Raw genomic sequence first — 115,343 nt, forward strand, 5'->3', positions numbered from 1 at the left:
GGGATTTCTCGCGCGGCCACCTCGAGGCCGTCCATATGACGGATCTCGACTTCGCCGTGGCGACCTTCGAGCCCGGCTGGCGCTGGTCCGAGTCCGTGGCACCGATCGTGGGCACCGACAGCTGCCAGATGCACCACAACGGCTACATCGTCCAAGGCCGCATGCACATCCGCATGGACGACGGCGGTGAGACGGAAGTCGGTCCCGGCGACGTCTTCGTCGTCTCGCCCGGCCACGACGCCTGGGTCGTGGGCGACGAACAGGTCGTGACCTACGACTTCCAGGGGCAGACGGCCAGGGAGTACGCCAAGAAGAGCTAGGACGTCGGAGGTCACACCGGGAGCAGCCGCGCCACCAGTGCGCTCAGTTGCCGGACGTTGCGGCACTCGTGCATCCCGACCAGCTCGGCGTAAGCGGGCGCGACGGAGTCGCCCGTGCCCCAGCGGGAGCGTTGCTCGGGATTCAGCCAGTGGACGCGGCGGGCCCGTTCGGTGATCTGCCGGAGGGCCGGCAGGTTCGGGTCGCTCCGGTTCGTCCGTGCGTCACCGAGGACGAGCACCGTCGTACGCGGACCGACCGCGTCCCCGAAGCGCTCCGCGAACTCGCCCAGCGCCATGCCGTAGTCGCTGCTGCCGTGATAGCCCGTGAGCGTCGCCTCCGCCTGGATGCGGGCGCCCAGCCCTTCCGGGTCGGCGGTGCCATGTTCGAGCAGCACGGTCACCTCGTCGATCCGGTTGACGAAGGCGAACACCCGCACCTTGCGGAACTGATCGTGCAGCGCCTGGACCAGCAGCATCGTGAAGTCCGAGAAGCCGGACACCGAGCCCGACACATCGCACAGCAGCACCAGTTCGGGACGGGCGGGGCGCCGTCTGCGCAGCACCGGCTTCATGGGCACCCCGCCCGTCGACAGCGAACCGCGCAAGGTCCGCCGTAGGTCGATCGTGCCCCGGGAAGCGCGACGGCGCCGGGCCGCGAGCCGGGTGGCGAGTTTGCGGGCGAGCGGCTGGACCGCCCTGCGCAGCTCGGCCAGCCGGTCCTTTCCCGCGAACAGGAAATCGACCCGGTCGGCGGTCGGGGCCACCGCCCGCCGGGCGATCTCGTCCCGGCCGCGCCGCTCGGCGACCCGGCGCCGCGCCTCCGCGGCCACGAGCGAGCGGAAGGTGTCGATACGCCGCCGGATCTCGTCCTCCAGCAGCCGGTCCGCGAACCCCGAACTCCCGCCCTGGCCCCGCACGGTGTCCCGGACCCGGGCGAGCAGGGTCTGCGGACGGAGCCGCTCGAGCGTCTGGTACGACGACCAGCCGTCCGACTCCGGCGAGGAGCCGTAGCCGCCGAATCCGTCGACCGCCTCGATCGCCAGCCGGCCCAGCAGCGCCCGGTCGTCGGCGGCCAGGGCGGCCGCCAGCCGGTCGCGCAGGTCCTCACGCCCGGCGGACCTCTCGTCGGGGCCGCCCACTCCGCGCGGGAAGTACAGGTCGAAGACCGGGTCGAACACCTGTCGTTGCCCGGTACCGTGCAGCAGCGTCGCCGCGAGCCCCTCGCGCAGCAGCTCCCGGTCCGTCAGGCCGAGCGCCTCGACCGCACGCGCCGCGTCGACCGTCTCGCCGGTGCCGATCCGGAAACCGTGCGCGCGCAGCGCCCCGACCAGGGACGTCAGCCGTTCCGCGACACCCGGCGGCGTGGTCACAGGGCGTCCAGGTCGAGCTTGGCGGTCGCCTTGAGCACGTCGTCCTGATGCTTGAGGAGCACACCGAGAGTCGACCGCACGACCGTCTCGTCCAGGGTGCCGGTGCCGAGCGCGAGCAGGGTGCGCGCCCAGTCGATGGTCTCGGCGACCGACGGCACCTTCCGCAGGTCCATCGCCCGCAGCGCGCCCACGACCCGGACCACCGAACGGGCCAGCGCCTCGTCGAGCCCCGGCACCTTCAGCCGTACGATCCGGCGCTCCAGCTCCTCGTCGGGGAAACCGATGTGCAGGAAGAGACAGCGGCGGCGCAGCGCCTCGGACAGCTCCCGGCTCGCGTTGGAGGTGAGCACGACGAAGGGGCGGCGCGTCGCGGTGATCGTACCCAGCTCGGGAACGGTCACCTGGAAGTCGCTGAGCACCTCCAGGAGCAGGCCCTCCACCTCGACGTCGGCCTTGTCGGTCTCGTCGATCAACAGCACCTTGGGGTCGTCGCCCCGGATGGCGGTCAGCAGGGGCCGTGTGAGCAGGTACTCCTCACTGAAGATGTCCGTGCGCGTCTCGTCCCATGACTCGTCACGGCCGGCGCTGATGCGCAGCAGCTGCTTGGCGTGGTTCCACTCGTACAGCGCCCGGGACTCGTCGACCCCCTCGTAGCACTGCAGGCGCACCAGCCGAGCCCCGGTGACCTCGGCGACGGCCTTGGCGAGCTCCGTCTTGCCGACCCCGGCCGGGCCCTCCACGAGGAGCGGCTTGCCGAGACGGTCGGCGAGGAAGACGGTCGTGGCGACGGCGGACGAGGCCAGATAACCGGTCTCGGCCAGACGCGCGGAGACGTCGTCGACGGATGTGAACAACGGGGCCTCCAGGTCGGCGGCGACAGGTGGCCACTATCTAAGCGCTTGTTCAGTGGAAATGTCACGGGGTTCGGGTGGCCCGCCTCGCGCCGGTGACCGGTCAGTCCTCGTTCACCAGGATCACCTCCAGCGTGCGCGGGCCGTGTACGCCCTCGACGCGGTCCAGCTCTATGTCACTGGTCGCCGACGGCCCGGAGATCCACGTCAACGGACGTGCCGGGTCGAGGCGTTCGAGGCCCTGCGGCACGGACGACACCACCTGGGAGGGGACCCGCACGACACAGATGTGGTGGTCCGGGACGAGGGTGATCCGCCGCCGGCCCTGGTCGGGCGAGCCGTCCAGCACGATCGTCCCGGTCTCCGCGATCGCGACCGCGCAGGCGGTCACCACACTGTCCGCCTCGTCGAGTTCGTGCGGCGTGCTCTCCGCCCGGTCCGCCACCCGCGTCACCCCGGTCCGCGCCAGCCACGCCGAGTCCAGCCCGGGAGGCACCAGCACCGAAGCGGCCCCGCGCTTCTCCAGCAGCCCCGCGATCAGCTCGGCCAGTCCCTCGCCGTCCGTGCGGTGCACGATCGCCCGGTAGTCCGCCAGATTCTCGGCCAGCAGATCCACCGTCTCCGCGTCACTCCGGTCGCCGTGCTCACGCAGATAGTCACGCGCCACCGCCCGCTCGTACGGCACGTCGTCCGCGGCGGTGTCCGCCAGCGCACGCCGCACCCGCCCCAGGATCCGCTCCCTGCTGTTCACTTGGCACCGCCCTTCCCGCCGCGCGTCCGCTGCCACCAGTCCCGGAACGGCTCGGCGGGCACCGGCGGCAGATCCCGGGTCCCGCTCCACGCCCGGCCGGGCCCCGGCAGCGTACGGGGATGGAAGCGCCGGGTCCGCGAGGCCGCGCGCTGCCCGGCGCGCAGCGCACCCGGGTGCGCGAACGCCCAGCGGGCCGCACGCATCGCCGCCCGCTCGGCGGCATGCCCCTTCGCCGGCCGCAGCACCACCTTGTTGCCCTGCCGCGTGGCCGCGCCGCCCTGCACGACCCGTTCCCTCAAGTGCACCAGCACTTCGGGAATGTCGATGGCGACCGGGCACACCTCGTAGCACGCCCCGCACAGCGAGGAGGCGTACGGCAGCGAGGCGTCGATCTCGCTGCCCGTGCCCCGCAGCTGCGGGCTGAGGATCGCACCGATCGGACCCGGGTACACCGAGCCGTAGGCGTGGCCGCCGGCCCGCTCGTACACCGGGCACACGTTGAGACACGCCGAGCAGCGGATGCAGCGCAGCGCCTGTCGGCCGACCTCGTCGGCGAGGGTGTCGGTGCGGCCGTTGTCCAGCAGCACCAGATGGAACGTGCTCGGCCCGTCGCCGTCCGCCGTGCCGGTCCACGTCGACGTGTACGGGTTCATGCGCTCCGCGGTCGAGGAACGCGGGAGGGTCTGCAGGAACACTTCCAGGTCCCGCCACGTCGGCACGATCTTCTCGATGCCGACGACCGAGATCAGCGTCTCGGGCAGCGTCAGGCACATCCGGCCGTTGCCCTCCGACTCCACGACCACCAGGGTGCCCGTCTCGGCGACCATGAAGTTGGCACCGGAGATGCCGACCTTGGCCCGCAGGAACTTCTCCCGCAGGTGAAGACGGGCCGCCTCGGCGAGTTCGGCCGGCGCGTCGGTGAGACCCTCGGGCGCCGGGCGGCCCCACTCCGCCATCTCCGACCGGAAGATGTCCCGGATCTCGCCCCGGTTGCGGTGGATGGCCGGGACGAGGATGTGCGAGGGCCGGTCCTTGCCCAACTGCACGATCAACTCGGCGAGATCCGTCTCGTAGGCGCTGATGCCCTCCGCCTCCAGCGCCTCGTTGAGCCCGATCTCCTGCGTCGCCATCGACTTGACCTTGACGACCTCCGACTCGCCGGTCATCTTCACCAGCCGGGTGACGATGTCGTTGGCCTCGGCGGCGTCGGCCGCCCAGTGCACGGTGCCGCCCGCGGCCGTGACCGACCCCTCCAGCTGGACGAGGTAGCGGTCGAGATGGCGCAGCGTGTGGTCCTTGATCCGCTTCCCCGCCTCACGCAGCTCGGCCCAGTCGGACACCTCCGTCACGGCCTTCGCCCGCTTGGCGCGGATGGTGTGCGTGGCGTGCCGCAGATTGCCGCGCAGGGTCGTGTTGCCCACAGCCTCCCGCGCGGCCTCCGGAAACGCCGGCATCCCGAGATACGTCCCGCTCATACGGCCGGTTCCTCCTCCGTGCTCGCCAGGATCTCCGCGATGTGCACCGGCCGCATACCGGTCCGCAGCCGGGCCATCGTCCCGCCGATGTGCATCAGGCAGGAGTTGTCGGCCGCGCACAGCACCTCGGCACCGGTCGACTCCGCGTTGCGCACCTTGTCGGCGCCCATCGCCGCCGAGACGTCGGGGTTCTTCAGGGCGAAGGTGCCCCCGAACCCGCAGCACTCGTCCGCTCCCGGCAGCTCGACCAGCTCCAGCCCCGTCACGGCCTGGAGCAGCCGCCGCGGCCGGTCGCCGAGCCCGAGTCCGCGCAGCCCGTGGCAGGTCGGGTGGTACGTCACCGTGTGCGGGTAGTACGCCCCGACGTCCGTCACGCCCAGCACATCCACCAGGAACTCCGTGAGTTCGTAGGTCTTCGGCACCACCGGCGCCAGCGTGGCCGCGAGGGTGTCACCGCGCCCCTCGGCCCGGGCCCGCTCACCCATCCGCGGATACAGCTCCCGCACCATCGCCCCGCACGACCCGGACGGCGTCACGATCGCCTCGTACTCCCCGAAGACATCGGAGAAATGCCGGGCGAGCGGCTCGGCCTCGTGGCGGTACCCGGTGTTGTAGTGCGCCTGGCCGCAGCAGGTCTGCGCCATCGGAAAGTCGACCTCGACGCCCAGCCTGGTCAGCAGTTTCACCACGGCGCGCCCCGTGTCCGGATACAGCGTGTCGTTGACACAGGTCAGGAACAGGGCGACACGCATCGCGGCTCCTTATGGTTGATCATCGGATGAGTGCAGCGTAGTCCGGGCGCAGGTCCCGGGGGAGTCCCCGTCAGCCCCCGGCGAGCCGGTCCTGCGCCGCGCGCCACCGCTCGGTCCCGCCGCGCGGCTCGTACCGGGTCAGCGGCTGCGTCCGGACGAGCAGCCCCCGCATACCCGACAGGTCACCGACCAGCCCGTGCGTCCGTGCCTGCACGAGCACGTTCCCCAGGGCCGCGGCCTCCGTCGGGCCCGCCACCACCGGCAGCCCGCAGGCGTCGGCGGTCAGCTGGCACAGCAGCGCGTTGCGCGTACCGCCGCCCACCACGTGCACCACGTCGACCGGATGTCCGGCGAGCCGCTGCGCGTCCAGGACGGCCTTGCGGTGGGCGAGGGCCAGGGAGTCGAGGATGCAACGCGTCACCTCGGCCGGCGACCCGGGCACGGGCTGGCCCGAGGCCCGGCACGCCTCGCCGATCCGCTCCGGCATCCGCCCGGGCGCGAGGAACGCCGCGTCACCCGCGTCGACCACCGACCGCAAAGCAGGCACCTTGGACGCCTCCAGCAGCAGCGCGCCCAGGTCCGGGTCGCCCCAGGCCCGCACGCACTCCTGCAGCAGCCACAACCCCATGATGTTGCGCAGATACCGGACGGTGCCGTCCAGCCCCAGCTCGTTGGTGAAGTTGGCCGCCCGGCTCTCCTCGGTCAGGACCGGCGCGTCCAGCTCGAGTCCGGCCAGGGACCACGTGCCGGTGCAGATGTAGGCGAACCGCTCACCGGACGCCGGAACGGCGGCCACGGCCGACGCGGTGTCGTGCGATCCGACGGTCGTCACCGGCACGGGACCGGCGAGCCCGGTCTCCTCCAGCACCTGGTCCCGCAGCACGCCCGCCGGATCACCGGGCTGCCGCAGCGGCGCGAACAGGCCCAGGTCGATGCCCAGCCGCGAGGCGATGCCGTACGACCAGTCACGTGTCCGGGGATCGATGAGCTGGGTGGTCGAGGCGTTGGTCAGTTCGGTGCCCTGCTCGCCGGTGAGCCAGTACGTGAGCAGATCGGGAACGAGCAACAGCCGCTCGGCACGCGACAGTTGAGTCGTACCCTGAGCCGCTGTCAGCTGGTACAGGGTGTTGAAGGGCGCGTACTGCAACCCGGTCGCCGCGTACAGCTCCTCCGCCGGGACGGCCGCCCACACCTTCTCCGCGACCCCCTCCGTGCGGGAGTCCCGGTAGTGCACGGGGTTACCGAGCAGCGCCCCGTCCGCGTCGAGCAGTCCGTAGTCCACGGCCCAACTGTCGATGCCCACGGAATCGACCTGTCCGGCCGCCCGCAGCCCGTCCAGCACCCCCGCGTACAGGGCGAGGGCGTCCCAGCGCAGACCCTCGGGCACCCGCACGGGCCGGTTCGGGAAGCGGTGGGCCTCGGTCAGCTCCAGGCTGTCGGGGCCGACGCGGCCGGCCATGACGCGTCCGCTGGACGCGCCGAGGTCGACCGCGGCGTACGACTTCACGGACCCGCTCACCGCAGGAAGGCGGCCGCGACGCCGGCGTCGACCGGGATGTGCAGCCCGGTCGTGTGGGTCAGGTCCCCGCCGGTCAGTGCGAAGACGGCGTTCGCGACGTGCTCGGGAAGCACCTCGCGCTTGAGGATGGTCCGCTGGGCGTAGAACTCACCCAGCTTCTCCTCCTCGACCCCGTACACGGCGGCCCGCTGAGCCCCCCACCCCCCGGCGAAGATCCCGGAGCCCCGCACCACACCGTCCGGGTTGATCCCGTTGACCCGGATCCCGTGCTCGCCCAGCTCGGCGGCGAGCAGCCGCACCTGGTGCGCCTGGTCGGCCTTGGTGGCCGAGTAGGCGATGTTGTTGGGCCCGGCGAACACGGCGTTCTTCGAGGCGATGTAGACGATGTCACCACCCAGCCCCTGGGCGGTCATCACCCGCGCCGCCTCCCTCGACACCAGGAAGGAGCCGCGCGCCATGATGTCGTGCTGGAGGTCCCAGTCCTTGGCCGAGGTCTCCAGCAGCGGCTTGGAGATCGAGATGCCGGCGTTGTTCACCACGAGATCGACCCCGCCGAAGGCCAGCACGGCCGCGTCGAAGGCCTCGGCGATCTGCTCCTCGGACGTGACGTCCACCGTCACGGCGACGGCCTTGTCGGACCCTCCCAGCTCCTCGGCGACAGCCTGGGCGTTGTCGCCGTTGAGGTCCGCGACGACCACACACGCCCCTTCGGCCACGAGCCGGTGCGCGATGGCCTTCCCGATCCCGCTGCCCGCACCGGTGACGAGCGCGACCCGCGTGGCCAGCGCCTTGGGCTTCGGCATCCGCTGGAGCTTGGCCTCCTCCAGCGCCCAGTACTCGATGCGGAACTTCTCGGACTCCTCGATGGGCGCGTAACGGGACACCGCCTCCGCCCCGCGCATCACATTGATGGCGTTGACGTAGAACTCCCCGGCCACCCGGGCCGTCTGCTTGTCCTTGCCGAACGAGAACATCCCCACCCCCGGGACCAGCACGATCGCCGGGTCGGCGCCGCGCATGGCGGGGGAGTCGGGCAGGGCGTGCCGCTGGTAGTAGGCGGCGTACTCCTCGCGGTACGCGGCGTGCAGTTCCTTCAGCCGGCCGACGGCCTCGTCGAGCGGAGCGGTGGGCGGCAGGTCGAGCACCAGCGGCCGCACCTTGGTGCGCAGGAAGTGGTCCGGGCAGGAGGTGCCCAGTGCGGCCAGCCGGGGGTGCTCGGCGCCGGCGAGGAAGTCGAGGACGACCTCGGAGTCGTCGAAGTGCCCGACCTGGGGGCGGTCCTGGGAGGCGAGGGCGCGCACGTACGGCGCGAGGGCGGCGGCCCGTTTCCGGCGCTCACCCGAGCTCAGCGCGGCGTACCCGTCGATCACCGGCCCGAAGGGCTCGGCCTTCCCACGTTCGGCGAGGAACTTCTCGGCGGTCCGGATGATGTGCAGCGAGTTCCGCTCGCACTCCTCGGACGTGTCGCCCCACGCGGTGATCCCGTGCCCACCGAGAATGCACCCGACGGCCTGCGGGTTGGCCTGCTTCACGGCGGCGATGTCCAGCCCGAGCTGGAACCCGGGCCGCCGCCACGGCACCCACACGACACTGTCCCCGAAACACTCGGCGGTCAGCTTCTCCCCGTCGGCGGCACAGGCGAGCGCGATCCCGGAGTCCGGGTGGAGATGATCGACGTGCGCGGCATCGACGAGCCCGTGCATGGCGGTGTCGATGGAGGGAGCGGCCCCGCCCTTCCCGTGCAGGCAGTAGTCGAACGCGGCGACCATCTCGTCCTCGCGCTCGACACCCGGGTACACGTCGACGAGCGCCCGCATCCGATCGAGCCGCAGCACGGCGAGCCCCGCCTCGGTGAGCGTGCCGAGGTCACCACCGGACCCCTTGACCCACATCAGCTCGACGTCGCCGCCGGTCACGGGGTCGGTTTCGGTACCTTTCGCGGACGCGTTGCCTCCGGCGTAGTTGGTGTTACGGGGATCGGAGCCGAGCCGATGCGACCGAGCGAGCAGAGCGGCGGCCTCGGGGTGGGGTGCCATGGCGGTTCCTTTTCAGAGGAGGGTGGGTGAGGTTCCTTAGGGGCGCGGGGCTGTATCACTGTGCGGCTCTGCCGCGTGGGCGCGACCAGCCATAGCGGCCCGCACCCCGCAGACAACAGATCTCGGCAGACGCTTACGCACCCCACCCCGCCTGCTCCCCACCAACCCGCTCGGCGACAATCGCCTCGCCCCACCCACTACGCCGGTACGCCGAAACGGGGTCGGGGTCCAGCCCCATCTCCTCGCGCACCTCACGAAGCAGCGGCCGCACATCGGTGTTGTAGGCGTCCATCAGCACGGCGTTGGCCTCCAGCACGTCACCGGACCGCTGCGCCGCACGCAGCGCGCCACCGTCGACCAGCAACGCCTTCGCCGTGGCCTCCTGCACGTTCATCACCGACCGGATGATCGCCGGGATCTTCGCCTCGATGTTGTGACACTGATCGAGCATGAACGCGACCTCGGGCGTGAACCCCCCGCCCCGCACCACCTCGTACATGATCCGGAACAACTGGAACGGATCCGCGGCCCCGACCATCAGGTCGTCGTCCGCGTAGAACCGCGAGTTGAAGTCGAACCCCCCGAGCTTCCCCTCCCGCAGCAGGGCCGCCACGATGAACTCGATGTTGGTCCCCGGCGCGTGGTGCCCGGTGTCGACGACGACCTGAGCCTTCGGCCCGAGCTTCAGGCAGTGGGCGTAGGCGGTACCCCAGTCCGGCACATCCGTCGTGTAGAACGCCGGCTCGAAGAACTTGTACTCCAGCAGCATCCGCTGTCCGTCGCCCAGCCGTTCGTAGACCTCGGCGAGCCCTTCGGCCAGCCGGTCCTGCCGCCCCCGGATGTCGTCCTGCCCCGGATAGTTCGTCCCGTCGGCGAACCACAGCTTCAGATCGCGGGACCCCGTCGCATCCATGATGTCGACGCACTCCAGCAGATGGTCCACCGCCTTGCGCCGCACCGCCGCGTCCGGGTGACAGATGCTCCCGAGCTTGTAGTCGTCGTCCTGGAAGGTGTTGGAGTTGATCGCCCCCAGCCGCACCCCACGCTGCTCGGCATGCTTCGCCAGTGCCGCGTAGTCGTCGACCTTGTCCCACGGAATGTGCAGGGCGACCGTCGGCGCCACGCCGGTGAACTCGTGCACCTTCGCCGCGTCGTCCAGCTTCTCGAACGGAGTGCGCGGCACGCCCGCCTGCGCGAACACCTTGAACCGGGTGCCCGAGTTCCCGTACGCCCAGGACGGCGTCTCGACGGCCTGTGTCTTGAGAGCGGTCTTCACCGCGGCGAGCTCGGTCACGTCTGGGCTCCTGTGACATCGGGTCATGACGACCACGGAATGAAACGATTCAGAACGCGAAGTTATGGGCCCCCCGGAGGGGTGTCAACCCCTCGGCCGACACCGTTCACTGTGACCCGCGTGTGCGCTCCGGTCCTCGAAATCTTTTCGACCGCGACCCATTGACGTGACATGCGCGGCCCGCCTAACGTCCCGGCAACCCAGTTGAAACCTTTCACGACGTCGAAAGGGCCGTCCCGCCGGCGTCGTCGAGGAGCCCCCATGACCCACCCGTCCACCACGGGTCCGGCCCCGGTTCTGGCCCTGAGGGACGTCTCCAAGTCCTTCGGCGCGGTCCGCGCCCTGCGGGACGTCTCCCTGGAGCTGTTCCCGGGGGAGGTGCATGCCCTGGCCGGTGAGAACGGCGCCGGCAAGTCGACCCTCATCAAGACGCTCGCCGGAGTGCACCGGCCGGACTCCGGCCAGGTGCTGCTCGACGGTGCGCCCGTCGCCTTCCACGGCCCCGGCGACGCCCGCGACGCCGGCATCGCCGTCATCTACCAGGAGCCCACGCTCTTCCCCGACCTGTCGATCGCCGAGAACATCTACATGGGCCGCCGGCCGCGCCGCGCCCTCGGCCGGATCGACCACAAGGCCACCCACAACGCGACCGCCGCCCTCATGAAGCGCCTCGGTGTCGAACTCGACCCCGAACGACCCGCCCGCGGTCTGTCCATCGCCGACCAGCAGATCGTCGAGATCGCCAAGGCCCTCTCCTTCGACGCCCGTGTCCTGATCATGGACGAGCCGACCGCCGCCCTCACCGGCAGCGAGGTCTCCCGCCTGTTCGGCGTCGTCCGCACCCTGCGCGAACAGGGCGCCGCCGTGCTCTTCATCTCCCACCGGCTGGAGGAGATCTTCGAGATCTGCCAGCGGGTCACCACCCTGCGCGACGGCGCCTGGGTCGGCAGCGAACCGCTGGCGGGCATGACCGAGGACGACCTGGTGCGCCGCATGGTCGGCCGCGACCTCGACGAGCTGTACCCCAAGCAGGACGTGCGGCCCGGCGAGGTCGCCCTGAGCGTGCGCCGGCTGACCCGTGAGGGCGTCTTCACCGACGTCTCCTTCGAGGTGCGGCACGGTGAGATCGTCGGACTGGCCGGACTCGTCGGCGCCGGGCGTACGGAGGTCGCCCGGGCCGTCTTCGGTATCGACCGCTGGGACGCCGGCGAGGTCGAGGTCGAGGGACGGAAGCTGACCAACGGCGCCCCGTCGACCGCCATGGCCGCGGGCCTCGCCCTGGTCCCCGAGGACCGGCGCGCCCAGGGCCTGGTGATGAACATGTCCATCGAGCGGAACATCGGGCTCACCGGACTCCGTACGACCGTGAAGGCCGGCCTGATGGACCGCGGCGCCGAGCGCAGCCGCTCCCTCGACTGGGCCGTCAGGCTCCAGGTCAAGTACGCCCGGATCGCCGACACCGTCAACACCCTGTCCGGAGGCAACCAGCAGAAGGTCGTGCTCGCCAAGTGGCTCGCCACCGGCCCCAGGGTGCTGATCGTCGACGAGCCGACCCGGGGCATCGACGTCGGCACCAAGGCCGAGGTGCACCGGCTGCTGTCCCAGCTGGCAGCCGACGGCGTGGCCGTCCTGATGATCTCCTCCGACCTGCCCGAGATCCTCGGCATGGCCGACCGCGTACTGGTGATGCACGAAGGGCGCCTCACCGCCGAGATCCCACGCTCCGACGCCACCGAGGAAACCGTGATGGCCGCAGCCACCGGGAGGTCCGCCGCATGACGGTCGTCACTCCCCAACAGGCCCCCGTGGCCGACGTGCCCAAGTCGAGCGGTACGCGGCTGGCCGACCGGGTCTTCAAGATGCGCGAACTCGCCATCCTGGTCGTCTTCCTGGTGATGATCGCCGTCACCCAGGCCGGCAACAGCGAGTTCCTGTCCGAACAGGGCATCAAGGACCTGCTGCTGAACGCGACGATCCTGGTCCTGGTCGCCACCGGCCAGTCCCTCGTGGTGATCACCAGGAACGTCGACCTGTCCGTCGGATCCACGCTCGGCATCAGCGCGTTCGCCGCCGGCACCTACCTCCAGGGCGGCGGCGGCCCGGTCGTGGCGATCGCCCTGGCGGTGCTGCTCGGCATCGGCTTCGGCCTGCTCAACGGACTGCTCGTCAGCCTCGGCCAGGTGCCCGCGCTCGTCGTCACCCTCGGCACGCTGTACATCATCCGCGGCATCGACTCCATCTGGGTCGGCTCCCGCCAGATCACCGCGGCCGACCTGCCCGGCGGGTTCGTCGACTTCGGATCCGGTGGCATCTCGGCTGTGCCGTACCTGGCGCTGATCGCCCTGGCGGTGCTGGTCGCGACCGCGTACTACCTCAAGCACTTCGGCAGCGGGCGCGAACTCTACGCGCTCGGCTCCAACCCCGAGGCCGCCCGCCTCGCCGGTATCCCCGTCCGCAAGCGGACCCTCACCGCGTACACCTTCTGCGGCGCCCTCGCCGGGCTCGCCGGCGCGATGTACCTCGCCCGGTTCGGCAACGTCGACTCGGGCACCGGCAACGGTTACGAACTCACCGTCGTCAGCGCCGTCGTGGTCGGCGGTGTCGTCTTCACCGGCGGCTCCGGCAGCGTCTACGGCGCGGCCCTCGGAGCGCTGCTGCTGACCTCCATCAACAGCGTGCTGCCCGCCCTCGGCGTCAGCTCCGTCTGGGTGCTCGCCATCAACGGCATCCTGCTCATCCTCGCCATCGCGGTCGACCGGGTCGTCGCGCTGCGGGTGGCCTCCGCCCTGAAGAAGAGGAACGCCCGCCATGGCTGACATCTCCCTGAGCCGAGCGGTCCGCTGGGACACGGTGGTCGGCGCTCTCCTCATCGTCGTCCTGCTGTTCTCCTTCGGCTTCGTCGACGGGTTCGGCAACGCGCTCAACCTGTCCTTCCTGATCGGGAACACGCTGCCGATCGCGCTCATCGCGCTGCCGATGACCCTGCTGGTCGTCTCCGGGGAGATCGACCTGTCGGTGGCGTCCACGGCCGGCCTGTCCGGTGCCGTGATGGGCGCGCTGTGGAACCAGGGCATGGCCATCGAGACGATCATTCCGATCTGCCTGCTGCTGGGGGTGGTGTGCGGGCTGATCAACGGGTTGCTGGTGACCGGGCTGGGACTGCCGTCCCTCGCCGTCACGATCGGCACGCTCGCGGCCTACCGGGGTGTCGCGCAGATCGTGCTCGGGTCCGACGCGGTGACCGACTTTCCCTCGCAGTACCTGGACTTCGCGGCCGGACGCCTCGGTGACACGTTCATTCCGTACGCCTTCCTGCCGTTCCTGGTGCTGCTCGCCATCGCGGTGGTCGCGCTGCACGCGACGCCGTTCGGGCGGTCGCTGTTCGCGATCGGGGCGAGCGAGGAGGCGGCGCGGTTCGCCGGGATCCGGGTGAAGCGGCAGAAGCTGATCCTGTTCACGGTGACCGGGCTGATGGCTTCTCTGACCGGCGTCTTCTGGGCTCTTCACTACGCCAGCGCGCGGTACGACAACGCCACCGGCCTGGAACTGTCCGTCGTGGCCGCCGTGTTGCTCGGCGGTATCGACTTCGACGGCGGCAAGGGCACGCTGGGCGGTGCGATCGCCGGGGTGTTCCTGCTCGGTGCGCTCCAGAACGTGATGAGCCTGCAGGACGTCTCCGCGCAGTCGCAGATCGTCGTCACCGGTGTGTTGCTCGTGCTTTCCGTGCTCGGGCCGCGGGTGGCTCGGCAGATCGCCGTTGTGCGCGCGCAATCTCCTGGCTGAAGGTCGCCTGTGGTTGATCGCGCCCACGCGGCGGAGCCGCATATCGACACAGCCCCGCGCCCCTGAAAGACGGGGCGCATCCCTCAACCTCGTTCAAAGGAAACCGTCATGCGTAGGACGACCCTTCGCCGCAGCTGCGCGGCGCTCGCCACCGCCACATCCCTCGCCCTGGCGCTCACCGCCTGCGGCGGCACGACCAAGAAGGACGTGGCGAACGAGGGCGGGTCCGCCGCCACCGCCGGCAAGGCCGACCCGAACGCCGAGCTGAAGAAGGGACTGACCGTCGGGTTCCTGCCCAAGCAGGTCAACAACCCGTACTTCACCTCCGCCGACAAGGGCGGCGAGAAGGCCCTGAAGGAGCTGGGCTCCAGCTACAAGGAGGTCGGCCCGTCCAGCGCCACCGACACCTCCGGCCAGGTCAGTTACGTCAACACGCTCACCCAGCAGCAGGTCGACGCCATGGCCGTCTCCGCGCAGGACCCCGGCGCCCTGTGCACCGCGCTCAAGCAGGCCATGAAGAACGGCATCAAGGTCGTCACCTACGACTCCGACACCAAGCCCGACTGCCGCAACGCCTTCGTCTCGCAGGCCTCCGCCGAGGACCTGGGCCGTACCGAGGTGCAGCTGCTCGCCGAGCAGATCGACCACAAGGGCGAGATCGCGATCCTGTCCGCCGCGCAGACCGCGACGAACCAGAACACCTGGATCGACTTCATGAAGGACGAGCTGAAGAAGCCCGAGTACAAGAACATGAAGCTGGTGAAGGTCGCGTACGGCAACGACGACGCCCAGCAGTCCTTCCAGCAGACCCAGGGCCTGCTCCAGGAGTACCCGAACCTGAAGGGCATCATCTCCCCGACCACGGTCGGCATCAAGGCCGCCGCCCAGTACCTGTCGGGCTCCAAGTACAAGGGCAAGGTCAAGCTGACCGGTCTCGGAACCCCCAACGACATGCGCAAGTACGTCAAGAACGGCACCGTCGAGGCGTTCGAGCTGTGGGACCCGGCGAAGCTGGGCGAGCTGGCCGCGCGGACCGCGGTCGCGCTGTCCTCCGGGCAGATCACCGGCAAGGAGGGCGAGGCCTTCAAGGCCGGCTCCATGGGCGAGTACACCATCGGCAAGGACGGCGTGATCAGCCTCGGCAAGCCGACCGTGTTCGACGCGAAGAACATCGACCAGTTCAACTTCTAGGCTCTGGAGGGTTGTTGATGCAGCGCGTGTGCTTCCTGCTGAAGGTCAGGGCGGACCGGCTCGACGGGTACCGCGAGCGGCACGCCGAGGTGTGGCCCGAGATGCTCCGGGCGCTCTCGGAGACCGGCTGGCACAACTACTCGCTCTTCCTGCGCGAGGACGGACTGCTCGTCGGCTACCTGGAGACCGAGGACTTCGCGGCCGCCCGGGCCGGGATGGAAGCCAACGACGTCAACGCCCGCTGGCAGGCGGAGATGGCGCCGTTCTTCGAGTCGCTGGACGGCGCCCGGCCCGACGAGGCCATGAAACCGCTCACCGAAGTGTTCCACCTCGCATGACGATGGAGTCCACGAGATGCACAGACGTACGTTGCTGGCCGCCGCCCTCGCCGGAGCCGCGGTGACCCCGGCGCTCGCCTCCGGCACCGCGCGGGCCGCCGGCCCCGGCCCCTCCGTCACCCGGACCGGCACCACCACCCTCGACCGCCAGGCCATCTTCTTCGTCTCGTACGACGGGCTGGTCAACAACAACGCGTTCCAGAAGAACGGCCTGCTGACGTACAAGGGCTACCAGTACGCCGTCTGGTACACCGCCGACCGCAACGCCGTCGTCGGACGCCGTGCCCTCGGCGCAGGCACCTGGTCGACCGTGAAGGTCGGGCACACCCTGCGCTACGACGACTCCCACAACGTCATCTCCATGGGTGTCTCCAAGGTGGACGGCCGCCTCCACCTCAACATGGACTCCCACAGCGACGGCTTCACCTACGTCAAGTCGGTCGCCGGGCTCATGGACGACCCCGGTGGACTGAGCTGGACCGCCGGCCGCTTCGGGGCGCCCCAGTCGACGCTGGACGGCCTGGCGCCGACCTCGCAGTTCACCTACCCGCAGTTCGTTTCCACGCCCGAGGGCAAGCTCCAGTTGAGCTACCGCGTCGCCGTCTCCGGCAACGGGCGGAACGCGCTCGCCGAGTACGACGGCACCAAGTGGACCAACCTGGGGGAGTGGTCCGGCTCCACCGGCACCTACACCAGCGAGCACGGCTCCTCCACCGCCCGCAACATGTACCTGCACGGCATCGACTACGACCGGAACGGCCGGCTGCACTCCTTCTTCACCTGGCGCGAGCAGAACGGCGCCGTGATGTGCGACAGCGGCGGCATCACCAACCACGACACCGGCTACGTCTACTCCGACGACCGCGGCCGCACCTGGCGCAACGACGCGGGTGCCGTCGTCGGCGTCACGGGCGGCTCCGACAAGGTCTCCGTGAACGATGCCGGCCTGGTCGTGGATCCGCTCAACCCGGACCACTCCCTGATGAACCAGGAGAGCCAGTTCACCGACTCCGCCGGCCGGCCGCACGCGATCATCTCCTACGTCCCCGGCCGCTTCGGGCAGTGCACCACCGACTACGTGGCCGACCGGACTCGCAACGGCCGCGCGTTCCACGTCCGGAAGAACACCTCCGGCACCTGGCAGAAGACCGAGATCCCGGTCCCGCTCGGCTCCAGCCAGCGCACCAAGCTGATCCTGGACAAGTACGACAACGCCTACGCGGTCCTCCCCTTCGGGAGGATCGCCGCCGCCTCCGCCGCCTCCGGGTACACGGACTGGAAGCTCCTGTTCGACGGCAACGGCCTCAATGCCTTCGGCGAGGTCGTCATCGACGAGACACGCGTCGCCCAGGACGGGGTGCTGTCCTTCATGTACCAGGAGAAATCCAGCGGTACGACACCCTCGGCACTCCATGTGACCGACTTCCGCCTGCCCGCCTGACCGGATCCGGTCGCCGGGGCGGCGTGCCGGTAATGTGAAGCCGCCCCGCCCGCCGCCCCCTCGTACTCCCCTGGAGGTCCCTGCCCGATGGTCCAGTCGGTGGGTATCAAGGACGTCGCCCGCGCCGCCGGAGTCTCCGTCGGCACGGTCTCGAACGTGATCAACCGTCCGGACACGGTCGCCACCGAGACCCGGGCGCGCGTGCAGTCCGCGATAGACCGGCTCGGCTACGTCCGCAGCGAGTCCGCGCGCCAGCTGCGCGCGGGCCGCAGCCGGATCATGGGGCTGCTCGTCCTCGACATGGGCAACCCCTTCTTCGTCGACGTCGCGCGCGGCGCCGAACGCGCCGCACGCCAGGCCGGGCTCGGCGTGATGGTCTGCAACAGTGCCCAGAACCCGGGCGAGGAAGCCGAGTACCTGTCGCTCTTCGCCGAGCAGCGCGTGCGCGGCGTGCTGCTCACACCGGCCGACGCGACGGGCCGCAACATCGAGGCGTTCCGCCGGCACGGCATCCCGTTCGTCCTGGTCGACCGCGTCGCCGAGGGCACCACCGAGTGCTCGGTCTCCGTCGACGACGTCGCGGGCGGCGCCCTCGCGGTACGCCACCTCGTCGACGCCGGGCACCGCTCCATCGCCTACGTCAGCGGCCCGCCCGGCCTGAACCAGGTCCGTGACCGGCGCACCGGCGCCCTCGAAGCGCTCGCCGAGGCCGGACTGGGGCCCGACGCGCTGCGCGAGCTGCCCACCGAAAGGCTGGACGTCGCCGCCGGCCGCGACGCGGGTGCCCGCCTCCTCGGCCTCGCCGACCGGCCGACCGCCGTGTTCTGCGCCAACGACCTGCTCGCACTCGGCGTCCTGCAGGCCATGTACGCGGCCGGTGTCGGCGTCCCCGACGACCTCGCCATCGTCGGCTACGACGACATCGAGTTCGCCGCCGCCGCGGCCGTCCCGCTCACCTCGGTCCGGCAGCCCGCCGTCACCATGGGCGCCATGGCCGCCGACCTGCTCCTGGAGGAGACGGAGGAGGAAGGCACCGCCCGCCCGCACGAGCACCGCAGGGTCGTCCTCCAGCCCGAGCTCGTGGTCCGCCGCTCCAGCCTGTCCGCCCGCTAGAGCTGAACCACCGTTCAGCAAGGTTTCATGATCGAAGGGCTCACGAGCGGGAGATCCCTGTGATGAACTGGGACGCGGTCCGAAAATCCGTCCGTCCCGGGAGCCCTGTTGACCTCCAGCTACCGCCAGCCCGGAGTCGTCCTCACCGACCGCCGCTTCACCGTCCCCCTCGACCACGGCCGGCCCGAGGGCGAGACCATCGAGCTGTACGCCCGTGAGGTCGTCGCGAGCGACAGGGCGCACCATGAGCTGCCGTGGCTGCTCTACCTCCAGGGCGGCCCGGGCTTCGGTGCGGACCGGTCCGTCGGCCGGCCGGGCTGGCTCGGCAGGGCCCTGAAGGAGTACCGCGTCCTGCTCCTCGACCAGCGCGGCACCGGCCACAGCACGCCCGCCAACCGCCAGACGCTCCCGCTGCGCGGCGGACCCGCCGAGCAGGCCGACTACCTCACGCACTTCCGGGCCGACTCGATCGTCCGCGACTGCGAGGTCATCCGCGCGGAGGTCACCGGCGGCGAGCCGTGGACCGTCCTCGGCCAGAGCTTCGGCGGCTTCTGCCTGACCACCTACCTGTCCCTCGCGCCCGAGGGCCTGGCCACCGCCGTGATCACCGGCGGGCTGCCCTCCCTCGACGCCCACGCCGACGACGTCTACCGGGCCGCCTTCCCGCGGATCGAACGCAAGGTCACCGCCCACTACGCCCGCTACCCGCAGGACGCCGAACGCGCCCGCCGCATCGCCGACCACCTGCTCACCCACGACGTGGTCCTGCCGGGCGGCTACCGGCTCACCGCCGAGGCCTTCCAGTCCCTCGGCATCGTCCTCGGCACCGGCGACGGCACCCACCGTCTGCACTACCTCCTGGAGAACGCCTTCGTCCGCACCCCGCAGGGCCTCACGCTCTCCGACGCGTTCCTGGAGCAGGCCCAGGGCATGCTCTCCTACGCCCGCCACCCGCTGTACGCCCTGATCCACGAGTCGATCTACGGCCAGGACACCCGCCCCACCGCCTGGTCGGCCGAGCGGGTCCGCGCCGAGTTCCCGCAGTTCGACGCAGCGAAGGCGCTCGCCGGTGACGAGCCGCTGCTGTTCACGGGCGAGTCGGTCCACCCCTGGATGTTCGACTGCGACCCGGCCCTGCGCCCCCTGCGGGAGACCGCCGAGCTGCTCGCCGCCCGCACCGACTGGGCACCCCTGTACGACCGGGCTCGCCTCGCCGCGAACGACGTACCGGTGGCCGCCGCCGTCTACCACGACGACATGTACGTCGACACGGCCCACTCCCTGCGGACCGCCCGTACGATCCGCGGACTGCGCACCTGGATCACGGACGAGTTCGAGCACGACGGCGTCCGCACCGGTGGCGCCCGGGTCCTCGACCGGCTGCTGGCGCTGGCGCGGAACGAGGCGTGACACGGTCGCGCGGATTAGTCTGCGCACATGTCGACCACTCAACTCCAGCCGATGCCCACCGACTGGCGGCGTGCCCTCGCGGTCGTGGCCCACCCGGACGACCTCGAGTACGGCTGCTCGGCGGCGGTCGCGGCCTGGACGGACGAGGGCCGCGAGGTCGCCTACGTGCTGGTGACGCGCGGCGAGGCGGGCATCGACACGCTGGAGCCGCAGAAGTGCGGCCCGCTGCGGGAGCGGGAGCAGCGGGCGAGCGCGGCCGTGGTAGGCGTCTTCGAGGTGGAGTTCCTCGACCACAAGGACGGCGTCATCGAGTACGGCACCGCGCTGCGCCGCGACATCGCCGCCGCGATCCGCCGGCACCGGCCCGAGCTGGTCATCACGCTCAACCACCGGGACACCTGGGGCCAGGTCGCCTGGAACACCCCCGACCATGTGGCCGTCGGCCGCGCCACGCTCGACGCGGCCGGCGACGCCGGCAACCGCTGGATCTTCCCCGAACTCGCCGAGCAGGGCCTTCAGCCCTGGGACGGTGTGCGCTGGGTCGCCGTCGCCGGTTCCAGCACGCCCACGCACGCGGTGGACGCGACACCGGGCCTGGAACGCGCGGTGGCCTCGCTGCTGGAACACCGCACCTACATCGAGGCGCTGACGAACGAGGATCCGGAGACCTACGTCCGCGGCTTCCTGACCCAGCACGCCGAGGCCACGGGCGAGCGCTTCGGGGGCAGGCCCGCGGTGGCGTTCGAACTGTTCGGCAGATGACGCGGATGACGGGGGACCGACGACATCGGGGAACCCGGGTAGCTGGGGTCACGATCGCCGACGGCCGGATCACCGGCATGTACCTCCTGGCCGACCCCGAGCGGCTACCGAGAACACCGGTGAGTTGTCGTTTCGTATGCTGAACGCCATGCGAGATCACGAGGCCGCTCAGGCGGAACTGCGCGGTGACTGCCAGCGGTGCTTCGGGCTGTGCTGTGTCGCCCTGCCCTTCGCGGCCTCGGCCGACTTCGCGGTCGGCAAGGACGCCGGCACGCCCTGCCGCAACCTCCAGGACGACCACCGCTGCGGCATCCACGCGCGGCTGCGGCAGACGGGGTTCACCGGCTGCACCGTCTACGACTGCTTCGGCGCCGGACAGCAGGTCTCGCAGGTCACCTTCGGCGGCCGGGACTGGCGGTCCGGGCCACCGGAGCACGCCCGCCGCATGTTCGACGTGTTCCCGGTCGTCCGGCAGCTGCACGAGCTGCTGTGGTACCTGACCGAGGCGCTCGCCCTGCCCGCGGCCCGGCCCGTCCACGCCGATCTGCGCAAGGCCCTGGAGAAGACCGAGGAACTGACCGGCCGCACCGCCGAGGAACTCGCCGGTCTGGACGTGGCGGCGCACCGCCAGGACGTCAACGTCCTGCTGCTGAGGACGAGTGAGCTGGCCAGGGCCGGCACCAAGGGCCGCAGGAAGGACCGGCGGGGTGCGGACCTCGTCGGTGCCCGGCTGGGAGGCGCCGACCTGCGTGGTGCCAACCTGCGCGGCGCCTGCCTCATCGCGGCCGACCTCACCGGCGCCGATCTGCGGGGCGCGGACCTGATCGGCGCCGACCTGCGCGACACGGACCTCACGGGCGCCGACCTGACCGGGGCGTTCTTCCTCACCCAGCCGCAGCTGAACGCGGCCCGCGGGAGCGCCGCGACCCGGCTGCCGGAGTCGGTCACCCGGCCCGGGCACTGGGCGGCGTAGTCCGAGGGTGTCCTCGCCCCTGAAAGCCTCGTAAAGATCGTGTGACCTGGTTGGCGCACACCTTGATCTCCGATAGGTTAGGCAAGGCTTACCTAAGGAGGTCTGGGATGGGTGACGACAGCCACAGCTGGACGGCGGCCCCCGCCGCGGCGGAGCGGGCCCGCTCGGTGCTCGCCGCCGCGTGGTCCTGTGCGGTGACCACGGAGGGCACGCGCGAGGAACTGGTCGGCGCGCACACTGTGACCGAGGACGGCAGGGTGCTCGTCGATGTGCCCGAGGACAGTGCGCTGGCCGCCGCCGCGATCTGCGCGCCCCGCGGCGAGCCGTCCGCGGTGCTGGAGTTCGCCGATGCCGCCCCCGTCCCCGTGCGCGACCGGATCCGCGCGCGGCTGTGGCTCGCGGGCTGGTTCGCGGTCGAGGGGGAGCGGCTCGCCTTCACGCCCACACGCGTGGTGCTGCGGCAGGCGTCCGGGGCCGTGGTCGTGGACCTCGACGACTTCACCGCCGCCGTGCCCGATCCGCTCACCACGGCCGAGGCCCGGCTGCTGACCCACCTGGCCGACTGCCACGCCGACGCGGTCGAGCGGCTCACCCGGCTCGTCGACTCCGGCAGCCTGCACGGCGCCGTCCGGGTCCGGCCGCTCGCCGTCGACCGGCACGGCCTGACGCTGCGCATCGAACGCGCCCGCACCCACGGCGACGTACGGCTGGCGTTCCACACGCCCGCCGACGACGTCGCGCAGCTCACCGAGCGCATGCACGCCCTGCTCGGCCAGGCGGCCGCCGCCTCCTGCCCCCGGGCCCTACAACGGCAGCGCACAGACGGCGACCGGTGAGGAGAACGGTTCACCGGCGCGTCGCAGCGCCCCGCTCCTCTCGTCCACCTGGAAGACGGTCACGGTGCCGGACTTCTGGTTCGCCGCGAACAGCAGCGTGCCCTCCGGCGAGAAGGCGATCTGGCGTGGGAAGTCACCGCCGACCGGAACGGTGTCCAGCAGCCTCAGCTTCGCGCCCTCCGCCTCGACGGCATAGCGCGTGAGGCTGTTGTGGCCGCGGTTGGCGAGGTAGGCGTAGCGGCCGTTCGCGGTCACCAGGATCTGCGCCGGGTAACTCGTGCCCGATCCGGTGCCGGTGGACTGCGGCTCGCCCACCCTCAGGCGGCCGGAGGCCGGATCGTACGCGCAGACCGCCACCGTGTTGTCCACCTCGTTGGCGAGGTAGGCGTACCGGCCGCCGGGGTGGAACGTGAGGTGGCGCGGTCCGGCGCCCGGCCTGGTCCGTGCCTGCGCGACCTCTTGAAGCGTGCCGGCCTTCTCGTCGAGCCGGTACGTGTAGACGGTGTCCGTACCCAGGTCGACGGCGAGCACATGCCCACCGTCCGGGCTGGTGATGACCTGGTGCGCGTGCGGGCCCTGCTGTCCCGGGCCGGGCGCCGGACGGGAGTGCCGGACGAGGTCGGTGCGCTCGCCGAGGGCGCCCGAGGACTCGATGGGGTGCACGGCCACGTCGCCGGAGCCGTAAGCGGCGCTGAGCAGCCAGCGCCCGCCCGGATGCACCGACAGATGGCAGGGAGCCGCGCCCCCGGTGCTCCGGCTGCCCAGCACCTCCCGGTCGGACAGCCGGACGGCCGTCACGGCACCGTCCTCGCGCTCGTTCACCGCGTACAGCGTGCGCCGGTCGGGATGGATCGCGAGGTAGGACGGGTCGCCGATACCTGCCAGCGTGCCGGTGCCGGTGACGCGGCCCGTCACCGCGTCGTACGTGGCCAGGCCGACGCCCTTGCTGCCACCGTCGACGGAGGTGTAGGTGCCGAGGTAGAGGGGGCGCGGGCCGGAAGGGCTCCGGGCCTCCCGGGAGGGGCTCCCGCTCGCCTCGGGGGCCGCCGGAGTCGTCGGGGGTGTGGGGGCCGGCGCGTTGTCGCAGGCCGTGAGCGTCGCCGCGCCGGCCCCTCCCGCCAGTGCGCCGACGAACCGGCGCCTGCTCCAGCCGTCACTGCTCATGTCGCCCCTCAGGTCGTCCCTCGTCCCCGTCGCGACAGCCACCATGGCGTGGATCACCACCGGGTGCAAGATAGGCACCGGGGGTTGCATGGGGTGCAACATCCGGCGGACCCCCGAGGGTGCCGCCTCAACGGGAACCCCCGCCGAACCCCGCACGGCTGCGCCACATCTGCTCCTGCACGCCGAGGCGCTCACGCAGCCGCGTCAGGCGCGGCATCCGGGAGCGCTGTTCCCTCGACACACGGTCGAGTTCCTCGAACAGGCGCCGGGAGCGGTGCTCGGTGTCGAGTTCGTCGAGGATCCGGTTGACCTCCGTCAGAACGGCGCCGAGCAACTGCCAGTGCGACGTCTCGCGCCGGGCGTCCTCACGCAGCAGCACGGCCAGCTTGTCGCGGGTGCCCGCCGCGGTGCGCAGTTCCGTGGCGAGACGTTCCTCCGCCGACTCCGCGCTCTCGCTGAGATGGGTGGTCACCAGCACCGCGAAACTCACCACGGCGTCGGCGATCTCGGAGAGCAACTGCTGCAGCACGGCGCCCGTCTCGTCCTCGAACAGCGGCTCCGGCTCGCGCTCCTTGGCGAGGTCGGTGAAGGAGCGGGCGAGCACGCGAAGGACGACCGTGCAGATCTCCAGCGTGTCCAGGCCGGTGCGCAGCACCACCCGGTGCAGCAGGCTGTCCTTGACCCGCGGGTTGAGCCGCAGACTGTCCTCGGCCTGCCTGAGCGCCGCGTCCACCTCGACGATGTCGTGGTCCAGACGCCGCGCCTCGTACAGCCGCTCCTCCGCGCGGTCCACGGGCGTGCCGCCGACGGCCTCCTCGCCCATGCGCAGCATCAGTTGCCGCAGCCGGCGCGCCAGCCCGTCGATCGACTCGCCCGCCTCCTCCACCCACACCGGCGGGGCCAGCAGCAGATTGCAGGCGAGTCCGACGGTCGCCCCGATCAGCGTCTCCACCACCCGGGCCCACGCGGTGTTCCCGACGGTGGTGACCCCGAGGACCAGCATGGCGCTGATCGCGACCTCGGGCACGTACTCCTCCACCCGGACCAGCCGTCCCACGGCCAGCGAGGCCACCAGGAGCAGGGCCAGGCTCCACCAGGTCAGGCCCACCAGCAGACTGAACGCGATGGCGAGCAGGACCCCGGTCACCACGGCGTTCACCCGGCGGAACCCGTTGGTGAGCGTGGCGTACAGCGTCACCTGGACGACCAGCAGCGCCGTCAGGGGAGCGGTGAGAGGTGCCTGCTCGGGGCTCAGACGCAGCGCGATGACGTACGCGATCGTCGCCGCCGTAGCCGACCGCACCGTCTGGACGACCACGGGATCCCGTCGCTTCCGCAGGATCCGCAGGGTGGGCGCCGTCCACTCACGTACCTCTCGCATCCTCGGCCTGTTCCCCTTCCCCTGGCTCGAAAGCATCCATGAAGGAAGTTAATGCCAGGGGGCGGAACGGGCGACCGAGGGGCCCTCAGGCGGACACCTTGTCGAGGAAGGCGCCCAGATTGCCCAGGGTCCGCTCGATCTGCTCCTCCAGCGTGAGGCTCTCCTCGAAGCGGGCCCCGGTCTCAGGCGTCTTCTTCCCGCGTACATAGAGGGAGCAGGCGAGGTCGGTGCACATGTACGCCCCGACGGAGTTGCCCTCACGGCCGGCCGCCCCCGCCTTCCGCGCGGTCATCAGCGACACACCGCCCCGAGGGTGCGTCGTCAGGCACAGCGAACACATGCTGCGATGCAGGAAACCGCGCTGCGCGGCCTGGAACCGCATCGCCACCCCGACGAGCCGCCCCTCGCGCTCGACGACCAGATAGCTGCGATCGGGCGCCCCCGGATCCCGCCACCCGAGGAAGTCGAGATCTCCCCACGGACGCTCGGCGAGGTCGCGGGGGACGGCCAGACGCTTGGCCTCGCCCTTGGAGCAGTTGATAAAGGAGTTGCGGATGTCCTGTTCGGTGAGTGATCTCATGGGAGGGCTCCTGGTCGTCGCTACCGAAACCTAGGGGTCCTAGGTTTCTGGGACAGGCTAGAAGGACCGGCGAGAGGGAGCCAGTGGATTTCGCGGACGTCACGTCACGACGGGCACGGGCGGCACTGCGTCATGTGGCGGGTTTCTCGGCGGGAACCGCCGTGGACCCGCGGCTGCGGATCACGCTGAACTTCCACCCGGACCGGTGGGCGGGCGGCGTGTCCGTCCTCACGGCCCTCGCCCGGGACGGTGCCTACCACTCGCAGTTCGTCACCGGCACCAGCAACGGCGGCCTCACGGCCCGCCCCGGCGGCGACCGCTGGCGCTGGGAGAGCCGGATCTTCGGCGGGGCGTACGACGACGCCGCCCCGCACGAGCGGCCCGTGTACGGCGCCCTGAACTTCCGCCGGCAAGTGGTCGGCGCCGCACCGCGCTTCGGCTCCGCGCACTTCCGGCTGACCGCCGGCGCGCTGACCCGGGCCACGTTCTGCTATCCCGACAGCGCCGCCGAGCCGGCCGACTTCGGCGTCGCGGCCGGCATGTCCCTCATCGCGCTGGCCGAAGCGGACGAGCAGGACCCCCTCAACGACTACGTCGAGGCACATGTGCACGGCGGCGTCGACCTCTCCCGGGACGTGGAGGCGCTGGTCCTGGACGCCTGCTACCGCGGCACACCCGTCGAGGCGGCGGCCCGGAGCCTGCCCTGCCCCGTCGAGTGGCACCCCGGCTACCGGCTCACGGTGACCGGGCTGCGACGCCACGCGGACTACCGCGGCCGGGAGTACACGGAGCTGGGCGCCCGGATCGCCCGGGACGGCCTGGTCGACCCACGGGCCATCGGTGACGCCGCCCGGAGCGGTCGTTACGGGCTCCAGGACCTGAAGATGGTGTGGCACACCCTCGCCCGCTTCGGCGCCCCGGAAGGGGCGGGCACGGCCTACTCCGGCCCCGAGACCTCCGGCGGCCACACCCCGGGCCTCAGAACGCCCAGCGCGTAGGCCCGCGCCACCAGTTCCGTGCGGTTGGCGGCGTGCCAACGGGCCGTCAGACGGCGCAGGTGGTAGGTGACGCCGTCGGGGGTGAGGCCGGTTTCACGGGCCGCGCGGGCCGTCGTGGCGCCGGAGGCCAGCAGGGCCAGGACGCGGGCCTCCATCGGTGTGACCCGGGCCCGTTCCGCGGGCGGTGCGGCACCGGGCTCGCGCTCGCCGTCCACCCGCAGCATCACCAGTAGCGCCGGCGTGTCCTCCACCGTGTCACTCACCGGGTCCGCCGTCAGTTCGCCGTGGCGCTCCGTGCCGTCGGGGGCCCGCCAGCGCACCGAGACCTGGTAGCGCGAGCGATGCCGCAGGCGCAGGGCCTCGGCGATGCGCTCCACCTGCGTGGCCTCGCGGGGGCAGAACAGGTCCAGCACGTCACGGCCGCGCAGCCGCCCCGGCGTCGTACCGCACTCCGCGGCCATCGCCGGGTTGGCGAGCAGCACCGCCCCGTACACGTCGCACACCGCGACCGGCATGGCGACCCGGTCGAACAGCAGCAGGGCGCGGTTGCGCCACGTCACGGCCTCCTGCCGGGCCTGCTCCACGAGTTCCTCCCTGCCATGCCGGGGCGCCGTACGCAAGAGCGAAGCATGTGCGCGCACTACAGAATCATGCAGGGACGGCGCACGACCGGCCGGGCCCCGTGGATCACGCTGGACCGGAGTACTTCCTTACCGTGAAAGGCAGTTGCCGCGTCATGCGCCCCACCGCACAGGCTCCCCGGCCCGCAGACACCCTCCCCGGCGTCCCCGTCGCCGACATCTCCGCCACCGGACCCGGCGCCACGCCCATCCAGCAGGCCATGGATCTCATGCGCGAGCACGGGCCCGTGTTCCTCCGGCGGCTGTACGGGCGCGACACGCTGTTCGTGGGCGACCTGGACCTCGTGGCCGAACTCGCGGACGAGCAGCGGTTCGCCAAGCACATCGGCCCGGGTCTGGAGAACGTCCGCGAGTTCGCCGCCGACGGGCTGTTCACCGCGTACAACGACGAGCCCAACTGGGCCAAGGCGCACGACATCCTCATGCCCGCCTTCGCGCTGGGCTCCATGCGGACCTACCACCCCGTGATGCTGAAGGTGGCCCGCCGGCTCATCGACTCCTGGGACCGTGACGCCCGCGCCGGAGCGCCCGTCGACGTGCCCGGCGACATGACCCGCATGACGCTCGACACCATCGGACTCGCCGGGTTCGGCTACGACTTCGGCTCCTTCGAGCGGGACGAGCCGCACCCCTTCGTCGAGTCGATGGTCCGCTGCCTGGAGTGGAGCATGACCCGCCTCGCGCGCGTCCCCGGCCAGGACCACTCGGCGGCGGACGCGGCCTTCCGGGACGACTCCGCCTACCTCGCCCAGGTGGTCGACGACGTCATCGCAGCCCGCACCGGCACCGACCAGAGCCAGGCCGACGACCTGCTCGGCCTGATGCTCACCGCCGAGCACCCCGCCGACGGCAGCACGCTCGACACCGCCAACATCCGCAACCAGGTCATCACCTTCCTGATCGCCGGCCACGAGACCACCTCCGGCGCCATGTCCTTCGCGCTGTACTACCTCGCCAAGCACCCCACCGCGCTCCAGCTGGTGCAGCGCGAGGTCGACGAGCTGTGGGGCGACGTGGCGGACGTCGATCCGACGTACGACGAGGTCGGCCGGCTGACCTACACCCGCCAGGTCCTCAACGAGGCACTCCGACTGTGGCCGACGGCCGCCGTGTTCTCCCGGGAGGCCCGCGAGGACACGCTGCTCGGCGGCCGCATCCCGCTGCGCGCCGGGCAGGCCGCCCTGGTGCTCACGCCGATGCTGCACCGGCAGCCCGTCTGGGGCGACAACCCCGAGCTGTTCGACCCGTCCCGCTTCACGCCCGAGGCGGAGGCGGAGCGCCCGGTACACGCCTTCAAGCCCTTCGGCACCGGTGAGCGCGCCTGCATCGGACGGCAGTTCGCGCTGCACGAGGCCACCATGCTGCTGGCCATGCTCGTCCACCGCTACCGGCTGCGCGACCACGCCGACTACCGGCTCGACGTCAAGGAGACCCTCACCCTCAAGCCCGAGGGCTTCACGCTCGCCTTGACGCCTCGCACGTCCGCCGACCGCGTCCACCCGCCGCTGCCCGGCGCCGCCCCGGTCCAGGACTCCCCGTCGGCCGGACCGCAGGGCCTGCCCGCCCGCGTCCGCCCCGGCACCGCCGCGCTCTTCCTGCACGGCAGCAACTACGGCACCTGCCGCGACTTCGCCGGCCAACTCGCCGACGAGGCCGCCGCCGTCGGCTGCCAGACCGAAGTGGCGCCCCTGGACGCCTACGCCGGCGGCCTGCCCACCGACCGGCCCGTCGTCATCACGGCCGCCTCCTACAACGGCCGCCCCACCGACGACGCCACCGCCTTCGCCGCCCGCCTGGAGGAGACCCGTGACCTGTCCGGCGTGACGTACGCCGTCCTCGGCGTCGGCGACCGCAACTGGGCCGCCACCTACCAGCACGTCCCCACCCGGATCGACGAACGGCTCGCCGAGTCCGGCGCCGCCCGGCTGCTCGACCGCGCCGCCGCCGACGCCTCCGGCGACCTCACCGGCACCGTCCGGGAGTTCACGACGGCCCTGCGCACCGCCCTGCTGGAGCGGTACGGCGACCCGGACGCCACCACCCCGGACACCGGCGAACCCACCACCGCCTACGAGGTCCGCACCCTCACCGGCGGCCCGCTGGACGCCCTCGCCGAGCGGCACGGACTCGTCCCCATGCGGGTCACCGAGGCCCGCGACCTCACCGCGCCCGGCTACGCCCGCCGCAAGCGGTTCGTCCGCGTCGCGCTGCCCGCCGGCGTCTCCTACCGCACGGCGGACCACCTCACCGTGCTGCCCGCCAACGACCCGGACCTCGTCACCCGCGCCGCCGCCGCGCTCGGCGCCGACCTCGACACCGTCCTGGACATCCGCGCCACCCGCCCCCGCCGCGACGGCATCGCCGTCGACCGCCCCGTGACAGTACGGCAGCTCCTCACCCACCACGTGGAGCTACAGGAGCGTCCGAGCGCCGGGCAGCTGGCCGCGCTCGCCGCCGCCAACCCGTGCCCGCCGGAGCGCACGGCCCTGGCCGCCCTCACCGACGACCCGCGCACCCTCGTGGAGATCCTCGAGGACCACCCGGCCCTGCGGGGCGCCCTGGACTGGACGCGGCTCCTCGGCCTGCTCACCCCGCTGCGCCCCCGCCACTACTCCGTCTCGTCCTCGCCCGCCGTCGACCCCGGCCACGTGGACCTGATGGTCTCCCTGCTGGAGGCACCCGCCCGCTCCGGCAAGGGCGTCTACCGGGGCACCGGGTCCGGCCACCTGGCGGCACTCGAACCCGGCGACACGGTGTACGCACGTGTGCAGCCGTGCCGGGAGGCCTTCCGTATCGACGCCACCGGCGGATCCGCGCCGGTCGTCATGATCGCCGCGGGCACCGGTCTCGCCCCGTTCCGCGGCGCCATCGCCGACCGCACGGCGGCCCTGGCGAAGGGCGCCGAACTGCCCCCGGCCGTCTGCTACTTCGGCTGCGACGCGCCCGACGCAGACTTCCTGCACGCCGACGAACTGCGCGCCGCCGAGGCCGCCGGAGCCGTGTCCCTCCGCCCCGCCTTCAGCGAGACGCCCGAGGGCGAGGTGCGGTTCGTGCAGCACCGCGTCGCCGCCGAGGCCGAGGAGGTCTGGGCGCTGCTGGACGCCGGAGCGCGGGTGTACGTCTGCGGCGACGGTTCGCGGATGGCGCCCGGGGTGCGGGAGGCGTTCCGTACCCTGTACCGGAAGCACACGCCGGGCACCGACGGGACGGCCGCCGAGCGGTGGCTCGACGCACTGGTCGCGGACGGGCGTTACGTCGAGGACGTGTACGCGGCCGGCTGACCGAAGGGGAGGGGTGGGCGCACGGTGGTGGACTCCTGGGAACGAGCCCGGCACGTCCTTCAGGAGGCGGGCCTGGACCCCGGCCGTCTCGCCCACCTCCGGCCGCTGACCGGCGGCACCTACAACACGGTGGAGGAACTCCGCCTCACCGACGGCAATTGCTACGTACTGAAGATCCCGCCCGCGGCCACCACCCCGGGCATGCGGCACGAACAGCGACTGCTCGTCTCCGAGGCGGAGTTCTACCGCTCGGCCGCGCGCGTCGGGGTGCCCGCACCCCGGCTGGTGTCCGCAGGCGACGACTTCCTGCTGATGACGGCCTGCCCGGGCGACACCTGGGACGACACGCTCACCGACGGCGAACAGACCGCGCTGCGTACGGAACTGGGACGCCGGACGGCCCGTCTGCACGGCGTGACGGGCCCCGGCTTCGGCTACCCCTCCGGCGCCCTCGGCCCGCTCACCCCCGACTGGCGGGCCGCGTTCACGGCGATGTTCGACGCCGTCCTCGACGACGTCCGGCGCTACACCCCCCGGCTGCCCCGGCCCGTCGACGCGGTGGCCCGTACCGCCGCCTCGGCGTACGGTGCCCTCGACGAGGTCACCGTCCCCCGCCTCGTCCACTTCGACCTCTGGCGGGGCAACATCCTGGTCGACCGCACGGCCGGCGGGCCCCGTATCGGCGGGCTCATCGACGGGGAGCGCATGTTCTGGGGCGATCCCCTCGCCGAGTTCGTCTCCCTGGCGCTGCTGGGCGACATCCGGAAGGACGAGGCGTTCCTCGCGGGCTACCGGGAGGCCGGCGGCCGGGCCGTCTTCGACACGCTGGCTCGCCTGCGCTACGCCCTGTACCGCGCCTATCTGTACCTGATCATGCTCACCGAGACGGTTCCGCGTGAGGTCGGCGAGGAGCACCAGCGGTGGGTGCGGGAAAGGGTCGACCCGGAACTGGTGACCGCCCTGGACGAGATCGAGGGGGTTACCGGCGGTTAGTGCCTGCTCGGCGCACTCCGGGGGCCGCGGTGAGGTTTCGCAGGTCACGGCGGAGGTACTCGCGCGGCGCACGGACGACCGAGAGGAGTACGCCGTGACCGACCACCGCCTCGAAGGACCCGGCGAGAACGGTGACCCCATCCCGCGGGACATGCCGGACCAGCAGGCCGACGTCGGCGAGGACCCGTGGGAGGTCGCCCCGCGCTTCAAGGGCACCGCCAAGAAGGACAAGACGGACGAGCAGGACGAGGCCGAGGCCGGGTCCGGAGAGTCCGCCGACGACGTCCCCGACACCGACGAGGCGGGGACGGGCAGGCAAGGGGCGCCGCGCCAGGGAGCGGTGCACCCGGAGCATCCGGTGCCGGACGAGCCGGCCGACTGAGCGCCCCCGGCGCGTCGGCTCCTTGAACGCCGATGGCCGCAGCCGGCTGTGGGGGCCGGCTGCGGCCATCGGCCATGTGCGGGGGCGGCCGCCGTGCCGCTCAGGCGCGGTCGGCGGTGCGGTCAGCCCACCTTGCGTCCCCGCATCGGCGCCGTCCGCGCGCCTCCGCCCTGCTGGACACCCTCCAGGAACTCCTCCAGTACCGCCGTCGCCGTGTGCTCCGGCCGCCAGCCGAGCTCCCTGCCCGCCCGGGCGCAGTCCATCAGGGGCAGGCGCAGCACCGCGTCGAACAGGTGCGGGGACGCGGGCAGCAGGTGCAGGCCCCAGGCGGCGGCGATCGCCGAGCGGGCAGCGGTGCGCGGTACCCGAACCGGGCGTGCGCCGAGCATCTCACCCAGCAGCCGCGCGTCGACTGTCTCCCCGGCCGCCAGGTTGAAGGCGCCCCGGGCGTCGGAGTGCACGGCCAGCCGGTACGCGTCCGCCGCGTCGTCCGTGTGCAGGGCCTGCATCCGCAGCCCCGGGATGTCGGGCAGGAAGGGCAGCAGCTCCGGGCGGGCCAGCGGGCCGGGCAGGAACCGGCCGCCGAAGATCCGGCGCTGCTCGCTCGCGGACTCCCACTTGAAGAGGAAGGCGGGCCGCATCCGCACCACCCGGGTCTCGGGGTGGTCGCGCTCGAACGTGTCCAGCGCGCGCTCCAGGTACGCCTTCTCCCGGCAGTACGCGGCGTCCGGCCAGCCGTGCGTCGGCCACGACTCGTCCACCGCCCGGTCCTTCGGGCCGGGCGAGTACGCCCCGACCGACGAGGCGTGCACCAGCGCCGGCACGCCCGCGGCGGCCACCGCCTCGAACACCCGGATGCTGCCCAGCACATTGGTGCGCCAGGTCGCCGCCGGGTCGTGCGTCGGCTGGAACGCCCACGCCAGATGCACCACCGCGTCGGCGTCCGCGAACCGTTCGGCCAGGTCCGGCTGCTCGGACGCCAGGTCCACCGCCGACCAGTCCGTCTTCGGCGGCGACCAGTCGGGGATCCGCCGGGCCAGGCCCAGGACGGAGGCGACCTCCGGGTCCTCCGAGAGGAGGCGCACCACGCTGGTGCCCACGTTGCCGGTGGCGCCCGTGACGACGATCCTCTTGCCCGCTGTGCTGCTCACCTTCGGCTCCTCTCCGTCGTGCCCGTCCTCGGGAGTCGACCGAGTACCCGGTTTCACCGGTCCCCGTGGTCGGGGACGACCTCGGCCCACAGGTTCTCGGCCTGGAGCAGCAGGGTGCCGAGAACCGCCGTGTGGGTGGCCCCCTGCCCGGCGTGCTCGCGGAGCCTCTCCTGCAGTCGCTCGTGCAGCCGCCGCATCTTCTCGTCCATCTCGCCGTCCATGCAGGGGTCCACGCTGTCGTTGAGCAGGCGATCGGACTCCGTGTGGCAGGCCTGCCCGATCAGGTGCAGCATGTCCGCGTACGCGCGAAGGGCCGGACCGTCGGGCGGTGCGGGCGTCCGCTTGTCGTCCACCGCCACCGCCAGGGCCCGGGTCAGGGCGGTGACGTGCCCGGTGACCCGGCTCAGGCGTTCGTCCTCGTCCTGAGGCGGAAGCGGCGTCTGCGGAACGCGTTGCAGGGCGCGCAGCGGTCCGTAGGTCAGGCGCAGGCTCTCCTGGCTCCAGCGACGTGCCGAGCGCAGCGACTCCAGGCAGCGCTCCAGCCGGGCCGAGGCGCTCAGCCAGCCGGCGGCGGTCTGCGCGTCCCACTCGCCCTCGCGCAGGTCACCGGCGACGGTGCCCAGGACGTCGCCCGCCTCCCTGGCGAGGGCAGCCAGGTTCTCCCGGACGTCGCGCAGGTGAACCGGCGGCAGGACCAGCGCGTTGACGGCCACGCCGATGGCCGCGCCCAGGGCCGCCTGCCCGACCCGGTGCCCGACGGAGGACATGGTGACCGAACCGGCGGTGAGGGTGAACAGCGCCGTGGTCGCCGCGTAGATGCCCTGGTCGCCGAAGCGGCGCCAGTTCGCGAGCAGCATCAGCACCGGGACGGAGAGGGCCAGCGCGCCCGTCGTGTCACCGGTGACGGCCTCCGCCGCCGAGGCCAGCACGGTGCCGACGCAGATCGCCCCGAACTGCCGCGCCCCCGTCAGCAGCGAGCTGTAGACGGTGGCCTGCACCAGCACCAGCGCCACCCACGGCGCCATCAGCGCCAGCGGGTCGCCCATCCAGACGCCGCCCACCAGCCAGGCGAGCACCGCCGCGGCGGCGGCCTTCAGCGACTGGACGACCAGGTCCCGTTCCCGCCCGGGCCTCCGCCAGACGGCCCGGGCGGCCTCCCCGACGCTCCGCGCCTCGCGCCGCACGGCATCCATCGGCCGCGCCGAGCGGACTCCCTGCGCGAGCCCATTCATGCGCTCGCGCATCCCTTCGGCTCCCGTCCGGCCGTACGCCGCCCTGTCGGACCGGGTTCCGTTCACCGTACGGCTGCCCGTCGGCTTGTCGGATCGCGTGTCGTTCGTCGCGCGGCTGCCCGCCTTCCCGTCGGACCGGGTCCCGCTCCTCGTCCGGCCGTCTGCCGCTTGGTCAGGCCCCGCACCTCTCGCCGTCCGGCCGTCCGCCGTCTCGTCGGGGCTGGTCCGGGCCGTTCGCCCGGCCGGGTGGGTGCCGTCGGCCGCCGTCTCCTCGTCCATGCGTCGGCTGAACACCCGAGCCGTCGTTCGCCGGACCACCCTCGTCACACGCGTCATCCGCTGCGAGTATCCGCGTGACCGGGGGTTTCACTCCGGCTCATGCCAGTGGGCTGTCACACAGCGACGACAGGAGGTGCGCGGGATCCGCGTACACCGCGTCCGCGCCGGACTTCTCCAGGTCGGTGCGCGGAATGCCGCCGCACAGGACGCCCACACAGCGCACTCCGGCACGGCTGCCCGCCCGCATGTCCCACACGGTGTCGCCGACGAAGACCGCCCGCTCCGCCGGCACCCCGGCCAGCTCCAGGGCGTGTTCGACCGGCTCGGGCGCGGGCTTGCCCGCGTCGACGTCGTCGGCGCTGGCCGTGGCGGTGATGGCGTCGTCCGCGTCGATCGCCCGGCGCAACGCGCTCAGCTCCGGGCCGCCCGCCGAGGTGGCCAGCACCACCGCCCAGCCGTCGCGGTGCAGACGGCGCAGCAGCGGCCCGGCATCCGGCAGCGGTGGCAGCCGGTCGAAGTACTGCCCGTACAGCGCCTTGTGCCCGGCGCTGATGTCGGCGTCCTGGCCGGTGTCGCGGTCGTCGCCCAGCAGATGGGCCACGAGGTCGGTGGACGGCAGGCCCACGGCCCGGTGGATGGCGTGCATCGGCACGTCGTGACCGGCCTGCCGGAAGGCCTCCCACCACGCCACGACATGCAGGTGGTTGGTGTCGACCAGCGTGCCGTCGACGTCGAACACGGCCGCCCGTTCCGCTTGTGCCATGCGTGCGATCCCTTTCTCTCTGCGGTCCGCCCGGGTACCACCTCAGCCGCCGGTCACGCCGGACGGCACCCGCCGCTCGTGGGTCCAGGCCAGCAGCTCAGGGAGGGACCACGTGGTCACCACCCGCTCGGGCGGCACCCCGCACTCCTGTGCCCGCGCGCAACCGTTGATCTGCCAGTCCAGCTGCCCCGGCGCGTGCGCGTCGGTGTCGACGGCGAACAGCACACCCGCGTCCACGGCCCGGCGCAGCAGCCGCCGCGGCGGGTCGAGCCGCTCCGGCCGGCTGTTGATCTCCAGGGCCGTGCCCGTCTCCGCGCACGCCGCGAACACCTCGTCCGCGTCGAACTCCGACTCGGGCCGTCCCCGCCCGGTCAGCAGCCGGCCCGTGCAGTGCCCGAGCACGTCGGAGTGCGGATCGCGGACGGCCGCCACCATCCGGCGGGTCATCGAACGGGCGTCCATGCGCAGCTTGGAATGGACGGACACCACCACGACGTCGAGCCGCTCCAGCAGCTCCGGCTCCTGGTCGAGCGAGCCGTCCTCGAGGATGTCGCACTCGATACCGGTCAGCAGCCGGAACGGCGCCCAGGTCTCGTTCAGCTCCGCGACCACGTCCAGCTGCTCCCGCAGCCGCTCGGGGCTCAGCCCGCGCGCCACCGTCAGCCGCGGCGAGTGGTCGGTCAGCGCCGCCCACTCGTGGCCCAGTGCCGCCGCGGCCCGGCCCATCTCCTCGATCGGGCTGCCGCCGTCCGACCAGTCGGAGTGCAGATGGCAGTCCCCGCGCAGCAGCGCCCGCAGCTCCTGGCCACCCCGCACGGCCGGCTGCTCGTGCGTCTCGCCCTCCAGCTTCTCCAGATAGCCCGGCACCTGCCCGGCCAGCGCCTCACGCGCCACCTGCGCGGTTTTCGGGCCGACGCCCTTCAGCTTCTCCAGCGAACCGTCCGCCGCCCGCTGCCGCACCTCGTCCTCGCCCAGCTCCCGCAGCACCCGCGACGCCGTGCGGAAGGCGCGCACGCGGTACGTGGGCGCCAGGGACCGCTCCAGCAGGAAGGCGATCCGGTCCAGTGCCTCGACGGGATCCATCGCCACCTCCACCTCAAGGGTTCCCCAGCCCCCGCCCGGCCGCACGACGCACGGGCGGCGGTTTGCCCGGTACACACCCGGGTACTGCGATGCCTCGTCCCCACCGCTTCGCCGAGGAGGCCTGTCATGTCCGCTCCCAGCGCGCCCCGCAGCAAGGTCGCCGTGATCACCGGAGCCGACTCCGGCATCGGCAGGGCAACCGCCGTACGCCTCGCCGAGGCGGGCATGGACGTCGGCATCACCTGGCACAGCGACCAGAAGGGAGCCGAGGAGACGGCCGACGAGGTCCGGGCGCACGGGCGGCGGGCCGAGGTCGCCCGGATGGACCTCACCCGGCTGCCCGACGCCGCGGACACCGTGGACGAGCTGTGCGAGCGCCTCGGCCGCATCGACGTGCTGGTCAACAACGCCGGCACCGGCACCATGACGCCGTTCCTCGACCTGGAGCTGTCCGACGTGCGTGAGGTCCTGGACGTCGATCTCGTCGGGCCGTTCCTGTGCGGACAGAAGGCGGCCCGGCGGATGATCGGGCAGGGCGACGGCGGGCGGATCGTCAACGTGACGTCCGTCCACGAGCACCAGCCGCGCGTGGGAGCCGCGCCGTACTGCGCAGCCAAGGGCGGTCTCGGACTGCTCACCCAGGTGATGGCGCTCGAACTCGCCGAGTACCGCATCACGGTCAACGCCGTCGCGCCCGGTGAGATCTCCACGCCCATGACCGGTCAGGAGGACACCGACCCGCACACCGAGAGCCGTCCCGGAGTGCCGCTGGGACGGCCCGGCGACGCCCGCGAGGTCGCCGCCGTCATCGCCTTCCTCGCCGGCTCGGACGCCTCCTACGTCACCGGCGCCTCCTGGAGCGTGGACGGCGGCATGCTCCGCATGGGCCCGCAGGCCGGCTCGCACCTGACGGGCGACGACTGGCGCCGCCCCTGAGCGCATGCTCATGGAACTGCGCGGCAGGCCCTGCGAGCGGCACGGATCCCGCCGCGTCCGGGTGGGGCTGCCGTCGGCCGGCGAAGGCCTGGTCGGAGTCCGATCTGCTCGCCGGTGGCTGAGAGCCGCGCCGCCGCCGATTGCGCTCTACGCTCGATGCATGACCGAAATCGCGAGCCCGCACATACCCCATCCGCGGATCCTGGTGCTCGGGGTGCAGCCGGGCACACCGCCGTTCAGGATCGTGGAGATCGACGGCCGGGTGGTCGGGGAGGCCAGGGCCATCACCGACGTACTGGCGGCCGCCGCCGCGTTCGGCATCACGGTCCACGACCTGGACGATCCGGACGTGGTCCGCTGGGTGGGCGGGGACAAGTTCACCTGGACGCCGCACTAGGGGATGTCCGCCGACGGCTTCTTCCCCGCCCGGGCGCCGCGGGGCCTGCGCGCGTGCACCGCTCGGCTCAGCCGGCGGCCCAGGAGCAGGTAGCCGATGAGCGCGCCGGAGGTGTTGAGGATGACGTCGTCGATGTCGAAGGCGCGGCCCGTGACCAGGGCGCCCTGGGCGAACTCCACCAAGAGCATCACGACGGCCGTCAGCAGCAGCACCCGCAGGATGCCGCGGGTGCGCGGGGCGACGACGGGCACCAGGACACCGAAGGGGATGCCCAGCAGGATGTTCCCGCCGATCTGCCGGACGGCGTCACGCAGCTCCGGCTGGTCGAGATAGGCCTTCAGGGAACGCCCCGGATGCAGGTTGGTGTGGGTCAGCGCCTCCGACGCGGGCGACGGCTGCAGGGTCAGCCGCGCCAGCACCACGGCGAACGCGACCATGAACGTGAAGGCGCACACCATCGCCAGCAGCCGGAGCAACAGCGGCAGCGGGCGCCGCTCACTTCCGGAGTCCGCGGTACGGAGACGTGAGGCTGCACCGGCCATTCGGTCCTCCACTCTTCAACTTCCCTGCGTGACAGGGCGGTTACCCGCAGACGCGACGACGATGCCGCCCGGCCCGCGGCGACGCCGCCGCCGCGGACCGTTCCAGCCACTGTTTCCCCGGGTTCCGCCGGGCACTCCACGCTCCGGCCGCCGCGCGCCGTCACGTCCCGCGGCCGGGAGGCCTCGCCCGGAGCCCTCGGGAGCTGATCAGCTCCCGTACGAGACGCGCACCTCCTTGAAGCCCAGGGAGCGCAGGAGACCTTCGAGCATGCCGGTGGTGTTGGACTCGGCGCGTGCGGTCAGCTCGCTCTCCTTCGCCGCGTCGCCGATGTGCCGTACCGCGAGTTTCTGCACGGCCTGCTCACCGTTCGGGTTGTCCGAGAACAGGTCGCCGAGGCGGTCGAAGAGCCCGCGCTGCTTGGAGACGGCGTAGGAGCGGTCGGGGTCGAGGGCCGGCTTGCCCAGTTGGGCGTGGGGCAGCCGGAGCGTGGCGGACGTGCGGTCGCCGTTGACGCGCACGTCGTTCTCGCCCACCTTGCCCAGGTCGACGTAGGCGTCGACGGTGCCCGCGCCGACGTACAGGGTGCGGGTGCCGCGGATCGCGTCGGGCAGGAACCTGGCGTCCTTCTCCAGGTCCACGACGACCTGGAAGTTGCCGGAGGCGGCGTCGTAGCGGCTGATGTCCTGGATGGACTTCAGCAGTGCGGGACCGGACCGGTCGTGCGTGTCGGTGCCGAACAGGTCCTTCAGGCCCGGGATCACGCTCAGCCGGATCCCGGCGAAGAACACGACCAGTACCAGTACGAGCGCGGCCACCACCTTGGCCCAGCCGGGCATGCGCCTGGGGAGGCGCTTGACGGGAGTCGTCATGCGACGGCCCTCCTTCCTACTGACCGGATGCCCGCCAAAGCCCCTGCCAGACCGCCCTGTTGAGGACCGGACGACTTAGCCGGTAGCGCGGTGGGCGCACGCGGACAGGGCAGCACCGGGAGCCCGGTACGCCGCGTCACAGCGAGCCGGACGTCGCCTCCGGCTGCTCCAGCGCCGCGTCCAGAGTCGGCTGCGGGGGCAGCAGCCGGGACAGGCCGGTGATGCGCAGCACGCGGAGCGTCAGGGGATGGGCGCAGACGAGAAGCAGCTGCCCCTCCCGGTCGAGCACCCGGCTCCTGGCCCGGTACAGCAGCCGCAGGCCCGAGCAGTCGAAGAACTCGATCCGGCTGAGGTCGATCACGACCCGGGCGGCGGGGCGGTTGGTCTCCCGGTCCAGGTGCGGGGCGATCTCCGTGGCCGCCGCGATGTCGATCTCGCCGCGGAACTCCAGCACCGTGTGCCCCCGTTCCTGGCGGACGCGCAGATGCCGGGTGAGCGGTGCAGGTTCCTGCCGCACGACGAGATCGCCTCCAGCCTGCTCCGTGCATGGGGAGGGGCCGCGGTCCTCAAAACCGTTCCCCGCCCCGCAAGTTACCCCCGAACGGATGAATTTCAGCATGTTCGATTGACATATGTCTTTGAATTGCGGCCGAGTTGGCCGAGGTTCGCGCCGGGGTGTGCGCGGGGGCGAGCGCGGGCGCGCTTCCAGGCGCGCGGCCCCGGTCTACGACAGGGCGTGCCAGGCCTTGGTGAGGGCCTGGCGGAACTGCTCGGTCTGGTGTGCGGTGAGGTCGCGCACCATCCGCTCCTCCAGCTCGCGGACCGGCCCGGCGTGCCGCGCGAGCAGCTCCCGGCCGTCGTCGGTGAGCAGAATCAGCAGCTCGCGGCGGTTGCGGGGATTGCGCTCCCGGCGCACCAGACCACGTCCCTCCAGGGAGCGGACGAGATCCGCGATGGACTGCGCCGTGACGAAGGAGTCGCGCGCCAGCTGGGCCGCGGACAGTCCGTCGTGTCGCTCCAGGACGGTCAGCGCTGTGTACTGGAGAGCGGTGATCCCGGAAGGTCTGACCAGCTCGTCCAGGTGGGAGCGCACGACGAGCTCCACCTGCTTGATCATGTAGAGCAGGGAAGGGGGCGCCTTGGTCACCTGTGTGTCGAGCATGGACGCAGGCTAGACCATTGACAGGAAACCTGTCTGTAAAGAGACTGCGAACCAACAGGAAACCTGTTTGTTGAAATCTTGGCGACGACGCTGAGGAGCGGCGATGACCACCTTCGAGAGGGAACCCGGACAGCTGTTCATCGGGGGCCAGTGGCGCGAGGCCGCCGACGGGGCGCGCACCGAGGTGGTCGACCCGTCCCGGGGTGCGGTCGTCACCACCGTCGCCGAGGCGGGCCCGGCCGACGTCGACGCGGCCGTACGCGCCGCCCGCGAGGCCTACGACGCCGGCGCCTGGTCCGGGCTGAGCGGCCGCGAGCGTGGCCGGGTGCTGCACCGCGTCGCCGGACTGATCCGCGAGAACGCCGACGAGCTCGCCGCGCTGGAGAGCCTCGACGTCGGCAAACCGATCACCCTGTGCGGCGCGGTCGACGTCACGAACGCGGCCAACGACTACGAGTACTACGCGAACCTCGCCCAGAGCCTGGACGGCGCCCTGCGCGACACCCCCATGAACGCCCTCGCCTATACCAAGCGCGAGCCGCTCGGCGTGGTCGCCGCGATCACCCCCTTCAACTTCCCGCTCATCCTGGCCGGTTCCAAGATCGGCCCGGCCCTCGCGGCCGGCAACGCGGTCGTCCACAAGCCGGCCGACGAGACCCCCCTCAGCGCCCTGTACATGGCGCGGCTCCTGAAGGAAGCGGGCGTACCCGACGGTGTGGTCAACGTCGTGACCGGTGCCGGCCCGGTGGCGGGCGAGGCGCTGCTGCGCCACCGCGGTGTCGACAAGGTCGCCTTCACCGGCTCCACCGCGATCGGCCGCCATGTGGCGAGCGTCGCCGGCGAGGCACTCAAGCCCGTCACCATGGAACTCGGCGGGAACGCGGCCCACATCGTCTTCGAGGACGCCGACCTGGAGAAGGCCGTCGGCGCGGTCATCAAGGGCTTCGTCTTCAACACCGGCCAGTTCTGCATGGGCGGACCGCGCCTGCTCGTCGCCCGCTCGGTGTACCCCACCCTGCTGGGCATCCTCGCCGAGGCAGTCCCCGGCGTGCCGGTCGGCGACCCGCGCGACCCGGCCACCGTCATCGGCCCGATGGCCGCCGAGAAGCACCTCCAGAAGGTCGAGGAGTACGTCGCCCTGGCCCGCAAGGAGGGCGCCCGCATCATCTGCGGCGGCGAGCGGCTCGACCTGGACGGCGGCTACTACTACAAGCCCACCGTCATCGCCGACCTGTCGAACGACTCCCGTGTCGTCCAGGAGGAGATCTTCGGCCCCGTCCTCACCGTCCAGCCCTTCGACGACGAGGACGAGGCCATCGCCCTCGCCAACTCCACGCCCTACGGCCTGGCCTCGGGCATCCAGACCACCCACCTCGCCCGCGCCCACCGGGTCGCCGGCCGGCTCCAGGCCGGCATCGTCTGGATCAACGACTGGGCGATGCTCGACCCCGCCGTGCCCTTCGGCGGCGTGAAGGACTCCGGCTACGGCCGCGAGTACGGGCCCGAGGCCCTCGCCGGTTACACCAAGGTCAAGTCCGTCGTCGTCTCGCTCGACTGAGCACCGTCAAGGAGCCCACGCGATGCCCATCACCACCCGTGCCGCGGTCGTCGAGTCCGGCGGTGCGCCCTTCACCCTCTCCGACGTCGTCCTCGACGAACCCGGCGCCCACGAGGTGCTGGTCCGCATGGTCGCCGCCGGCCTGTGCCACACCGACCTCGGCGTGGCGAGCGGCGGACTGCCCTTCCCGTTGCCCGGGGTCCTCGGCCACGAGGGCGCGGGCGTCGTCGAGGCCGTCGGCTCCGCCGTCACCTCCGTCGCGCCCGGCGACCACGTCCTGCTCTCCTTCACCTCCTGCGGCGACTGCCGCAACTGCCGCGGCGGGCACCCGGCGTACTGCGCGACCTGGCTGCCGCTGAATCTGCTCGGCGGTGGCCGGGCCGACGGGACGAACACCATCAGCCGGGACGGTGAGGCCCTGGGCGGTCACTTCTTCGGCCAGTCCTCCTTCGCCGGCCGGGCACTCGCCGACGAGCGCGGCGTCGTCAAGGTCGACCCGGACGTGCCACTGCAGTCGATAGCCCCGCTGGGCTGCGGTGTGCAGACCGGCGTGGGGGCGGTGTGGAACGTGCTGAAGCCGGAGACGGGCGGCACGGTCGTCGTCCTGGGCGCCGGGGCGGTCGGTCTGTCCGCCGTCATGGCCGCGGCCCTCACCCCGGCCACCAGGATCGTCGCGGTCGACCGCGTCGCCGAACGGCTCTCCCTGGCGACGGAGCTGGGCGCCACGCACACCGTGGACACCAGCCGGGAGGACCTGGCCGAGGCCCTCTCCGGCATCACGGGCGGCCAGGGCGCGGACGGTGTCGTGGAGACCACGGGCAACGTCGCCGTCCTGCGCCAGGGCGTCGACGCGCTCGCCGCCCGCGGCACCCTGGTGGTCGTCGGCGCCCCGCCCTTCGGCACCGAAGTCGCCCTCGACGTCAACGGGCTCCTCGGCGGCAAGCGCATCGTGGGGCTGACCCTCGGCGACAGCGAGACACAGACCATGATCCCGGCCCTGGTCCACCTGGTGAAGGAGGACCGGCTCCCGCTGCACCGCCTGATCAGCACGTACCCGTTCGAAGACATCGACCGCGCGGCCCAGGACATGAGGTCGGGCAAGACGATCAAGCCGGTGCTGACGTTCTGACAGTTCCGCGCAGCAGGGCACGTCGCGCCGCCACTCGACACCCGGCACTCGGCGTTGGTGCTGAGGGCGGGGCGTTGCGCAGCCCGGCGGTGCGGGGTGCCGCTGCGCCCACCCTCCCCCAAGCTCTCGGCTTCGCTCGAGCAGGGGGGACCCCCATCGCCCCCCGAGGCGTGGGCCTCGGCCGCGGCGGACAGGGGGAAGGTCCCGGCGATCGTGGCGCGGAGCTTGCCCTGCCCGGCGAGTTCCGCGATCGCCTCCATGCCCGCCCGGTCGGCGTCGACCAGCATCCGGACCGCCCGCACCCCGAGCCGCTCGGCCTCCTGATAGAAGTCGTCCGAACCGCCCGGCAGGATCGACACCACGACCCCGCCCGGGCGCAGCACGCGCAGCGAGCGCAGGGAGGTGTCGCCGCCGATCGTGTCCAGGACGACGTCGACGTCCTTCACGGCCTCGGTGAAGTCCGTCTCCCGGTAGTCCACCGTCTCGTCCGCCCCGATGCCGCGCAGGAACTCGTGCTTGCCCGCGCTCGCCGTGCCGATCACATACGCACCGCGTTCCTTGGCGATCTGCACCGCCACATGCCCGACCCCGCCCGCCGCGGCATGGATCAGCACCCGCTGCCCGGGCCGCAGGTCCGCATGCTCGACCAGCGCCTGCCACGCGGTGAGCGACACCAGCGGGAGCGCGCCCGCCTGGGTGTGGTCGATCCCGGCCGGCTTGCGGGTGAGGGCCCGCACCGGTGCGATCACGAACTCGGCGTGCGAACCGTGCCCGAACGGGTACGGCAGCATGCCGAAGACCTCGTCCCCGGGCGCGAACGCCGCGACGCCGACGCCGACCGCCTCCACCACTCCGGAGACGTCCCAGCCGAGGACGAAGGGCGGCTCACCGAGGAAACCGCCGGTGGCGCGGTGCTTCCAGTCGGTCGGGTTGACCCCGGCCGCCCGTACCCGGACCAGCACCTCGTTCGGCCGCGGTACCGGCCGCTCGATCTCGACTTCCTTCAGGACCTCGGGACCGCCGAGGACGTCCTGGCTGACGGCTCGCATCGTGTTCTGTGTGCTCATGGTGATCCAGCGTGCCTGTTCGCGCACCGCACGCCAATGGCAAGATTGCCAACCTTCGATAGGATCGTGCCATGCGGCGTGAACGAGTGGTGGTCCTGGCCCTGGACGGCGTCTACCCCTTCGAACTGGGGATCCCGAGCCGGATCCTCGGCGCGGCCGACGGCCGGTACGAGGTGCTGACCTGCTCGGTCGACGGCGGTCCGGTGCGCACCAACGCCGATTTCGGCGTCACCGTGGAGCACGGCCCCGAGGTCCTGGCCACGGCCGGCACCGTGGTGATCGCGCCCGTCGCGCCCGACCACCTCACCGACGAGGTGCCCGGCGAGGTCCTGGCCGCGCTCGCGCTCATCCGCCCCGGCACCCGGATCGTCTCCATCTGCACCGGCGCCTTCGTCCTCGCCGCCGCGGGCCTCCTCGACGGGCGCCGGGCGACCACGCACTGGCAGGTCGCAGACCGGTTCCGCCGCATGTTCCCGCGCGTCGACCTCGACCCGGACGTGCTGTTCGTCGACGACCACCCGTTCCTCACGTCCGCCGGGGCCGCCTCCGGCGTGGACATCTGCCTGCACCTCGTCCGCAAGGACCACGGCAGCCGCCTCGCCAACACCGTCGCCCGTCGCTGCGTGGTCCCGCCGTTCCGTGACGGAGGCCAGGCCCAGTACATCGAACAGCCCGTTCCCGAACAGGGTGCCGCGAGCACCGCGGCCACCCGCGCCTGGGCTCTGCAGCGCCTGGAGGAGCCGCTCACCCTGGCCGAACTCGCCGGCCACGCCCGGATGAGCCGGCGCACCTTCGCGCGGCGCTTCAGCGACGAGGTCGGTCTCAGCCCCGGCCGCTGGCTGATCCAGCAGCGCGTGGCCCGGGCCCGGCACCTGCTGGAGTCCAGCGACCTCACCGTCGACCAGATCGCGGTCCGCGTCGGCTTCGCGACCGGCGCCTCGCTGCGCCAGCACCTCGGCGCGGCGATAGGGGTGTCCCCGCAGGCGTACCGCCGCACGTTCCAGGCCACCCGCTGACCCTCGGCCCCCCAACTCCACCGGCAGTAAAGTCATTTGTCGATCTGTAGCCTTCTTCCGAAGCGTGACGGAACCCTCACCTCCGGCAGACCGGCGCGGTTGATCCTTGCCGGTCCAAACCCGATAGGGTTCCGATCGGCGCTGCGAGTTGACCCGACCGTGTCCAGTCGGCTCGCGGTGCGGTACTCATGAGTGCGGTTCACACACCCCCCCGTTCGATCGTGTTGCTTCGAAGGATGCAGATGGAACTCGCCACTCCGCCACCGGCGGCGCGGGCCCCTGTCGCCTGGTACAGCTGGTGGTTGATGCCGCTGGGCCTGGGAGGCGGGACAGTTGCCGCCACGTTCATGAGCTCGGAGCGGATCACCGCGGCCGTCGCCGGTGTCGCGGCGACGGCGGCCGGTGCCGTGTGCGTACGCCTGCTGCTGCGCACCCGCGCTCAACTCCAGCGCAATGAAGCCTCGTTCCGCACCACACAGGCCGAGCACAACCAGCAGTGGCAGCAGCACGTGGCCGGCCTGGAGCGAAAGTTCTCCGCCGATCGCGCCGGCCTGGAGTCCCAGCTCAGCGAGCAGCACGCCACGTACGAGCGGCGCCTGGCCGACCAGAGCGCCACGTACGAGTCTCAACTGGCCGACCAGTCCCGGACGTACGAGGAACGGCTGGCCGAGCAGGCCACGGCCTACGAGACCCAGCTCGCCGACCAGGCCGAGGTCTGGCAGGAGCAGCTGTCCCACCAACTCGCCGCCGTCGCACGGCTCGCGGACGAGCAACTGCCCGACGCGATGGCCAAGCTGCGTTCCGGTGAGGCCATCGACGACGTCCTGCCCACCGTCAACCAGTGCGCGAAGGTCAGTTCCGACCTCCAGGCGGAACTGCGCAAGCTGCTGCGCACCGCCCTGATCGGTCTCGAGGCGGAGTTCGACCGCTCCACCTCCGCCGAGCAGGCCGTCATCAGCATCGGCAACCGCATCCACGTCCTGACCAGCAAGCTGCGCGGCCGGCTGCACGAGATGCAGGGCGAGCACGGCCGGCTGCCGGCCGTCGCCCGTGGCCTGATGGAGCTCGACCAGGAGCTCGGCCCGGCCGACTCGCTCGCCGCGAGCATCGGCGTCCTCGGCGGGTCGGACCGGCCGGGGCGCCAGTGGCAGGAACCGCAGCGGCTGCTGAGCGTGGTGCGCGGCGGTATCGGCCGGATCAAGGACTTCCACCGAGTCCAGGTGCGCCACCTGCCCGAACTCGGCGTCGACGGCGGCCTCGTGGACCACCTCACGCTGATCTTCGCCCACCTCCTGGACAACGCGGCCCGCTACTCGCCGCCCACCGAGCCGGTACTCATCTCCGGCAAGGAGGTCCCCAACGGTGTCGGCATCGAGATCCAGGACTCGGGCAAGGGCCTGAGCGAGGAGAAGAAGCGCGAGGCCGAGCACGCGCTCGCCGGTACTGCCCCCGGCGCGGGTCTCGGCGGCATCACCGAGGACGCGAGCATCGGCCTGCGCGTCGTCGGCGCCCTCGCCCGCCGTTACGGCATCCGCGTCACCTTCGCGGACTCGCCCTGGCTCGGCACCTCCGTGGTGGTCGTGGTTCCGCACAAGTACTTCAGCCCGCTGCCCGCGCCCGCCGCCACCCCGGCCGCTCCCGCCCCGGAGCCCCGCACCGCCACGGCCGCCGCGACCCGCGAGACGGTCACCGCCCCGGCCCGCGAGACGGCCACCGTACCGGCACAGCCCGCCCGGGCCGAGGCCGTGGAGACCACACCCGGCGGACTGCCCCGGCGCCGCAGCAAGCGGAACAAGACGGACGGGTCGCGGCAGACCGAGCGGACCGACCGGAGCACCGTCTCCGCCGTCCCGCCGGACGCCTCCTTCTCCGGTCTCGCCGCCTTCGCCACCGCGGGACGCGACGCCGCGGCGGCCTCGCAGGCGGCCGACGACCGCGACACACCCGCCGGACGCGAGTCCACCGAGCACCGCACCCAAGAGAGCGACTAGTCGTCATGACGCAACAAGGAACAGATGTGAGCTGGGCGCTCCGCGATCTCGTCGAGAGCATCCAGGAGATCCGTTTCGCCCTCGTGGCCTCCAGCGACGGAAAGGCCATCACCTCCTACGGCGCCGAAGACCCCGACGACGTCGACCGCTTCGCCGCCGTGGTGGCCGGCCTGCAGGCCCTGGCCCAGCCGGTCGCCGAGCAGTTCCCCAAGTACGCGGGCCAGTTGCGCCTGGCGATGATCGAGGTCGACGGCGGACACCTCTTCGTCGTCCGCGCGGGTGTGGAGACGTACCTCGGTGTCCTCGCCAGGGAGGGCCTCGACCAGGGCCTGCTCGGGCACCAGATGCGGGACCTGGCCCGCAGGATGGGTGAGCTTCTCGGCACCACTCCGCGCCTGGAGGAGCACTCTGGATGAGTGCTCCCCGCAGACCGTCGGACCCGTCCGGTCTCGAGCGCTACTACGTCCTGACCGGAGGGCGCAGCGGACCGGGCGGTGCGGCGTCGAGCCTTGACGTGGCGACCCTCGTCGTCGCCTGCGCCGCCCCGTTACCGGGGATGCAGCACGAGCACGAGGAGATCCTCAGGCGTTGCCGCGATCCACTGTCGGTCGCCGAGCTCGGCGCTCACCTCGGGCTGCCGTTCAACATTCTCGCGGTGCTGCTGTCGGACCTGCTGGACGCAGGTCGCGTCGAAGCCCGTAACCCCATCCCGGCACACGACGCCGGCCGCGGGCCCGACCTCGCGCTCCTTGAGGAGGTACTCAGTGGACTTGAAAGGCTTTGACCAACCCGGAGGGCCGGCGGCCGGGGACACCCGCTCGGTGAAGGTGATGATCGCCGGCGGCTTCGGCACCGGGAAGACCACCATGGTCCGGTCGGTCAGCGACATCAAGCCGCTCACCACCGAGGAGACGCTCACCCAGGCCAGCGTGGACGTCGACCACCTCATCGGTGTCGCCGACAAGACGCAGACCACCGTCAGCCTCGACTTCGGCAAGATCGGCATCAACGAGAGCCTGGTGCTGTACCTGTTCGGCACACCGGGCCAGGAGCGGTTCTGGTTCCTGTGGAACGGGCTGTTCAAGGGGGCGCTCGGCGCGATCGTCCTGGTGGACACCCGCCGCCTGGAGTCCAGTTTCCGGGCCATCGAGGAGATGGAGCGCCAGCAGGTCCCCTTCGTCGTCGCCCTGAACGTCTTCCCCGACTCGAAGAACTACCCCGTCGAGGAGATCCGGGACGCCCTGGACATCCCCGGCCACACTCCCGTCGTGGCCTTCGACGCCCGCGACCGGGCCTCCAGCCGTGACGTCCTCGTCGCCCTGATCCACCACCTGAAGGAACGCTCGGCCGTGGCCCTGGAGCAGCCCCGATGAACGATCAGACCGCCCCGCGCGGTTGCCCCGTCGCGCACCACGCCGCCGAACCGACCCGGCTCTACGGCCCGGAAGCCGCTACCGACCCGGCGGCCATCTACGAGCGGCTGCGCAAGGAACACGGCTCGGTCGCTCCCGTCCTCCTGGAGGGCGACGTGCCGGCCTGGCTGGTCCTCGGCTACCGCGACAACCGGCGGGTGCTCGACAATCCCCGCCAGTTCAGCCGGGACGCCCGCATCTGGCGGGACTGGGCGGAGGGGCGCGTCGAGGAGACCTCGCCGCTGATCCCGATGCTCGGCTGGCGGCCCGACTGCGTCTCCCAGGACGGCGAGCCGCACCGCAGGCTGCGGACCGCCGTCACCGACGGACTGCAGGCCGCGGCGACCCGGGGCATCCGGCGCCACGCGACCCACTTCGCGAACAAGCAGATCGACGCCTTCGCGGACACCGGACGCGCCGACCTCGTGAACGACTACGCCGAGTACCTGCCGATGCTCGTCCTCTCCCGCATCCTCGGGCTCCCCGAGACGGAGGGGCGCGACCTGGTCGAGTCGTGCGCCCAGGTCCTGAAGGGTGGTGAGGACGCCCTCGCGCACAACGACCGCATCATGACGATCCTCAGCGCACTGGCCGAGCGCAAGCGGTCCGAACCCGGCGGCGACTTCACCACCACCCTGCTGGGGCACGCGGCCGGCCTGGACGAGGACGAGGTGGTCAGCCATCTGCGCCTGGTACTGATCGCCGCGCACACCACGACCAGCAATCTGCTGGCCCGGGTCCTGCAGCTGGTCCTCACCGACACTGCGCGGCTCTCCGGGCTGATAAGCGGCCAGCTGAACATCTCGGCGGTGGTGGAGGAGGTCATGTGGAACAGCCCTCCGCTGGCCGTACTGCCGGGCCGGTTCGCCGCCGGCGACCTGGAACTCGGAGGTCACCAGATCCAGGAGGGCGACCTGCTGGTGCTGGGCCTCGCGGCGGGCAACGTCGACCCCGACATCCGCCCGGACACCGACGTCTCGGTCCAGGGCAACCAGGCCCACCTCGCCTTCAGCTCCGGACCGCACGAGTGCCCCGGGCAGGGCATCGGCCAGTCCATCATCGAGATCGCCGTGGACGTCCTGCTGCACCGCCTGCCGGGGCTGACCCTGGCCGTGCCGCCGGAGGAACTCACCTCGACCGCCTCCACGTGGGAGTCCAGGCTGGACAGCCTGCCGGTCGAGTTCCCCGTATAGCCGTACAGTGCTGGTGCCCGGCCCGACCCGGCCGGGCACCACCGTCGCGCATCGCGTCACACGGTCAGCAGGTCATCGACCGAGCCCCGCCCGGACAACTCGGCCGTGGCCACGGCGCCCTCCTTGGCAGCCGCGTAGCGGCCCGTGGTCAGCGCCCACTCGTAATTGCCGTTGATCCAGTGCTGGATGGCCTCCACTCCCATGCGCACCCCTTCCCGCTGAGCCTCGTCCAGCCGCAGTTCATCGCACATCCGCGGGACGCGCTCCTGGAGTTCGAGGTACTCGTCGAGGCACTTGACGGTCATCCGGTACGCCTCGTCGGTGGCCTGCTGCCATGAGCAGCCGCGCTCGCGGCGCAGCACGGCGATGAGGTTGTGGCCGTCACCGCGGCGCTTCTCCCGCTCGAAGGAGTGGATGTCGTTCATGAACCCGATGGTGTCCGCGGCCAGGTCGCGCATCCGCTCCATCACCGGATGCGCCATCGCCTGAGCGGGCACCTCGAAACCGCGGCTGCGCTCACCCGCGTCGATGCTGTGGTGGATGCCGACCGTACGACGCCGGAACCCGGTGTACTCGTCGAGCCCCAGCGTGCCCTCCAGCCCGCGGGCGGCCAGGTCGACCTCCTCGCAGTGCGCGACCAGGAACCGCCCCCAGGAGGCCGCGAACCGCGTCTGCCATGTCAGTGACATTCCCTGCGAGAGATGGTTCCAGACCTCCGCCCAGGCGAGGGTTATCGGACACACCACACGGGGAGGGCTTCCGGCCGGCCGCAGGGGAGTGACGATCAGCTCCCGCGCGACCTCCGCTATCCGGTCGGCCCGGTCGGGGCGGCCGGCGTCGAACTGGTCGTCGAAGAGGAAGGCCAGGGAGAACCAGTTCATCAGGACGACCATGTCGTCCGCCGACGCGTGGGGGTACGTGCGGGCAGCGGCCTGCGGCAGGTCCCAGGACTTGTACTCCTCGAAGCCCTCGCGGCTGTGGACCAGACGCATCTCCCACACCCAGCGCAGATGCCGGGCCCGGGCGTACTCCAGATGCTCGCTGACGGGGGTGTCGAAGGGGAGGTCGAACCGGACGTCCTGAGGCATGGGCTTCCTTTCGGGAGACGGACCGCAGAGCCCCCCAACCCCTGCGAACGGACGGCGTCAGAACCGCCCGCACAGTCGAACTCGACTTCGCGGTCCGAACGTTGAACCGAGAAGCGGTACGAGACTGCCCAAGGCGTTAATGAGCCATTCCGTGACACGGTCGTGATCTCCGTTACTGCGGAAAGCGCTTGAGGTGCGTACACTCCCTCCTCCCTCGACCGGCGTCCCGCGTCCACCGCGCCTCAGCAGCCTCGGAGGGCCGAGGAGCTGGACGGCCGCGAACTCGTGTGTGACGGACGGTGGTTGACGGCCGACTGAATTCGCCGGGCCGGGATATCCGCAAGGTACAGGGCCGCGGGGCACGACCGCCCCGCGGCCGGGATCCTGCGGAGGAGACATGGCCCTGGTGAATGCGGGTGTCCTGGTGCTCGACTGTGCCGAGCCCGAGAAGCTCGCCGTGTTCTACAAGGAACTGCTGGAGGGGGAGGAGGCGGACGCGACCGCCAACCGGGTGGAGATCCGGAGCGCCGACGGTTTCCGCATCGCACTGCGCCGGGACGTCAACGCGACCCCGCCCAGCTGGCCCCGCCCCGAGAACTCGCTCCAGGCGCACCTGGAGTTCGTGGTGGACGACCTCGACGCGGTGGAACGCCGGGTCATCAGCCTCGGCGGACGGCCCCTGGAGGCCAAGGAGGCCTCGGGCCCACTGGAGGAGCGCGGATACGCCGACCCGGCCGGCCACTCCTTCACCCTGCGCCGCACCCCGCCCACCGCGCCCAAGCAGGGCTGACAGCGGCGACTGCGGCCGGCGATCCACGCCCAGGACCGCGAGACCGCACAGGTTCTCCGGGACGGTCTTCCCGCTGGGCCGTGTCCGCGAAGTCCCGCCTGCCCCGCGACGCCCGGCACGCCGAGAGCACGCACCGGACGCCGCGGGGCCCGCCCTCCGGGCGGACGACGGGACTTTACGGACACGACCTGGCACGGGCGGCCTCGCGGCCGGGTCGGGACACGGTTCCGCCCCGCCGCACGGGCGGGGCGGAACCGGGCGGCTGTCAGTCGCGGCCGCCCTTCTCACTGGTCGGCCACGTGCCGGTCGAGCGCTCGATGGCGGTCGCGCCCGCGCGGTCCACGGCGCTGCGCACCACGGCGAAGATGGCGCCCTGGACCGCGGCGGCCAGCAGCACCTCGCCCCAGCCGCGGTCCCGGTCCAGCGCGTCGGGCGCGTCCTCTTCGTGCCGGATCGCCATCCACGTCTTGCGGAAGGCGAGCCCGGCCAGCCAGCCGCTCGACCAGCCGAGCACGAATCCGAGGGGCTGGTAGGCGATGGGGAGTTTCTTCTTCTTGGCCACGTGGATCTCCTAGGTCGGTGAGAGGGGTGTCTCGCAGTGGTCAGGGTGTGCCCGCGGTCCGGACCCGCTCCTCGGGGCGGACCGGCCCCGGCGGTGTGCCGTCGCCGAACGGCCGGCCGCCCAGCTCCTCGCGGTGGTGCGGGGTCAGCCAGCCGGACAGGTCCGGGCCCAGGGGCACGATGCGGGTCGGGTTGATGCCCGTGTGCACCTGGTAGTAGTGGCGCTTGATGTGATCGAAGTCGACGGTGTCGCCGAAGCCGGGCGTCTGGTACAGGTCACGTATGTAGCCCCACAGCACCCGGTTCTCCGTCAGTTTCCAGCGATTGCACTTGAAGTGACCGTGATAGACCGCGTCGAAGCGGACCAGCGTGGTGAACAGCCGGATGTCCGCCTCGGTGATGGTGTCGCCGACGAGGTACCGCTGCCGTTCCAGCCGCTCCGTGAGCAGCTCGAGCCGCCGGAACACGCCCGCGCAGGCGGCCTCGTACTCCTCCTGCCCGGTGGCGAAGCCCGCCCGGTACACGCCGTTGTTGACGTCCTCGTAGACGTCCGCCATCACCTCGTCGATCTCGTCCCGGTGCTCGTGCGGGTACAGGTCGGGCGCGCCGTCCCGGTGCAGAGCCGTCCACTCGGTCGCCAGATCGAGCGTGAGCTGCTGGTAGTCGTTGGTGACCAGCTGCCCGCTGGGCACGTCCACGATCGCCGGGACGCTGACACCGCCGGGGTAGTCCTGCTCCCGCCGGTCGTATGCCTCGCTCAGATAGCGGATGCCGAGCACCGGGTCGCGGTCGTCCTGGTCCAGGGTGAAACGCCAGCTGCGGTCGTCCTGGATCGGATCGGCGACGGCCAGGGACAGCACGTCCTCCAGGCCGAGCAGCCGCCGGGAGACCAGCGACCGGCTCGCCCATGGGCAGGCACGGCTGACGACCAGACGGTAGCGGCCGGCCTCCACCGGCCAGCCGTCCCGGCCGTCCGCCGTGATCCGGTCCGTGAAATGCGCCTTGGACCGTTTGAACGCCCTCCTTCCGTAGGCGCTGTTGCCGTCGTCGCCGTCGTCGCGGCTCATGGGTGTGACCTCCTTGCCGTACGTGTGCCCTGGTGAACGCGTTCCCCGTTTTCCGCGGACGGCACGGTGTGAGCACCGCCGACCGGGGCAATCGGCGTGGGTGACTGAAGAAGGAAGTGATCGGAGGACACGCGTCACCGTGCTGGTGGCGCTCGCGGCCAATCTGGTGATCGCGGCCGCCAAGGCCGTAGGCGGCCTGGCCGCGGGATCACCCGCACTGCTGTCGGAAGCGGCCCATTCGGTGGCCGACAGCCTGAACGAGGTGTTCCTGCTGGCGGCGCTGCGCCGTAGCCGTCGCCCGGCCGACCGGCGTCACCCGTTCGGTTACGGCAAGGAGCGGTTCTTCTGGTCGCTCCTGGCGGCCGTCGGGATTTTCGTCATGGGAGGCTGTTTCTCCTTCTTCCAGGGCTTCGAAGCCCTGGCGAGCGGAGCGGAGGAGGATCTCGGCGGCTATGTGGCCGGACTGATCGTGCTCGGCATCGCCCTCCTCGCGGAGGGCGGTTCGTTGTTGCGGGCGCTGTACCAGGTCCGCCGGCAGGGCGGCACGGGTGCCGGACTGCGTGATCCGGCCCTGCGCACGGTCGTCGCCGAGGACGGTACGGCGGTGCTCGGCGTCTCGCTGGCCATCGTGGGCATGGCGCTGCACATGGTCACCGGCCAGGTGGTGTGGGAGGCGGCGGCCTCCCTGGCGATCGGTGCGCTGCTGGTCTACGTCGCGTACCGGCTGGGCGCTGAGGCACGTGACCAGCTGATCGGTGAGGCGGCCGACCCGGAGGCGAGCGGGCGGATCCGGTCGCTGCTGCGGGCGCAGCCGGAGATCGACAGCGTGGAGGCGTTGTTCACGATGAAGACGGGGCTCGACACGGCCCTCGTGGCCGCTCGCGTCGACTTGGTGCCCGGCCTGGACAGCGAACGTGTCGAGGAGGTCGCCGTCCGCATCAAGCGCTCCATCGCCCTGACGGTCCCCGAGGCCGACCAGATCTTCCTCGACGTCACCGACCGCCCCGCGCGCGAGGCAGCGGAAAGCCCCGCCGCGACGGGGGAGCGCGGCGGGGCCTGACTCTCGCGTGCCCCGCCGTGGACGGTTCATGCACACGGAGGAACAGAATTCTTGGCCGACTGCCCGAACCGGGCAGTCGGCCGCGGTGCGTCACCCGCCCTCGGTCGGCTCCAGGACGAACACCGGGATCTCCCGGTCCGTCTTCGTCTGGTAGTCGGCGTACGCCGGGTACGCCGCGACGGCACGCTCCCACCACTCGGCCTTCTCCTGACCCGTGACCTCACGGGCGGTCATGTCCTGTTTGACCGGGCCGTCCTGGAGCTCCACACGCGGGTCGGCCTTGAGGTTGAAATACCAGACGGGGTGCTGGGGCGCGCCGCCGAGGGAGGCGACCGCGGCGTAACGCCCTTCGTGTTCCACCCGCATCACCGGTGTCTTGCGCAGCTTGCCGCTCCTGGCACCCCGCGAGGTGAGGATCACCACCGGCATCTTCGAGCCCTGGAGGGTCGTCCCCTCGGTACCGCCGGAACTCTCGTACAGTTCCACCTGCCGGCGCACCCACTGCGTCGGGCTGGGCTCGTACTCGCCCTCGAGAGGCATGGCATCGGTCCCATCGTCGTGTCGACAACTGACTGGCACACGACTTCAACACTGGTGCACCCGGGAATCATCCGCCCGCCGACGAGTCCCGGCCGGTCACGCGCCTCACCCGGGCGCCACCGCCATCCGCACGGCCAGGATTGTCATCACCCCGCTCGCCGCCAGTGCCGTCGCCAGCCGTCCTCGATGACCGGTCAGCGCACGGCCCAGCAGCGCACCGCTCCCGGCGAGCAGCACCTGCCAGCTCGCGGACGCGGCGAACGCGGCCAGGACGAACACCCCCTGTTCCAGGGCCCCGGCCGGATCCGTGGCCCGGGAACCGAGGACGAGCGCCGCGAAGTAGATCACGGTGGTGGGGTTGAGCAGCGTGATGCCGAGCAGCCCCAGATAGGCCCGGGCCGGGCCCGGGGGAGCGGGGGCCGTGCGCGTGGCGAGCCGGTGGCCCCGGTACTCGCGCACCGCGCCGATCGCACCCCACGCCGCCAGCGCGAGCAGCACCAGCACACAGACCCAGCGCAGCGGCCCGAGCACCGGCCGCAGCGCGCCGGCCAGGGCCGTCCCCCCGAGCGTGGCGGCGAGGGCGTACAGCCCGTCGGCGGTGGCGACGCCGAGCGCCGCGCAGACACCGGTGCGCAGGGACGTGCGGGCGGTGAGGGAGACGAGGTAGGTCCCGACCGCGCCGACCGGGACGGCGATGCCGTATCCGGCGAGCAGCCCCGCGACGAGCGCGGCCGTCATGGCCGTGGCGGCGTCGGCCCTCCACGGCGGCCGGATTGCTGCTGTCGGCGCGCGGTGGGAGCGGCGACGGACAGCGGCAGGAAGGTATCGAACGCGGTCATGGCTGGATCCTGGGGCCCGCCCGTCGCCCGGGCAACCGGTTTTCGATCCCGCTCGAACAGAGGGGCGGCATTCCTCGGCCAAGTTGCGTACGACACCGGACTGGCCGAACTTCGCGTCCCCCTATAGGTGCCTGGGGCATCTAATGATGACCGGTACGACGCACCCATCGTCTGCGAGGTCTCCATGACGGACACGACCGCACCCGTGGCCTTCCCCCAGAGCCGGACCTGCCCCTACCACCCGCCCGCCGCCTACGAGCCGCTGCGCACCGCACGCCCCCTGACCCGTATCACCCTCTTCGACGGCCGCGAGGCCTGGCTGGTCAGCGGGCACGCCACCGCCCGCGCGCTGCTCGCCGACCCGCGCCTGTCCACCAACCGTGACCGCCCCGGCTTCCCCGTCCCCACCGCGCGCTTCGCCGGGATCCGCAACCGCAGGACGGCCCTGCTGGGGGTCGACGACCCCGAGCACCGAGACCAGCGGCGCATGGTGGTCGGGGACTTCACCCTCAAGCGGGCCGCCGAACTCCGGCCCCGCATCCAGCAGATCGTGGACGAACGACTCGACGCGATGATCGCCCGGGGCGCGCCCGCCGACCTGGTGAGCGCCTTCGCGCTGCCCGTGCCGTCCATGGTGATCTGCGCCCTGCTCGGCGTCCCGTACGCCGACCACGACTTCTTCGAGACCCAGTCACGGCGGCTGCTGCGCGGCCCGGAGGCCGCCGACGTGATGGACGCCCGGGACCGGCTGGAGGAGTACTTCGGCGAACTGGTCGACCGCAAGCGGAAGAACCCCGGCACCGGTCTGCTGGATGATCTGGTCCAGCGGCAGCTGAGCGACGGCGCACTCGACCGCGAGGGGCTGATCGCCCTGGCGCTCATCTTGCTGGTCGCGGGCCATGAGACGACCGCCAACATGATCTCGCTCGGCACCTTCACCCTGCTCCGGCACCCCGAGCGGCTCGCCGAGCTGCACGCCGACCCGCGGCTGCTGCCGGCCGCGGTCGAGGAGCTGATGCGGATGCTGTCGATCGCGGACGGCCTGCTCCGCCTCGCCGTCGAGGACATCGAGGTGGCCGGGACGACGATCCGCAAGGGTGACGGCGTGGTGTTCGCGACGTCCGTCATCAACCGCGACGAGACGGTCTACCCCGATCCGGACACCCTCGACTTCAACCGCTCGGCCCGGCATCACGTCGCGTTCGGCTTCGGCATTCACCAGTGCCTCGGCCAGAACCTCGCCCGCGCCGAGCTGGAGATCGCCCTGGGGACCCTCTTCGGCCGTCTGCCCACCCTGCGCCTGGCCGCGGCGGCCGAGGAGATTCCCTTCAAGCCGGGCGACACGATCCAGGGGATGCTGGAACTCCCCGTGACTTGGTAAGAGGCTTCCCCTCATGCACATCGACATCGACAAGGACGTCTGCATCGGTGCGGGCCAGTGCGCCCTGACCGCCCCGGACGTGTTCACCCAGGACGACGACGGCATCAGCGCCCTGCTGCCCGGCCAGGAGGACGGCGGCGGCAGCCCGCTGGTGCGGGAGGCGGCCCGCGCCTGCCCGGTGAGCGCCATCACCGTGTCGGAGACGGTGAGCTGAGACGACGACCCGTCAGGCGGACCTGGAGTGCGCCGGGTTTTCGTCCGGCGGGCCGGAAGGAGTCGCTAGGGTTTCCGGGATGACCGAACAGGCCGCCCGGAAACCCTTCCTCTACGTCGTCGTGTGCGCCGCCGGTGTCGCCGCGGACGTCAGCAAACTGATCACCGCCGCGCAGGAGCGGGACTGGGAGGTCGGAGTCATCGCGACGCCCGTCGCCATGAACGGCTTCTTCGACACCGCGGCCGTCGAAGCACAGACCGGACGGCCGATCCGGTCCGCCTGGCGCACCCCGGGCGAGCCGCGCCCGTTCCCCGCGCCCGACGCGGTGGTCGTCGCTCCCGCCACTTTCAACACCCTCAACAAATGGGCCGCCGGCATCGCTGACACCCTCGCCCTGGGCACCCTCTGCGAGGCGGCGGGCCTCGGCGTGCCGATCGCCGCCCTGCCGTGCGTGGCCGACCCGCTGGCCGCCCACCCCGCCTACCGGGACGGCCTCGAACGGCTGCGGGGGATGGGCGTGCGGTTCGGGGAGCCGTACGCGGGGGAGCCGGGACAGGACGGCGGGAGACCGGAGTTCGGCTGGGAACGGGCGCTGGACCTGCTCGGCCGCGGCTGAGTTCGAGCGCACACGAACACGTACGCTGCCACTGGCAACCCTCCCGAAGGCAGGAGCAGCAACGATGCAGTACGTGAAGCTCGGTTCGACGGGCCTGGACGTCTCGCGGATCTGTCTGGGATGCATGACCTACGGCCTGCCGGACCGGGGCCGGCACGAGTGGACGCTCGACGAGGAGGCCTCACGCCCGCTGATCCGCCAGGCGGTCGAATCGGGCATCAACTTCTTCGACACGGCCAACGTCTACTCCGACGGCACCAGCGAGGAGATCGTCGGCCGGGCCCTGCGCGATTTCGCGCGCCGCGACGAGATCGTGCTCGCGACGAAGGTGCACGGCCGGATGCGCCCCGGGCCGAACGGCGGCGGACTGTCCCGCAAGGCGATCATGACCGAGCTCGACCAGAGCCTGAGCCGCCTCGGCACCGACTACGTCGACCTCTACCAGATCCACCGCTTCGACCCGCACACTCCCGTCGAGGAGACGATGGAGGCCCTGCACGACGTCGTCAAGGCGGGCAAGGCCCGCTACATCGGGGCGAGTTCGATGTACGCCTGGCAGTTCTCCAAGATGCAGTACACCGCTCGGCTGAACGGCTGGACGCGCTTCGTGTCGATGCAGAACCACTACAACCTCCTCTACCGCGAGGAGGAGCGCGAGATGCTGCCCCTCTGCGCGGACCAGGGTGTCGGCACCCTGCCCTGGAGCCCGCTCGCCCGAGGCCGCCTCACCCGCGACTGGGACACCACGACCGAGCGCAGCGCCACCGACACGTTCGGCAGCAACCTCTACCAGGAGGGTGACCGCACCATCGTCGAGGCGGTCACCCGCATCGCCGAGGCCCGCGGAGTACCTCGGGCCCAGGTCGCCCTCGCGTGGCTGCTCCGCCAGGACACGGTGACGGCACCGATCGTCGGCGCCTCCAAGCCACGGCATCTGGAGGACGCGGTGGCCGCCGTGGATCTGGAGCTCAGCGACAAGGAGATCGAGGAGTTGGAGCGCCCCTACACCGCACATCCGATCGCCGGTCACTGAAGCGGACCCCAAGGAAGGGGCGTGGGGAACCGCGCGAACAGCCACGACGGCACCGCGGGCGACCATGACGGACGGGCTCAGTGGGGCCCCGGCGGTGCGAACTCCGTACCGCAGGGCCCCGCTCCCTCACTCGCAGGCAGCACCACCCGCGCCCCACTCATCGCCAGGGTCCGGTAGAAGCCTCCGATCCGCTCGGCCGACCGCCCCACGTAGTGCCCGATGAACGAACGCCGGAAGCGACTCCCCGAACGGTTCGGTTGCGACCCGTGCACCAAACTGCCGTTGAAGAACAGAACATCCCCGGGCTTCATGTCCACCGGCACGGGAGCCAGCCCCGGCGGCGGCGGAACGTACTCCCGTGCGAAGGACACCCCCGCATCCGCCTCCTCCGGACAGAACACATCCATCCGGTGCGTGCCCGGCACGACTTCGAGCCCGCCGTTCTCCCGGTCGATCACGTCGCAGGCCAGCCACGCCGCCACGCACGTGCCCGGCTCCACGCGCAGATAGAAGTTGTCCTGGTGCAACGCCTGGCCCCGGGCCCCCGGCGGCTTGAAGTAGAACATGCTCTGCGCGGCCAGGACCTCCTCGCCCAGGAGCACCTCCAGGACTGTGCGCAGCCGGGCGTCCAGCAGGACCTCACGCGCGAGGTCGTTGATCTCGTGCGGATGCATCACCCTCGGCCAGACGTGCAGCGGATCGGCGTCCGGGCCGGACGCGCGGGGCTCGAAGTGCCCCGGCATCCGGCCGCCCGCGTGGAGTGCCGCGAACTCGTCGCACAGGCGCTCGGTCTCGTCGGCCCCGAAGAGCCCGCGGGCGACCGCGAACCCGTCCTCCTCGAAGCCTTTCCGGTACCGCCGGAGCACGGTGGGGTCCAGGATGGGAGCGCCGGTGGCGCCATTGCCCGTGACTGTCATGAGTGCACTCCTCGGTCAGGTGTCCCGGTCGACAAGCTAGGCCGTCGAGTCGTCGAAGAGGATGCCCGTGCGTGCTGACGCATTGCCCGGAACTGCCGGACCCGAGGGCCGCGGGGCGCCCGCCCCGCCGCCCGGCCTCGTCGTGACCGGCCACTTCGACCAGCCGTCCGGCTACACCGTCAACCGCCCCCGCGGAGCTACGAGTTGGCTCTTCACCTGGACCCTGTCAGGGTGCGGTCTGCTGTGGCAGGGCGGATCGAAGACCTCGGCCGGCGCGGGCCACCTGGTGGTGCTCGCCCCGGGCGTGCCGCACGGTTACGCGACCCGGCCCGGCGACCGGCACTGGCGGTTCTGGTGGGCGCACTGCCAGGCCCGCCCGGCGTGGGGGGCATGGCTGCGGCCGTACGACACCGGGGACGGGATGTACGTGGTCACCTCCGTCCCGGCCGGAGTGCACGACCGCGTCGAGACGGCGTTCCGGCGGATGCACGCCGACGCCCGCCGACCCGGGGCCGAGGCACCGTCCGACGCGGCGCCACCGGGCCGGCAGATCGCCGTCGCACACGGCGGCACGGCCCGTGAACTGGCCCTGTGCGCGCTGGAGGAGGTGGTCCTGCTCACCACCGCCGGCGCCCGGCCGGCGGCACCCCGCCCCGGCCTCGACGCACGGATCCGCCGGTCCCTGGAACTGATCGACGCGGATCCGGGCGCGCCGCACACCGTGCGCTCGCTCGCCGAGGGTGTCGCTCTGTCACCGTCCCGCTTCGCCCACCTGTTCAGCGCCCAGCTCGGCCAGTCACCCATGCGCGCCCTGCGCGAGGCGCGGCTGCGCCGCGCAGCCCGGCTGCTGGAGGGCACCGACCTGTCCGTGGAACGCGTAGCGGCGGCCTCGGGGTTCGCCAGCCCGTACCATTTCAACCGGGTCTTCCGCGAGCGCTTCGGGACGCCGCCCGGCGCGTACCGGATCGGCGGTGCACTGCAATGGTTTACGGGGGACGTCGAGAACGGGTGAAAACGTACCGTCAAAACCAATTGTGCAGCAGGGAAATCCCCTTCCGCCCACTGGTTGACATTTTGTCAAAAAGGGTCGGCCGTGTACGCAAGGCAGGAAACCGTGAGATCTCTTGTTCCTACTCGCTGACCTGTGCAAAGGTGTGCCTTGTCGGCGTGCGGACGACACGCCTTTCTTTCGTGTGCGCGCGGCCGATGTGCCGACATACCCCTTGGTATGGACTTTATTCCGCATGTCCTTGAGAGGAATGCAGCCGTGAATGACGCTGGCCTGTCGAATTCCCCGGCTTCGGCCCGCGGGTCCGGCGCGACGGACGAGCAACTGAGCGCCGAGCTCAGGAAGTGGACGGGCGCGACCCCCGCACTCCACCCTGTCGGCGAGCTGCTGGACCGGCACTGGGAGGCGGCCTTCGCCTACGCCAGGCGGTGCACCGACGGCCCGCGTTCCGCCGGAATACTCACCACTGCCGCGTTCACCCGGATCTTCGGCGAGACCCTGCGCCAGAACGGCCCGACCTCCGCGTGGCGGCCCCATCTGCTCGTGACCGTACGGCGCGTCGCCGCCGAGTGGGCCACCGACCACAGAGGGGAGATGCTCCACCCGGAGCTGCTCTCCGGGGCCGGCGCGGGGGAGCGGGTGGCCGCCCGTCTGCTGCCGCCGTGGCACCGGCGCCTGCTCTCCGGGGCCTTCCAGCGGCTGCCCCAGTCCGCCCGCTGCCTGCTGTGGCACGTCGAGGTCGAGGCCGAACCGCTCGCGGAGCCCGCCGGGTTGCTCGGGCTGGACGAGGAGAGCGCACGTGTCGAACTGGGCCGGGCCCGTGACCGGCTGCGCGAGGAGAGCCTCCAACTGCACCGCGAACTCGCCCCCGGCGAGGAGTGCCGCCGCTATCTGCGTCTGCTCGACGTGACGTACCGGCGGGGCGGTCACGGCATCGACCCCGATCTACGCGCGCATATCGAGGGCTGCGGGCACTGCAGCGCCGCCGCGGACCAGCTCGACCAGTTCAACCACGGACTCGGTGCCGCCCTGGCGGAGGCGGTGCTGGGCTGGGGCGGGCGGGAGTACGCGGAGAGCCGGGTGAGCGGCCCCCAGCCGGCCACCGACGATCAGGAGACCGGCACCGAGCAGACCGGGGTGCCCGGGGGGACGGCCGCTGGGCCCGTCCTGCACTCGGCCGGTGTGGCACGTCCGGCTGTCCCGGACCCCGTCGCTCTCGCGGGCATGGCCGGGGAGTCGTTCACCGACCCCCTCGGCGCAGGGGACACGCCGACCGCTTCCGCGACCGGAGCGGAATCGCCATCCCACGCCCACGACGGTTTTCCCGCCCCGCCCGACACCCCGCCCACCCCAGGGTCCGCTCCCGGCCGGCGCGTCGAAGGCCCCCGCACAGCGGCCCGCAGATCCGCCCACAAGGCTGCCCGCCGTTCCGCCCGGCGCCGCAACCTCACTGTGGGCGTCCTGACGGTCAGCGGCCTGGTCGTGCTCCCGCTCGTCCTGTGGTCCATCGGCAACTCCGGCGAGGACACCTCGCAAAGCGCGGCACGGCCGTCCGAGGCGCCCGGCGCCGGTGCGGGCGAGTCGACGCGCGACCCGTCCTGGGCCGGGGCCGGGGATGCCGGGAAGGGCGCCCTGCGTGGCCGGCTGCACAACCTCGCCTCCGGCCTGTGCGTCGGCATCGCGGGCGACAAGGCCGTGTCGGGCGCGGAGGCCGAGCTCGCCGCCTGCTCCCCGGACGCCGTCCAGCAGTGGACGTACGAAACGGATGGTTTGCTGCGCAACGTCGCTGCCCCGGAGCTGTGCCTCGACTCGCGTGCCGGCTACTCGGTGCGGCTGGCTCCCTGCTCGGGCGCGTCCCGGTCGGACACCAAGGACGTCCGCTACGACTTCACCCTCCAGGGCGCCCTGGTGCCCCGCTGGAACCAGGACCTCGCCCTGGCCCCGGCCGCGACCGACGGCTCGGGGGCTCTGGTCCTCAAGGCCCGCGCGGACGACGAGGCGCAACGCTGGGCGATCGACCGTTCGAAGGCCGACCTTCAGATGGAGGCCGTCAACTGGAACGCCGCCGCACCGGCTCCGCGCCCCACGCGGACACCGCCCGCCACACCTTCGAAGACTCCCACGCCGACCCCGACCCCGTCCGCGACACCCTCGACCTCGCAGCCGACTCCGAGCAGCCAGCCCTCCACCGACCCGCCCTGCTACCGCTACGCGTACCACTGCGACGAGGACGGCCGGTACGGTTACCCGGGCTACGGCGGCTATGACGGTGGCCATGACGGCAGCTATGACGGCGGCTACGGGGGCGGCTACGGGGGCGGACGACGCTGACCGCGTGCGCTCAGGGCCCGAGGACAGCCAGCGACAGCCACAGCGCCACCACGGCCGGCACCAGCGCGGCCGGCACGGCGAGCAGCCCGAGCCGCGTGAACTCCCCGAGCCCGACCCGGTGCCCGTGCTGCTGCACGATCCGCCGCCACAGCAGGGTCGCCAGCGACCCGGCGTAGGTCAGGTTGGGACCGATGTTCACACCGAGCAGCACCGCGAGCACGGCACCCGGACCGGCCCCGGCGGTCAGCGGCAGCAGCACCAGCACCGCGGGCAGGTTGTTGATGAGGTTCGCCAGGACGGCGGCCAGGGCTGCCACGCCCAGCAGCGTGAGCAGGCCCGAGCCGTCGGGCAGCACCCGGTGCAGCGCGTCGGCGAGCCCGTGGTCGACGACCGCGCGCACGACGACGCCGAGCGCGAGCACGAACGCCAGGAAGGCGGGAGCCGCGGACCGCACCACGGTCAGGGGAGTGGCCCGCCGGTGCAGCAGAGCCCGCCCGGCCAGCACCAGTGCTCCGGCCAGCGCGGCCCACGCCGGTGCGATCCCGAGGGCGGAGGCCACGACGAATCCGGCGAGCGTGCAGCCCACGGTGACCAGGGCGAACAGCGGCACCTCGGGGGGCCGCTCAGGTCCGGGGGAGGGGAGAGCGGCGGTCAGTTCATGGTCGAAGTAGCGCCTGAACACCAGGTACTCGGCGCCTATCGCCACCAGCCAGGGCAGCGCCATCAGTGCCGCGAACCGGGTGAAGCTCAGCCCGCTCGCCGCGAACGCCAGCAGGTTGGTCAGGTTGGAGACCGGAAGCAGCAGTGAAGCGGTGTTCGACAGATGGGCACAGGCGTAGAGGTGCGGACGGGCCGTCACGCCCATCCGGGTTGCGGTGGCGAGTACCACCGGTGTCAGCAGGACGACGGTGGCGTCCAGGCTGAGCACGGCCGTGATGACGGAGGCCAGGGCGAACACCGCGGTCAGCAGCCGCCCGGGACGCCCCGCGGCCCAGCGGGCCATCCAAGCCCCGCACGCCGTGAACAGCCCTTCGACGTCACAGAAGTGGGCGAGCACCAGCACGGCGGCGAGGAAGCCGACCACGGGCCCCAGCCGCTGGATCTCCTCCCAGGCGTGGTCGGGGGAGATCACGCCGACGGCGACGGTGAGCCCGGCGGCCGGAACCGCCATCACGGCCTCGGGCAGCCCCCGCGGACGGGCGACGGCCCAGACGAGGACGGTGACCAGCAGCGTCACGGACAGGACTTCGGCGAGCGGGGTGTTCAGGACGGGGTCCTCCGGGATGCGACCAGATCGTGCCCGCACATGAAACCAGGATCAGGTAAGAGCCGAGCAGGGTCCCCACAGCAGCCCGGTCCGGCCCATGCGCCGCCGTCCGGGGGCAGCCGTACAGGACCGGTCAGATCTCGTCGAGCAGCGCCAGCTCGGCCCAGATCGTCTTGCCCTCGGTGGTGTGCCTGCTGCCCCAGCGCTCGGTGAGCTGGGCGACCAGGAGCAGACCGCGGCCGCCCTCGTCCCAGGTCTTGGCCCGGCGCAGGTGCGGCGCCGTGTGGTTGGTGTCGGACACCTCACAGATCAGCGTGGAGGCGTCGTGGATCAGCCGCAGCCGGATGGGCGGGGCGCCGTAGCGGATGGCGTTGGTGACCAGCTCGCTCACCACGAGCTCGGCGGTGAACGTGGCCTCGATCAGCCCCCAGCGGTCGAGCTGGTCGACGACCTGCTTGCGGACCGGGGCCACCAGCGCCGGATCGGCGGGGATGTCCCAGGTGGCGACCTGGGAGGCCGGCAGGCCGCGGGTACGGGCGAGCAGCAGGGCCACGTCGTCGGCGGAGCCGCCCGGCGGGAGCAGCGCGTGCAGCACGCGGTCGCAGATCTCGTCCAGGGAGCCGGAGGGAGCCGACAACGCCTCGCGGAGCATCCGCTGACTCGCGTCGACGTCCCGCTCGCGGCTCTTGAGCAGCCCGTCCGTGTGGAACGACAGGACGCTGCCTTCCCGCAGCTCCACCTCCGCGGCCTCGAACGGCAGTCCCCCGACACCGAGCGGTGGACCGGAGGGCAGGTCGAGCTGCCGTGCAGGGCCGTCCGGCGGTACGAGCAGGGGCAGCGGGTGCCCGGCCCGGGCCAGGGTGCAGCGCCGCGAGACGGGGTCGTACACCGCGTACAGGCAGGTCGCGCCGACCTCCCCGGTGCCGGCGTCGACGCCGGACTCCTGGGACAGCCGGATGACCAGGTCGTCGAGGTGCGTCAGCAGCTCGTCGGGAGCCAGGTCGATGTCGGCGAGGGTGCGCACGGCGGTGCGCAGCCGGCCCATGGTGGCCGAGGCCTGGATGCCGTGGCCGACGACGTCCCCGACGACCATGGCGACCCGCATCCCGGACAGCGGGATCACGTCGAACCAGTCACCGCCCACGCCGGAGCGGATGGCGGGCAGATAGCGGGAGGCCGCCTCCACCGCCGCGGTGCGGGGGAGGGTGCGGGGCAGCAGGCTGCGCTGCAGGGTGAGGGTCGTCTCGCGCTCGCGGGAGTAGCGGCGGGCGTTGTCGATGCAGACGGCCGCCCGGGCCGCGACCTCCTCGGCGAGCAGCACGTCGTCGGGGGTGAAGGGTTCGGGTCGCTGGAAGCGGGTGAAGACCGCGACGCCGAGTGTCGTGCCCCTGGCCTGGAGCGGCACGGACATCGTGGAATGTATGCCGTACTCGCGGACCCGCCGGAAGCGGACCGGGTCCCAGGCGAGCCACTTCTGGAGGGCGCCTTCCGCTCCCGAGGCCACGATCGCGTGGCCCAGGATCAGTGAGGCGGCCTGCGGGGAGCTCTCCGGGTAGACGTCCACCTGCCCCGGCTTGACGACGGCCTCGGGACTGTCCGGATGGACCGACTGGTGGGCGGTCCGGCGCAGACTCACCGGTGGGGCGGGCGGACCCGCGGACTCGCCGCCGTGCTCCCGGGTGTCGAGCAGGTCGACGCTGACGAAGTCGGCGAGCGCCGGGACGCACACGTCCGCCATTTCCTGGGCCGTGCGGGTGACGTCGAGGGTGGTGCCGATGCGCACGCTGGCCTCGTTCACCAGTTGCAGCCGCTCCCGTGACCGGTACTGGTCCGAGAAGTCGTGGGCGGTCACACACACGCCCCGCACCTGTCCCGCGTCATCGGTGAGCGGTGCGATCCGGGCGAGCCAGGCGTGCGCTCCGCGGCTCTCGCCGCTGGCCTTCATGTACGCCTGCATGTCCTGCCGGCGGCCGGTGCTCAGCACCCGGCGCAGATTCTCCTCGAACTCCCGGTTCTGCGGCCGGCTGCCGATCTCGGTGGGTTTCAGCCCCCGCAGACGGTCGGCGGGCAGTCCGAGGAGGTCGGCCATGGCGTTGTTGACCCCGCGCAGCCGCAGCCGGTCGTCGAAGATCATCGTTGCGCAGGGTGACTGCGTCACCGCCGCCCGCACCAGCGGATCGTCAGGCAGCTCGGCATCGGTGGCATCCGGCGGGGACACGGCGACCCACTCGACCGTCTCCGCGCCGTCCGGCGGTCTGCGGTGCGCGAGCACCCATGCGGACACCGTGTGACCGTCGCGGTGCCGCAGCGCGATCACGCCGCTCCAGCGGCCGTCGATCGGCACCGGTGGCGGGCCCTGGCTGTCGGCCAGCAACTCGGCGGCCGGGCGGCCCACGACGTCGGCGGCCGTGTGGCCGAGCAGACGGCGGGCGCCCTCGTTCCACCCGGTGAGCGTGCCGTCGGCGGCGATGACGGCACGCGCGGCCACGCCATCGTCGAACGGCTCGTCCGGGGTCATCGTCGCCACTCCATACGGACACTCACAGTGATCGGGGAGGCCACCAGAGTCCCAGCCTAGTCCGTGGACGTCCTGCGCGAACCGGCAACCTGGCGCCACCAGGCATCGCGCGGCCGAGGGGCGGAACCGGCCGTTGTGACCGCCGAGGCAGAAGGGAACTTCCGCACCCTTGACGGGCCTGTGTGACACCTCGACAGAATCTGTTTGTTCTCGATCAGTTGTGAGTGCTTCTGGGTTCCAGTGAGGGAGAACCGCCATGTCGGTCAGTCGCAGATCACTCCTGTTCGCCTCCGCGGCAGCGCCCACGGCGGGAGCGCTGCTGGGTGCCCCGGAGGCGGGGGCCGAGGAGGTGCGCGGGGTGTCCGGCCGCCGCACCGTCGCGCTGCGCGACGGCTGGCGCTTCGCACTGGTCGACCCCGGCGGGGCCACCGACCCGACCGGCGGTTACGTCGGTGCCCACCTCCCCGGATACGACGACTCGGGATGGCGCGAGATCGCCGTCCCGCACGACTGGAGCATCGAACAAACCCCCACCACCCGGCACGGCACCACCAGCGGCACGGGTTTCCTTCCCGGCGGCCTCGGCTGGTACCGCCTCGCCTTCACCCTGCCGCCCGCACTCGCGGAGAAGCGCATCTCGGTGGAGTTCGACGGCGTCTACATGGACTCCTACGTCTACTGCAACGGCGAGGAGGCCGGCCGCCACCCCTACGGCTACACCGGCTTCGCCTTCGATCTGACCGGGCTGGTGCACACCGACGGCGTGACGGAGAACGTGCTCGCGGTCAAGGTCCGGAACCAGCTTCCCAGCAGCCGCTGGTACTCCGGAAGCGGCATGTACCGCGAGGCCCGCCTGGTGATCACCGAGCCGGTGCACGTGGCCCGCTGGGGCACCCGGGTCACCACGCCCGAGATCTCCGCCGAGCGGGGTCTCGTACGGGTGGACACCTCGGTCGTCAACACGTCGGGCGCTGCCGCGGACGTCGAGGTCGTCTCCCGGATCGTCGACCGGAAGGGCCGGACGGTCGCCCGTGCCTCCTCCGCGGTCGCCGTCACCGACGAGCGGACCGAGACCCACGAGCTCACGGTCCGGCGGCCCGAACTGTGGGACATCCACGCCCCGCACCGCTACACCCTGCACACCGAGCTGCGCGTCGCGGGCCGCGCCACCGACACCTACCGCACGGTCTTCGGATTCCGCGCCTTCCGCTTCGACCCGGACGAGGGATTCTTCCTCAACGGCACCCACCACAAGATCAAGGGCGTCGACCTCCACCACGACCTCGGCGCGCTCGGCGCCGCCGTCAGCATCGACGCCGTCCGCCGTCAGATGGAGATCATGCGGTCCATGGGCGTCAACGCCCTGCGCACCTCCCACAACCCGCCCGCGCCCGAGGTGATCCAGGTCTGCGAGGAGCTGGGCGTCGTCATGCTGGTGGAGGCGTTCGACTGCTGGCGCACGGGCAAGAACCGCTACGACTACGGCCGGTTCTTCGACGAGTGGTGCGAGAAGGACACCACCGAGATGGTGCTGGCGGCCCGCAACTCGCCCGCCGTGCTGATGTGGTCCATCGGCAACGAGGTCCCCGACTCGACGTCCACCGCCGGGCTCGCCATGGCCGACCGCATCATCGAGGCGATCAGGGCCGCGGACGACACCCGGCCCCTGGTCATCGGCTCCGACAAGTACCGCCGCCTCCCGGCCAAGGGCTCAGCCGCCGACCTGATGCTGGCCAAGCTCGACGGCCTCGGCCTCAACTACAACTCCGCCAAGTCGGTGGACCAGCTGCACGAGGCCTACCCGCACCTCTTCCTCTTCGAGTCCGAGTCCTCCTCGGAAACCTCCACCCGGGGGGCCTACCAGGAACCCGAACACCTCAACACCGGCGAGAACCACACCCCGGGCAGGCGCGCGACCTCCTCCTACGACAACAACCTCGCCTCCTGGACCATGAGCGGCGAGTACGGCCACAAGAAGGACCGCGACCGCAAGTGGTTCGCCGGGCAGTTCCTCTGGTCGGGCATCGACTACATCGGCGAGCCCACGCCGTACGACGTCTTCCCGGTCAAGGCGTCCTTCTTCGGCGCGGTCGACACCGCCGGCTTCCCGAAGGACATGTACTACCTGTTCCGGAGCCAGTGGACCGAGGAGCCGATGGTCCACCTGCTCCCGATGACCTGGAACCACGCCGAGGGCGACACCGTCGAGGTCTGGGCGTACGCGAATACCGACACCGTCGAGCTGTTCCTCAACGGAAGGTCCCTCGGGGTGCGGCGGTTCGACACCAAGAAGACCGTCGACGGCCGCACCTACCTGGAGACGACCGAGGCGACCGGTGACGACAAGACCTTCACCGACGGCCCCTACCCCGGCAGCTACACCAGCCCGAACGGCAGCGCCGGCAAACTCCACCTGACCTGGAGGGTGCCCTTCGAGCCGGGCGAGCTGAAGGCCGTCGCCCGGCGGGACGGCAAGGCGGTCGCCACCGACGTGCTGCGCACCGCCGGCGCCCCGCACGCGGTACGTCTGACGACGGACCGCACGTCCCTGCCCGCGGACGGGCGCTCGCTGGTCTTCGTGACCGCCGAGGTGGTCGACCGCCGCGGGGTCGTGGTGCCCGACGCCGAGCACCTGCTCTCCTTCGAGGTGGTGGGCGGTTCCCTCGCCGGTCTCGACAACGGCCGCCAGGAGAGCGCCGAGCGCTACCAGGCGAGCACCCGCACCGCCTTCCACGGCAAGGCCCTCGCCATCGTCCGGTCGGGCACGAAGGCCGGCCCGGTGAAGGTGACCGCCCGCGCCGACGGCCTGCGCACCGGCACGGCGACCGTACGCGCCACCCGGTCGGCGGACCGGGTCGAGACCGCCCCGCCCGCCTTCGCACCGGAGCACCCGGCGCCCGTCGGGTATCCGCACGCGGACGCCAGTTACTCCGGACGCCCGGACTCGCTGCCCGCCGCCATGCTCGACGGTGACCCGGCAACCGGCTGGTCCAACGGCTTCTTCAAGCAGGCCACGGCCCTGCTCCCGGCCTTCGACGGCGCCCGCACCGAGGACTGGGTGTCGGTCGACCACGGCCGCACCCGCCGCTTCGACCGGGTCGACGTCTCCTTCACCGTGGACGCCGGCCACAGCCTGCCCGCCGCGATCGAGGTCGCGGTGTGGAACGGGCGGGGGTGGCGGGCCGTGCGGGACATCGCGATCGACTGGGCCACGGCCTCCGACGCCCCGACTGTGATCACCTTCAGGGCCGTCCGCGGCTCACGGATCCGGCTCACCATGACGAGCCGCCACCCGGACGAGGCCAAGGGCGCGATCCGCGTCAGCAGGCTGGAGACGCCGGCTGCCTGAGCCGCCACGTGCGACGGTCCGGACGGTGAACAGCCGGTCCTGTCCAGACCGTTGACGGGGCGTCACATCAGCCACAACGATGGTCGGCGTCCGCTTCTGGGAGCGCTCCCACGCCGTGAGCGCCACCCGCCCCTCCCCAGAGGAGCCCAGACGTGAAACGACGCAGAACCGCCCTGCTGTCCCTGACGGCCCTGCTGGCGACCGCGCTCACCGCGCTGCCCTCCGCACCGGCCGGAGCTGAGGAGAGAGAGCAGGTCAGGAACGGCACCTTCGACAGCACCACCGACCCCTGGTGGACGACCAGCAACGTCACCGCGGGCCTGTCCGACGGCCGCCTCTGCGCCGACGTCCCCGGTGGCACCACCAACCGCTGGGACGCGGCCGTCGGGCAGAACGACATCGCGCTCGTGAAGGGGGAGTCGTACCGCTTCTCCTTCAGCGCGACCGGCACGCCCGCCGGGCACGTGGTGCGCGCGATCGTCGGCCTGTCCGTGTCGCCGTACGACACCTATTACGAGGTGACACCGCAGCTCAGCGTCTCCGGCGACACCTACTCCTACACCTTCACCTCGCCCGTCGACACGGACCGGGGCCAGGTCGGCTTCCAGCTCGGCGGCAGCGCGGACCCGTGGCGCTTCTGCATGGACGACGTCTCGCTGCTCGGCGGGGTGGCGCCGGAGCCGTACGAGCCCGACACCGGGCCGCGGGTCCGCGTCAACCAGGTCGCCTATCTGCCCTCCGGACCGAAGAACGCCACCCTGGTCACCGACGCCACGGCAAAGCTGCCCTGGGAGCTGAGGACCTCCGGCGGCACGGTGGTCGCGAGGGGCACGACCGTGCCGCGCGGGGTCGACGTCTCGTCCGGGCAGAACGTCCACTCGATCGACTTCGGGGCCTACCGCAAGAAGGGCTCGGGCCTCACGCTCGTCGCCGACGGTGAGACCAGCCGCCCCTTCGACATCGGCGCGAGCGCCTACGAGCGGCTCCGGCTGGATTCGGCGAAGTACTACTACACCCAGCGCAGCGGCATCGCGATACGCGACGACCTGCGGCCCGGCTACGGCCGTCCGGCCGGGCACGTGGGCGTCGCCCCCAACCAGGGCGACACCGCCGTGCCCTGCCAGCCGGGCGTGTGCGACTACTCCCTGGACGTCAGCGGCGGCTGGTACGACGCCGGCGACCACGGCAAGTACGTCGTCAACGGCGGCATCTCCACCTGGGAGCTGCTCAGCACCTACGAGCGCGCCCTGCACGCCCGCACCGGCGACGCCGGCAAGCTCGGTGACGGCACGCTGACCATCCCGGAGAGCGGCAACAAGGTCCCGGACATCCTCGACGAGGCCCGCTGGGAGCTCGAGTTCCTGCTCAGGATGCAGGTGCCCGACGGGAAGCCGCTGGCCGGGATGGCGCACCACAAGATGCACGACGAACAGTGGACCGGACTGCCCCTGATGCCGCACGACGACCCGCAGAAGCGCGAGCTGCACCCGCCGTCCACCGCCGCCACCCTGAACCTGGCCGCCACCGCCGCGCAGGCGGCCCGCCTGTACCGGTCGCACGACAAGGCGTTCGCCGACAGGGCCCTGGCGGCCGCCCGCAAGGCCTGGTCGGCCGCGCTCACCCACCCCGACCGCCACGCCTCGGAGAGCGACGGCATCGGAGGCGGGGCCTACGCCGACAGCGATGTCACCGACGACTTCTACTGGGCGGCGGCCGAGCTGTACCTCAGCACGGGGGAGAAGCGGTTCGAGGACCACATCATCAAGTCCCCGGTCCACACCGCCGACCTCTTCAAGCCCATCGCCTTCGACTGGGCCCGCACCGGGGCGGCGGGACGCCTCGACCTCGCCACCGTGCCGAACAAGCTGCCCGGCCGGGACAAGGTGCGCCAGTCCGTCGTCAAGGGCGCCGACCGCTACCTGGCCACGCTGAAGGCGCAGCCCTACGGCATGCCCTACGCGCCGGACGGCAACACCTACGACTGGGGCTCCAGCCACCAGGTGCTCAACAACGCCGTCGTCCTCGCCACCGCCTACGACGTCACCGGCGCCTCGAAGTACCGGGACGGCGCGCTGCAGAGCATGGACTACATCCTGGGCCGCAACGCGCTGAACATCTCCTACGTCACCGGCTACGGCGAGGTCAGCTCCCAGAACCAGCACAGCCGCTGGTACGCCCGCCAGCTCGACCCGAACCAGCCCAACCCGCCGAGGGGCACCCTCGCGGGCGGACCCAACTCGAGCATCCAGGACCCCTACGCACAGTCCAAGCTCCAGGGGTGCGTCGGGCAGTTCTGCTACATCGACGACATCCAGTCCTGGTCGACCAACGAGCACACGATCAACTGGAACGCCGCCCTGACCCGCATGGCCTCCTTCGTGGCGGACCAGGGGTAAGCGCCGGAGGACCGTGCCGGGGTGCCGGGGGAGTGCGCCGACAGGCCGCCTCCGGCACCCCCGCGTAGCCTGGTGCCATGCACGCGGTGCGGGTAGACGGCGTCGAGGTCGTCTACGACCGGGTGGGCCAGGGTCCGCCCCTGGTGCTCGTGCACGGCGCCATGACGGACGCCCGCCTGTGGCGTGCACAGGTCGCGGACCTGTCCGACGACTTCACGGTGATCGCGTGGGACGAGCCGGGCTCCGGCCGCTCCTCCGACGTACCGGCCTCCTTCCTCCTCGCGGACTACGCCCGCTGCCTGGCCGCGGTCGTCGAGGACGCCGGCCTCGGCCCGGTCCATGCGGTGGGTCTGGGGTGGGGTGGAACCGTCGTGCTGGAGTTCTACCGGTATCACGCCGGACTGGTCAGGACGCTGGTCCTCGCCGACACCTACGCCGGCTGGAAGGGCTCGCTGCCGGACGCGGAGGTGCGGGCGCGGGTCGAGGGGGCGGAGCGGATGCTCGACGTCCCCGATGAGGATTTCGCGCCCACGATGCCGGGTCTGTTCGCCGGTGAGCCGCCTGCCGACGCCGTACGCATGCTGTCCCTGATGTCGGCGGACACACGCCGGGGGAGCATGCGGACGGAGCTCACCATCATGGCGGAGGCCGACCTGCGCGACCTGCTGCCCGGGATCGAGGTGCCGACGCTCCTGGTGTGGGGGGAGCTCGATATGCGCTCCCCGGTGGAGCAGGTCGCCCACCCGTTCCTCGAGGCGATCCCGCAGGCCACCCTGGTCGTGCTCCCCGGCGTCGGGCACCTCAGCAACGTGGAGGCGCCGGAGGCCTTCAACCGGACCGTCCGGGAGTTCTGCCGTTCCCGTTCCTGAGCGGACCGGCGAGGGCCCGGCGCGCTGGGGGCAACAGGCGGGGTGGCCTCGTCGGTACCTTCTGGGACCAGCTCTGACCTGGACATATTTACGAGTCAGTACCTGAGCGGTACCTTGAAGTCATGCCAGCTCTCAACGTGGAGTTCAGCGACCGCGAACTTGAGGACCTTCGGCAGATCGCCAAGGAGCGCGGTACGTCCATGAAAGCCCTCGTGCGCGAGGCCGCCGCGGCCGACATAGCACGCCACCGCGCCCTGCAGGAGGGCGCTGAGGCCTTCCGGCGGTTCTTCGCCAACCACGCGGACGAGTTCGCCGCCGCGTTCCCCGACGACGAGCCGCCCGCCAAGGGCGAAGGGCGGGCCGCCTGACCGATGGCATCCGTCCTCCACATCGACGTGCCCTGGCTGCTCCAGCGGCACGAAGAGGTCCTGCCGGACCAGCCCACCGTCAACGACTTCTCCGCGCTGGTCGCCGCCGTCGCCCGGCATCGCGTCGACCCGCCGCGCCTCGGCGTGAACTCCGACGCGGCCTGGCGGGCCGCCGCACTCCTGCACACCCTCGCCGTGCTCCGGCCGCTCCCCTCGGCCAACGCCCGCTTCGCCTGCGCGACCGCCGTGGCCTACATGTTCGTCAGCGGTGTCGGCATCGACCCGCCCTACGGCGCCCTCGTCGATCTCGCCCGCGACCTGATGTCCGGCGAGACCGACGTCTACGGCGCCGCGGACCGGCTGCGCTCCTGGCAGATATGACCGCCCCCGGGCACGGCGCGAAATGTCGAAAACCGGTGCGAGCAGCGTCTGTTCGTTCGTTTTCTGACTTTCTGTCAATGGGCTGGATGTTGCACAGGCGCCTTGTTGGCCGTGTGGGGGTTGTGCAAGAGTGAAACACACGTGCGGGGGGAATGGCCGGGTGTCGCACGTGCTTTGTTGACCGGGTCCGATTCGCCGTCGGTGAATTCGCACCTCCCGCGCCGCGCCAAAGAGGTAAGCACCAACCGGGCTCCTTTTTCGGCGTCAGGACTTCTGTGTGTCACACGCGTGGGAAGGAACCTCTCAGTGCCCACCCCCCACCCCCCTCGTCCCCCGTATCCCCCGCCCGGCGGGGATCCCGGGGACTCCGACGAATCCCTCGCCGCGCCGCTCAGAGGCAGCCCGGAGGGCGAGGTCGCCGCCCACTCCGTCGCGCTGCTGATGGCGCGGCACTGGCAGCCGGTGCACGACTACGCGGTCATCTGTCTCGCCTCGTCGGCGCAGGTCGCCGCGATGGTCACCGGGACCGCCTTCCACCGGACCCTCAACCGACTCGCCTTCGGCGAGTCGGCCGTCGCACTGCGCCCGGCCCTTCTGGTGACCGTGCGCGACACGATCCGTGAGTGGTCCGGTGACGAGCGAATATCCGCGGTCCTGCCCGCGTTGCAGAAACCCGCCGGCGGGCGCGGGCTGCGGGCGGCGACGTCCATGACGCCCGAAAATCGCGTCCTCGCGGAGCGGGCATTTCAGGCACTTCCCGCAGCCGCGCGCTGTTTGCTGTGGCATGTCGAGGTCGAGGCAGATCCTTTAAGCGTCCCCGCCGGTCTCCTGGGCATGGACACCGACATCGCGGCGGCCGCGCTCGAACAGGCGCGTGACAAATTCCGCGAGGGCTGTGTACATGCCCATCGTGAACTCGCACCGACCCAGGATTGCCGGTTCTACAACCGCCTCCTCGACGTGCCGATCCGCCGGGGCGGCGCACTGCTGCCCGACGTTCAGGATCACCTGGCGGAGTGCCGCTACTGCCGGAACGCCGCTGAACAACTGAGCCATTTCGAGGGCGCGCTGGGCCCGCTGATCGCTGAGGCGGTGCTCGGCTGGGGTGCGCGCCGCTACCTCGACTCGCGTCCGGGCCGCGCCTCGCACGGCACGCGCGGCGGACGCGCCGGCCGGCGCGGTGGCGGGCGACGGGGCGACGGACGGCCCGGTATCGGACGGCACCGCCTGCTGTCCAGGATCCCCGTACCCGTACGCAGGGTTCCGGGCGCACGGCTGCCTGACGCACTGCGCTCCTCCCGGGCGCTGCTCTCGGGCGTCGGCGCGGTGTCGGCAGGGGTGCTGGCGACCGTGCTCGTCATCAGCGCGTCGTCGTACGACGGCGGCCATGCCGACCCGGCGGGCTCCAACAGCGCGGCCGGCGAGGGCGGCACCGAATCCGTGACGCCGCCGGGCACGGCCGTGCTTCCCACGGCACCGGTCGTGACGCGGCTGCGCAACGCCGGTGCCGACCTGTGCCTCGACGTCCGGGACCGGCCGAAGGAGGGCTCGGGGACGAAGCTGGCGGAGTGTTCGACGGTGTGGACCCAGCAGTGGACGTACGAGAACGACGGGCTGCTGCGCAGTGTCGCCGATCCCGGGCTGTGCCTGGACTCGCACAAGGACGCCGGCGTCGTCGTCCTCGGCACCTGCGCCGAGGAGGACGCCGAGCGGGGCGACGACGTGCGCTACGACCTGACCGTACGAGGGGAGTTGCTGCCCCGTTGGGACGAGCAGCTCGCCCTCACCTCCACCAACGACGATCCGGACGCCGACGTCGTCGTCAAGGTCCGCGACCGCTCCGACGCGCAGCGCTGGCAGCCGGAGCCCGTGCCGACGGCGGCGGATTCCCTGTCGATCGCGGAGGACGAGGCGCCCACGGCTCGGCAGGTGACGTTGCCGAAGGGCTGAGAGGCCCGAGCCGGGCTGAGACGCCCGTGACGTCTCAGCCCGGCTCTGCCGTGAGGTCGGCCGGCCCGATCGTGCCCGGTGTGGCATGGCCGGACAGGGCCAGGGTGAGGTCGAGCTCGGCCAGGAGGCAGCGGATGACGTGTTCGACGCCGGGCCGGCCGTCGAGGCCGAGGCCGTAGACGTAGGGGCGACCGACGAGGACGGCGCGGGCGCCGAGGGCCAGTGCCTTGAAGATGTCGTCGCCGGTGCGCACGCCGCTGTCGAAGAGGACGGTGAGCCGGTCACCGACGGCCTCCACCACGCCGGGCAGCGCGTCGGCCGCCGCGACGGAACCGGCCACCTGACGCCCACCGTGGTTGGAGACGACGAGGCCGTCCATGCCCGCCTCCACCGCCTGCCGGGCGTCGTCCGGGTGGAGGATGCCCTTGAGGACGATCGGGCCGTCCCAGTTCTCCCGCAGGAACGTCAGGTCCGGCCAGGTCTTGGCCGGATCGGCGAACATCCCGACGAAGTGCATCACGGCCGCGTTCGGGTCCTCGTGCACCGGCTTGGCCAGGCCGGCCTGGAAGGCCGGGTCGGAGAAGTAGTTGGCCGTGCCCACACCGTGCAGGAACGGCAGATAGGCCTGGTCGAGATCGCGCGGCCGCCACGCCAGCAACGGTGTGTCCAGAGTGACGACGAGCACGCTGAACCCGGCGGCTTTCGCCCGGGCCAGGAAACTGCGGGCCACCTCCGGGTCCCTGGGCCAGTACAGCTGGAACCACCGCTCGGCGTCGCCCATCGCCTCGGCCACCTGCTCCATGGGCGTACTCGACGCGGACGACAGGACGAAGGGCACGCCCTGCGCGGCGGCGGCCCGGGCCGCGGCGCACTCGGCGTCGGGGTGCATGATCGACAGCACGCCGACGGGGGCCAGCGCCAGTGGAGCCGGCAGGGCACGGCCCAGCACCTCCACCGACAGGTCCCGCTCGTGCACGTCCCGCAGCACGCGCGGCACGATGCGGAGGCGCTCCAGGGCCGACCGGTTGGCGCGGGCGGTGCTGCCGTCGCCCGCGCTGCCCGCCACATAGCCGACCGGTCCGGGCCCGAGCCTCCGCTCGGTCAGCTCCTCCAGCCGGGTCAGGTCGGTGGGCAGCCGTGGTACGGCGCCCGCCATCCCGTTCAGATAGATCTCGTACTGGAAGTCCGCCCAGTGCCTGGCCACCGTACGCAACCGCCTCTCGTCGTCTCCTCGTCGAGACCGTGCCGTCGAGCCGACGATACCGAGCGGTATGCGCGGCGGCGGGTCAGGGTCCGGCCACCGCCGCCGCGTGCAGCACGCGGGCGAGCGCGTGCGGTTGCGAGAACATCGGCCAGTGGCCCGTGTCCAGCTCCACCAGCTCCCACCGGTCGCTCTTGAGGAGTTCGGCCACCGCCGGCATCGGCTCGTCCCCGTCGAGGAGGCACTTCACGTACGTCGCCGGCAGCTCGCCGAGCGGTCGGGTGAGCACGGCCGGTTCGGTGAGCGTGACACCGGGGTGCGGAGTCGACCCCTCGACGATCCGGGCGATCTGCTCGTCCGTCAGGCCCTGCCCCGCGTAGTCCGGCGCGCCGAGCGGCGGCCAGTACCCGTCGTGATCGGCGATCGCCTGCCGCACGTGGTCGCTCGGCCAGCCGGACAGGAACGACTCACCGTCCACCGGCGCGTTCGCGTCGACGAACACCACACGTCGCAGCCGGTCACCGATCCGCTGGGCGGCCTGCCCGACCGGTATGCCCGCGTAGCTGTGCCCGACCATGACGACGTCCCGGAGGCCGAGGCGTCCCACCTCGTCGACGATGTCCCGGACGTGCGTCTGCTGCCCGGCGGGCTGTGTGTCCTGCTTCTCGGCGAGACCCGACAGCGTCAGCGCGTGTACGCCGTGCCCGGCTCCGCGCAACTCCGCGGCCACCTCGTCCCACGCCCACGCCCCGAGCCAAGTTCCCGCCACCAGTACGAAGTTGGTAATGCCGGCAACTTAGCCGACGGGTCTGACAGTGCCCGCCGGCGCCGGGGTGTGCGGTGGCACGCGGATGCCGTCGGTCACTCGTCGTCCGCGTGCGGCGCGTGGTCCGGCCCGGTGTCCGGTCCCTGGGCCCGTACCCGCCGCACGTGCTCCAGGGAGTCGCGCAACTCCGCGAGCCAGTCGTCGGTGTGACGCTGGACGAGGCGCACGCACCAGGCCAGCGCGTCACTGCGACTGCGGGCGACGCCGCCGGCGATCAGGGTGTCGAGGACCTGGCGCTCCGGCTGGCGCAGCCGCGTCATGACGGGTGCGGCCACATGCGTGAAGAGTGCGCGCCGCCCGCCGCACTCCACACCCCAGGACACCTTCCGGCCGAACCGGTGCTCGGCCTCCCGGGCCACGGCCATCCGGTCCTCACGCGTGCGTTCCCGGAACTCCTGCACCCGGCTGTCCAGGGCCGCCTCCCGTTCGGCGGCCGGGGCGTCCTCGGTCAGCCGGGGTTCGGGGATGCGGCCGATCACCGTGATCTCCTCGCGGTCGACCGTGATCTCGGTCAGCTCCTCGAAGAGGTCGTCGGGAAGGCGACCGGCGAACCAGCCGCGCAGCTTCTCTCTCTGCTCATGAGTAATCATGTAATGACGATTACTCGGCCGGAACATGAACACAAGGGGTTGCGGAGCGGTCGGCTCAGAGCGGAATCGGAATGTTTCAGGCCTATTAACGAGCGCGCGGAAATCGGCCATCTGGCCGCATCCCGCCCCCGGAGACCGTGCAGTTACGGCGCTTCGGCCATGCGGATTCTGTAACTTCGCGCCACTGATTCAACACACAAGGTTACTGAAACCGATGGGGTCGATGTGTGTTTCGGCGACGGACTCGGCAGACTCGCGCTCGCCGTTCCGGGCACCGATCGAGCACGGGCCGGCACACCCTGTCATCGAGCGGAAGGATGCACACAATGCGGAACACCGCGCGCTGGGCCATGACCCTCGGCCTGACGGCCACCGCCGTCTGCGGACCCCTCTCCGGGGCCGCGCTCGCCGACCCTGATCAGGCCCCCACCGCGCTCTACGCCCCGTCGGCCCTCGTCCTCACGGTGGGCCACGGTGAGAGCGCGGCCGACGCGACTCCGGAACGCGCGGTCACCCTGACCTGTTTCCCGGCGCCCTCCGGCACCCACCCGGTCGCCGGCTCGGCCTGCGCGGAACTGCGCGGCGTGGGCGGCGACATCCATGCCCTGACCGCGGGCGAGGGCGCGGTGTGTACCAAGCAGTACGACCCCGTGGTCGTCACCGTCGACGGTGTCTGGCAGGGGCAGAGGCTCTCCTATGAGCGCGTGTTCTCCAATGACTGCGTGAAGAACGCCCACGGATCCGGCGTCTTCGCGTTCTAGGGCCGGGATCGTGCCGTTCCCGTGCGGACACGGCGGCTCGAGGCTGGGGAGCCGGGCCGCCGTCGCGGGGACCCGCGATCTCGTACAAGGGGGCCGGCGGGCGGAGTGGGGCCGCCCGCCGGCCCCTGGGCTTCCAAGCCTTTTCAGGCCTTCATGCCGACAGGCCTACGGCGATCAGGCCCGGTCGCGGTGGCTCGTGTCGCACCAGGGATACCGCCGGCTGCGCCGGCAGGTGCACAGGGCCACGCGGAAGCGGTCGGAGGTGACGACGGAACCGTCCTCCAGTTCCACCTCCACCGGGCCCTCCACCAGCAGCGGACCCTTGCGCTGGACGCTGATACGACGCGGAGCCGCGGGCCGGTCAGACGGGGAGTTCGGCACGGACCACCACCAGCTCTTCGTTGTTCTCGGCGGCATCCAGCAGCCCCCGCTCCCGCAGCCAGCGCTCCCGGCCGCGCAGCACCGGACCGAACGCGATCCTGCGGCGCCGGGTCACCGCGGCCTTCAGGCCGGCGGCACGCAGATGCTGCACGGTCACGTCCGGGGTGCTGAGCGCCGACTGCACCAGCAGCAGCACTCCGCCGGGGCGCAGCAGAGCGGGCGCCTCCCGGCAGATCCGGTCCACGACCAGCCGTCCGTCATGGCCGGCGTCCCACGCACGGGCCGCGCCGCGCGGCTGTCCCGGGCCGTCCGGTGCCGGCACGTACGGGGGGTTGGCCAGGATCAGGCCGAACGACTCTCCGCGGACGGGGTCGAAAAGGTTCCCGCGCCTGATACGGACCGGAACCCCGGCTCGCGCGGCGTTCAGGCGTGCGGCCCACACCGCCCTCCGCGACACGTCCACGGCGGTCACGCGGAAGCCGCGGCGCGCGGCTTCCAGGGCCAGGGCACCGGTTCCGGTGCCCACGTCGAGCACCTCGGCGCCCGGGGGCAACGGCTCGTCGAACAGCGCACCGGCCAGCAGCTCGGTGTCCTCCTGAGGGGCGTACACACCCGGGGGTACCAGTGGATTCACGGCGCTCGGGTACCCCGGCCCTCAGGAGATATGGGCGATTTCCAGGGCAAGTGGGGAACGCAGTGACGAACGGGACGCACGCCAGTCGGCCAGCAGCCGGGCGCCGAAGCGCTCCTCCACGAACTCGGTGGCGTCGATGCCGAAGGCGACGTCCGGTGCGAGGTGCGGCTCCCGCTCCAGCAGGCCGCCGATGACGTCGTGGCGCACGACCTGTTCGTGGACCGCGTCGGCCTCGACATGCTCGTCGTAGAAGTGCTCGGCGGCGGGCCCGGCGCCGGTGCGGCGCATCGCCTCGGCCAGCCGCCGTGACCCCGGCGACGAGGTGATCTCCACCGTCGCGAAATGCCCGACCAGGGCACCCCTGAGGGCTCGGTGCAGACCGAAGAGGGACATGAGGTTCACGGTGACCAGGGCCTCGGCGGACGCCGCGTCGAGGTAGCGGCCGTACGTGGTGTCCAGACCGAGGTCCGTCATCAGGTCGGCGAACAGACGGGCGTGCACGCGGTCGGCGCGGCCACCGCCCCACTCGTCGAACTCCACCGCCGCCATCGCCGCCTTCGCCCGGCCCGACAGCCGGGGCAGCACCCAGGCGTGCGGGTCCGCCTCCTTGAGGTGGTACAGCGACCGCTGGGCCGCGTACTCACGCAGATGCCACAGCTCGCCCTCGTCGCGCAGGAAGTGGCTGACGCCCGTGCCGTCCACGGGTTCCACCAGGAGTTCCGCCAGCGCCTCGTCCACGCTGTCGTGGGCCCGGGCGTCGCCGCGCAGCGCGGAGAGGAAGCGGTGTTCCAGCGCCGCCCGGGTGCGCAGCAGGTCGGGATCCCACTCGCGATCGGGGGACACGCCCGCGAAACCGCGGTAGTGCAGCTCGTAGCACAGGTACAGGGCGAGCTGGAGGTCCTCCCCGTACACGTCGGCCCGGGCCACGTCCTCGAGGCTGGGCAGCCGGCCCGCGCCCCGCAGATACGCCTCGACGCCGCTGCTCAGCGGCCCGCGCGGGGTCGGGAGGGCCGGTTCTTCGAGTGCTGGTTCTTCACGGTCGTGCTCCATGCGCGCCGGGTACCCGGCCGGAGCCCGCGGTCACCCTCCGGCCCGGCACCGGCACTCCGGACGGCGGCGGCCCGCCCGGCGTCGTCCTGGCCGTCACCGGCAAGGCCCGGGCCCCGCAGCAGCGGCCGAGCGGCCGCCGCCGCGGGAGCCCGGGCCGCCCCGGTCTCCGTCAGCCCCTCTTCGGCTCCCCCTCGGACTCCTCCTGGGCGCGCGTGTTCGGGGTGATGGCCTCACCGGCCTCGCCCCGGTGGCGGCGCTGCTCAGCGGTGTCCCGCGTGCGGTTCTCGGCGTCCTCGATCTCGCGCAGCACCTCCCCGAGCGCCGTCTCGGGCTGCTTGTCCCGCTGGCCGGAGTGTGCGCGTTCGTTGTCCTGGGACACGGGTTTCTCCTTTCCGCTTCGTACTTTCGTTCGGATCCGCCGCAATCAGCCGGAGGCGGTGGCCGCGATGCGCAGCGGCACCGGGTCAGGAGGGGCCGCCTCCTCGCTGTGGCGGGTGACCTCCGCCCACCAGGACGGGCCGTCCTCGATGTGCCGCAGCAGCACGCCCTCGCGGATCGCCCAAGGGCAGACCGTGACGGCACTGATGCCGGTCAGCTTCATCGCCGTGTGCCCGATCACGGCCCCCGCCAGGCTCTGCGCGGCCCGCGGCGCGGATATGCCGGGCAGGCGCGCGCGTTCGGCGGCGGGCAGCGCGCCCAGCCGGGTGATCGCCCGGCGCAGCTCCGCGCGGTGCAACTGCCGGTCCACGAACGGGCCGTGACGTCCGGGAGCCGCGCCGCACAGCCGGCCCAGCTGCTGGAAGGTGCGGGAGGTGGCGACCGCGGTGCGCGGACCCTCCCAGCGGATCCGTGCCGCGACGTCCCGCAGCTGATGCCGGACCTTGCGGCGCAGCGCCCGCACCCGCTCCGGCGAGGGCGGGTCCTCGTCCTGGAAGAACTCGTGGGTGAGCCGTCCCGCACCGAGCGGCAGGGACGCCACGAAGTCGGGCAACCGGCCCCGCCCGAAGGCGACTTCCAGTGAGCCGCCCCCGATGTCGAGCAGGGCGAGCGGCCCCGACCGCCAGCCCATCCAGCGCCGGGCGCCGAGGAACGTCAGCTCCGCCTCGACCTCGCCCGGCAGGGTGCACAGGTCCACGCCCGTACGGGCCCGGACGGTGTGCAGCACTTCCTGCCGGTTGGGTGCGTTGCGCACCACGGCGGTCGCGAACGCCAGCGGCCCGGCCGCACCCCACCGGGAGGCGGTCCTGCTCGCCTCCGCGACCGCGTGCACCAGTTGCTTCACGGCCTGCTCCGGGATGGGTCCCCCCGGTGTGACCTGCTCGGACAGCCTGAGTCGCCACTTGGCGGTGTGCACCGGGAGAGGTACTCCACCGTCCGCGTCCGCGACCACCAGTCTGACCGTCTTCGATCCCACGTCCACCACGCTGATTCGCATCCCCGGTGAGTACCCGAATACGCGGCGGACCAACGGGACGGCTCGCTCAGGTCATCTGTCGCCGCACCAGCTCGTGCAGCCGGCCGTTCGTGTCGGCGAGCAGCTGGGCGGGCGGTCCCTGCTGGACGACCTTGCCCTCCTCCATCACCACGACCCGGTCGGCGTCCAGCACCGTCGACAACCGGTGGGCGATGACGACCCGGCTGGCGTTGAGGGCCTTGGTGCTCTCGATGACCGTGCGCTGCGTCTCGTTGTCGAGGGCGCTGGTCGCCTCGTCGAAGAAGAGGATGCGCGGCCGGCGGATCAGCGCCTGGGCGATCATCAGGCGCTGGCGCTGGCCGCCGGAGACGGCGCCGCTGCCCGAGACGATGGTGTGCAGGCCCATCGGCATCCGCTTGATGTCCTCGGCGAGCCCGGCCATCTCGGCCGCGGCCATCGCCTCCTCCGGCGTGTACGGCTCGGTGCCGCAGATGACGTCCAGGATCGAGCCGGTGAACGGCTGCGCGTGCTGCAGCACCACACCGCACTGGCGGCGCACCGCCGACTGGTCGAGGGCGGCCAGGTCCTGGCCGTCGTAGAGGACGCTGCCCGACAGCGGACGGTCGAAGCCGATCAGCAGCCGCAGCAGGGTCGACTTGCCGCAGCCGCTCGGGCCGACGACCGCCACGAACTCGCCCGGCCGCACCTCGAACGACACGTCGTCCAGGACCAGGGGGCCGTCGTCCGAGTAGCGGAAGGACAGCCGCCGTGCCTCGAGCGCCCCGGACAGCGGACCCGGCCGGGTGCTCGCGGTGCGCACCTCGGGTGTCGCGTCCAGCACCGGCTTGATCTCCTCGAACAGCGGCAGCGCCGCCACCGCCGAGACGAACGAGCCGGTCAGCTGCGTGACGGAGGTCAGCACCATCGTCACCGAGGTGTTGAAGGTGAGGAACGCGGCCGCCGACATCGAGCCCCGGGCCGGACCGGCCAGCAGCATGAACATCAGCAGGGTGCACAGCGGCAGGTACACCGCGCCCAGCACCGCCGTGAGGTTCTTGATGCGGCCGACCTTCTGCTGGAGCTCCCGGCTGCGCGCGAACTCCGAGGCCCAAGCGGCGTACGCGTAGTTCTCGGCGGCGGCCACCCGCAGCTTGGGCAGGCCGCGCAGCGTCTGGAACGCCTGGTTGTTCAGCTTGTTGGAGAGCACCACCAGCCGCCGCTGCCAGCGCACCTGCCACAGACCGAGCCCCAGGAACACGGCCGCGATGACGACGAGCATGCCGATCGCGGCCATCGCCATCGGCACGCTGAACCACAGCAGCAGCCCGAGGTTCATCGCCCCGACCGTCACCGACTGGGCGACCGTCGGCCCCACCCCCGCCAGCAGCCTGCGGATCGAGCTGATGCCCATCGCCGCGCTGGCCAGTTCGCCGGTGGAGCGTTCGGTGAAGAAGCTCGTCGGGAGTCTGAGCAGCCGGTCCCACACGGCCGGCTGGAGCGTGGCCTCGATCCGGCCCTCCAGCCGCAGGATGGTCATGTTCTGCAACAGCATGAAGGCCGCCGCCACCACACTGCTGAGCATCACCGCCAGGCACACCTGCACGATCAGATCGGTCTGCGCCTTCGGCACGAACTCGCCGAGCACCTTGCCGGTCGCGATGGGCACCAGCGCACCGATCGCCACCGTCACCAGACCGCTGATCAGCAGGCCCGCCAGGTCACCGCGCATGCCCTGCAGGCAGAACCGCAGCAACCTCAGCGGGCTCAGACTCCGCTCGGGCAGCGGCCGGTAGAACATCACCGCACGCGGTTCGAACTCGTCGGCGTTTGCCTTCTCGACCGGGGTCTCCCGGCCCGTCGACGGATGGACCGCCACGTATCCGCCGCGCCGCCACAGCAACGCCACCGGCGCGCCCGACAGGGCCCGGTGGCCGACCAGCGGCCCGGCGTTGTCCCGCCACCAGCGCCCCTCGAGCCGTACGGCACGAGTACGGACGCGCGAGGCCAGGGCGACCTGTTCGACCGGGTCGAGCCGGTCGCCGCCGGTGCCCTTCTGGGCGGGCTCGGCCAGAGTGATCCCGGCCGCCCGCGCGACCAGCTTGCACGCCGCGTACGTGGCGTCGGCGTCGGCCGCGGTCGTGCGCTTGGACGACCGCTTGCCGATGGAGGCCAGCAGCGTCCGGTCGGCCTGGGTACGCACCGCCTCACCGGCTTTGATGCCCTCGGCCGTCCGTGCCTCGTGGGTGCGCTCCAGCTGCTCGATCCAGCGGTCCAGGGTGGTCAGCAGCCGGTACTGCTGGTCGACCATGCTCTGCCACAGCGCCGGGTCCATCAGCAGATCGGCCGCCGCCTCCGCGCCGTACAGCGAGCCGTACTGCACGCTGCCGGGCGGCACCTGCATCCAGAACACGTCGTCGTCGGTGGGCGCCGCGGCCCGGTCGGTCGCCATCGGCGCCTGGAAGAGGATGGAGAGGCTGCGGCCCACTCCGAGGGCGAGCGCGTACTCCAGCGGGCTCGTCGTCGGCGGCACGTACTGCGGGTTGCCGTACTCGTCGTACGACCACGTCGCCGTGTCGGCGGGCTGGTACAGCTCGCGCAGCCCGATGCGGTGCACCACGCAGTCCCGCAGCGGGCGGGCGACCAGAGTGTGCTGGGGTCCCGCGACCGGGCCCAGCACCAGTGAGCCCGCCTCCAGGCGGCCGAGGTGGTGCCAGTGGCCCTGCTGGCCGGCGTCGACCGCGAACAGGTCGACGGCGCCCGCCGCGACCAGCCACAGCACCTGCGGGCCCTCCAGGTCCAGGCGGTTGAACCCGGCGCAGTCGATACGCGAGCCCATCTGCCCGAACGCGGTGAGGACGAGGTCGCCCTCATGTCCCTGAACGGTCGTCATCTCACCGCTCCCTGACCAGCGTCGCGTACGCGCCGCCGCGCGCCACCAGCTCCTCGTGCCGTCCCCGCTCCACGACCGTGCCGTGCTGGAGGACGACGATCTCGTCGCTGTCGCGGACGGTGCTGAGCCGGTGGGCGATCACCACACAGGCGCAGCCGCGTTTGCGCAGGTTGTCCATCACGACCAGTTCGGTCTCCGCGTCCAGGGCGCTCGTCACCTCGTCGAGCACCAGGATGCTCGGTCGGCGCACCAGCGCCCGGGCGATCTCCAGGCGCTGGCGCTGCCCGCCGGAGAAGTTGCGGCCGTCCTGCTCCACCTTGCTGTGGATGCCGCCCGGGCGGCGCATGATCACGTCGTACAGCGCGGCGTCGCGCAGCGCGTCCTCCACCGCTTCGTCGGGGATCGACGGGTCCCACAGCGCCACGTTGTCGCGGACCGTGCCCTCGAAGAGGAACACCTCCTGGTCGACGAAGGAGACCGAAGCGGCCAGAGCCCCGCGCGGGATGTCCTCGATGCGCTGTCCGTCGATGCGGATGACGCCCTCCCAGGGCGCGTACAGGCCGGAGATCAGCCTCGACACCGTGGACTTGCCGCTGCCCGAGCCGCCGACCAGCGCGACCTGCTGTCCAGGACCGACGGTCAGGTCGAACCCGGTGAGCAGGGGCTTGTCCAGCGGGCTGTAGCCGAACGTGATGTTCTCCAGCTCGACATGGCCCTGGAGCCGGCGCGTCGACTCGCCGGAGCCGGGGCGGCCGTAGAGCGGGTCGGCCTTGAAGTTCTCCACGTCCTTCAGCCGGGCGACGTCCGCCGCGAAGTCCTGGATGCGCCCCGCGACACCGTTCAGCCGGGTCAGCGGGGCGGTGAACCGGGTGACCAGGGCCTGGAAGGCGACGAGCAGGCCGACCGAGATGTGGCCCTCGACCGCCCGCATGCCGCCGATCCACAGGATCAGCGCGCTGTTGAGGGTGGCGAGCGTCGGCGCGACGACGCCGAGATAGGCGCTCGGCACCCCGAGTCGCTGCTGTTCCTCCAGAGTGGTGGCGTGCTGCCCGGCCCACTTGCGGAAGTAGCCGTCCTCGCCGCCGGTCGCCTTCATCGTCTCGATCAGCTGCAGACCGGTGTAGGCGGTGTTGGTGAGCCGTGCCGTGTCGGCGCGCAGCTTGGCGGTGCGCGTGGCCCGGAGCCGTACGACGACCCGCATGGCGACGATGTTCAGCAGCGCCACGCCGATGCCGACGAACGTCAGCTGCGGATCGTAGGTGTAGAGGAGCACCGCGTACAGCACGACCACGACCGCGTCGACTCCCGCCGCCGCGAGGTCGCGGGAGAGGGTCTCGGCGACCGCGTCGTTGGACTGGAGCCGCTGGACCAGGTCGGCCGGGCTGCGCTGCGAGAAGAACGTCACCGGCAGCCGCAGCAGATGCCGCAGGAAGCGGGCGCTGGACAGCGTCGACGAGATGATGCGGCCGCGCAGCAGGTTGGCCTGCTGAAGCCAGGTCAGCACGACCGTGAGCAGCACGCACGCCGCCATCGACGCGAACAGCACGCCGAGCAGCGAGGTCTGATGACCGATCAGGAACTCGTCGATGTACGTACGGCTGAGCGCGGGCACGGCCGCGCCGACCGCCACCAGCAGCAGGCTCGCGAGCACCGCGGCGGGCATCGTGCCCGCGGTGCCGCGCAGCCGGGCCGGCATCGCACCCAGGACACCGGGCTTGCGGCCGCCCCGGGTGAAGTCCTCGCCGGGCTCCATGACCAGCACGACACCGGTGAAGCTGCCGTCGAAGTCCTCCATGGGGACGAAACGGCGGCCCTTGCCGGGGTCGTTGATGTAGACGCCGCGGCGGCCGAAGCGGCGGCCCATGCCGTCGTAGACGACGTAGTGGTTGAACTCCCAGAACAGGACGGCCGGCGACTTCACCTCGGCGAGCGCGGCCAGGTCCATCTGCATGCCCTTGGCCGTCAGGCCGTAGGAGCGGGCCGCCTTGAGGAGGTTGCTGGCACGCGAGCCGTCCCGGGAGACGCCGCAGGCGATGCGCAGCTCCTCCAGCGGGACGTGCTTGCCGTAGTGGCCGAGCACCATCGCGAGGGACGCGGCGCCGCACTCCACGGCCTCCATCTGGAGCACGGTGGGCGTGCGCACCGCCTTGGCCCTGCCCTTGGGCACCTTGCGCTTCGGCGGGGCGGCACGCCGCCTGCCCCGGGTCTCCTGTGCGGTCGCGCTCATGGCAGCAGCCAGTCGACGGGCCGCTGGTCGGCCAGCCGGATCGAACCCGAGGCCATCGTCATCGAGGTCAGCTTGTACGGCGGCCCGTCCGCGGACGACCACGCGTAGCCGCTCTTCGTCGCGGACGACTTGTCCAGCCGGACCGTCACGGCCACCGGCCTGCCCTTCTTGGTGAACTGCTCGCCGAGTTGGCTGTCCCCGAGGAACGCGGCGATCTGCTGCGGAGACTGGGCCGAGCGGTCCACCGACTTCACATGGCCGCGCAGTACGCCGTACTCCTGGGTCGGCACCGACTGCACCGTCAGGTCGACGGCGGCGTCGTCGGGGATGGAGGCGGCGTTCTCGGCGGGGACGTAGACCGTCGCGTACAACGGGTCCTTGGTGTGGGCGACCTTCTCGACGGCGGCGACGTTCGCGCCGGTCTGGATGATCTGCCCGACGGTCGCGGCGAGCCCGGAGACCCGGCCCGCGTCGAGCGTACGGACGACCGTTTCGCCCTTGGCGGTACGGACCTTGAGCACGGGGGAGCCGGCGGGCAACTGCTCGCCCTGCTTGGCGAGTACCGCGGTGACCTGACCCGCGACCGGGCTCTGGAGGAGGTAGCTGCCCTGCCCGTGCGTGAGGATGGCGGGTGCGCTGACGGTGGAGGCCACCGAGCCGGTCACCGCCCACACCGACGCGGCCGCCATCGCGACCACCGTCACCGAGAGGACGAGCCAGCCTTGCGGGCGGGCGAAACGTACCGGGAGATCGAGTTCCTCCGGTGACTGGAGCTTGGCGAGGGCCTGTTGGCGGAACTGCAAGGGAACTTCCCTCACCCGTAGAAGAGGTTCTGAAGGCCGTGGCAGGAAGGGTCACGGCACCCGAAGAACCCGGAACCGCCGGCTGCGGTTCCGGGCCTCAACGGCACAAGGCTCGATCAGAGACCGGAGACCAGGCCGGCGACCGGGGCCGTGTTCAGGCCGGTGACGCCCTCGACGGTGCCGACGGCGGTGTCGACCACGCCGGAGACCGGGGCGATGCCGTTGACCGTGTCGGTGAGGGTGTTCACGGCGTTCACGGACAGGCCGCCGGAGACGGCGTCGAGCTCGGCGTCGGCGATCTCGACGGTCTCAACCTGGGGGGTGGAGTTCATGATGGAACTTCCCTTCGTATGGATATCTCATAAGGGGGGAGCGGCCCCCTCTGGGGGACAGATGACGGCCGCGACCGCGAGCGCCGGACTTCCGTTTCCGAATGCCCGGCGTGGCTCCCGCGGTGCGATGGATCAAAGCACGCTGCGGGCGACGGCTTCCAATCAACCAGGCGTCTCACCAGGCAACTTGCGAATTAGCGGCACCGAAGCGTGCAGGTGTGTGCACGCTACAGTGGCGAGTTCTTCACATGCGCCACGGCATCGGCTCATTCGATCCCTTGTCCCTCGGGGCGGCGAATCCGGCACTCCCGCCCCAAAGGCGTGACCGACGCGAGTGGCGTGTGGATAACTCCCGGTCCGGTGACCGGGTTGCGTTTTCGGTGTGGAGATTCGCTGGAGGCGGGATTCAACTCGACGATCGCGACAGATCGTTCCCGCACGGACACGGACTGTCCCGGTCCGGGGGTGTTGGGTTCGGGCGGGCCGCTGAAAGGCCGTCATCCGGCCACGGGCCGCCACCGGTCGTCGAGCGGCCGCCCTCCGGGCCCAACCGTTGTGACCAGCGCAGTCGCAGACCGTGCGGTCGGTGTGCAGGCAGCGGGAGTTGGCTGATCCGGCGATGCGAACGGATCACTTGCAATCGGAATTGAACGCCCCACGCGGCCCGTGCGTACCAACAGCCATCCAGGCGCCCCCCAGCAGCTGCCGGACGGCGGCACGTACTCCGTCCCCCAGGAGGAGAGAAGTTTGAGTCACAAGCGAATTCCGAAGCGCAAGGCCGCGATAGCGGCGGGCAGCGTGGTGGCGCTCGGCGCGGCCGCGATCCTGCTCCCCAACGCCAACGCGTCGCAGGACGGTTCGTCCGGCGACGCGGCGGCAGCGCCGAAGACCCTGAAGGCGGGCGACGCCTCGGATCTCGCCTCGCAGCTCTCCGGGCTCCTCGGTGAGGCGTTCGGCGGCTCCTACTACGACAGCGACAGCCAGCAGCTCGTCGTCAACGTCGTACCGGGCGACAACAACAATGTGATCGTGCAGGCGAAGGCGGCCGGCGCGAAGGTGCGCGAGGTCGAGAACAGCTGGTCGGAGCTCCAGGACGGGGCGTCGACGCTGAAGTCCGAGGCGACCATCGCGGGCACCTCGTGGTCCATCGACCCGCGCACCAACAAGCTCCTGGTGACCGCCGACAGCACCGTGACCGGTGCCAAGTGGGACAGACTGGAGAGCACCGTGCAGAGCCTCGGCTCCGGCATGGCCACCATCAAGAAGTCGGCGGGCACCTTCAAGCCGTTCGTCTCGGGCGGTGACGCCATCTTCGCGGGCGGCTCGCGCTGCTCCCTCGGCTTCAACGTCACGGCGGGCGACGGTTCGCCCGCGTTCCTGACGGCCGGTCACTGCACCCTCGGCGGCAACGAGTGGTCGGACACCCAGGGCGGTCAGCCGATCGCCACCGTCGACCAGTCCACCTTCCCGGGCGACGGTGACTTCGCGCTCGTGAAGTACGACGACCCGGCGACCGAGGCGCCCAGCGAGGTCAACACCGGCAACCAGACCGTCCAGATCACCGAGGCTGCGGAGGCGACCGTCGGCCAGGAGGTCTTCCGGATGGGCAGCACCACCGGACTCTCCGACGGTCAGGTGCTCGGCCTCGACGCCACGGTGAACTACCCCGAGGGCACCGTCACGGGCCTCATCCAGACCAACGTCTGTGCCGAGCCCGGCGACAGCGGTGGCTCCCTGTTCACCCAGGACGGTCTCGCGATCGGACTGACCTCGGGCGGCAGCGGTGACTGCACCGTCGGCGGCGAGACGTTCTTCCAGCCGGTCACCACGGCCCTGGAGGCGGTCGGCGCGACCCTCGGCGCCGGTGGCGGCGCGGGCGCCGGTGGCGGTGCCGGTGCCGGTGAAGAGGCCGGCGCTGGTGAGCAGGCCGGTGCCGGTGAAGAGGCCGGCGCTGGTGAGCAGGCCGGTGGCGAAGAGGCCGGTGCCGGCCAGGAAGCCGGTGCGGGCGAGCAGGCCGGTGAGGAAGCGGGCGCCGGAGCCGGTCAGGGCCAGGGCCAGGGCCAGGGTCAGGGCCAGGGCCAGGGTCAGGGCGTCGAGGACAACTCCGGCCTGACTGAGTCCCGCTGACCCCCGCACGTCGGCAGCCGGTCCGATGACGCCGGCCCGGTTCCGCCCCCTTCCTGGCGGGACCGGGCCGGCACACCGGCGTTAGAGGGCCCTGAGCAGCAACAAGGCGATGTCGTCGAGCCGTTCCTCCCCGTCCCTGTGGTGCCGCTCCTGGTGGACGAGGCTGTCGGCCAGCTCGTCCAGCGGCCGGTCACCGGCATCCGTCAGCCGCCGGCCCAGGTCCGCGAGGGCCTCCTCGAAGTCCGTGCCGGGGGATTCGACCAGACCGTCCGTGTAGAGGACGAGGAGCGAGCCGGGCGTGAGGGCGACCTCCGTCGTCGGGTACACCGCCGAGGCGGTGACGCCCAGCAGCGGTCCGCCGGCCAGGTCGAGGACGCGCACCCGTCCGTCCGGCCGTCTCAGCAGCGGCGGCGGATGACCGGCCCGCGACATCACGGCCCGGCCGTGTGCCGGGTCGAGGCGCAGATACAGGCAGCTTGCGAACAGGTCGGCTTCCAGGTCGAGCAGCAGCCGGTTGGTGCTGCGCATGACCTCCTCGGGTGCCTGACCCACCGCCGTGTACGCGCGCACCGCGGTGCGGACCTGTCCCATCAGCCCGGCCGCCGTGACGTTGTGACCCTGCACGTCCCCGATCACCGCCGCCGCCTTGCCCTGGGTGCCCACCAGGTCGTAGAAGTCGCCGCCGATGTCCATGCCCTGCGTGGCCGGCACATAGCGGGCGGCCGCCTCGATGCCGGGCAGCGACGGCAGGGAGTGCGGCAGCAGCGCCTCCTGCAGACCGTGCGCGAGCCGGTGCTTGGCGTCGTAGAGCAGTGCCCGCTCCAGCGCCTGGGCGATCAGCCCGGCCATACTGGTCATCACCACCCGCTCCTCCGTGGGGAAGTGGTGCGGTTCGGCGTAGGAGAGCACGCACGTCCCCACCGGCCGGCCCTGGGCGATCAGCGGCAGGTAGGCCCAGGCGGCGAACCCGTCGGGCGTCGCGAGCCGCGCGGGATAGAGACGCTCGAGCTCTTGCTGCGACTCGAAGAACGCGGGCACGCCCGTGCGCAGCACCTGCGTGCCGGGGGTGGACTCGGACAGCGGCATCCCGTCGAACCGTTCCACCACGTGCGCGTCCCGGTACCCGCGATGCCCGAGCACCCGCAGCCGGTTCGCCTGCGACCCCAGGACGACCAGGGCCTGGCTGCCCACGGCCGGAGCGATCTCGTCGGCGACCAGCTGCACCACGTCCTGCACCCCCACCGCCTCGGTGAGCGCGCCGGCCAGGTCCAGGACCTGCGACATCGTGACCAGCCGGGACGGCTTCCCGTCGGGCGGCGGTGCGGCCGACCGGTTCATCTCCGACACGGCCCGGGACCTGGTGATCCGGACGCTGAGGCCCGTCGTGCTCGGATACAGCCGGAACGACAGCCACTCGCCGGGCGGGCGCAGCGCCACGAACGAGGCGGTGTGCTGGCTCAGGAGCGCGGCCCGGTAACGGTCCTCGTACACCGGGTCGTTGAGCCACGGTACCGACGCCCAGAGCTGGGTGCCGAGCAGCCGGCTGACGGGGACGTTCAGCAGCTCGGCCGCCGCCGCGTTGACGAAGCCGATCCGCCCGTGCAGATCCAGCGAGACCAGCCCGTACGGCAGCCGGCTCACCATCCGGGCCGCCTCGACCGTGCCCAGGGTGCCGGCCATCCCGCCCACCAGGGGCGCGGCGAGCAGATCGGTTTCGGGGTGCGGCGAGACACTGTGCTCGGCGGCCCGCTCCAGCCGCACCGCGAGCCGGCCGCAGGCCGCGATCAGATGCTCGCGTTCCCGGTCCGACAGCTCCGGCGGATGTGCGCCGGGCCACGTCACGAAGACCGCGCCGTACACGGTGGACTCGGTGGCGATCGGCACCGCGGCCAGTGCGAAGGGGTAGGGCAGCACCACCGCGATCCGCGGATAGCGGCGGGCCATCTCCTCCTCGCCACCGACCCACACCAGCCGCCGCTCACGCGCCGCTTCGGAGACCGGGAGCGGCGCACTCAGCCCCACCCGCTCCCAGGGCGCCGCGAACGCCCGGGGCAGCCCCGCCATCACCGCCATCTCCAGCACCGGCTGGTCCGGCGACAGCAGGTACACCGCGCCCGAGTGGGCGTGCACCTCGTCCATCATCGAGGCCAGCGCGAGGGACAGCACGGGGCGGCCGACCGGCGTCCTGGCGGCTGCCGGCGCCTGCGCGGACGACTGCCCGTCGGACACGCCGACCACCTCCTCGCACGGCCGCGCGACCTGGCCCAGGAACAAATCTCCCCCCTCGCGGCCCGTCGCGCACGGCGAGCGCCACCGGAGACGGCTGCCGGTTACCGACGGTCACACTGTGCGGCCTCGTCGAAGGCGCCGACATACCCCCGACCCCGCCACTCATGCCGCCGAAGTAGAAGCGCGGGAAGGCGTATGGGCGCCATGCGTGCGCCCCCGCGCACCGCGATGGCCGGTTCTTCACGCCCACGCAGGGTCACGATCAAGAACAATGGGGAACGCGCTCAAGAGGACAACAGAACGTACGGCGAGCCGAGGGGGTGGCAGTGATCCGGGTGCTTCTGGTGCACGACGAGTGTCTCGTGCGGTCGGTGCTGGCGGAGTGGCTGCGGGGGGAGTCCGATCTGGCGGTGCACGACACATCGTGGAGCGGAGCGCCGGGCATGGTGCGTTCTGTACGGCCGGACGTCTGCGCGGCGGACCTGGAGTGCGCTGACTCGTACGGCATCCCTCCGCTGGGCGAGCTGTGCCGCCCCGGCCCGGACCGGGTACCTCCGCGATTACTGGTGCTCGCCACCGCGAACCGGCCCGGTCTGCTGAAGCGGGCGGCGGAGGCGGGGGCGCTCGGCTACGTCGACAAGGAGGGTTCGCCGGAGAACCTGCTGGCCGGGATACGAGCGGTCGCCGAGGGGAAACGTTTCGTCAACGACTCTCTGGGCTTCGGGTTCCTCAAGGCGGCCGAGATGCCGCTGACCCGCAGAGAACTGAGCGTGTTATCCCTCGCGGCCGAGGGAGCCTCCATCGCGGAGATCGCCGGGAGCCTGCATCTGTCCCACGGGACCGTGCGCAACTACATGGCCGCCATCACCCGCAAGACCGGGGCCCGCAACCGTGTCGACGCGATCCGCATCTCGCAGGGCCAGGGCTGGCTCTGACCGGCGTCGGCACGACGCGGGCGTCCAGTTCCCGACGAGGTCCCGGTACAGCGCCGAGGAACGCATCAGCTCCTGGTGGCCGCCGTACGCGGTGCTGGGGCCGTCCATGACCAGAACACGGCCGGCGCGGCGGGCGGAGCTGATGCGGTGGGCGACGACCACGAGGGTCCCGCCCGGCCGCGCGGCGAAGGCCCGCTCCGCGCGCTCCTCCGTCTCGGGGTCCAGGTGACAGGTCGCCTCGTCGAGCAGGGCGAGCGGGGCGTTCGACAGGTAGGCCCGGGTCAGCGCGACCAGCTGCCGCTCGCCGGCCGACAGTGCTGCCGGATCGACCCGCGCGCCGAGGCCGCCGAGCCGGTCGGCCAGCGGCGCGAGGCCGACCGTCTCGGCCGCGGCCAGCATCTCGTCCTCGGGGACCGGGTCCGGGCGCAGGTACGCGAGGTTCTCCGCCAGGGTCCCGCCGAAGACATAAGCCTCCTGTGGGATGAGCACGCGTGCGGCGACGGCCTCCGGCCCGGGCACGGCGTGTCCGCCCACCGTGATCGTGCCCCGGTCGGGCGCGAGCAGCCCGGCGACGAGGGCGGTGAGCGTGGACTTGCCGGCGCCGCTCGGGCCCACGACGGCCAGGTGCGAGCCCTGCGGGAGGCTGAGGCCGAGGTCCTGGACGACGGGGGTGCTGGCGGGACCGTAGGCGAAGGTGACGGAGGTGAGGGTGAGGGCGGGGGGCGTGCCGACGGCGGGCTCACCGCCCGGAGCTTCGGGGCGTGGTGGGGCGTTGCGAGGCCGGTCCAGGGCGGCCGACGGGCAGAGGCCGCCGTCCGGGTGGGTGGTGCCGGTGCGGTTCGTGTCGGTGGCGGTGGGGGAGAGCGGCCGGTTCGGGTGGGTGGTGTCGGTGCGGTTCGTGTCGGTGGCGGTGGGGGAGAGCGGCCTGTCCGGGTGGGTGGTGTCGGTGTGGGTGGTGTCGGCGTCGGCGGGGGTGAGCGGCCGGTTCGGGTGGGTGGTGTCGGTGTGGGTGGTGTCGGCGTCGGCGGGGGTGAGTGGCCTGTCCGGGCGGGTGGTGTCGGTGTGCGGCGTGTCGGCGTCGGCCGGGGAGAGCGGCCCGTCCGGGTGGGTGCTGTCGGCGTCGGCCAGGGTGAGCGCGTCGTCCCGGCGGAGCGTGTCCCCGTGGTTAGCGTCGGCCGCCGGGAGGGAGGCGGGCGCGCCCGGGCGGGCGGCATCTCCGGCGCCCGGGGCGGCGGCCGTCGGCGCCAGCCTGCGCAGGACCACCGTCAGGCGGGAGCCGCTGGTGCCCAGGCCGTGGATCAGGTTGCGCAGGGCCGGCAGGAGGGACTGGGTGACGTAGGCGAGGGCACCGACCAGGGCGCCCGTGGTGACGCCGCCGTGGGTCAGCAGCCAGGGGGCGGTGGCCAGCAGCAGCACGATCGGCACCTGCCCGCCGAGCGCAAGGGACGTCACCCGCAGCACGCCCCAGTGGGCCAGGGCGCGTGCCGCACGCAACTCCGCCTCGACCCGTTCGCCGGTGCCGGCGGCGATGTGCGCCTCGGCGCCGGTCGCCGCGATGTCCCGCAGGCCCGGGCAGACGGCACCGAGCTGCCCGGCGAGGGCCTCGTCCGCGACGAGGAACGTCTCCTGCCGACGGGCGAGCGGCCGCAGCGTCGCCGCGAACAGCACCACCCCGGCGGCCAGGGGCGGCCCCACGACCAGCAGCAGCGGCGGGGCGAGCGTGAACAGCCCGGCGAGCGCGCCCGCGGCGGTGAACACGAAGGAGCGGGACACCATGACCAGGCCCGCGAAGGTGTCCCGCGCGATCTCCACCTGCTGGGTGAGCCCCGACAGGGAACCCGCGTCACCGGTACGCACCCCGCGGGAGACCACCCGCTCCACGAGCCGGTCCCGGAACGGTTCGACCAGTGCGGCGACGGCGGCGTACACCCGCGCGGTCCCGTAGGAGCCGATCAGGACACCGAGCCCCGTCACCGCCAGCCAGGCCAGTCCGGCATCCGCCCGCCCCCGCAGGAACCCGTCGTCCAGCGCGCGGGCGGGCCCGTACCCGAGGAGGAACGTCTGCCCGGTCTCGAGCACGGACCAGGCGGTGAGCCGCAGCAGGACCCGACGGCGCTCCAGCAGGAAGCGCAGGCCCCGGGCGGGAATACCGGTGGCCCTCATGCCGGCACACTCCTCTCGGCACCGGTTCCGGCGGAGTCCGTCCCCTCCCCGAACACCGCCCGGTACTCCGCGAACCGCCACAGCTCCGCGTGCCGCCCCACCGCCCGCACCCGCCCTCCGTCCAGCCAGGCCACCGCGTCGGCGCGGGCGGCCGCGGCGCTGCGGTGGGCGACCAGCAGCCGGGTGCGGTCCGGGCCGTCGCCGAGGAGGGCGTCGGTGATGTGGCGTTCTGTCACGGTGTCCAGGCTGGAGAGGGCGTCGTCGAGGATGAGCAGACGGCCGCCGTGCGCGAACGCCCGGGCAAGACCGAGCCGTTGGGACTCGCCGCCGGAGCGCGGGGCATCGGCGACGGCCGTGTCGTATCCGTCGGGGAGCCGGCGGACGAAGTCGTCCGCGAGGGCCCTGCGCGCCGCCTGGCGGATCCGGTCGGGGGAGGGGGCCGGCAGTCCGAGGCCGATCGCCTGCCCGACCGTGGCGCCCAGCAGAGCCGGGCGGGCGAAGGCGTAGCCGACGGCACGGCGCAGGTCGTCGTGCGGCAGCTCGCGCAGCGGCACCCCGTCGAGGAGCACCTCGCCCGCGTCGGGGTCGGACAGCCGCCCGGCGAGCGCGGCCAGCAGCGACTTGCCCGCGCCCGACCGGCCGACCACGGCCAGGGTGGTGCCGCCCGGTACGACGAGGTCCACTCCGTCGAGCACGGTGCGTCCGCCACGCCGCGCGGTCACACCGCGCAGTTCCAGCCGTCCGGGGCCGTCGGGCAGGCGGCGTGCGCCGAACGTGGTGGCGGGCTCGGCCTCGACCTCGCCGAGGCGGCGGGCCGCCGCCCGCGCCCGGGCCAGGCCGGCGAGGCGCCCGACCAGCACGCCGACGCCCGTCGCGAGCATCGCGTACCGCGAGGCCGCGAGCACGTCGCCCACCGACAGGCGGTCCCGGGTGAGCAGCACCCCGGCCACGGCGACGACCCCGAGCTGCAGCAGCGGTGCCACGGCGACCGCCTGTGCCGCGGCCCGCCCCTGTACCCGCCACATGCGGTGGCCGGCCTCGGACAGTCCGGGCAGGGGCCGCAGCACCCGGGCCGTCTCCCGGGCCTCCGTACCCGCCGCCCGGACGGTACGGACCCCCTCGACGGCCTCCGCCAGCGCCGCCGCGATCCGGCCCTGGGCCTGCTGGTAGCGCGTGGCGCTCTCCGTCGTGCCACGAGCGACGGCCCGCAGCAGAAGAGCCAGTACGGGGGCGCCGGCGACGAAGACGGCCGCGAGGCGCCAGTCGATCAGTCCGAGGGCGATCACACCGCCGACGGGGCCGGCGAGGGCGGCGAGCAGCGCCGCGCGGGCAGCGGGAGTGGTTCCCGCCTCGGCGGCGTTGCCGACCAGGCGTGCGACGAGGTCTCCGGAGCCGAAACGGTCCGCGGCCCGGGGGCCGACGCCCAGGACGTGCCCGGTCAGCCGGCGGCGCAGCCACGCGGTGCTTCGGGCGTCGACGGTGCCGGTGAGCACGGTCTGGGCCGCGTCCAGCACGGCGAGCAGCAGCACGAGACCGGCGCAGTACAGCACCCAGCGGGTCGCGGGGGCGTGCGCCAGCAGCAGGTCGAGGGCCCGGCCCAGCGCGGCAGGCAGCAGCAGTCCGGCAACGGTCGCGGTGATGCTCACCAGACACAGCGCCACACAGCGGGCCCCGCTGTGCCGGGTGGCCGCACGCAGCAGCGTGCGCGCGTGTCCGGCCGCCGGGTCGTCGTCGGCACGCGTCGTCATACGGGCCTTTCGTGAGACGGGACGGGCCCCGGGCGGCCCCTCCCCGAAGGGAGGGAACCGCCCGGAACCCTGCCGCAGACGCGGTCAGAGACAGAGCATGACGCTCGCCGCGCTGATGCAGGAGAGCAGGCTCACCGTGCTGGCGCCGCCGCCGCCCTCGGTCCGCTCCTCGGTCTCGATCGTCTGCAGGTCGAGAAGTGCCATGGTGTGTCCTTCCGTTGGTTGTCCGTCCGTGGTCATCCGTGGGGACGGGGTTGTGTCACGACTCCGCCGGACGGCGGAACCGCGTCTGTGGGTGCCGCCGGTTCGGCGGCGGGAGGAACGGCAGGTGGGCGTCGGTCGCCGGGTCGAGGGCCGCGCCGAGTGCCAGCAGGCACCCTGCCGTTCCGGTGGCGAGATCCATGGAGAGCCGCATCATCTGGTGGCCGGGGAAGGCCAGTTGGCCCTCATAAGCCATCGCGAACCAGCCGAGTCCGGCGATCTGCCCGGCCAGCCGGTCCGCGGTGGCGCCCGGCGTGGTGGTGCGGCTGAGGTGCAGGACCATTCCGGCGCGGCCCTGGAAGAGACCGGGCTGCGCGTAGAAGCGGGAGGTGGCCGCGGTGAGCACGCCGGAGCGGGCGGCCTCGAACTCTCCCGCGGTGTCCGGGGCGTGAGCCACGAGGTCGTCGAGGACCATGCCCAGCCCCGCGCTGCCGTCACCGAGGTAGGGCAGGGTCCGCCAGCCCTCGTCGACCTCCAGCTCCCCGCCCTCGCGGGTCACGCAGGACTCCAGGTCCCGGCGCAGGGCGACGGCCGCCGCCTCCAGCCATGCCGCCCGGCCGGTCCACTCGTACTGCCGCAGCATCAGCAGCGCGGAGCCCGTCGCGCCGCGCAGGAGTCCGGCGCGCCGCCGTGGTGTGGCCGGGAGCGGCTCGGTGAGCCGTCCGGCGAGGATCCGCGCGGCCTCGTCGGCCCGCTCGCGCAGCTCCGTCTCGCCGGTGGTGCGGGCCAGTTCGCCCAGGACGAGACCGAGTCCGGCCAGTCCGCCGTGCAGGTCGGAGGAGAGGTTCTGCCAGCGTTCCGCGAGGATGCCCTCGACCAGGTCCAGCGCCCGCTGCCGGTGGCCGAGCCGGTCCAGGACCAGGGCGACGCCCGCGAGCCCGTCGTACAGGCCGAGGGGCGTACCGACCGGAGCCGGAGCCGTCCGGGCCAGCAACCAGCGCTCGCCCTCCTCGTACCGCTCGGCGCCGATCGCGTCCAGCGCGTACAGCACCCCGGCCGCGCCGTGGGCGATGCCGAGCCCTCCGCCGTCGGAGAACTGGGCGACGTCGCCGGGGAAGAGCCGGTCCTCGCGCTCCGGGGTGGCCGAGGCGAGGATCGCCTTGACCATCGAGTCGCGGCTGTACGGCCAGTCGCCGGGGTCCACCGGTGAAGAGGGGGCGGCCACGGTACGGCCGGACACCTCCCGGGTGATCTCCGCGACCGCCTCGTCGAGGAACTCCCGCGGCACGTCCGGGAACTCCTGGGAGATCACCTCCGCCAGATGCGCCGCCTTCCCGCGGTCGACCACGAAGAGCGTGGTCACGGGCATGAACAGGGCCAGCCGCAGACAGGCCAGCGCATAGCGGTCGACATCGGCGCCCCGGCGGTCCGGCGGTGCGAAGAAGCCGGGGTGGGCGACGACCTGACGGCCGTTCTCCTCGGCGGGCGCCGCGGCCTCGAAGTCGAGCAGGAAGACCGACTCCTCGTCCGGGCCGACCATGATGTTGAAGACGTGCAGGTCGTTGAAGACGATGCCGCGCGCGTGCACCGCCGCGACGGCCTCCTCCACCCTGCGGTGGATGCGCAGCGCCCACGCCGTGTAGGAGGCGACGGCCCCCGGGTCGGGGTCCTGGACGAGCAGCGGATGCCGCTCCGCGAAGAACGAGTTGAGCGGACGGCCCTCGAGGAAGTCCATCACCAGGAAGCGGTGCCCGCCGAGTTCGAACCAGTCGCGCACCTCCGGGACCACCCCGGTCCCGGCGACCCGCTCCAGCGCCCGCTTCTCCCGCTCCAGACGGGCGACCGCGTCGGCGCCGTCCGAGGCCAGCCCCGCGTGCGGCCGGCCCTCCTTCAGCACGACCTTGCGCCCGTCGCGGGTGTCGGTGCCCGCGTACACACCGCCGCCGTTGGAGAAGTGCAGCGCCTTCTCGATGCGGTACGGCAGCTCACCGACCGTCGTGGTGTTGCGCGCGTCCAGATGCGGCTGCAGGAACGCCGGCAGCGTCACCCACTCCGGCACCTGGAAGGACGGCGACCGCCGGTCCGGCACCAGCCGCCCCTCGCCGTCCCGCACCGCCGGCACCAGCGAGCCCCGCTCGTCCACCACGAAGGAGCGCGCGAAGGCGCCGTAGCGGACGTACAGCGGACCCTCCCCCCAGCGCAGGTCCGTGAGGATGTACGGCCCCTCGAACCCCTCCAGCAGCGCGCCCAGCTCGCACAACACCTCGCGCAGCTGCTCCTCGTCGGCCGGATAGACGGTGACGAACTTGCCGCTGCCGTCCCGGGGCGCGTACTTCGTGTTGCGCAGGTGCAGCAGGTGCGGACCCGGCACGAACTTGAAGGGGACGCGCCGCTCGACGCAGTAGTCCCACACGATCCCGGCGATCTTCTCCGCGTTCGCCCGGGTGGCCGAGGCATGGATCTTCCAGCCCTGCGCCGGGCCGGGCAGCGGCTCGCCGTCCGTGCCGAGCGGCGTCATCGTCAGCCAGTCGCCGATCCGGGCCGCCTCCCAGCCCTCGGGCACCGGCCGGCCGGCCGTCTCGTAGAGGTGCGCGGCTGTCCCCTGCCCGCTCCCCGCCAGCCGGTCCGGCGTCTCGTAGAAATGCCGGTCGGCGAGCGCGTACACCTCGTACCGCTTGTCCATGCGTCCCCCTCCGTGACGGGCACCGAGCTTTCCAGCCAGGCGACGGGCACCAACAGTCATGGCTGTCACGAGACCACCGTGCGGAACGCATGCGTAAAGACATGTTCGATGCCGTTTCGATCGCGAGGTGGGGCGGCTCCACGGAATGGTCACAGGGGCTGCGCAGGTGTCTCATAAGCGCTGTAATGGCCAACGTGGTCAGTGAGGGCGCCCAGGCACGCGGAACGCGATCGCTGCGTGCCGAAGGTGCCCTCAGAGCGATCGCGATCGACCAGGAGTCACCCGAACGGGTGCGCCGCGTCCTCGAACAGGCTCTCGTCTTCGCCGGTGCGGCCTTCGTCGCCGTGTACGTGCCCAGCGAGGACGGTGAGCTGCTGTGCCTGGTGGAGTCGGCCGGGGTACCGCGGACGCTGTACGGGCTGCGCGACAGCTACCCCCGCAACGGCCGGTCCCCGGTCGCCGCGGCCCACCGCGACGGACGGCCGGTGTCGCTGGGGCCGCGGGAGCTCGCCGCGCACGTCCAGGCGCGACGCGTGCCCTCCCGGGAGTTCCACCTGGTGGCCCTGCCCGTACAGGGGGACGGCGGCGGCTGTCTCCTCGCCGTGAGCGAGCACCCCGACGGGTTCGACACCGAAGACCGCGAGTGCCTCGGACTCGTCTCCGACGCGGTCGCCTTCCCCACCCCGGCCGCGCCCACCGAGGGTGGTGAACTGCCACCGGGCGCCTTCACCCTCGCCATGGACAGCGGCCGCGTCCGGGTCGGCGACGACCTGCTGGACCTGTTCGGCCTCGACCCCGTGGAGTTCGACGGCCGGGTCGAGACGCTCCTGGGCCACACCGTGCCGGAGGACCTGCCCTCGCTGATGTCCGTGGTGGAGGCCGACCACATGTCGATCGGGGACCGGGAGCTGGAGTTCCGGGTGCTCCAGCCCGCCGGGCCGCCCAAGTGGCTCCGGCTGCGCGGGCGGCTCCTGCCCGGCGGGGAGGGCCGCCCCGCCCGGCTCGTCGGCACCGTCGCCGACGCCTCCACGCTGCGCTCCGACGTCACCGACGTGGTCCGCGTCCAGCGCCTGGCCGCCGCGCTGGCCACCGCCGTCACCGTCCGCGATGTCGGCAAGGCCGTGATCGCCGCGCTGCGCCGGCCCCTCAGGGCCGACCGGATCGCACTCGCCGAGCTGGAGGCCGACCGGCTGGTCGTCACCGTTCTCGATCCGCCCGAACCCGAGGCGTGGCCTGAGCTGTGGCGCGCGGAATGGCGTTCCGAGTGGCCCGACGCGCCCGTGCGCGCCATGCCGACCCTCGCCGCCGCCCTGCGCGAGGGCCGCGCCCGGATCTGGCCCGCCGGGAGCCCCTTGGAGCGCGCCTTGGCGGAGGTCGGCCCCGGCGGTCTGGCCGTCCTGCCGCTGCCCGCCGGTAACCGCATGGCCGGGATCTGCCTGATCGGCTGGGACAGCCCGCACGACTTCGGCTCCGACGAGCGTTCCCTGCTCACCGCCTGCGCGGGCCTCGCCGGACAGGCGCTCATGCGGGCCCGCGCCTTCGACGCCGAACACGAACTCGTCGGCATGCTCCAGCGCCAGCTCCTCCCGCGCCGCCTGCCCGCGCTGCCGGGCGCGATGGCCGTCGCCCGCTACCTGCCCAGCACCGCCGGGCTGGAACTCGGCGGCGACTGGTACGACGTCATTCCGCTGCCCGACAACCATGTGGCCCTCGTCATCGGCGACGTCCAGGGCCACAGCGCGGGCGCCGCCACCCTGATGGGCCAGATGCGGACCGCGCTGCGCGCCTACGCCGTCGAGGGGCACCCGCCGGACGTGGTGGTCGCGCACGCCAACCGGCTCCTCATGGACATGGACAGCGACCTGTTCGCCACCTGTGCCTACGTCGACATCGACCTGGAGGAGGGTGCCGCATGGTGCGTGCGCGCCGGGCACCTCCCGCCGGTACTGCGGTACCCCGACGGCACGACGGAGATCGCCGAGGCCGAAGGCGGCCCGCCTCTCGGCGTGATCACCCGGGCCGACTTCCCGATGAGCCCGCTGCGGCTCCCACCCGGCACCCTGATCGCCCTTGTCACCGACGGGCTCGTCGAGACGCCCGACGCCGACATCGACGAGGGCATGGACCGCCTCGCCGGGCAGCTGGCCGCCGCGGCCCCCGGCGACCCGGGGCTGGTCGCCGACGACCTCCTCGGCAACGCCCCGCGCAGCGACGACGTCGCCCTGCTCCTGCTGCGCTACGACGGCATGGAGCTGCGCCCGCTGCGGGAGAGCTGGACGGTGTGGCGGGTGCCGCAGGCGGTCGGGCACGCCCGCCGCTTCGCCCGGCGCACCCTGCGCTCCTGGGGCGTCACCGAAGACATCGACGCCGTCCTCCTCGTCGTCTCCGAACTCGTCACCAACGCCCTCGTCCACACCGACGGCCGGGTCCGCATGGACCTCACCCTCGTCAACAACCGCCTGCGCGTCGCCATCGCCGACGCCTCACCCCGCTCGCCGGTCCGGCCGACCAGCATCGGCTGGGAGGCCACGGGCGGCCGCGGCATTCTCCTCGTCGAGGCCCTCTCCGCGACCTGGGGCACCCTGCCGGTCAGCGGCGGCAAGCAGGTGTGGGCGGAGCTGGTGCTGGGGCGGTGAACGACTCTCCCGAGCACCGGGTGACCAGGCCGGATCACCGGGTACCCGGGCGGCGCAAGACGGAGAACCCGCAAGAGCCGAAGGAAGAGGAACGTCATGGCTCAGCATGTCCGCGACATCATGACCAGCGATCCGGCCACGGTCGAGCCGCAGACATCCGTCGCCGAGGTGGCCCGCATCATGCGCGACGAGGACCTCGGGGTCGTCCTGGTGACGGACGGCGACGATCTGCGTGGCGTGGTCACCGACCGTGACCTGGTGGTCCGGTCGATCAGCCAGGGCGGCGACCCCGAGCGGACCGCCGTGGCCGGCGCGTGCAGTGACGAGGTGGTCACCGTCAGCCCGGACGAGGACCTGGGCCAGGCGGTGGAGCTGATGCGCGAGCACTCCGTACGACGTATCCCGGTCGTCGACCACGGACGCCCCGTGGGCATCGTCTCCCTGGGGGACATGGCCATGGAACGGGACCCGGACTCGGCCCTTGGCGACATCAGCGCCGCCCGTCCCAACACCTGACACCCGCGCCGTTCCGCACGGTCCCGCGCACACCGGGCGCGGGACCGTCCTGTGTGCGCCCACGAACAGCCTCAGGGCGCAGGGAAGTTCGGCCGTCGCAGGTGCGCGGCGTCACGGTCCCGGGTTTGTTCGGTTTGTTCCGGGGGACTCGAACAAACAGCGGATGCAGAAGGAAGATGATGTGTCGTGACGACCATGGACACCAGTGACAAGCCCGTCCGTCGGCCCGAGACCGGCTGGTCGAGAGCACGCCGCCTGCGCGGCAAGGCCGCGCTGCGGACCTGCCTCCCCGCCGTCGAGGACCGGGCCGCCACCCGGCCCGCGCGCTCCGAGCCGGACTGGAACATCGTCAGGGGCGAGGACTGACGGTTCCCACGAGGCCGCGCGGTGACGAGCTGATCAACTCCGGGCGTCGACAACTGAAGAAGTGATGTTCACATCCGCCGGATCGGCACTAAGGTGAGCCGAATGAAGGCTCTCGTGCTGTCCGGCGGCGCAGGAACAAGACTGAGGCCGATCACACACACGTCGGCCAAACAACTGGTGCCAGTGGCCAACAAGGCCGTGCTCTTCTACGGGCTGGAATCGATAGCCGAGGCCGGCATCACCGACGTGGGCATGATCGTCGGGGACACGGCCGACGAGATCGAGGAAGCGGTGGGTGACGGGTCGAAGTTCGGCCTGAACGTCACCTACATCCCCCAGGAGCGGCCCCTCGGGCTGGCCCACGCGGTACTGATCGCCCGGGACTACCTCGGCGACGACGACTTCGTGATGTACCTCGGTGACAACTTCATCGTCGGCGGTATCACCGGCCTCGTCGACGAGTTCCGCGACAACCGGCCCGACGCCCAGATCCTCCTCACCCGCGTGGCCGACCCACGCGCCTTCGGCGTCGCCGAACTCGACCCGTCCGGCCAGGTCATCGGCCTGGAGGAGAAGCCCGACCAGCCCAAGAGCGATCTCGCCCTGGTCGGTGTCTACCTGTTCACCCCCCTGATCCACGAAGCGGTGCGCGCCATCGAACCGTCCTGGCGCGGCGAACTGGAGATCACCCACGCCATCCAGCACCTGATCGACTCCCGGGCGGACGTGCGCTGCACGGTCATCAAGGGCTACTGGAAGGACACCGGCAACGTCGGCGACATGCTCGAGGTGAACCGCACGGTCCTCGAAGGCATGGAACGGCGGATCGACGGCGACGTGGACGACGCCTCGGAGACCATCGGCCGCGTGGTCGTGGAAGAGGGCGCGCGGATCGTCAACTCCCGTATCGTCGGGCCCGCCGTCATCGGCTCGGGAACCCTCGTCAGCGACTCCTACGTCGGTCCCTTCACCTCCGTCGCCGAGAACTGCCGGATCACCGACAGCGAAGTCGAGTTCTCCATCGTGCTGCGGGACTCCTCGATCCAGGGCGTCGGCCGGATCGAGTCCTCCCTGATCGGCCGGCACGTCGAGGTGACCCCGGCCCCCAGTGTCCCCAGCGCCCACCGCCTCGTCCTCGGAGACCACAGCAAGGTGCAGATCACTTCATGAACGTCCTCGTCACCGGAGCCGCCGGGTTCATCGGCTCCCGCTACACCCGCCTCCTGCTCGCCCAGGACGCGCCTGACGCGCCGCACGTCACCGTGCTGGACAAGCTCACCTACGCCGGCACCCTCGACAACCTCGAACTCGATCACCCCCGACTGGAGTTCGTGCAGGGCGACATCTGCGACGCCGAGCTGGTCGACAAGCTCGTGGCCGACGCGGACCAGGTCGTGCACTTCGCCGCCGAGTCGCACGTGGACCGCTCGATCACCGGCGCCGCCGACTTCGTGCGCACCAACGTGCTGGGCACCCAGACCCTGCTGGACGCCGCCCTGCGCCACGGCACGGGCCCCTTCGTGCACGTCTCCACCGACGAGGTCTACGGCTCCATCGAGTCCGGCTCGTGGCCGGAGGACCACCCGCTGCGGCCGAACTCGCCGTACTCGGCCTCCAAGGCCTCCTCCGACCTGATCGCGCTGTCCTACCACCGCACCCACGGCCTGGACGTGCGCGTCACCCGGTGCTCCAACAACTACGGCCCGCACCAGTTCCCCGAGAAGGTCATCCCGCTGTTCGTCACCAACCTCCTCGACGGCCACAAGGTGCCCTTGTACGGCGAGGGCCGCAACGTCCGTGACTGGCTGCACGTCGACGACCACTGCCAGGGCATCGACCTCGTGCGCACCAAGGGCCGGCCCGGCGAGGTCTACAACATCGGCGGCGGCACCGAACTCACCAACAAGGAACTCACCGGCCTGCTTCTTCAGGCCTGCGGCGCGGACTGGGACCGGGTGGAGTACGTCGAGGACCGCAAGGGCCACGACCTGCGCTACTCCGTCGACTGGTCCAAGGCCCGTGACGAACTCGGCTACCGTCCGCTGCACGACTTCACAGGCGGCCTCGCCGACACCGTCGCCTGGTACCGCGACAACCGTGCCTGGTGGGAGCCCCTGAAGCGACGCGTCACCAAGGAGCGCGCATGAGGTGGCTGGTCACCGGCGCGGGCGGAATGCTCGGCCGCGACGTCGTCGAGGAGCTCACCCGGCGCGGCGAGGACGTGGTGGCCCTCGACCGGACGGCACTGGACATCACCCGCCCCGAGAGCGTCGACAGCGCCGTCGCGGACCACCGGCCCGGCCTCGTCGTGAACTGCGCCGCGTACACGGCCGTCGACGACGCCGAGACCGACGAGGCCCGCGCCCTGGAGATCAACGGCGAGGGGCCGCGCCTGCTCGCCCGGGCCTGCGCCGCCCGCGACGCCCGCCTGATCCACGTCTCCACCGACTACGTCTTCTCCGGCGACACCCGCACCGCCCCCTACCCGGAGGACCACCAGCCCGCCCCGCGCACCGCCTACGGCCGCACCAAACTGGCCGGGGAGCGGGCCGTCCTCGAGGAACTGCCCGGGCGAAGCGCGATCGTGCGCACCGCCTGGCTCTACGGGGCCCACGGGGCCAACTTCGTGCGGACCATGATCGGTCTCGAAGCCCGCCGCGACACCGTCGACGTCGTCGACGACCAGCGCGGGCAGCCCACCTGGAGCGCGGACGTCGCCGAGCGGATCGCCGACCTCGGCATCCGGCTCGGCCCTGACGCGCACGGCGTCTTCCACGCCACCAACTCCGGCGAGGCCACCTGGTACGAGCTGGCCCGCGAGGTGTTCTCCCTCGTCGGCGCCGACCCGGACCGGGTGCGTCCCACCAGCAGCGCGGCCTTCTCCAGGCCCGCGCCCCGGCCGGCGTACAGCGCCCTCGGCCATGACCGATGGCGGGAAATCGGTCTGAAGCCGATGCGGGACTGGAAGTCCGCCCTGCACGAAGCGCTGCCCCACACCCGCAAAGAGATGTCATGAGTGGCTCTTGAGTTTGTGACCTGTCGATCCGCCGGTCGTACGGAGCGCGCGCCCATAGGCGCCATGAAAGGAAACCTTCCACGATGTCGATTCGAGCAACTGTGAAGTCCGTAGTGGGCGAGAAGAACTGGAAGGCGCTGCGCCGCCTGAAGCAGCGCCTCTCGGGCAAGCCGGCCAAGCCGACCGGACTCGCCGCGATCTCCAACGACCTGAACAAGCTGGCCGTGCACTTCAAGACGGACAAGTGGGGAACGCACCGTTACACCCAGCACTACCAGCGCCATCTCCAGCACCTGAAGAACGAGAAGTTCAACCTGCTGGAAATCGGTATCGGAGGCTACAGCCGGTCCGGTCAGGGCGGGGCGTCACTGCGCATGTGGAAGGCCTTCTTCCCGAAGGCGCAGATTTTCGGAATGGACATCCATGACAAGTCGTTCGTCGACGAGGACCGCATCACGACGTTCATCGGTGACCAGTCCGATCCCTCGTCCCTGAACGCTGTCGCGGACAAGATCGGCGAGCTCGACGTCATCATCGACGACGGCAGCCACCGCAGCCCGCACGTGCTCACGACGTTCGCCACGCTCTTCCCCCGGCTCAAGGACGGTGGCATCTACGCCGTCGAGGACACGCAGTCGTCGTACTGGCCCGAATGGATGGGCAGTGAGGACCTCGACGCCCCGCACACCAGCATGGCGATGCTGAAGCGGCTGGCCGACGGGCTGAACTACGAGGAATTCGTGGACGAGAACTACCAGCCGACGTACACGGATCTCAACGTGGTCGGCGTGCACTTCTACCACAACCTGGTGATCATCGAAAAGGGCAGGAACGCCGAAGGCACCAACAAGAGGAGCGCGCTCAAGGAGCGGTACGGCAAGTCGAAATCCAAGTCCTGACACCGGCGGGTGAACCCGAAGGCGCCCTCGTGGCCGGCGGCTTGCTCCGCGGCCACGAGGGCGCCTTCTGGAATTCCGGGGAGTGATCTACCGGATCCGCGTGGAGTTGCAGTTCTTCACGACGTCACCGGCCTAGCCCCGGGGCCGCATGAGGTCACCGTCCTCCGGACTCGGCGCGGGGCATCACTCTTGCCCGGGCGGCGCGGAGCACGCGGCGTGCCCTGCGCGCCAGCCGCCGTAGGACGCCGGGACGCGGCACCGGCACCACCCGCACCCCGTCGGCCGTACCGCGCAGTGCCAGCGGCAGCGTCACGAAGCGCGGCTCGGCCGCCTCCGGGGCGAGACACAGTGCGGGCCGCCAGGTCCCGCGGGCCCGGGCGGAGGGCAGAGTCGCCACGAGCAGCGCACTGTCCTCGGGAGCCGGAGACAGCGTGCCGGGCACGTGCACGGACCTTCCCGACGAGGAGAGTCTCACCCGGACCGCGGTGTCGGCGGGGACGTGCAGCGGCAGCAGGGTGCTGAGCCGGTCGCCGGAAACGGTGGCATCCGCATGCTTCACGCTGCCCAGCCCGAGCCGCGTGCCGCGGGCGCCGGTGTCCAGGGCGAGGTTCCCGCGCGGCTTGGTCCAGTACGGCAGGACCGCGCGACCGCCGATGACCCCGGCGTGCGCGGCGGAGCTGCCCGCGTGCGGCACCGGGCCGAGCGGGCGTTCCTTGGTCCAGCCGCCCAGCTTGACCCGGACGACGGCGTCCCACACCCCGGTGCCGGGCAGGGACGCCGGGTCGACGGTGACCACGGCCCGCAGCACCAGCCGGACCCGGTCGCCGTCCCCGACGGGTACGGTTTCGCGGGTGAACTTCACCGGCTGGAAGTGCTGGGCCGAACTGGCGCGTTCACGCAGCAGCAGATCCGCGGTCGCGTGACCGAAGCGGGCGGCGGTTTCCGCCTCCACCCAGGCGATGGCCTCCTCGACGTCCTTCGGGGCGTCATCGAGGGGCACGCTCGCGCTGTCCGCGGGGAACGTCATGGGCTCACCGGCCGAGGCGTACTCTGCTGAGAACTCGATCCGCAGCGCACCTTCCCGCCACGCCACGGTGTGCGGTGTGGAAGCCAGGGCGATGGAGTTCTCCCACTCCGCGAAGGCCACGACATCGTCGACCCGGTCGGCCGCGGTCAGCGCCGCGACGACTTGCTGGGTCGGCTGCAGCCCGGCCGCGACGCCGGGTCCGAAGCGCTCCACGACGACCGAGTGGATCTCCCGGAAAAGCTCCCGGCGGTAATCGTCGGGCAGCGTGAGGAGACGCCGGCCGCGCAGCCGTTCCACCATCTCCACGCGCAGCCAGCGCCGGAAGAGCCGGTCGCGCACGGGGCCGGGCTCGGTGTACTTCTCGACTACGTCGAGGGCCTCGCGCAGGTTGCCGAAGTACCCGACGGGATCGAAGCGTTCGAAGCCGGCGTTGGAGCCGTCGTCGCGCCGGATGTGGTAGTAGCAGACATAGTCGCTGAGCACGGAGACGTTCTCCGCCCGCAGGTACGCCTCAGCGATGAAGACGTGGTCCTCCAGGCGCCGCCTGCCCTCGGGAAAGCGCAGGCCGACGCGGTCCAGGAAGGCCCGCCGGATCATCTTGTGCGGGGTGAGGCTGTCGATGAGCGGCGCGTTGCCGACGGTGGCGCGCGGGTGGTTGCGGCGGAACAGTTCCACCGGCACCCCCCGGCCCTTGCCGGCCATCTTGCCCACCACGACATCGGCGCCGTTGGCCACGCCGTAGTCGTACATCCGCTCCAGCGCCTCGTCGCCCAGGTAGTCGTCGTTGTCGACGAACATGACGAACTCGCCCCGGGAGGCATCGATGCCGACGTTGCGGGGCTTGCCCGACCAGCCGGAGTTCTCCTGGTGGATGACCTTCATCCGGGGGTCCTCCGCGGCCAGCGCGTCCAGCCGGGCCGGGGTATCGTCGGTCGAGCCGTCGTCGACGAAGATCACCTCGTACTCGTCGGGAGGCAGCGACTGCCTCTGCAGCGAGGCGATGCAGTCCTCGATGTAGATCCCCGGGTTGTACACGGGGACGATGACGCTTACCTTGACCGGCATCGGGTTTCCGGGCCCCTTCGGGTCGCTTGCCGTAGACGTCCTGCCTTACTGCTTGTCGCCTGATGCTAACCCGGTCGAGAATGCCCCCCACCTTTCGAGACCGGCCCGTGATCATCCCGGGCGGCGGGGCAACTGAGCCGCTCCGTCTGTCTGTTCGCGGTCAAATGGGTTCCCTGGCGGATCGGCCGGCGGCCCTTACGCTTGAATGGTGCGACTGCTCCTCATGTCCGACACCCACCTCCCGAAGCGGGCCAGGGAACTGCCGGCGCCGCTGCTGGCCGGACTTCCCCGGGCCGACGTGGTGTTCCACGCCGGCGACTGGGTCGACACGGCCACCCTCGACCTGCTGGAGGAGCGCTGCCGCAGGCTCGTCGCCGTGTACGGCAACAACGACGGCCCGGACCTGCGCGCCCGGCTGCCCGAGGTGGCGTACGTGGAACTCGGCGGGCTGCGCTTCGGCGTGATCCACGAGACGGGCCCCGCCCAGGGCCGGGAGCAGCGCTGCGCCGCCCGCTTCCCCGGCCTCGACGTGCTGGTCTTCGGCCACAGCCACATCCCCTGGGACACCACGGCGTCCACGGGCCTGCGCCTGCTCAACCCGGGCTCCCCGACGGACCGCCGCCGGCAGCCCCACTGCACGTACATGACCGCCACCGTCGCCGACGGCCTGCTCACCGACGTCCGACTGCACCGGTTGCCACCCCGCTCACCGTAGGGAGCCTCGATCTCGCCGCCTCACCGGTGATCACGGCTGCGGGCGGCGTGCCGGAGTCCGGGGAACTCAGCGGGCGCGCGGCCGGCCGAGCGAAAACTTACTCCGGAGTCAGAGGTGTTGACGGTGTCCTGATATCGCCGGACTGTAGTGGACATGACGACTATCCGAGTACGTCTGCTGGTTGTCCTGGCTGTCCTCTTCGGCTCCCTGTCGGTGGCGGGCGTCCCGCCCGCCACCGCCGCGCCCCGTGACGGCTCCCTCTGGTTCGACGACCCGGCCGTCACGGTGCGGAACGGCCGCTTCACCGACGCCCACGGCCGAGAGATCGTGCTGCGCGGCTACAACGTCTCCGGCGAGACCAAGCTGGCGGAGAACGGCGGCCTCCCCTTCGCCTCGGTCGCGGACGCGCGCACGTCAGCGACCGCGCTGCGCGCCCTCGGCGGCGGAAACACCATTCGCTTCCTGCTCTCCTGGGCGTACGCCGAGCCCGAGCGCGGCAGGACGGACACGGCCTACCTGGCCGCCGCCACCGACCAGATGAAGGCCTTCCTCGACGCCGGAATCCGCGTCTACCCCGACTTCCACCAGGACCTCTACTCCCGGCACCTGTTCGACGCCGACAGCTGGTACACGGGTGACGGCGCCCCCAAGTGGGCGGTGGAGGCGGGCGACTACCCCGACGAGTCCTGCGGGATCTGCCTCTTCTGGGGCCAGAACATCACCCAGAACGAGGCCGTGAAGCGGGCGTCGTACGACTTCTGGCACAACGCGCACGGCGTGCAGGACGCCTTCCTCGCCACCGCGGAGAAAACCATGGCGTACGTGCGACAGCACCTGAGCGCCGACCAGTTCAAGGGCGTCGTCGGCTTCGACCCGTACAACGAGCCGCACGCGGGCGTCCATGACTCGGGGCAGACCAGCCGGGCCTGGGAGAAGGACGTGCTGTGGCCGTTCTACGAGAAGTTCCGGGCCCGCATGGACGCGGCGGGCTGGCGTGACAGGCCCGCGTTCGTCGAGCCGAACCTGTTCTGGAACGCCAACCTCGATTTCCAGCGGCAGGAAGGCGGTCTGCTCGACGCCGGCGAGCTGGGGCCGCGCTACGTCTTCAACACGCACTTCTACGACCAGAAGGCCATCTCCGGCGTCTTCATGTGGGGCAAGGCGGCCGACGGCCAGTACACGGGCGACTTCCGCACGGTCCGTGACCGGGCCGCCGCCGCGCGGACGGCCGCCGTGGTCAGCGAATTCGGGCACCCGCTCGCGGGCACCGTTTCCGACAAGGCACCCACCGTCCTCAAGGCGATGTACCAGGCCCTCGACTCAAGGCTGAAGGGCGCCGACTGGTGGTCCGACCCGGCGGCCTCGGGGCCGGTGCTCTCCGGCTCCCAGTGGCAGTGGGACATCTACAACGGCCGCCACCGAGAGCTGATGAACGGCAACCCCGGCAAGGTCCGCACCGAAGGCGACGCCTGGAACGACGAGGACCTGTCCGCCGTACGCCTCGACGACTCGGGCAAGCCCGTGCTGCGCCAGGACGCCCGGCTCCTGGACCGTCTGTACCCGAGCGCCACGGCCGGTACGACCGTCGGCTTCACCTACGAGGACCGCTCCCGGGACGGCTCGACGACCCTCACCTGGAATCCCGTGCCGAGCTCACTGCCCACCGTGCGCCACCTCGTGGGCTCAGGTCAGTACGGGCTGCTGCTGTGGCGCTCGAACGGCGGCTCGGCGCCCACCGAGCTGCACCTGCCGGCGAGCTTCCCGACCGCTTCCACCACCGTCGTCTCGGACCTGGGCACGGTCCACGCGCCGCCCGCGTACACCGCGACGACCCCGGTCGGGGTGGCCGAGGAGCCGGGCGGCACGGGAAGCCGCCGCCTGCTGCTCACCGCGCGCGACTCGGGAGTCCTGCACTACGCGCTGGTGACCAACGGGGCGGCGGCTGTCTCGGCGGATCTGCTCGCCGCCGCCCGCACCGAGCTGGCGGCCTGGGCGGCGAAGGAGGTCAGCCGGCGGACGGACTAGACCAGTCGGCGGCCACGTGGCCGATGCGGACACGCTGCGGGTGGTCGCCGACCGGCACGGACACGACCTTCTTCCCGGTGGCGAAGTCGATGGCCGTGACCTGGTCGGTGCCGCTCTCGGAGACGACGCAGGACCTGCCGTCACCGCTGACCGTGGCCCAGTAGGGCTTCGAGGCGGTGACGAGCGGGCCCTCCTTCAGGGTGGTGCGGTCGACGACCGTGGCGTAGTCGTCCATCGTGCCCGCGACGCACAGCTTGCCGCCGTCAGGGCTCATCGAGATGCCGTGGTGACGCGAGTCGTTGACGAACGTGGTGCGGTCGTCGCTGGTCGCGGGGTTCTTCGGCAGGGTCTTCGTGCGGGTGATCTTCCCGGTCGCGATGTCGTACTCGAAGAAGCCGTTGAAGAACGACACCTGGAAGTACAGCTTCGACTCGTCCGGCGAGAACACGGCCGGCCGGACGGCGTCGGAGTGGTCCTTGAGGCCGAGCGCGTCGAGCTGCGGGCGCATGTCGATGACCTTGACCTGCTTGAAGGTCGTCGCGTCGACGACGGTGACGCGACGGTCGCCCTTCGTCCAGTCCAGCCACGGGGCGTCGGTCTGCGTGTTCACGTCGCCGATCGCCATGTTGTAGAGGTACTTGCCGTCCTTCGTGAAGATGTTCTCGTGCGGCTTGTCGCCGGTGGCGAACCTGCCCAGCTCCTTGCCGGTGACGATGTCCAGCACGTGCACCGTGTTCGAGGTCGAGGCCGACACCGCGACCCGCTTGCCGTCGGGGGAGACCGCCATGTGGTCGGAGCGGTAACCGGACACCGGGAAACGCCAGTTGATCCGCCCGGTGGCGACGTCGAGGGAGACGACGTCGGCGAAGCTCGGCCGGGAGACCACCACCGACGCACCGTCCGGCGTGGAGTACATGTCGTCGACGAACTGGTCGTGTCCCTCGCCGACGGTGTTGCGGATCGTCATGAAGGCGATCCATCTGATCGGGTCGGCGTTGATCTCCGCCATCCGCTCGTCCTTGTCGGGGATGACGTTGATCCGGCCGATCTTCCCGAAGTCGCCGGTGGACTTGATGACATCGGCGGTGCCGTCCCAGTTGTTGCCCACGAACAGCACCTCGCGCAGCGTGGCGGAGGCGCCCGGGGAGTCCGCCTGGGCGGCGGTCGCGGGAACGGCGGCGGTCAGCGCGAGGGCGGCGGTCAGGGAGCACAGGTGCCGTCGTCGGAAGACGGGCATGGCTGATCCCTCCTGGGAGGTGGGGTGAGGAATCTGAACACACGTGCTTTCAGAGTTAACTTACTGCAAAGTAAGGAAGGCGTGCCCTTCTCCACAAGACCGTGTGCACGACAAAATCGAGCCGACCGTGGATGGATGTCCGGGTGGATGTCCGAAGCTTGGAGGGGGAGCCGGTGCCGGGCCGACTCAGAGCGCCGACCGGCCGCTACGGCGGCAAGACCGCCGAGGAGCGGCAGGCCGAGCGGCGCCGGAGGTTCCTCGACGCCGCGCTCCGGCTGTTCGGCGACGCCCCGGGTTTCCGCTCCACCACGGTGGCGGCGCTCAGCGAGGCCGCCGGGCTCTCCACCCGTCAGTTCTACGAAGAGTTCCGCACCCTCGAGGACGTGCTCGCCGCGCTGCACCTCCAGGTCAACGACTGGGCCGAATCAGCGGTCCTGGAGGCGGCGGCCGGAGCGGCGGACCTGCCGCTCGTCGAGCGGGCCACCGCGATCTTCCGCGCCTACGCCGCGAACGTCACCGGCGACCCGCGCCGGATCCGCATCACCTTCGTCGAGATCATCGGCGTCAGCCCGCGCCTGGAGGAACAGCGGCTCGCCCGCAGGGCCGGCTGGGTCGACCTCATCTGCGCCGAGGCCCAGGCGGCGGCCGCGCGCGGGGAGGCGGCACCCCGCGACTACCGGCTCGCC

At 71.8% G+C, this 115,343-nt stretch carries 99 protein-coding genes and 2 pseudogenes (2 of these 101 running past the window's edge); 53 read left to right on the top strand and 48 right to left on the bottom strand.

Translation table 11 applies throughout. The features are described 5' to 3' along the window. On the top strand, positions 1–320 hold the 3' portion of the coding sequence (locus tag IE97_RS0130490) for a cupin domain-containing protein (protein ID WP_030247536.1). The gene continues 40 nt to the left of window position 1, outside the view; 320 of the gene's 360 nt are visible here — the last part of the coding sequence; its start codon lies beyond the left edge, outside the window; it ends in the stop codon at positions 318–320. 11 nt (positions 321–331) lie between these two features. On the opposite strand, the gene IE97_RS0130495 is transcribed toward IE97_RS0130490, so the two are convergent. The 8 genes from IE97_RS0130495 to rhaI all read right to left on the bottom strand — a co-directional run bounded on the left by IE97_RS0130495 (position 332) and on the right by rhaI (position 10,368). After that, positions 332–1,690: a vWA domain-containing protein gene (locus IE97_RS0130495; protein WP_030247538.1), complete on the bottom strand. Its 1,359-nt coding sequence runs from the start codon at positions 1,688–1,690 to the stop codon at positions 332–334. Further along, positions 1,687–2,544: an AAA family ATPase gene (locus IE97_RS0130500; RefSeq protein WP_030247541.1), complete on the bottom strand. Its 858-nt coding sequence runs from the start codon at positions 2,542–2,544 to the stop codon at positions 1,687–1,689. Before IE97_RS0130500 ends, IE97_RS0130495 begins: the two co-directional genes overlap by 4 nt. Before the next feature lie 100 nt (positions 2,545–2,644). Then, complete coding sequence (locus tag IE97_RS0130505) at positions 2,645–3,292, bottom strand: LutC/YkgG family protein (RefSeq protein ID WP_030247543.1); 648 nt, start codon at positions 3,290–3,292, stop codon at positions 2,645–2,647. Then, a complete protein-coding gene (locus IE97_RS0130510; protein ID WP_030247545.1) occupies positions 3,289–4,767 on the bottom strand; it encodes a lactate utilization protein B in 1,479 nt (492 codons plus the stop codon). Before IE97_RS0130510 ends, IE97_RS0130505 begins: the two co-directional genes overlap by 4 nt. After that, entirely contained in the window at positions 4,764–5,519 is a 756-nt protein-coding gene (locus IE97_RS0130515) for a (Fe-S)-binding protein (protein ID WP_030247547.1), read from the bottom strand. Before IE97_RS0130515 ends, IE97_RS0130510 begins: the two co-directional genes overlap by 4 nt. A gap of 70 nt (positions 5,520–5,589) precedes the next feature. Beyond that, positions 5,590–7,038: a rhamnulokinase gene (locus IE97_RS0130520; RefSeq protein WP_030247549.1), complete on the bottom strand. Its 1,449-nt coding sequence runs from the start codon at positions 7,036–7,038 to the stop codon at positions 5,590–5,592. Beyond that, positions 7,035–9,074 carry a bifunctional rhamnulose-1-phosphate aldolase/short-chain dehydrogenase gene (locus IE97_RS0130525; RefSeq protein ID WP_030247551.1) on the bottom strand — a complete coding sequence of 680 codons (2,040 nt, stop codon included), beginning with the start codon at positions 9,072–9,074 and terminating at the stop codon, positions 7,035–7,037. Before IE97_RS0130525 ends, IE97_RS0130520 begins: the two co-directional genes overlap by 4 nt. A gap of 133 nt (positions 9,075–9,207) precedes the next feature. Further along, the gene (gene rhaI / locus IE97_RS0130530; protein ID WP_030247554.1) at positions 9,208–10,368 is read right to left on the bottom strand and encodes an L-rhamnose isomerase; all 1,161 of its coding nucleotides are present in this window, start codon (positions 10,366–10,368) and stop codon (positions 9,208–9,210) included. 261 nt (positions 10,369–10,629) lie between these two features. On the opposite strand from rhaI, the gene IE97_RS0130535 reads away from it, so the two are divergent. The 11 genes from IE97_RS0130535 (at position 10,630) to IE97_RS0130585 (ending at position 22,215) form a co-directional block, all read left to right on the top strand. Then, entirely contained in the window at positions 10,630–12,147 is a 1,518-nt protein-coding gene (locus IE97_RS0130535; RefSeq protein WP_030247556.1) for a sugar ABC transporter ATP-binding protein, read from the top strand. Then, a complete protein-coding gene (locus IE97_RS0130540) occupies positions 12,144–13,184 on the top strand; it encodes an ABC transporter permease (protein WP_030247557.1) in 1,041 nt (346 codons plus the stop codon). Before IE97_RS0130535 ends, IE97_RS0130540 begins: the two co-directional genes overlap by 4 nt. Then, the gene (locus IE97_RS0130545) at positions 13,177–14,151 is read left to right on the top strand and encodes an ABC transporter permease (protein WP_030247560.1); all 975 of its coding nucleotides are present in this window, start codon (positions 13,177–13,179) and stop codon (positions 14,149–14,151) included. The genes IE97_RS0130540 and IE97_RS0130545 overlap by 8 nt, the downstream gene beginning before the upstream one ends. A gap of 108 nt (positions 14,152–14,259) precedes the next feature. Further along, the gene (gene rhaS / locus IE97_RS0130550) at positions 14,260–15,342 is read left to right on the top strand and encodes a rhamnose ABC transporter substrate-binding protein (protein WP_030247562.1); all 1,083 of its coding nucleotides are present in this window, start codon (positions 14,260–14,262) and stop codon (positions 15,340–15,342) included. A gap of 17 nt (positions 15,343–15,359) precedes the next feature. Further along, positions 15,360–15,680 (top strand): L-rhamnose mutarotase, encoded by a 321-nt coding sequence (locus tag IE97_RS0130555; RefSeq protein WP_030247564.1) that lies wholly within the window; start codon positions 15,360–15,362, stop codon positions 15,678–15,680. A 16-nt stretch (positions 15,681–15,696) separates the two neighbouring features. Continuing rightward, positions 15,697–17,121, top strand: coding sequence for a BNR repeat-containing protein (locus IE97_RS0130560; RefSeq protein ID WP_030247567.1), 1,425 nt, complete (start codon positions 15,697–15,699; stop codon positions 17,119–17,121). Between the two features lie 87 nt (positions 17,122–17,208). Continuing rightward, positions 17,209–18,234 (top strand): LacI family DNA-binding transcriptional regulator, encoded by a 1,026-nt coding sequence (locus tag IE97_RS0130565; RefSeq protein WP_030247569.1) that lies wholly within the window; start codon positions 17,209–17,211, stop codon positions 18,232–18,234. Positions 18,235–18,342: 108 nt separating this feature from the next. Beyond that, positions 18,343–19,644, top strand: a complete 1,302-nt coding sequence (locus tag IE97_RS0130570; RefSeq protein WP_030247571.1) for an alpha/beta fold hydrolase — start codon at positions 18,343–18,345, stop codon at positions 19,642–19,644. Between the two features lie 27 nt (positions 19,645–19,671). After that, complete coding sequence (locus tag IE97_RS0130575; RefSeq protein WP_030247573.1) at positions 19,672–20,406, top strand: PIG-L deacetylase family protein; 735 nt, start codon at positions 19,672–19,674, stop codon at positions 20,404–20,406. Between the two features lie 136 nt (positions 20,407–20,542). Further along, positions 20,543–21,379, top strand: coding sequence for a pentapeptide repeat-containing protein (locus IE97_RS0130580; RefSeq protein ID WP_051705178.1), 837 nt, complete (start codon positions 20,543–20,545; stop codon positions 21,377–21,379). A gap of 107 nt (positions 21,380–21,486) precedes the next feature. Continuing rightward, positions 21,487–22,215: a DUF2470 domain-containing protein gene (locus IE97_RS0130585; RefSeq protein ID WP_030247577.1), complete on the top strand. Its 729-nt coding sequence runs from the start codon at positions 21,487–21,489 to the stop codon at positions 22,213–22,215. Here IE97_RS0130585 and IE97_RS0130590 read toward each other — a convergent pair. The 3 genes from IE97_RS0130590 to IE97_RS0130600 all read right to left on the bottom strand — a co-directional run bounded on the left by IE97_RS0130590 (position 22,183) and on the right by IE97_RS0130600 (position 25,340). Then, the gene (locus IE97_RS0130590; protein ID WP_030247580.1) at positions 22,183–23,379 is read right to left on the bottom strand and encodes a lactonase family protein; all 1,197 of its coding nucleotides are present in this window, start codon (positions 23,377–23,379) and stop codon (positions 22,183–22,185) included. The genes IE97_RS0130585 and IE97_RS0130590 overlap by 33 nt on opposite strands. A 127-nt stretch (positions 23,380–23,506) precedes the next feature. Next, positions 23,507–24,760, bottom strand: coding sequence for an FUSC family protein (locus IE97_RS0130595; protein WP_030247581.1), 1,254 nt, complete (start codon positions 24,758–24,760; stop codon positions 23,507–23,509). 85 nt (positions 24,761–24,845) lie between these two features. Continuing rightward, the gene (locus IE97_RS0130600) at positions 24,846–25,340 is read right to left on the bottom strand and encodes an FBP domain-containing protein (RefSeq protein ID WP_030247582.1); all 495 of its coding nucleotides are present in this window, start codon (positions 25,338–25,340) and stop codon (positions 24,846–24,848) included. Positions 25,341–25,423: 83 nt separating this feature from the next. Between IE97_RS0130600 and IE97_RS0130605 the strand changes: the two genes are divergently transcribed. Continuing rightward, positions 25,424–26,338 carry a DUF3626 domain-containing protein gene (locus IE97_RS0130605; RefSeq protein WP_030247584.1) on the top strand — a complete coding sequence of 305 codons (915 nt, stop codon included), beginning with the start codon at positions 25,424–25,426 and terminating at the stop codon, positions 26,336–26,338. On the opposite strand, the gene IE97_RS0130610 is transcribed toward IE97_RS0130605, so the two are convergent. Next, positions 26,278–26,958 (bottom strand): helix-turn-helix transcriptional regulator, encoded by a 681-nt coding sequence (locus IE97_RS0130610; protein ID WP_420706150.1) that lies wholly within the window; start codon positions 26,956–26,958, stop codon positions 26,278–26,280. The genes IE97_RS0130605 and IE97_RS0130610 overlap by 61 nt on opposite strands. A 116-nt stretch (positions 26,959–27,074) precedes the next feature. Between IE97_RS0130610 and IE97_RS0130615 the strand changes: the two genes are divergently transcribed. The 3 genes from IE97_RS0130615 (at position 27,075) to IE97_RS0130625 (ending at position 31,635) form a co-directional block, all read left to right on the top strand. Beyond that, complete coding sequence (locus tag IE97_RS0130615) at positions 27,075–30,260, top strand: cytochrome P450 (RefSeq protein ID WP_030247590.1); 3,186 nt, start codon at positions 27,075–27,077, stop codon at positions 30,258–30,260. Between the two features lie 24 nt (positions 30,261–30,284). Then, on the top strand, positions 30,285–31,253 hold the full coding sequence (locus IE97_RS0130620; protein ID WP_030247592.1) for a phosphotransferase family protein: 969 nt from the start codon (positions 30,285–30,287) through the stop codon (positions 31,251–31,253). A 94-nt stretch (positions 31,254–31,347) separates the two neighbouring features. Beyond that, positions 31,348–31,635 (top strand): hypothetical protein, encoded by a 288-nt coding sequence (locus IE97_RS0130625; protein WP_030247595.1) that lies wholly within the window; start codon positions 31,348–31,350, stop codon positions 31,633–31,635. A gap of 122 nt (positions 31,636–31,757) precedes the next feature. On the opposite strand, the gene IE97_RS0130630 is transcribed toward IE97_RS0130625, so the two are convergent. The 4 genes from IE97_RS0130630 to IE97_RS0130645 form a co-directional block, all read right to left on the bottom strand. Next, entirely contained in the window at positions 31,758–32,786 is a 1,029-nt protein-coding gene (locus IE97_RS0130630; protein WP_030247598.1) for an SDR family oxidoreductase, read from the bottom strand. Positions 32,787–32,839: 53 nt separating this feature from the next. Beyond that, positions 32,840–33,979 carry an aromatic acid exporter family protein gene (locus tag IE97_RS0130635; RefSeq protein WP_030899660.1) on the bottom strand — a complete coding sequence of 380 codons (1,140 nt, stop codon included), beginning with the start codon at positions 33,977–33,979 and terminating at the stop codon, positions 32,840–32,842. A 415-nt stretch (positions 33,980–34,394) separates the two neighbouring features. Then, positions 34,395–35,060, bottom strand: coding sequence for an HAD family hydrolase (locus IE97_RS0130640; protein WP_030247600.1), 666 nt, complete (start codon positions 35,058–35,060; stop codon positions 34,395–34,397). 42 nt (positions 35,061–35,102) lie between these two features. Next, positions 35,103–36,143 (bottom strand): PHP domain-containing protein, encoded by a 1,041-nt coding sequence (locus tag IE97_RS0130645; RefSeq protein ID WP_030247603.1) that lies wholly within the window; start codon positions 36,141–36,143, stop codon positions 35,103–35,105. 126 nt (positions 36,144–36,269) lie between these two features. Between IE97_RS0130645 and IE97_RS0130650 the strand changes: the two genes are divergently transcribed. Together IE97_RS0130650 and IE97_RS0130655 are read left to right on the top strand one after the other, a co-directional pair. Further along, the gene (locus tag IE97_RS0130650; protein WP_051705179.1) at positions 36,270–37,079 is read left to right on the top strand and encodes an SDR family oxidoreductase; all 810 of its coding nucleotides are present in this window, start codon (positions 36,270–36,272) and stop codon (positions 37,077–37,079) included. Between the two features lie 160 nt (positions 37,080–37,239). Then, the gene (locus IE97_RS0130655; protein ID WP_030247607.1) at positions 37,240–37,476 is read left to right on the top strand and encodes a hypothetical protein; all 237 of its coding nucleotides are present in this window, start codon (positions 37,240–37,242) and stop codon (positions 37,474–37,476) included. On the opposite strand, the gene IE97_RS0130660 is transcribed toward IE97_RS0130655, so the two are convergent. The 4 genes from IE97_RS0130660 to IE97_RS0130675 form a co-directional block, all read right to left on the bottom strand. After that, complete coding sequence (locus IE97_RS0130660) at positions 37,473–38,018, bottom strand: VanZ family protein (protein WP_030247609.1); 546 nt, start codon at positions 38,016–38,018, stop codon at positions 37,473–37,475. The genes IE97_RS0130655 and IE97_RS0130660 overlap by 4 nt on opposite strands. Before the next feature lie 207 nt (positions 38,019–38,225). After that, positions 38,226–38,888, bottom strand: coding sequence for a DUF4230 domain-containing protein (locus IE97_RS0130665; protein WP_030247612.1), 663 nt, complete (start codon positions 38,886–38,888; stop codon positions 38,226–38,228). Positions 38,889–39,024: 136 nt separating this feature from the next. Further along, positions 39,025–39,405: an anti-sigma factor antagonist gene (locus tag IE97_RS0130670; protein ID WP_030247614.1), complete on the bottom strand. Its 381-nt coding sequence runs from the start codon at positions 39,403–39,405 to the stop codon at positions 39,025–39,027. 207 nt (positions 39,406–39,612) lie between these two features. Next, a complete protein-coding gene (locus IE97_RS0130675) occupies positions 39,613–40,050 on the bottom strand; it encodes a MarR family winged helix-turn-helix transcriptional regulator (protein WP_030247616.1) in 438 nt (145 codons plus the stop codon). A 103-nt stretch (positions 40,051–40,153) separates the two neighbouring features. Between IE97_RS0130675 and IE97_RS0130680 the strand changes: the two genes are divergently transcribed. Both IE97_RS0130680 and IE97_RS0130685 read left to right on the top strand, forming a co-directional pair. After that, entirely contained in the window at positions 40,154–41,608 is a 1,455-nt protein-coding gene (locus IE97_RS0130680) for an aldehyde dehydrogenase family protein (protein WP_030247618.1), read from the top strand. Between the two features lie 22 nt (positions 41,609–41,630). Beyond that, entirely contained in the window at positions 41,631–42,737 is a 1,107-nt protein-coding gene (locus tag IE97_RS0130685) for an NAD(P)-dependent alcohol dehydrogenase (RefSeq protein WP_030247619.1), read from the top strand. 152 nt (positions 42,738–42,889) lie between these two features. Here the strand turns inward: IE97_RS0130685 and IE97_RS40905 are convergent. Further along, positions 42,890–43,804, bottom strand: a pseudogene (locus tag IE97_RS40905) (NADP-dependent oxidoreductase); the annotation flags it as partial. Positions 43,805–43,875: 71 nt separating this feature from the next. On the opposite strand from IE97_RS40905, the gene IE97_RS0130690 reads away from it, so the two are divergent. The 6 genes from IE97_RS0130690 (at position 43,876) to IE97_RS0130715 (ending at position 49,416) form a co-directional block, all read left to right on the top strand. Further along, positions 43,876–44,820, top strand: coding sequence for a GlxA family transcriptional regulator (locus IE97_RS0130690; protein ID WP_030247622.1), 945 nt, complete (start codon positions 43,876–43,878; stop codon positions 44,818–44,820). Positions 44,821–45,062: 242 nt separating this feature from the next. Next, positions 45,063–46,811, top strand: a complete 1,749-nt coding sequence (locus IE97_RS0130695; RefSeq protein ID WP_030247624.1) for an ATP-binding protein — start codon at positions 45,063–45,065, stop codon at positions 46,809–46,811. A gap of 5 nt (positions 46,812–46,816) precedes the next feature. Next, on the top strand, positions 46,817–47,227 hold the full coding sequence (locus IE97_RS0130700) for a roadblock/LC7 domain-containing protein (RefSeq protein WP_003994857.1): 411 nt from the start codon (positions 46,817–46,819) through the stop codon (positions 47,225–47,227). Next, positions 47,224–47,595, top strand: a complete 372-nt coding sequence (locus IE97_RS0130705) for a DUF742 domain-containing protein (protein ID WP_030247635.1) — start codon at positions 47,224–47,226, stop codon at positions 47,593–47,595. The genes IE97_RS0130700 and IE97_RS0130705 overlap by 4 nt, the downstream gene beginning before the upstream one ends. Beyond that, positions 47,576–48,184 carry a GTP-binding protein gene (locus IE97_RS0130710; RefSeq protein ID WP_030247637.1) on the top strand — a complete coding sequence of 203 codons (609 nt, stop codon included), beginning with the start codon at positions 47,576–47,578 and terminating at the stop codon, positions 48,182–48,184. The genes IE97_RS0130705 and IE97_RS0130710 overlap by 20 nt, the downstream gene beginning before the upstream one ends. Next, entirely contained in the window at positions 48,181–49,416 is a 1,236-nt protein-coding gene (locus IE97_RS0130715) for a cytochrome P450 (protein WP_030247639.1), read from the top strand. Before IE97_RS0130710 ends, IE97_RS0130715 begins: the two co-directional genes overlap by 4 nt. 56 nt (positions 49,417–49,472) lie before the next feature. On the opposite strand, the gene IE97_RS0130720 is transcribed toward IE97_RS0130715, so the two are convergent. Continuing rightward, positions 49,473–50,504, bottom strand: a complete 1,032-nt coding sequence (locus IE97_RS0130720; protein ID WP_030247642.1) for a 7-epi-alpha-eudesmol synthase — start codon at positions 50,502–50,504, stop codon at positions 49,473–49,475. Positions 50,505–50,901: 397 nt separating this feature from the next. On the opposite strand from IE97_RS0130720, the gene IE97_RS0130725 reads away from it, so the two are divergent. Next, entirely contained in the window at positions 50,902–51,294 is a 393-nt protein-coding gene (locus IE97_RS0130725) for a VOC family protein (protein ID WP_030247644.1), read from the top strand. Between the two features lie 265 nt (positions 51,295–51,559). Here the strand turns inward: IE97_RS0130725 and IE97_RS0130730 are convergent, their stop codons facing one another. Both IE97_RS0130730 and IE97_RS0130735 read right to left on the bottom strand, forming a co-directional pair. After that, complete coding sequence (locus IE97_RS0130730; protein WP_030247645.1) at positions 51,560–51,856, bottom strand: DUF4235 domain-containing protein; 297 nt, start codon at positions 51,854–51,856, stop codon at positions 51,560–51,562. Between the two features lie 40 nt (positions 51,857–51,896). Continuing rightward, positions 51,897–52,922, bottom strand: a complete 1,026-nt coding sequence (locus IE97_RS0130735) for a glutathione S-transferase family protein (protein ID WP_030247647.1) — start codon at positions 52,920–52,922, stop codon at positions 51,897–51,899. 139 nt (positions 52,923–53,061) lie between these two features. Here IE97_RS0130735 and IE97_RS0130740 point away from each other — a divergent pair, with 139 nt between their 5' ends. Beyond that, positions 53,062–53,982, top strand: a complete 921-nt coding sequence (locus IE97_RS0130740; RefSeq protein ID WP_030247649.1) for a cation diffusion facilitator family transporter — start codon at positions 53,062–53,064, stop codon at positions 53,980–53,982. A gap of 90 nt (positions 53,983–54,072) precedes the next feature. Here IE97_RS0130740 and IE97_RS0130745 read toward each other — a convergent pair whose 3' ends face one another. Together IE97_RS0130745 and IE97_RS0130750 are read right to left on the bottom strand one after the other, a co-directional pair. Continuing rightward, entirely contained in the window at positions 54,073–54,522 is a 450-nt protein-coding gene (locus IE97_RS0130745) for a nitroreductase family deazaflavin-dependent oxidoreductase (protein ID WP_030247652.1), read from the bottom strand. A gap of 105 nt (positions 54,523–54,627) precedes the next feature. Beyond that, positions 54,628–55,260, bottom strand: a complete 633-nt coding sequence (locus tag IE97_RS0130750; RefSeq protein ID WP_030247654.1) for a LysE family transporter — start codon at positions 55,258–55,260, stop codon at positions 54,628–54,630. Positions 55,261–55,545: 285 nt separating this feature from the next. Here IE97_RS0130750 and IE97_RS0130755 point away from each other — a divergent pair, with 285 nt between their 5' ends. The 4 genes from IE97_RS0130755 to IE97_RS0130770 all read left to right on the top strand — a co-directional run bounded on the left by IE97_RS0130755 (position 55,546) and on the right by IE97_RS0130770 (position 58,605). Next, complete coding sequence (locus IE97_RS0130755; RefSeq protein ID WP_030247656.1) at positions 55,546–56,742, top strand: cytochrome P450; 1,197 nt, start codon at positions 55,546–55,548, stop codon at positions 56,740–56,742. A gap of 13 nt (positions 56,743–56,755) precedes the next feature. Next, the gene (locus IE97_RS0130760; protein WP_030247659.1) at positions 56,756–56,956 is read left to right on the top strand and encodes a ferredoxin; all 201 of its coding nucleotides are present in this window, start codon (positions 56,756–56,758) and stop codon (positions 56,954–56,956) included. A gap of 79 nt (positions 56,957–57,035) precedes the next feature. After that, on the top strand, positions 57,036–57,572 hold the full coding sequence (locus tag IE97_RS0130765; protein ID WP_030247661.1) for a flavoprotein: 537 nt from the start codon (positions 57,036–57,038) through the stop codon (positions 57,570–57,572). A gap of 64 nt (positions 57,573–57,636) precedes the next feature. Beyond that, positions 57,637–58,605 (top strand): aldo/keto reductase, encoded by a 969-nt coding sequence (locus tag IE97_RS0130770; RefSeq protein ID WP_030247663.1) that lies wholly within the window; start codon positions 57,637–57,639, stop codon positions 58,603–58,605. 77 nt (positions 58,606–58,682) lie between these two features. Here IE97_RS0130770 and IE97_RS0130775 read toward each other — a convergent pair whose 3' ends face one another. Next, positions 58,683–59,522, bottom strand: a complete 840-nt coding sequence (locus tag IE97_RS0130775; protein WP_030247665.1) for a phytanoyl-CoA dioxygenase family protein — start codon at positions 59,520–59,522, stop codon at positions 58,683–58,685. 61 nt (positions 59,523–59,583) lie between these two features. Between IE97_RS0130775 and IE97_RS0130780 the strand changes: the two genes are divergently transcribed. Then, positions 59,584–60,534, top strand: a complete 951-nt coding sequence (locus tag IE97_RS0130780; protein ID WP_030247668.1) for a helix-turn-helix domain-containing protein — start codon at positions 59,584–59,586, stop codon at positions 60,532–60,534. Between the two features lie 255 nt (positions 60,535–60,789). Further along, complete coding sequence (locus IE97_RS0130785) at positions 60,790–62,862, top strand: ricin-type beta-trefoil lectin domain protein (RefSeq protein WP_030247674.1); 2,073 nt, start codon at positions 60,790–60,792, stop codon at positions 62,860–62,862. 10 nt (positions 62,863–62,872) lie between these two features. On the opposite strand, the gene IE97_RS0130790 is transcribed toward IE97_RS0130785, so the two are convergent. Both IE97_RS0130790 and IE97_RS0130795 read right to left on the bottom strand, forming a co-directional pair. Continuing rightward, complete coding sequence (locus tag IE97_RS0130790; RefSeq protein ID WP_199809844.1) at positions 62,873–64,129, bottom strand: arsenic transporter; 1,257 nt, start codon at positions 64,127–64,129, stop codon at positions 62,873–62,875. Positions 64,130–64,262: 133 nt separating this feature from the next. After that, positions 64,263–66,647, bottom strand: coding sequence for a SpoIIE family protein phosphatase (locus IE97_RS0130795; protein ID WP_030247677.1), 2,385 nt, complete (start codon positions 66,645–66,647; stop codon positions 64,263–64,265). Positions 66,648–66,903: 256 nt separating this feature from the next. Between IE97_RS0130795 and IE97_RS0130800 the strand changes: the two genes are divergently transcribed. The 6 genes from IE97_RS0130800 to IE97_RS0130825 all read left to right on the top strand — a co-directional run bounded on the left by IE97_RS0130800 (position 66,904) and on the right by IE97_RS0130825 (position 75,960). Next, on the top strand, positions 66,904–69,996 hold the full coding sequence (locus IE97_RS0130800) for a glycoside hydrolase family 2 TIM barrel-domain containing protein (protein ID WP_030247680.1): 3,093 nt from the start codon (positions 66,904–66,906) through the stop codon (positions 69,994–69,996). Between the two features lie 152 nt (positions 69,997–70,148). Further along, a complete protein-coding gene (locus tag IE97_RS0130805) occupies positions 70,149–72,392 on the top strand; it encodes a glycoside hydrolase family 9 protein (protein ID WP_030247682.1) in 2,244 nt (747 codons plus the stop codon). 77 nt (positions 72,393–72,469) lie between these two features. Then, positions 72,470–73,261 (top strand): alpha/beta fold hydrolase, encoded by a 792-nt coding sequence (locus IE97_RS0130810; protein ID WP_030247684.1) that lies wholly within the window; start codon positions 72,470–72,472, stop codon positions 73,259–73,261. Positions 73,262–73,383: 122 nt separating this feature from the next. After that, the gene (locus IE97_RS0130815; RefSeq protein WP_030247686.1) at positions 73,384–73,629 is read left to right on the top strand and encodes a hypothetical protein; all 246 of its coding nucleotides are present in this window, start codon (positions 73,384–73,386) and stop codon (positions 73,627–73,629) included. Positions 73,630–73,632: 3 nt separating this feature from the next. After that, on the top strand, positions 73,633–74,010 hold the full coding sequence (locus IE97_RS0130820; protein ID WP_030247688.1) for a hypothetical protein: 378 nt from the start codon (positions 73,633–73,635) through the stop codon (positions 74,008–74,010). Positions 74,011–74,316: 306 nt separating this feature from the next. Further along, positions 74,317–75,960, top strand: coding sequence for an RICIN domain-containing protein (locus IE97_RS0130825; RefSeq protein WP_030247690.1), 1,644 nt, complete (start codon positions 74,317–74,319; stop codon positions 75,958–75,960). Between the two features lie 34 nt (positions 75,961–75,994). On the opposite strand, the gene IE97_RS0130830 is transcribed toward IE97_RS0130825, so the two are convergent. The 3 genes from IE97_RS0130830 to IE97_RS0130840 all read right to left on the bottom strand — a co-directional run bounded on the left by IE97_RS0130830 (position 75,995) and on the right by IE97_RS0130840 (position 78,577). Then, a complete protein-coding gene (locus IE97_RS0130830) occupies positions 75,995–77,164 on the bottom strand; it encodes a lactate 2-monooxygenase (RefSeq protein ID WP_030247693.1) in 1,170 nt (389 codons plus the stop codon). An 82-nt stretch (positions 77,165–77,246) separates the two neighbouring features. Next, the gene (locus IE97_RS0130835; protein WP_030247695.1) at positions 77,247–77,948 is read right to left on the bottom strand and encodes an alpha/beta fold hydrolase; all 702 of its coding nucleotides are present in this window, start codon (positions 77,946–77,948) and stop codon (positions 77,247–77,249) included. Between the two features lie 74 nt (positions 77,949–78,022). Next, on the bottom strand, positions 78,023–78,577 hold the full coding sequence (locus tag IE97_RS0130840) for a hypothetical protein (protein ID WP_030247697.1): 555 nt from the start codon (positions 78,575–78,577) through the stop codon (positions 78,023–78,025). 326 nt (positions 78,578–78,903) lie between these two features. Here IE97_RS0130840 and IE97_RS0130845 point away from each other — a divergent pair, with 326 nt between their 5' ends. Beyond that, entirely contained in the window at positions 78,904–79,338 is a 435-nt protein-coding gene (locus IE97_RS0130845) for a protease inhibitor (RefSeq protein ID WP_030247698.1), read from the top strand. Between the two features lie 174 nt (positions 79,339–79,512). On the opposite strand, the gene IE97_RS0130850 is transcribed toward IE97_RS0130845, so the two are convergent. The 9 genes from IE97_RS0130850 to IE97_RS0130890 form a co-directional block, all read right to left on the bottom strand. Continuing rightward, complete coding sequence (locus tag IE97_RS0130850) at positions 79,513–79,719, bottom strand: CDGSH iron-sulfur domain-containing protein (RefSeq protein ID WP_030247700.1); 207 nt, start codon at positions 79,717–79,719, stop codon at positions 79,513–79,515. Beyond that, the gene (locus IE97_RS0130855; RefSeq protein ID WP_106975463.1) at positions 79,700–80,353 is read right to left on the bottom strand and encodes a HemK2/MTQ2 family protein methyltransferase; all 654 of its coding nucleotides are present in this window, start codon (positions 80,351–80,353) and stop codon (positions 79,700–79,702) included. The genes IE97_RS0130850 and IE97_RS0130855 overlap by 20 nt, the downstream gene beginning before the upstream one ends. A gap of 21 nt (positions 80,354–80,374) precedes the next feature. Further along, positions 80,375–81,403 (bottom strand): iron-containing redox enzyme family protein, encoded by a 1,029-nt coding sequence (locus IE97_RS0130860; RefSeq protein ID WP_030247705.1) that lies wholly within the window; start codon positions 81,401–81,403, stop codon positions 80,375–80,377. Between the two features lie 169 nt (positions 81,404–81,572). Next, positions 81,573–81,782 carry a hypothetical protein gene (locus tag IE97_RS0130865; RefSeq protein WP_030247708.1) on the bottom strand — a complete coding sequence of 70 codons (210 nt, stop codon included), beginning with the start codon at positions 81,780–81,782 and terminating at the stop codon, positions 81,573–81,575. A 45-nt stretch (positions 81,783–81,827) separates the two neighbouring features. Continuing rightward, entirely contained in the window at positions 81,828–82,838 is a 1,011-nt protein-coding gene (locus tag IE97_RS0130870) for a hypothetical protein (protein ID WP_030247710.1), read from the bottom strand. Between the two features lie 46 nt (positions 82,839–82,884). Continuing rightward, positions 82,885–85,707: an NHLP bacteriocin export ABC transporter permease/ATPase subunit gene (locus IE97_RS0130875; protein WP_030247711.1), complete on the bottom strand. Its 2,823-nt coding sequence runs from the start codon at positions 85,705–85,707 to the stop codon at positions 82,885–82,887. Between the two features lies 1 nt (position 85,708). Beyond that, positions 85,709–87,934 carry an NHLP family bacteriocin export ABC transporter peptidase/permease/ATPase subunit gene (locus IE97_RS0130880; protein ID WP_030247714.1) on the bottom strand — a complete coding sequence of 742 codons (2,226 nt, stop codon included), beginning with the start codon at positions 87,932–87,934 and terminating at the stop codon, positions 85,709–85,711. Next, complete coding sequence (locus IE97_RS0130885) at positions 87,931–88,737, bottom strand: HlyD family efflux transporter periplasmic adaptor subunit (protein WP_030247716.1); 807 nt, start codon at positions 88,735–88,737, stop codon at positions 87,931–87,933. The genes IE97_RS0130880 and IE97_RS0130885 overlap by 4 nt, the downstream gene beginning before the upstream one ends. Positions 88,738–88,853: 116 nt before the next feature. Continuing rightward, positions 88,854–89,069 (bottom strand): hypothetical protein, encoded by a 216-nt coding sequence (locus tag IE97_RS0130890; protein WP_030247718.1) that lies wholly within the window; start codon positions 89,067–89,069, stop codon positions 88,854–88,856. 747 nt (positions 89,070–89,816) lie between these two features. On the opposite strand from IE97_RS0130890, the gene IE97_RS0130895 reads away from it, so the two are divergent. Continuing rightward, positions 89,817–91,196, top strand: coding sequence for a S1 family peptidase (locus IE97_RS0130895; protein WP_030247721.1), 1,380 nt, complete (start codon positions 89,817–89,819; stop codon positions 91,194–91,196). Between the two features lie 81 nt (positions 91,197–91,277). Here IE97_RS0130895 and IE97_RS0130900 read toward each other — a convergent pair whose 3' ends face one another. Further along, positions 91,278–93,434 carry a SpoIIE family protein phosphatase gene (locus tag IE97_RS0130900; protein ID WP_030247723.1) on the bottom strand — a complete coding sequence of 719 codons (2,157 nt, stop codon included), beginning with the start codon at positions 93,432–93,434 and terminating at the stop codon, positions 91,278–91,280. A 317-nt stretch (positions 93,435–93,751) separates the two neighbouring features. Here IE97_RS0130900 and IE97_RS40910 point away from each other — a divergent pair, with 317 nt between their 5' ends. Beyond that, positions 93,752–94,360, top strand: coding sequence for a response regulator transcription factor (locus IE97_RS40910; protein ID WP_030247725.1), 609 nt, complete (start codon positions 93,752–93,754; stop codon positions 94,358–94,360). Positions 94,361–94,603: 243 nt separating this feature from the next. Here IE97_RS40910 and IE97_RS0130910 read toward each other — a convergent pair. From IE97_RS0130910 to lanKC, 4 genes and pseudogenes are all read right to left on the bottom strand, one after another. Further along, positions 94,604–96,523 (bottom strand): annotated as a pseudogene (locus tag IE97_RS0130910) (ATP-binding cassette domain-containing protein); the annotation flags it as partial. Continuing rightward, a complete protein-coding gene (locus IE97_RS0130915) occupies positions 96,520–98,271 on the bottom strand; it encodes an ABC transporter ATP-binding protein (protein ID WP_030247729.1) in 1,752 nt (583 codons plus the stop codon). The pseudogene IE97_RS0130910 and the gene IE97_RS0130915, both read right to left, overlap by 4 nt. A gap of 84 nt (positions 98,272–98,355) precedes the next feature. Further along, positions 98,356–98,475, bottom strand: coding sequence for a SapB/AmfS family lanthipeptide (locus IE97_RS0130920; protein ID WP_030247731.1), 120 nt, complete (start codon positions 98,473–98,475; stop codon positions 98,356–98,358). Between the two features lie 55 nt (positions 98,476–98,530). Next, a complete protein-coding gene (gene lanKC / locus IE97_RS0130925) occupies positions 98,531–101,155 on the bottom strand; it encodes a class III lanthionine synthetase LanKC (RefSeq protein WP_037845019.1) in 2,625 nt (874 codons plus the stop codon). A gap of 185 nt (positions 101,156–101,340) precedes the next feature. On the opposite strand from lanKC, the gene IE97_RS0130930 reads away from it, so the two are divergent. From IE97_RS0130930 to IE97_RS0130960, 7 genes are all read left to right on the top strand, one after another. Further along, positions 101,341–103,791: a SpoIIE family protein phosphatase gene (locus IE97_RS0130930; protein ID WP_030247734.1), complete on the top strand. Its 2,451-nt coding sequence runs from the start codon at positions 101,341–101,343 to the stop codon at positions 103,789–103,791. Between the two features lie 96 nt (positions 103,792–103,887). Then, positions 103,888–104,307, top strand: coding sequence for a CBS domain-containing protein (locus tag IE97_RS0130935; RefSeq protein WP_030247736.1), 420 nt, complete (start codon positions 103,888–103,890; stop codon positions 104,305–104,307). Between the two features lie 186 nt (positions 104,308–104,493). Beyond that, entirely contained in the window at positions 104,494–104,673 is a 180-nt protein-coding gene (locus tag IE97_RS38790) for a hypothetical protein (protein WP_037837401.1), read from the top strand. Between the two features lie 102 nt (positions 104,674–104,775). Further along, positions 104,776–105,843 (top strand): glucose-1-phosphate thymidylyltransferase, encoded by a 1,068-nt coding sequence (locus tag IE97_RS0130945; RefSeq protein ID WP_030247739.1) that lies wholly within the window; start codon positions 104,776–104,778, stop codon positions 105,841–105,843. After that, positions 105,840–106,820: a dTDP-glucose 4,6-dehydratase gene (gene rfbB, locus IE97_RS0130950; RefSeq protein WP_030247741.1), complete on the top strand. Its 981-nt coding sequence runs from the start codon at positions 105,840–105,842 to the stop codon at positions 106,818–106,820. The genes IE97_RS0130945 and rfbB overlap by 4 nt, the downstream gene beginning before the upstream one ends. Next, complete coding sequence (gene rfbD, locus IE97_RS0130955) at positions 106,817–107,689, top strand: dTDP-4-dehydrorhamnose reductase (protein WP_030247743.1); 873 nt, start codon at positions 106,817–106,819, stop codon at positions 107,687–107,689. Before rfbB ends, rfbD begins: the two co-directional genes overlap by 4 nt. An 83-nt stretch (positions 107,690–107,772) precedes the next feature. Further along, entirely contained in the window at positions 107,773–108,588 is an 816-nt protein-coding gene (locus IE97_RS0130960) for a class I SAM-dependent methyltransferase (protein WP_051705180.1), read from the top strand. A gap of 154 nt (positions 108,589–108,742) precedes the next feature. Here the strand turns inward: IE97_RS0130960 and IE97_RS0130965 are convergent, their stop codons facing one another. Continuing rightward, positions 108,743–110,680: a glycosyltransferase family 2 protein gene (locus IE97_RS0130965; RefSeq protein ID WP_030247748.1), complete on the bottom strand. Its 1,938-nt coding sequence runs from the start codon at positions 110,678–110,680 to the stop codon at positions 108,743–108,745. 208 nt (positions 110,681–110,888) lie between these two features. Here IE97_RS0130965 and IE97_RS0130970 point away from each other — a divergent pair, with 208 nt between their 5' ends. Next, entirely contained in the window at positions 110,889–111,395 is a 507-nt protein-coding gene (locus IE97_RS0130970; protein WP_030247749.1) for a metallophosphoesterase family protein, read from the top strand. A gap of 153 nt (positions 111,396–111,548) precedes the next feature. Further along, complete coding sequence (locus IE97_RS0130975; protein WP_030247751.1) at positions 111,549–113,420, top strand: cellulase family glycosylhydrolase; 1,872 nt, start codon at positions 111,549–111,551, stop codon at positions 113,418–113,420. Here the strand turns inward: IE97_RS0130975 and IE97_RS0130980 are convergent. Next, positions 113,401–114,657, bottom strand: a complete 1,257-nt coding sequence (locus tag IE97_RS0130980) for a PQQ-binding-like beta-propeller repeat protein (protein ID WP_030247754.1) — start codon at positions 114,655–114,657, stop codon at positions 113,401–113,403. The two genes, IE97_RS0130975 and IE97_RS0130980, sit on opposite strands and share 20 nt — an antisense overlap. 173 nt (positions 114,658–114,830) lie before the next feature. Between IE97_RS0130980 and IE97_RS0130985 the strand changes: the two genes are divergently transcribed. Continuing rightward, positions 114,831–115,343, top strand: partial view of a TetR/AcrR family transcriptional regulator gene (locus IE97_RS0130985; RefSeq protein WP_030247755.1) — the 5' portion only. It continues 147 nt past the right edge of the window; 513 of the gene's 660 nt are visible here — the first part of the coding sequence; its start codon is at positions 114,831–114,833; its stop codon lies beyond the right edge, outside the window.

The organism is Streptomyces sp. NRRL S-455, from assembly GCF_000717875.1.
GTDB lineage: Bacteria > Actinomycetota > Actinomycetes > Streptomycetales > Streptomycetaceae > Streptomyces.

What these genes read in the sequence shown, in the direction of transcription:
- IE97_RS0130815 (WP_030247686.1), top strand. Translation starts at nt 73,384, where the DNA reads ATGCCAGCTCTCAACGTGGAGTTCAGCGACCGCGAACTTGAGGACCTT.
- IE97_RS0130750 (WP_030247654.1), bottom strand. Translation starts at nt 55,260, where the DNA reads ATGACGGCCGCGCTCGTCGCGGGGCTGCTCGCCGGATACGGCATCGCC.
- IE97_RS0130765 (WP_030247661.1), top strand. Translation starts at nt 57,036, where the DNA reads ATGACCGAACAGGCCGCCCGGAAACCCTTCCTCTACGTCGTCGTGTGC.
- IE97_RS0130845 (WP_030247698.1), top strand. Translation starts at nt 78,904, where the DNA reads ATGCGGAACACCGCGCGCTGGGCCATGACCCTCGGCCTGACGGCCACC.
- IE97_RS0130945 (WP_030247739.1), top strand. Translation starts at nt 104,776, where the DNA reads ATGAAGGCTCTCGTGCTGTCCGGCGGCGCAGGAACAAGACTGAGGCCG.
- IE97_RS0130615 (WP_030247590.1), top strand. Translation starts at nt 27,075, where the DNA reads ATGCGCCCCACCGCACAGGCTCCCCGGCCCGCAGACACCCTCCCCGGC.
- IE97_RS0130545 (WP_030247560.1), top strand. Translation starts at nt 13,177, where the DNA reads ATGGCTGACATCTCCCTGAGCCGAGCGGTCCGCTGGGACACGGTGGTC.
- IE97_RS0130695 (WP_030247624.1), top strand. Translation starts at nt 45,063, where the DNA reads ATGGAACTCGCCACTCCGCCACCGGCGGCGCGGGCCCCTGTCGCCTGG.
- IE97_RS0130665 (WP_030247612.1), bottom strand. Translation starts at nt 38,888, where the DNA reads ATGACGACTCCCGTCAAGCGCCTCCCCAGGCGCATGCCCGGCTGGGCC.
- IE97_RS0130870 (WP_030247710.1), bottom strand. Translation starts at nt 82,838, where the DNA reads ATGCGAATCAGCGTGGTGGACGTGGGATCGAAGACGGTCAGACTGGTG.
- IE97_RS0130650 (WP_051705179.1), top strand. Translation starts at nt 36,270, where the DNA reads ATGTCCGCTCCCAGCGCGCCCCGCAGCAAGGTCGCCGTGATCACCGGA.
- IE97_RS0130770 (WP_030247663.1), top strand. Translation starts at nt 57,637, where the DNA reads ATGCAGTACGTGAAGCTCGGTTCGACGGGCCTGGACGTCTCGCGGATC.
- IE97_RS0130585 (WP_030247577.1), top strand. Translation starts at nt 21,487, where the DNA reads ATGGGTGACGACAGCCACAGCTGGACGGCGGCCCCCGCCGCGGCGGAG.
- lanKC (WP_037845019.1), bottom strand. Translation starts at nt 101,155, where the DNA reads ATGGACAAGCGGTACGAGGTGTACGCGCTCGCCGACCGGCATTTCTAC.
- IE97_RS0130515 (WP_030247547.1), bottom strand. Translation starts at nt 5,519, where the DNA reads ATGCGTGTCGCCCTGTTCCTGACCTGTGTCAACGACACGCTGTATCCG.
- IE97_RS0130930 (WP_030247734.1), top strand. Translation starts at nt 101,341, where the DNA reads ATGGCCAACGTGGTCAGTGAGGGCGCCCAGGCACGCGGAACGCGATCG.
- IE97_RS0130920 (WP_030247731.1), bottom strand. Translation starts at nt 98,475, where the DNA reads ATGGCACTTCTCGACCTGCAGACGATCGAGACCGAGGAGCGGACCGAG.
- IE97_RS0130980 (WP_030247754.1), bottom strand. Translation starts at nt 114,657, where the DNA reads ATGCCCGTCTTCCGACGACGGCACCTGTGCTCCCTGACCGCCGCCCTC.
- IE97_RS0130880 (WP_030247714.1), bottom strand. Translation starts at nt 87,934, where the DNA reads ATGAGCGCGACCGCACAGGAGACCCGGGGCAGGCGGCGTGCCGCCCCG.
- IE97_RS0130755 (WP_030247656.1), top strand. Translation starts at nt 55,546, where the DNA reads ATGACGGACACGACCGCACCCGTGGCCTTCCCCCAGAGCCGGACCTGC.
- IE97_RS0130660 (WP_030247609.1), bottom strand. Translation starts at nt 38,018, where the DNA reads ATGGCCGGTGCAGCCTCACGTCTCCGTACCGCGGACTCCGGAAGTGAG.
- IE97_RS0130685 (WP_030247619.1), top strand. Translation starts at nt 41,631, where the DNA reads ATGCCCATCACCACCCGTGCCGCGGTCGTCGAGTCCGGCGGTGCGCCC.
- IE97_RS0130935 (WP_030247736.1), top strand. Translation starts at nt 103,888, where the DNA reads ATGGCTCAGCATGTCCGCGACATCATGACCAGCGATCCGGCCACGGTC.
- IE97_RS0130540 (WP_030247557.1), top strand. Translation starts at nt 12,144, where the DNA reads ATGACGGTCGTCACTCCCCAACAGGCCCCCGTGGCCGACGTGCCCAAG.
- IE97_RS0130590 (WP_030247580.1), bottom strand. Translation starts at nt 23,379, where the DNA reads ATGAGCAGTGACGGCTGGAGCAGGCGCCGGTTCGTCGGCGCACTGGCG.
- IE97_RS0130510 (WP_030247545.1), bottom strand. Translation starts at nt 4,767, where the DNA reads ATGAGCGGGACGTATCTCGGGATGCCGGCGTTTCCGGAGGCCGCGCGG.
- IE97_RS0130600 (WP_030247582.1), bottom strand. Translation starts at nt 25,340, where the DNA reads ATGAGATCACTCACCGAACAGGACATCCGCAACTCCTTTATCAACTGC.
- IE97_RS0130595 (WP_030247581.1), bottom strand. Translation starts at nt 24,760, where the DNA reads ATGCGAGAGGTACGTGAGTGGACGGCGCCCACCCTGCGGATCCTGCGG.
- IE97_RS0130725 (WP_030247644.1), top strand. Translation starts at nt 50,902, where the DNA reads ATGGCCCTGGTGAATGCGGGTGTCCTGGTGCTCGACTGTGCCGAGCCC.
- IE97_RS0130915 (WP_030247729.1), bottom strand. Translation starts at nt 98,271, where the DNA reads ATGACGACGCGTGCCGACGACGACCCGGCGGCCGGACACGCGCGCACG.
- rfbD (WP_030247743.1), top strand. Translation starts at nt 106,817, where the DNA reads ATGAGGTGGCTGGTCACCGGCGCGGGCGGAATGCTCGGCCGCGACGTC.
- IE97_RS0130780 (WP_030247668.1), top strand. Translation starts at nt 59,584, where the DNA reads ATGCCCGTGCGTGCTGACGCATTGCCCGGAACTGCCGGACCCGAGGGC.
- IE97_RS0130715 (WP_030247639.1), top strand. Translation starts at nt 48,181, where the DNA reads ATGAACGATCAGACCGCCCCGCGCGGTTGCCCCGTCGCGCACCACGCC.
- IE97_RS0130640 (WP_030247600.1), bottom strand. Translation starts at nt 35,060, where the DNA reads ATGGCACAAGCGGAACGGGCGGCCGTGTTCGACGTCGACGGCACGCTG.
- IE97_RS0130975 (WP_030247751.1), top strand. Translation starts at nt 111,549, where the DNA reads ATGACGACTATCCGAGTACGTCTGCTGGTTGTCCTGGCTGTCCTCTTC.
- IE97_RS0130535 (WP_030247556.1), top strand. Translation starts at nt 10,630, where the DNA reads ATGACCCACCCGTCCACCACGGGTCCGGCCCCGGTTCTGGCCCTGAGG.
- IE97_RS0130820 (WP_030247688.1), top strand. Translation starts at nt 73,633, where the DNA reads ATGGCATCCGTCCTCCACATCGACGTGCCCTGGCTGCTCCAGCGGCAC.
- IE97_RS0130800 (WP_030247680.1), top strand. Translation starts at nt 66,904, where the DNA reads ATGTCGGTCAGTCGCAGATCACTCCTGTTCGCCTCCGCGGCAGCGCCC.
- IE97_RS0130555 (WP_030247564.1), top strand. Translation starts at nt 15,360, where the DNA reads ATGCAGCGCGTGTGCTTCCTGCTGAAGGTCAGGGCGGACCGGCTCGAC.
- IE97_RS0130680 (WP_030247618.1), top strand. Translation starts at nt 40,154, where the DNA reads ATGACCACCTTCGAGAGGGAACCCGGACAGCTGTTCATCGGGGGCCAG.
- rfbB (WP_030247741.1), top strand. Translation starts at nt 105,840, where the DNA reads ATGAACGTCCTCGTCACCGGAGCCGCCGGGTTCATCGGCTCCCGCTAC.
- IE97_RS0130840 (WP_030247697.1), bottom strand. Translation starts at nt 78,577, where the DNA reads ATGATTACTCATGAGCAGAGAGAGAAGCTGCGCGGCTGGTTCGCCGGT.
- IE97_RS0130795 (WP_030247677.1), bottom strand. Translation starts at nt 66,647, where the DNA reads ATGACCCCGGACGAGCCGTTCGACGATGGCGTGGCCGCGCGTGCCGTC.
- IE97_RS0130810 (WP_030247684.1), top strand. Translation starts at nt 72,470, where the DNA reads ATGCACGCGGTGCGGGTAGACGGCGTCGAGGTCGTCTACGACCGGGTG.
- IE97_RS0130580 (WP_051705178.1), top strand. Translation starts at nt 20,543, where the DNA reads ATGCTGAACGCCATGCGAGATCACGAGGCCGCTCAGGCGGAACTGCGC.
- IE97_RS0130890 (WP_030247718.1), bottom strand. Translation starts at nt 89,069, where the DNA reads ATGAACTCCACCCCCCAGGTTGAGACCGTCGAGATCGCCGACGCCGAG.
- IE97_RS0130875 (WP_030247711.1), bottom strand. Translation starts at nt 85,707, where the DNA reads ATGACGACCGTTCAGGGACATGAGGGCGACCTCGTCCTCACCGCGTTC.
- IE97_RS0130560 (WP_030247567.1), top strand. Translation starts at nt 15,697, where the DNA reads ATGCACAGACGTACGTTGCTGGCCGCCGCCCTCGCCGGAGCCGCGGTG.
- IE97_RS0130745 (WP_030247652.1), bottom strand. Translation starts at nt 54,522, where the DNA reads ATGCCTCTCGAGGGCGAGTACGAGCCCAGCCCGACGCAGTGGGTGCGC.
- IE97_RS0130735 (WP_030247647.1), bottom strand. Translation starts at nt 52,922, where the DNA reads ATGAGCCGCGACGACGGCGACGACGGCAACAGCGCCTACGGAAGGAGG.
- IE97_RS0130775 (WP_030247665.1), bottom strand. Translation starts at nt 59,522, where the DNA reads ATGACAGTCACGGGCAATGGCGCCACCGGCGCTCCCATCCTGGACCCC.
- IE97_RS0130860 (WP_030247705.1), bottom strand. Translation starts at nt 81,403, where the DNA reads ATGGAGCACGACCGTGAAGAACCAGCACTCGAAGAACCGGCCCTCCCG.
- IE97_RS0130965 (WP_030247748.1), bottom strand. Translation starts at nt 110,680, where the DNA reads ATGCCGGTCAAGGTAAGCGTCATCGTCCCCGTGTACAACCCGGGGATC.
- IE97_RS0130675 (WP_030247616.1), bottom strand. Translation starts at nt 40,050, where the DNA reads ATGCTCGACACACAGGTGACCAAGGCGCCCCCTTCCCTGCTCTACATG.
- IE97_RS0130645 (WP_030247603.1), bottom strand. Translation starts at nt 36,143, where the DNA reads ATGGATCCCGTCGAGGCACTGGACCGGATCGCCTTCCTGCTGGAGCGG.
- rhaS (WP_030247562.1), top strand. Translation starts at nt 14,260, where the DNA reads ATGCGTAGGACGACCCTTCGCCGCAGCTGCGCGGCGCTCGCCACCGCC.
- IE97_RS0130700 (WP_003994857.1), top strand. Translation starts at nt 46,817, where the DNA reads ATGACGCAACAAGGAACAGATGTGAGCTGGGCGCTCCGCGATCTCGTC.
- IE97_RS0130635 (WP_030899660.1), bottom strand. Translation starts at nt 33,979, where the DNA reads ATGGATGCCGTGCGGCGCGAGGCGCGGAGCGTCGGGGAGGCCGCCCGG.
- IE97_RS0130565 (WP_030247569.1), top strand. Translation starts at nt 17,209, where the DNA reads ATGGTCCAGTCGGTGGGTATCAAGGACGTCGCCCGCGCCGCCGGAGTC.
- IE97_RS0130720 (WP_030247642.1), bottom strand. Translation starts at nt 50,504, where the DNA reads ATGCCTCAGGACGTCCGGTTCGACCTCCCCTTCGACACCCCCGTCAGC.
- IE97_RS0130690 (WP_030247622.1), top strand. Translation starts at nt 43,876, where the DNA reads ATGCGGCGTGAACGAGTGGTGGTCCTGGCCCTGGACGGCGTCTACCCC.
- IE97_RS0130705 (WP_030247635.1), top strand. Translation starts at nt 47,224, where the DNA reads ATGAGTGCTCCCCGCAGACCGTCGGACCCGTCCGGTCTCGAGCGCTAC.
- IE97_RS0130575 (WP_030247573.1), top strand. Translation starts at nt 19,672, where the DNA reads ATGTCGACCACTCAACTCCAGCCGATGCCCACCGACTGGCGGCGTGCC.
- IE97_RS0130525 (WP_030247551.1), bottom strand. Translation starts at nt 9,074, where the DNA reads ATGGCACCCCACCCCGAGGCCGCCGCTCTGCTCGCTCGGTCGCATCGG.
- IE97_RS0130960 (WP_051705180.1), top strand. Translation starts at nt 107,773, where the DNA reads ATGTCGATTCGAGCAACTGTGAAGTCCGTAGTGGGCGAGAAGAACTGG.
- IE97_RS0130760 (WP_030247659.1), top strand. Translation starts at nt 56,756, where the DNA reads ATGCACATCGACATCGACAAGGACGTCTGCATCGGTGCGGGCCAGTGC.
- IE97_RS0130655 (WP_030247607.1), top strand. Translation starts at nt 37,240, where the DNA reads ATGACCGAAATCGCGAGCCCGCACATACCCCATCCGCGGATCCTGGTG.